99 protein-coding genes and 2 tRNA genes (2 of these 101 running past the window's edge) are annotated in these 113,668 nt (G+C 71.7%); 45 read left to right on the top strand and 56 right to left on the bottom strand.

The annotated features are described in order from the left end of the window. From AB0C26_RS08595 to AB0C26_RS08630, 8 genes are all read right to left on the bottom strand, one after another. On the bottom strand, window positions 1–279 hold the 5' portion of the coding sequence (locus AB0C26_RS08595) for a hypothetical protein (protein ID WP_360246558.1). The gene continues 27 nt to the left of window position 1, outside the view; only the first 279 of its 306 coding nucleotides appear in the window; it begins with the start codon at window positions 277–279; its stop codon lies beyond the left edge, outside the window. Between the two features lie 41 nt (window positions 280–320). Beyond that, window positions 321–1,793 carry an FAD-dependent monooxygenase gene (locus AB0C26_RS08600; protein ID WP_360243844.1) on the bottom strand — a complete coding sequence of 491 codons (1,473 nt, stop codon included), beginning with the start codon at window positions 1,791–1,793 and terminating at the stop codon, window positions 321–323. A gap of 12 nt (window positions 1,794–1,805) precedes the next feature. After that, the gene (locus AB0C26_RS08605) at window positions 1,806–3,152 is read right to left on the bottom strand and encodes a dipeptidase (RefSeq protein WP_360246490.1); all 1,347 of its coding nucleotides are present in this window, start codon (window positions 3,150–3,152) and stop codon (window positions 1,806–1,808) included. Window positions 3,153–3,174: 22 nt separating this feature from the next. Beyond that, complete coding sequence (locus tag AB0C26_RS08610) at window positions 3,175–4,230, bottom strand: M48 family metallopeptidase (protein WP_360243847.1); 1,056 nt, start codon at window positions 4,228–4,230, stop codon at window positions 3,175–3,177. 71 nt (window positions 4,231–4,301) lie between these two features. After that, window positions 4,302–5,831, bottom strand: a complete 1,530-nt coding sequence (locus AB0C26_RS08615) for a cobyric acid synthase (RefSeq protein WP_360243850.1) — start codon at window positions 5,829–5,831, stop codon at window positions 4,302–4,304. Then, the gene (locus AB0C26_RS08620; RefSeq protein ID WP_360243853.1) at window positions 5,828–6,781 is read right to left on the bottom strand and encodes a cobalamin biosynthesis protein; all 954 of its coding nucleotides are present in this window, start codon (window positions 6,779–6,781) and stop codon (window positions 5,828–5,830) included. Before AB0C26_RS08620 ends, AB0C26_RS08615 begins: the two co-directional genes overlap by 4 nt. Before the next feature lie 163 nt (window positions 6,782–6,944). Beyond that, on the bottom strand, window positions 6,945–7,454 hold the full coding sequence (locus tag AB0C26_RS08625) for a hypothetical protein (RefSeq protein WP_360243856.1): 510 nt from the start codon (window positions 7,452–7,454) through the stop codon (window positions 6,945–6,947). Window positions 7,455–7,570: 116 nt separating this feature from the next. Further along, complete coding sequence (locus AB0C26_RS08630) at window positions 7,571–8,353, bottom strand: hypothetical protein (RefSeq protein WP_360243859.1); 783 nt, start codon at window positions 8,351–8,353, stop codon at window positions 7,571–7,573. On the opposite strand from AB0C26_RS08630, the gene AB0C26_RS08635 reads away from it, so the two are divergent. Next, window positions 8,352–8,855, top strand: coding sequence for a hypothetical protein (locus AB0C26_RS08635; protein WP_360243862.1), 504 nt, complete (start codon window positions 8,352–8,354; stop codon window positions 8,853–8,855). The genes AB0C26_RS08630 and AB0C26_RS08635 overlap by 2 nt on opposite strands. Window positions 8,856–9,143: 288 nt before the next feature. On the opposite strand, the gene AB0C26_RS08640 is transcribed toward AB0C26_RS08635, so the two are convergent. Then, window positions 9,144–10,037, bottom strand: coding sequence for a single-stranded DNA-binding protein (locus AB0C26_RS08640; RefSeq protein WP_360243865.1), 894 nt, complete (start codon window positions 10,035–10,037; stop codon window positions 9,144–9,146). Window positions 10,038–10,211: 174 nt separating this feature from the next. On the opposite strand from AB0C26_RS08640, the gene AB0C26_RS08645 reads away from it, so the two are divergent. From AB0C26_RS08645 to AB0C26_RS08655, 3 genes are all read left to right on the top strand, one after another. Next, window positions 10,212–11,210: an alpha/beta hydrolase gene (locus AB0C26_RS08645; protein WP_360243868.1), complete on the top strand. Its 999-nt coding sequence runs from the start codon at window positions 10,212–10,214 to the stop codon at window positions 11,208–11,210. Between the two features lie 160 nt (window positions 11,211–11,370). Then, window positions 11,371–11,446 (top strand) — tRNA-Arg (locus AB0C26_RS08650). A 102-nt stretch (window positions 11,447–11,548) separates the two neighbouring features. Further along, window positions 11,549–13,909 (top strand): tetratricopeptide repeat protein, encoded by a 2,361-nt coding sequence (locus tag AB0C26_RS08655; protein WP_360243871.1) that lies wholly within the window; start codon window positions 11,549–11,551, stop codon window positions 13,907–13,909. A gap of 35 nt (window positions 13,910–13,944) precedes the next feature. On the opposite strand, the gene AB0C26_RS08660 is transcribed toward AB0C26_RS08655, so the two are convergent. Then, the gene (locus AB0C26_RS08660; protein ID WP_360243874.1) at window positions 13,945–15,171 is read right to left on the bottom strand and encodes a carboxypeptidase regulatory-like domain-containing protein; all 1,227 of its coding nucleotides are present in this window, start codon (window positions 15,169–15,171) and stop codon (window positions 13,945–13,947) included. A 90-nt stretch (window positions 15,172–15,261) separates the two neighbouring features. After that, the gene (locus AB0C26_RS08665) at window positions 15,262–16,032 is read right to left on the bottom strand and encodes an SDR family oxidoreductase (RefSeq protein WP_360243877.1); all 771 of its coding nucleotides are present in this window, start codon (window positions 16,030–16,032) and stop codon (window positions 15,262–15,264) included. 52 nt (window positions 16,033–16,084) lie between these two features. Here AB0C26_RS08665 and AB0C26_RS08670 point away from each other — a divergent pair, with 52 nt between their 5' ends. Then, complete coding sequence (locus AB0C26_RS08670; RefSeq protein ID WP_360243880.1) at window positions 16,085–18,100, top strand: phosphocholine-specific phospholipase C; 2,016 nt, start codon at window positions 16,085–16,087, stop codon at window positions 18,098–18,100. Here the strand turns inward: AB0C26_RS08670 and ptsP are convergent. The 5 genes from ptsP to AB0C26_RS08695 all read right to left on the bottom strand — a co-directional run bounded on the left by ptsP (window position 18,097) and on the right by AB0C26_RS08695 (window position 23,965). Further along, window positions 18,097–20,505 (bottom strand): phosphoenolpyruvate--protein phosphotransferase, encoded by a 2,409-nt coding sequence (ptsP, locus tag AB0C26_RS08675; RefSeq protein WP_360243883.1) that lies wholly within the window; start codon window positions 20,503–20,505, stop codon window positions 18,097–18,099. The genes AB0C26_RS08670 and ptsP overlap by 4 nt on opposite strands. Then, window positions 20,505–21,092 (bottom strand): dihydroxyacetone kinase subunit DhaL, encoded by a 588-nt coding sequence (gene dhaL, locus AB0C26_RS08680; protein ID WP_360243886.1) that lies wholly within the window; start codon window positions 21,090–21,092, stop codon window positions 20,505–20,507. Before dhaL ends, ptsP begins: the two co-directional genes overlap by 1 nt. 5 nt (window positions 21,093–21,097) lie before the next feature. Then, complete coding sequence (gene dhaK / locus AB0C26_RS08685; RefSeq protein ID WP_360243889.1) at window positions 21,098–22,099, bottom strand: dihydroxyacetone kinase subunit DhaK; 1,002 nt, start codon at window positions 22,097–22,099, stop codon at window positions 21,098–21,100. Between the two features lie 98 nt (window positions 22,100–22,197). Beyond that, the gene (locus AB0C26_RS08690) at window positions 22,198–22,770 is read right to left on the bottom strand and encodes a DUF3455 domain-containing protein (protein WP_360243892.1); all 573 of its coding nucleotides are present in this window, start codon (window positions 22,768–22,770) and stop codon (window positions 22,198–22,200) included. A gap of 322 nt (window positions 22,771–23,092) precedes the next feature. Then, a complete protein-coding gene (locus AB0C26_RS08695; protein ID WP_360243895.1) occupies window positions 23,093–23,965 on the bottom strand; it encodes a DMT family transporter in 873 nt (290 codons plus the stop codon). Between the two features lie 121 nt (window positions 23,966–24,086). Between AB0C26_RS08695 and AB0C26_RS08700 the strand changes: the two genes are divergently transcribed. Continuing rightward, entirely contained in the window at window positions 24,087–25,001 is a 915-nt protein-coding gene (locus AB0C26_RS08700; RefSeq protein WP_360243898.1) for an aminoglycoside phosphotransferase family protein, read from the top strand. Window positions 25,002–25,164: 163 nt separating this feature from the next. Next, window positions 25,165–26,379: a phosphoglycerate dehydrogenase gene (gene serA, locus AB0C26_RS08705; RefSeq protein ID WP_360243901.1), complete on the top strand. Its 1,215-nt coding sequence runs from the start codon at window positions 25,165–25,167 to the stop codon at window positions 26,377–26,379. Between the two features lie 38 nt (window positions 26,380–26,417). On the opposite strand, the gene AB0C26_RS08710 is transcribed toward serA, so the two are convergent. Continuing rightward, on the bottom strand, window positions 26,418–27,389 hold the full coding sequence (locus AB0C26_RS08710; protein ID WP_360243904.1) for a hypothetical protein: 972 nt from the start codon (window positions 27,387–27,389) through the stop codon (window positions 26,418–26,420). Window positions 27,390–27,555: 166 nt separating this feature from the next. Here AB0C26_RS08710 and AB0C26_RS08715 point away from each other — a divergent pair, with 166 nt between their 5' ends. Further along, complete coding sequence (locus AB0C26_RS08715; protein ID WP_360243907.1) at window positions 27,556–27,762, top strand: hypothetical protein; 207 nt, start codon at window positions 27,556–27,558, stop codon at window positions 27,760–27,762. 199 nt (window positions 27,763–27,961) lie between these two features. On the opposite strand, the gene AB0C26_RS08720 is transcribed toward AB0C26_RS08715, so the two are convergent. After that, entirely contained in the window at window positions 27,962–28,618 is a 657-nt protein-coding gene (locus AB0C26_RS08720) for a response regulator transcription factor (protein WP_360243910.1), read from the bottom strand. A gap of 221 nt (window positions 28,619–28,839) precedes the next feature. On the opposite strand from AB0C26_RS08720, the gene AB0C26_RS08725 reads away from it, so the two are divergent. The 5 genes from AB0C26_RS08725 (at window position 28,840) to AB0C26_RS08745 (ending at window position 32,784) form a co-directional block, all read left to right on the top strand. Next, the gene (locus AB0C26_RS08725; protein ID WP_360243913.1) at window positions 28,840–29,310 is read left to right on the top strand and encodes a hypothetical protein; all 471 of its coding nucleotides are present in this window, start codon (window positions 28,840–28,842) and stop codon (window positions 29,308–29,310) included. Beyond that, window positions 29,307–29,906 (top strand): 50S ribosomal protein L11 methyltransferase, encoded by a 600-nt coding sequence (locus tag AB0C26_RS08730; RefSeq protein WP_360243916.1) that lies wholly within the window; start codon window positions 29,307–29,309, stop codon window positions 29,904–29,906. The genes AB0C26_RS08725 and AB0C26_RS08730 overlap by 4 nt, the downstream gene beginning before the upstream one ends. 94 nt (window positions 29,907–30,000) lie before the next feature. Then, window positions 30,001–30,474 (top strand): MarR family transcriptional regulator, encoded by a 474-nt coding sequence (locus AB0C26_RS08735; protein ID WP_360243919.1) that lies wholly within the window; start codon window positions 30,001–30,003, stop codon window positions 30,472–30,474. Next, window positions 30,471–32,360, top strand: coding sequence for an MDR family MFS transporter (locus AB0C26_RS08740; RefSeq protein ID WP_360243923.1), 1,890 nt, complete (start codon window positions 30,471–30,473; stop codon window positions 32,358–32,360). Before AB0C26_RS08735 ends, AB0C26_RS08740 begins: the two co-directional genes overlap by 4 nt. A 118-nt stretch (window positions 32,361–32,478) precedes the next feature. Then, a complete protein-coding gene (locus tag AB0C26_RS08745) occupies window positions 32,479–32,784 on the top strand; it encodes an antibiotic biosynthesis monooxygenase (protein WP_360243926.1) in 306 nt (101 codons plus the stop codon). Between the two features lie 536 nt (window positions 32,785–33,320). Here the strand turns inward: AB0C26_RS08745 and AB0C26_RS08750 are convergent. Both AB0C26_RS08750 and AB0C26_RS08755 read right to left on the bottom strand, forming a co-directional pair. Next, window positions 33,321–34,097, bottom strand: a complete 777-nt coding sequence (locus tag AB0C26_RS08750; protein ID WP_360243929.1) for a GAF and ANTAR domain-containing protein — start codon at window positions 34,095–34,097, stop codon at window positions 33,321–33,323. Window positions 34,098–34,145: 48 nt separating this feature from the next. Continuing rightward, window positions 34,146–34,352 carry a hypothetical protein gene (locus AB0C26_RS08755; protein ID WP_360243932.1) on the bottom strand — a complete coding sequence of 69 codons (207 nt, stop codon included), beginning with the start codon at window positions 34,350–34,352 and terminating at the stop codon, window positions 34,146–34,148. 288 nt (window positions 34,353–34,640) lie between these two features. On the opposite strand from AB0C26_RS08755, the gene AB0C26_RS08760 reads away from it, so the two are divergent. Then, on the top strand, window positions 34,641–34,841 hold the full coding sequence (locus tag AB0C26_RS08760; RefSeq protein WP_360243935.1) for a hypothetical protein: 201 nt from the start codon (window positions 34,641–34,643) through the stop codon (window positions 34,839–34,841). Window positions 34,842–34,859: 18 nt separating this feature from the next. Beyond that, entirely contained in the window at window positions 34,860–35,012 is a 153-nt protein-coding gene (locus tag AB0C26_RS08765; protein ID WP_360246560.1) for a hypothetical protein, read from the top strand. A 3-nt stretch (window positions 35,013–35,015) separates the two neighbouring features. On the opposite strand, the gene AB0C26_RS08770 is transcribed toward AB0C26_RS08765, so the two are convergent. Both AB0C26_RS08770 and AB0C26_RS08775 read right to left on the bottom strand, forming a co-directional pair. Further along, window positions 35,016–35,540, bottom strand: a complete 525-nt coding sequence (locus tag AB0C26_RS08770; RefSeq protein WP_360243938.1) for a DUF1360 domain-containing protein — start codon at window positions 35,538–35,540, stop codon at window positions 35,016–35,018. Between the two features lie 13 nt (window positions 35,541–35,553). Then, window positions 35,554–35,799, bottom strand: a complete 246-nt coding sequence (locus AB0C26_RS08775) for a DUF6158 family protein (protein ID WP_360243941.1) — start codon at window positions 35,797–35,799, stop codon at window positions 35,554–35,556. 90 nt (window positions 35,800–35,889) lie between these two features. On the opposite strand from AB0C26_RS08775, the gene AB0C26_RS08780 reads away from it, so the two are divergent. The 3 genes from AB0C26_RS08780 to AB0C26_RS08790 all read left to right on the top strand — a co-directional run bounded on the left by AB0C26_RS08780 (window position 35,890) and on the right by AB0C26_RS08790 (window position 37,970). Then, entirely contained in the window at window positions 35,890–36,294 is a 405-nt protein-coding gene (locus AB0C26_RS08780; RefSeq protein ID WP_360243944.1) for a hypothetical protein, read from the top strand. A gap of 19 nt (window positions 36,295–36,313) precedes the next feature. Next, window positions 36,314–36,640 (top strand): DUF3817 domain-containing protein, encoded by a 327-nt coding sequence (locus AB0C26_RS08785; protein WP_360243947.1) that lies wholly within the window; start codon window positions 36,314–36,316, stop codon window positions 36,638–36,640. 421 nt (window positions 36,641–37,061) lie between these two features. Beyond that, complete coding sequence (locus AB0C26_RS08790; RefSeq protein ID WP_360243950.1) at window positions 37,062–37,970, top strand: NlpC/P60 family protein; 909 nt, start codon at window positions 37,062–37,064, stop codon at window positions 37,968–37,970. A 77-nt stretch (window positions 37,971–38,047) separates the two neighbouring features. Here AB0C26_RS08790 and AB0C26_RS08795 read toward each other — a convergent pair whose 3' ends face one another. Beyond that, window positions 38,048–39,052, bottom strand: a complete 1,005-nt coding sequence (locus AB0C26_RS08795; RefSeq protein WP_360243953.1) for a sigma-70 family RNA polymerase sigma factor — start codon at window positions 39,050–39,052, stop codon at window positions 38,048–38,050. 548 nt (window positions 39,053–39,600) lie between these two features. Between AB0C26_RS08795 and AB0C26_RS08800 the strand changes: the two genes are divergently transcribed. Beyond that, window positions 39,601–40,275, top strand: a complete 675-nt coding sequence (locus tag AB0C26_RS08800) for an SDR family NAD(P)-dependent oxidoreductase (RefSeq protein ID WP_360243956.1) — start codon at window positions 39,601–39,603, stop codon at window positions 40,273–40,275. On the opposite strand, the gene AB0C26_RS08805 is transcribed toward AB0C26_RS08800, so the two are convergent. Beyond that, window positions 40,272–40,961, bottom strand: coding sequence for a dTMP kinase (locus AB0C26_RS08805; protein WP_360243959.1), 690 nt, complete (start codon window positions 40,959–40,961; stop codon window positions 40,272–40,274). The genes AB0C26_RS08800 and AB0C26_RS08805 overlap by 4 nt on opposite strands. 183 nt (window positions 40,962–41,144) lie before the next feature. Here AB0C26_RS08805 and AB0C26_RS08810 point away from each other — a divergent pair, with 183 nt between their 5' ends. The 7 genes from AB0C26_RS08810 to AB0C26_RS08840 all read left to right on the top strand — a co-directional run bounded on the left by AB0C26_RS08810 (window position 41,145) and on the right by AB0C26_RS08840 (window position 46,337). Next, window positions 41,145–41,720 carry a nucleotidyltransferase gene (locus AB0C26_RS08810; RefSeq protein ID WP_360243962.1) on the top strand — a complete coding sequence of 192 codons (576 nt, stop codon included), beginning with the start codon at window positions 41,145–41,147 and terminating at the stop codon, window positions 41,718–41,720. 11 nt (window positions 41,721–41,731) lie between these two features. Then, on the top strand, window positions 41,732–41,980 hold the full coding sequence (locus AB0C26_RS08815; RefSeq protein ID WP_097319761.1) for a hypothetical protein: 249 nt from the start codon (window positions 41,732–41,734) through the stop codon (window positions 41,978–41,980). Further along, on the top strand, window positions 41,977–42,723 hold the full coding sequence (locus AB0C26_RS08820; RefSeq protein WP_360243966.1) for a metallophosphoesterase: 747 nt from the start codon (window positions 41,977–41,979) through the stop codon (window positions 42,721–42,723). The genes AB0C26_RS08815 and AB0C26_RS08820 overlap by 4 nt, the downstream gene beginning before the upstream one ends. A 39-nt stretch (window positions 42,724–42,762) precedes the next feature. Beyond that, window positions 42,763–42,906, top strand: coding sequence for a GPGG-motif small membrane protein (locus tag AB0C26_RS08825; RefSeq protein WP_179855124.1), 144 nt, complete (start codon window positions 42,763–42,765; stop codon window positions 42,904–42,906). Window positions 42,907–43,082: 176 nt separating this feature from the next. Next, complete coding sequence (locus tag AB0C26_RS08830) at window positions 43,083–43,964, top strand: MHYT domain-containing protein (protein WP_360243970.1); 882 nt, start codon at window positions 43,083–43,085, stop codon at window positions 43,962–43,964. Between the two features lie 21 nt (window positions 43,965–43,985). Then, window positions 43,986–44,702 (top strand): HD domain-containing protein, encoded by a 717-nt coding sequence (locus AB0C26_RS08835; RefSeq protein WP_360243973.1) that lies wholly within the window; start codon window positions 43,986–43,988, stop codon window positions 44,700–44,702. Window positions 44,703–44,711: 9 nt separating this feature from the next. Further along, entirely contained in the window at window positions 44,712–46,337 is a 1,626-nt protein-coding gene (locus tag AB0C26_RS08840; protein ID WP_360243976.1) for a glycoside hydrolase family 13 protein, read from the top strand. On the opposite strand, the gene AB0C26_RS08845 is transcribed toward AB0C26_RS08840, so the two are convergent. From AB0C26_RS08845 to xylA, 3 genes are read right to left on the bottom strand one after another with little or no spacing between them, the layout of a single operon-like run. Next, the gene (locus AB0C26_RS08845; protein ID WP_360243979.1) at window positions 46,245–47,711 is read right to left on the bottom strand and encodes an MFS transporter; all 1,467 of its coding nucleotides are present in this window, start codon (window positions 47,709–47,711) and stop codon (window positions 46,245–46,247) included. The two genes, AB0C26_RS08840 and AB0C26_RS08845, sit on opposite strands and share 93 nt — an antisense overlap. Before the next feature lie 9 nt (window positions 47,712–47,720). Beyond that, on the bottom strand, window positions 47,721–49,121 hold the full coding sequence (gene xylB, locus AB0C26_RS08850) for a xylulokinase (RefSeq protein ID WP_360243982.1): 1,401 nt from the start codon (window positions 49,119–49,121) through the stop codon (window positions 47,721–47,723). Window positions 49,122–49,134: 13 nt separating this feature from the next. Beyond that, entirely contained in the window at window positions 49,135–50,322 is a 1,188-nt protein-coding gene (xylA, locus tag AB0C26_RS08855; RefSeq protein ID WP_360243985.1) for a xylose isomerase, read from the bottom strand. Between the two features lie 74 nt (window positions 50,323–50,396). Here xylA and AB0C26_RS08860 point away from each other — a divergent pair, with 74 nt between their 5' ends. Continuing rightward, window positions 50,397–51,509: an ROK family protein gene (locus tag AB0C26_RS08860; RefSeq protein ID WP_360243988.1), complete on the top strand. Its 1,113-nt coding sequence runs from the start codon at window positions 50,397–50,399 to the stop codon at window positions 51,507–51,509. Here the strand turns inward: AB0C26_RS08860 and AB0C26_RS08865 are convergent. Then, a complete protein-coding gene (locus tag AB0C26_RS08865; protein ID WP_360243991.1) occupies window positions 51,497–51,979 on the bottom strand; it encodes a MarR family transcriptional regulator in 483 nt (160 codons plus the stop codon). The two genes, AB0C26_RS08860 and AB0C26_RS08865, sit on opposite strands and share 13 nt — an antisense overlap. 50 nt (window positions 51,980–52,029) lie before the next feature. Between AB0C26_RS08865 and AB0C26_RS08870 the strand changes: the two genes are divergently transcribed. Beyond that, entirely contained in the window at window positions 52,030–53,163 is a 1,134-nt protein-coding gene (locus AB0C26_RS08870; protein WP_360243994.1) for a PP2C family protein-serine/threonine phosphatase, read from the top strand. Window positions 53,164–53,182: 19 nt separating this feature from the next. Here AB0C26_RS08870 and AB0C26_RS08875 read toward each other — a convergent pair whose 3' ends face one another. The 4 genes from AB0C26_RS08875 to AB0C26_RS08890 all read right to left on the bottom strand — a co-directional run bounded on the left by AB0C26_RS08875 (window position 53,183) and on the right by AB0C26_RS08890 (window position 57,614). Then, on the bottom strand, window positions 53,183–54,898 hold the full coding sequence (locus tag AB0C26_RS08875; RefSeq protein ID WP_360243997.1) for a substrate-binding domain-containing protein: 1,716 nt from the start codon (window positions 54,896–54,898) through the stop codon (window positions 53,183–53,185). A gap of 210 nt (window positions 54,899–55,108) precedes the next feature. Continuing rightward, window positions 55,109–56,158, bottom strand: coding sequence for a lactonase family protein (locus AB0C26_RS08880; protein ID WP_360244000.1), 1,050 nt, complete (start codon window positions 56,156–56,158; stop codon window positions 55,109–55,111). Then, window positions 56,148–56,765 (bottom strand): hypothetical protein, encoded by a 618-nt coding sequence (locus AB0C26_RS08885; RefSeq protein ID WP_360244003.1) that lies wholly within the window; start codon window positions 56,763–56,765, stop codon window positions 56,148–56,150. Before AB0C26_RS08885 ends, AB0C26_RS08880 begins: the two co-directional genes overlap by 11 nt. 84 nt (window positions 56,766–56,849) lie before the next feature. Beyond that, window positions 56,850–57,614, bottom strand: a complete 765-nt coding sequence (locus tag AB0C26_RS08890; protein WP_360244006.1) for a hypothetical protein — start codon at window positions 57,612–57,614, stop codon at window positions 56,850–56,852. Window positions 57,615–57,781: 167 nt separating this feature from the next. Here AB0C26_RS08890 and AB0C26_RS08895 point away from each other — a divergent pair, with 167 nt between their 5' ends. Beyond that, a complete protein-coding gene (locus AB0C26_RS08895; RefSeq protein ID WP_360244009.1) occupies window positions 57,782–59,542 on the top strand; it encodes a BTAD domain-containing putative transcriptional regulator in 1,761 nt (586 codons plus the stop codon). Here the strand turns inward: AB0C26_RS08895 and AB0C26_RS08900 are convergent. Genes AB0C26_RS08900 through AB0C26_RS08915 form a run of 4 tightly spaced genes read right to left on the bottom strand, consistent with a single transcriptional unit; the run spans window position 59,539 to window position 64,235 of the window. Beyond that, window positions 59,539–60,135: an ATP/GTP-binding protein gene (locus AB0C26_RS08900; protein ID WP_360244012.1), complete on the bottom strand. Its 597-nt coding sequence runs from the start codon at window positions 60,133–60,135 to the stop codon at window positions 59,539–59,541. The two genes, AB0C26_RS08895 and AB0C26_RS08900, sit on opposite strands and share 4 nt — an antisense overlap. Continuing rightward, window positions 60,116–60,505, bottom strand: a complete 390-nt coding sequence (locus tag AB0C26_RS08905; RefSeq protein WP_360244015.1) for a DUF742 domain-containing protein — start codon at window positions 60,503–60,505, stop codon at window positions 60,116–60,118. Before AB0C26_RS08905 ends, AB0C26_RS08900 begins: the two co-directional genes overlap by 20 nt. Continuing rightward, a complete protein-coding gene (locus AB0C26_RS08910) occupies window positions 60,495–60,917 on the bottom strand; it encodes a roadblock/LC7 domain-containing protein (protein WP_360244018.1) in 423 nt (140 codons plus the stop codon). Before AB0C26_RS08910 ends, AB0C26_RS08905 begins: the two co-directional genes overlap by 11 nt. Continuing rightward, window positions 60,918–64,235, bottom strand: a complete 3,318-nt coding sequence (locus tag AB0C26_RS08915; protein ID WP_360244021.1) for a nitrate- and nitrite sensing domain-containing protein — start codon at window positions 64,233–64,235, stop codon at window positions 60,918–60,920. Between the two features lie 224 nt (window positions 64,236–64,459). On the opposite strand from AB0C26_RS08915, the gene AB0C26_RS08920 reads away from it, so the two are divergent. The 3 genes from AB0C26_RS08920 to AB0C26_RS08930 are packed head-to-tail and all read left to right on the top strand — an operon-like array spanning window position 64,460 to window position 66,941. After that, on the top strand, window positions 64,460–65,095 hold the full coding sequence (locus tag AB0C26_RS08920; protein WP_360244024.1) for a hypothetical protein: 636 nt from the start codon (window positions 64,460–64,462) through the stop codon (window positions 65,093–65,095). 11 nt (window positions 65,096–65,106) lie between these two features. Next, window positions 65,107–65,823 carry a hypothetical protein gene (locus AB0C26_RS08925; RefSeq protein WP_360244027.1) on the top strand — a complete coding sequence of 239 codons (717 nt, stop codon included), beginning with the start codon at window positions 65,107–65,109 and terminating at the stop codon, window positions 65,821–65,823. Between the two features lie 44 nt (window positions 65,824–65,867). Further along, window positions 65,868–66,941: a WYL domain-containing protein gene (locus AB0C26_RS08930; RefSeq protein ID WP_360244030.1), complete on the top strand. Its 1,074-nt coding sequence runs from the start codon at window positions 65,868–65,870 to the stop codon at window positions 66,939–66,941. Between the two features lie 245 nt (window positions 66,942–67,186). Here the strand turns inward: AB0C26_RS08930 and AB0C26_RS08935 are convergent, their stop codons facing one another. Continuing rightward, window positions 67,187–67,774 carry a hypothetical protein gene (locus AB0C26_RS08935; protein WP_360244033.1) on the bottom strand — a complete coding sequence of 196 codons (588 nt, stop codon included), beginning with the start codon at window positions 67,772–67,774 and terminating at the stop codon, window positions 67,187–67,189. 234 nt (window positions 67,775–68,008) lie between these two features. Next, complete coding sequence (locus AB0C26_RS08940) at window positions 68,009–70,483, bottom strand: hypothetical protein (RefSeq protein ID WP_360244036.1); 2,475 nt, start codon at window positions 70,481–70,483, stop codon at window positions 68,009–68,011. 142 nt (window positions 70,484–70,625) lie between these two features. On the opposite strand from AB0C26_RS08940, the gene AB0C26_RS08945 reads away from it, so the two are divergent. Next, entirely contained in the window at window positions 70,626–71,828 is a 1,203-nt protein-coding gene (locus tag AB0C26_RS08945; RefSeq protein ID WP_360244039.1) for a cytochrome P450, read from the top strand. Here the strand turns inward: AB0C26_RS08945 and AB0C26_RS08950 are convergent. After that, window positions 71,825–73,294 carry a family 20 glycosylhydrolase gene (locus AB0C26_RS08950; protein ID WP_360244042.1) on the bottom strand — a complete coding sequence of 490 codons (1,470 nt, stop codon included), beginning with the start codon at window positions 73,292–73,294 and terminating at the stop codon, window positions 71,825–71,827. The genes AB0C26_RS08945 and AB0C26_RS08950 overlap by 4 nt on opposite strands. Window positions 73,295–73,319: 25 nt before the next feature. Here AB0C26_RS08950 and AB0C26_RS08955 point away from each other — a divergent pair, with 25 nt between their 5' ends. Next, window positions 73,320–73,853 carry a GNAT family N-acetyltransferase gene (locus AB0C26_RS08955; protein ID WP_360244045.1) on the top strand — a complete coding sequence of 178 codons (534 nt, stop codon included), beginning with the start codon at window positions 73,320–73,322 and terminating at the stop codon, window positions 73,851–73,853. Here AB0C26_RS08955 and AB0C26_RS08960 read toward each other — a convergent pair whose 3' ends face one another. Together AB0C26_RS08960 and AB0C26_RS08965 are read right to left on the bottom strand one after the other, a co-directional pair. Further along, window positions 73,854–74,609 (bottom strand): SGNH/GDSL hydrolase family protein, encoded by a 756-nt coding sequence (locus AB0C26_RS08960; RefSeq protein WP_360244048.1) that lies wholly within the window; start codon window positions 74,607–74,609, stop codon window positions 73,854–73,856. It lies immediately after the preceding gene. Between the two features lie 27 nt (window positions 74,610–74,636). Next, entirely contained in the window at window positions 74,637–75,464 is an 828-nt protein-coding gene (locus AB0C26_RS08965) for an LLM class flavin-dependent oxidoreductase (protein WP_360244051.1), read from the bottom strand. A gap of 105 nt (window positions 75,465–75,569) precedes the next feature. On the opposite strand from AB0C26_RS08965, the gene AB0C26_RS08970 reads away from it, so the two are divergent. Then, window positions 75,570–76,088, top strand: a complete 519-nt coding sequence (locus AB0C26_RS08970; protein WP_360246492.1) for an RNA polymerase sigma factor — start codon at window positions 75,570–75,572, stop codon at window positions 76,086–76,088. Further along, entirely contained in the window at window positions 76,085–77,068 is a 984-nt protein-coding gene (locus AB0C26_RS08975) for a hypothetical protein (RefSeq protein WP_360244054.1), read from the top strand. The genes AB0C26_RS08970 and AB0C26_RS08975 overlap by 4 nt, the downstream gene beginning before the upstream one ends. A 67-nt stretch (window positions 77,069–77,135) precedes the next feature. On the opposite strand, the gene AB0C26_RS08980 is transcribed toward AB0C26_RS08975, so the two are convergent. Further along, window positions 77,136–78,122 (bottom strand): YafY family protein, encoded by a 987-nt coding sequence (locus AB0C26_RS08980; protein ID WP_360244057.1) that lies wholly within the window; start codon window positions 78,120–78,122, stop codon window positions 77,136–77,138. A 69-nt stretch (window positions 78,123–78,191) separates the two neighbouring features. Here AB0C26_RS08980 and AB0C26_RS08985 point away from each other — a divergent pair, with 69 nt between their 5' ends. From AB0C26_RS08985 to AB0C26_RS09000, 4 genes are all read left to right on the top strand, one after another. Continuing rightward, the gene (locus tag AB0C26_RS08985; protein WP_360244060.1) at window positions 78,192–78,662 is read left to right on the top strand and encodes an ATP-binding cassette domain-containing protein; all 471 of its coding nucleotides are present in this window, start codon (window positions 78,192–78,194) and stop codon (window positions 78,660–78,662) included. After that, window positions 78,641–78,787, top strand: coding sequence for a hypothetical protein (locus AB0C26_RS08990; RefSeq protein WP_360244063.1), 147 nt, complete (start codon window positions 78,641–78,643; stop codon window positions 78,785–78,787). The genes AB0C26_RS08985 and AB0C26_RS08990 overlap by 22 nt, the downstream gene beginning before the upstream one ends. 77 nt (window positions 78,788–78,864) lie before the next feature. Further along, window positions 78,865–79,953, top strand: a complete 1,089-nt coding sequence (locus tag AB0C26_RS08995; protein ID WP_360244066.1) for a magnesium and cobalt transport protein CorA — start codon at window positions 78,865–78,867, stop codon at window positions 79,951–79,953. 120 nt (window positions 79,954–80,073) lie between these two features. After that, the gene (locus tag AB0C26_RS09000; RefSeq protein ID WP_360244069.1) at window positions 80,074–82,668 is read left to right on the top strand and encodes a lipopolysaccharide biosynthesis protein; all 2,595 of its coding nucleotides are present in this window, start codon (window positions 80,074–80,076) and stop codon (window positions 82,666–82,668) included. Window positions 82,669–82,846: 178 nt separating this feature from the next. Here the strand turns inward: AB0C26_RS09000 and AB0C26_RS09005 are convergent, their stop codons facing one another. Next, window positions 82,847–83,755 (bottom strand): hypothetical protein, encoded by a 909-nt coding sequence (locus tag AB0C26_RS09005; RefSeq protein ID WP_360244072.1) that lies wholly within the window; start codon window positions 83,753–83,755, stop codon window positions 82,847–82,849. A 1,329-nt stretch (window positions 83,756–85,084) separates the two neighbouring features. On the opposite strand from AB0C26_RS09005, the gene AB0C26_RS09010 reads away from it, so the two are divergent. The 3 genes from AB0C26_RS09010 to AB0C26_RS09020 all read left to right on the top strand — a co-directional run bounded on the left by AB0C26_RS09010 (window position 85,085) and on the right by AB0C26_RS09020 (window position 88,255). Further along, window positions 85,085–87,361, top strand: a complete 2,277-nt coding sequence (locus AB0C26_RS09010; RefSeq protein WP_360244075.1) for a DUF2750 domain-containing protein — start codon at window positions 85,085–85,087, stop codon at window positions 87,359–87,361. 79 nt (window positions 87,362–87,440) lie between these two features. Beyond that, the gene (locus tag AB0C26_RS09015) at window positions 87,441–87,878 is read left to right on the top strand and encodes a response regulator (RefSeq protein WP_360244078.1); all 438 of its coding nucleotides are present in this window, start codon (window positions 87,441–87,443) and stop codon (window positions 87,876–87,878) included. A 29-nt stretch (window positions 87,879–87,907) separates the two neighbouring features. Further along, complete coding sequence (locus AB0C26_RS09020) at window positions 87,908–88,255, top strand: PRC-barrel domain-containing protein (protein WP_360244081.1); 348 nt, start codon at window positions 87,908–87,910, stop codon at window positions 88,253–88,255. On the opposite strand, the gene AB0C26_RS09025 is transcribed toward AB0C26_RS09020, so the two are convergent. The 5 genes from AB0C26_RS09025 to AB0C26_RS09045 form a co-directional block, all read right to left on the bottom strand. Next, on the bottom strand, window positions 88,239–89,240 hold the full coding sequence (locus AB0C26_RS09025; protein ID WP_360244084.1) for a ketoacyl-ACP synthase III: 1,002 nt from the start codon (window positions 89,238–89,240) through the stop codon (window positions 88,239–88,241). The genes AB0C26_RS09020 and AB0C26_RS09025 overlap by 17 nt on opposite strands. 323 nt (window positions 89,241–89,563) lie before the next feature. Further along, window positions 89,564–90,430, bottom strand: a complete 867-nt coding sequence (locus tag AB0C26_RS09030) for an MHYT domain-containing protein (RefSeq protein WP_360244087.1) — start codon at window positions 90,428–90,430, stop codon at window positions 89,564–89,566. Window positions 90,431–90,622: 192 nt separating this feature from the next. Next, window positions 90,623–91,030: a hypothetical protein gene (locus AB0C26_RS09035; protein ID WP_360244090.1), complete on the bottom strand. Its 408-nt coding sequence runs from the start codon at window positions 91,028–91,030 to the stop codon at window positions 90,623–90,625. Window positions 91,031–91,111: 81 nt separating this feature from the next. Then, entirely contained in the window at window positions 91,112–92,350 is a 1,239-nt protein-coding gene (locus AB0C26_RS09040) for an Ig-like domain-containing protein (protein ID WP_360244093.1), read from the bottom strand. Between the two features lie 108 nt (window positions 92,351–92,458). After that, entirely contained in the window at window positions 92,459–93,697 is a 1,239-nt protein-coding gene (locus AB0C26_RS09045; RefSeq protein WP_360244096.1) for an Ig-like domain-containing protein, read from the bottom strand. A gap of 145 nt (window positions 93,698–93,842) precedes the next feature. Between AB0C26_RS09045 and AB0C26_RS09050 the strand changes: the two genes are divergently transcribed. Then, window positions 93,843–93,918, top strand: a tRNA-Lys gene (locus AB0C26_RS09050). Between the two features lie 373 nt (window positions 93,919–94,291). Here the strand turns inward: AB0C26_RS09050 and AB0C26_RS09055 are convergent. Together AB0C26_RS09055 and AB0C26_RS09060 are read right to left on the bottom strand one after the other, a co-directional pair. Further along, the gene (locus AB0C26_RS09055; protein WP_360244099.1) at window positions 94,292–99,928 is read right to left on the bottom strand and encodes an amino acid adenylation domain-containing protein; all 5,637 of its coding nucleotides are present in this window, start codon (window positions 99,926–99,928) and stop codon (window positions 94,292–94,294) included. 121 nt (window positions 99,929–100,049) lie between these two features. After that, complete coding sequence (locus tag AB0C26_RS09060; RefSeq protein ID WP_360244102.1) at window positions 100,050–101,000, bottom strand: helix-turn-helix domain-containing protein; 951 nt, start codon at window positions 100,998–101,000, stop codon at window positions 100,050–100,052. Window positions 101,001–101,058: 58 nt separating this feature from the next. On the opposite strand from AB0C26_RS09060, the gene AB0C26_RS09065 reads away from it, so the two are divergent. Beyond that, window positions 101,059–102,246 (top strand): MFS transporter, encoded by a 1,188-nt coding sequence (locus tag AB0C26_RS09065; protein ID WP_360244105.1) that lies wholly within the window; start codon window positions 101,059–101,061, stop codon window positions 102,244–102,246. Here AB0C26_RS09065 and AB0C26_RS09070 read toward each other — a convergent pair. The 6 genes in view from AB0C26_RS09070 to AB0C26_RS09095 are tightly spaced (at most 35 nt apart) and all read right to left on the bottom strand, a layout consistent with a single transcriptional unit that may run on beyond the window. Beyond that, a complete protein-coding gene (locus AB0C26_RS09070; protein WP_360244108.1) occupies window positions 102,179–103,504 on the bottom strand; it encodes an ATP-grasp domain-containing protein in 1,326 nt (441 codons plus the stop codon). The genes AB0C26_RS09065 and AB0C26_RS09070 overlap by 68 nt on opposite strands. Beyond that, entirely contained in the window at window positions 103,504–107,829 is a 4,326-nt protein-coding gene (locus AB0C26_RS09075) for an amino acid adenylation domain-containing protein (protein WP_360244111.1), read from the bottom strand. The genes AB0C26_RS09070 and AB0C26_RS09075 overlap by 1 nt, the downstream gene beginning before the upstream one ends. Before the next feature lie 19 nt (window positions 107,830–107,848). Further along, on the bottom strand, window positions 107,849–109,612 hold the full coding sequence (locus AB0C26_RS09080) for a non-ribosomal peptide synthetase (RefSeq protein ID WP_360244114.1): 1,764 nt from the start codon (window positions 109,610–109,612) through the stop codon (window positions 107,849–107,851). A gap of 26 nt (window positions 109,613–109,638) precedes the next feature. Next, window positions 109,639–110,835: an MFS transporter gene (locus AB0C26_RS09085; RefSeq protein WP_360244117.1), complete on the bottom strand. Its 1,197-nt coding sequence runs from the start codon at window positions 110,833–110,835 to the stop codon at window positions 109,639–109,641. After that, complete coding sequence (locus AB0C26_RS09090) at window positions 110,832–113,231, bottom strand: amino acid adenylation domain-containing protein (RefSeq protein ID WP_360244120.1); 2,400 nt, start codon at window positions 113,229–113,231, stop codon at window positions 110,832–110,834. The genes AB0C26_RS09085 and AB0C26_RS09090 overlap by 4 nt, the downstream gene beginning before the upstream one ends. Before the next feature lie 35 nt (window positions 113,232–113,266). Then, window positions 113,267–113,668: the 3' portion of a hypothetical protein gene (locus AB0C26_RS09095; protein ID WP_360244123.1), read on the bottom strand. The gene runs 210 nt beyond the window's last position; 402 of the gene's 612 nt are visible here — the last part of the coding sequence; its start codon lies off the right edge, out of view — the gene reads right to left on this strand; its stop codon occupies window positions 113,267–113,269.

The raw sequence follows: 113,668 nt of genomic DNA on the forward strand, positions 1-113,668 counted from the left end.
GAAGCCGCGGGCGCGGACCTGGTCGGCGACGCGGGTCACCTGGGCGTCGAGGGCGACCAGGGTGGCCGACAGGGCGTCCAGGTGGTCGGTGAGGGCGGAGTCGTCCCAGTCGGCGACGTCGACCGAGCTCATCGCGCTGACCGCGGCGCGGAGGCGGGCGATGGACTCGAGTCGCTCGCGGGAGCGGAGCCGGTCGATGGCGTGGCGCGGCCCGACCGGCAAGGACCGCACCACGGGGGCCGTCAAGGAGGGAGCCAGTGAGGAATCGTTCGAACGCATGTTCGATATCCTAACAGGACGCTACGCGCTTGCGCACCAGTTCACTCGTTGTGACGAAGGGCCGGAAGCAGTGGCGCGAACGTGTCGGCGGCCTCGCTCGGAGTGGCCTCGGCGGCCACGAATCCGTCGGGGCGTACCAGATAGAGCCGGCCCGGCACGAGGGCTGTCCGGGGCGCCGCCTCGAAGACGTGCACGGGCACTCCCAGGTCAGGGATGTCCGCTGCGTCGCCGTAGGCGTGGATCTGCCAGGTCAGTTCGCGCAGCACGTCGAAGTTGCCGCCCGTCCAGGGCAGCCGGCGGCCGACCACCGGGCCGCGGCGGCCGCCCGACGCCGCCTCGGCGCCGGCTGTCATCCAGTAGTGGATGCGGATCTGGGACACGTACTGGAACAGGCGCGAGCCACCCGAAGCGCGCGGGAGGACCCGTACCCCCAATGGCGCCAGCAGCCGCACCGCCAGCGCCCGCAGGGCGCGCATGACCCGGCGCTGTGACGTGACCGCCTGGAAGAGCCGGTCGGTGGTGGCCACCAGCGTTTTCGCCACCGGGCGGCGCTCGGCCTCGTAGCGGTCGAGCCAGGCGTCGCCCCGGCGGCCGTGCACCACGTCGGCCAGCTTGAAGGCCAGGTTGTGCGCGTCCTGCAGGCCCGTGTTCATGCCCTGGCCGCCGACCGGCGAGTGGACGTGGGCCGCGTCGCCGGCCAGGAAGAACGGCCCGTCGCGGAACGCCGCCGCGACCCGGTGGTGCACCTTGTACGTCGCGAACCAGCGCGCTTCGCCGTACGTCACCGCGAACCGGCGCAGGCGCGGGCGCACCTCCTCTTCGGAAAAATCGTCGCCGACCAGGCCGATGAGGCGCCAGTTCCCGTGGCCCCGCATCGGGAAGCCGATCAGGAAGTCGGCGCCGCCGGGACGCACGTTTATCGCGTTCTCCACCAGGCCACCGGCCGCTGTCGCGTCGAGGACGAAGAACCTGTGCGGGTTGGTCACGCCCTCGAACGGGATGCGGCGCGCCTTGCGTACGACCGAATTGGCCCCGTCGCAGCCCACGCAGAACCGGGCCCGGACCGTGTCGTTGCCGACCTTGGCCACCACGCCCTCGTCGGTCTGGGTCACCGCCGTCACCGGGGTCTCCCAGTGGACCCGGCCGCCGATCTTCTGGAGATTTTCGTCCAGAATCTCCTCGTTGCGGCTCTGCTCCAAGACCTCGATTGAGGGGTACGGGGTCAGGTCGCCCCCGAGCGGGCCGAGCGGAATGCGGCCGTACGCGCGGTCGCCGAACCCGGGAGCGAGCGCGTCCGCCCTTTTCGCGGCGCGCAGCACGAGGTCGCCGAGGCCGAGCTGGTCGTAGATCTCGAGACTGCGCGCCTGGACGACGAGGGCCCGCGACTCGCGGGTGGGCCCCTCCTTGCCGTCGGCGACGATCACGTCGACCCCGAGTTTGACCAGCCAGTTGGCGAGCATCAGCCCGGTCGGACCGGCGCCCGCCACCAGCACGTCACACGTCAGCTCGGCCATCGGCCGCTCCTTCTACTTCGACAAGGTGTCCGCCACGTTCTTGAGCAGCAGGGCCTCGGCCACGCAGACCCGCTCGAACTCGCCCAGGTGCAGGCTCTCGTTGGGGCCGTGCGCGCCCGCGTACGGGTCCTCGACGCCGGTGACCAGCACCGCGGCCTGCGGGAACAGCTCCTGGAAGGTGGCGATGAACGGGATCGACCCGCCCACGCCGATGTCCACCGGCGCCGTGCCGTCCCAGGCCGAGGCGAAGGCGGCGCGGGCCGCGTCGTACGCCGGGCCGGTGGCGTCGATCACGCAGGGCGAGCCGAGGCTTTCCAGGGTGACCTCGACCTGGGCGCCCCACGGCACGTGCTTCTCGAGGTGGGCCTTGACCGCCTCGTAGGCCGACTGCGGGTCGTCGCCGGGGGCCAGCCGTACGCCGATCTTGGCCTTGGCCGTGGGCTGCAGGGCGTTCGCCGCCTCGAGCGTGCGCGGCGCGTCGATGCCGAGCACGGAGATCGCCGGCTTGGTCCAGAGGCGGTCGGTGATGGTGCCCTGGCCGATCAGCTGGACGCTGTCGAGCGTGCCGGCCTCGTGGCGGAAGCGGTCCTCCGGGTAGTCGACCGGGGCGCCCTCGCGGCCGACCAGGCCGTCCACGGCCACCTCGCCGTGCTCGTCGTGCAGGCTCGTGATCAGGCGGGACAGCGTGATCAGCGCGTCCGGCACCGGGCCGCCGTACATGCCGCTGTGCACGGCGCTGCGCAGCACCTTGACCTCGGCGAACAGGTTGACCAGGCCGCGCAGCGACGTGGTCAGGGCGGGCTCGCCGATGTCCCAGTTGCCGGAGTCGGCGATCACGATGACGTCGGAGCGCAGCTCCTCGAGGTGGGCCTGGATGACCGCGTCGAGCGAATCCGACCCGTACTCCTCCTCGCCCTCGACGAACACCACGACGCCGACCGGAAGCTGGTCGCCGAAGGCGCGCAGCGCGGCCACGTGGGCCATCACGCCGGCCTTGTCGTCGGCGGCGCCGCGGCCGTAGAGGCGGCCGTCGCGCTCCTGCGGCTCGAACGGGTCGCTGGTCCACTTGTCGAGGTCGCCGACCGGCTGGACGTCGTGGTGCGCGTAGAGCAGCACGGTCGGCGCGCCGGCCGGGGCGGCCTTGCGGCCGATCACGGCGGGCTGGCCGCCGTGCCGCACGATCTGCGTGTCGAGGCCGGCGCCGCGCAGCAGCTCGGCGACGGCCTCGGCCGACCGCTCCACGTGGGAGTGGTCGAAGCCCTCGAAGGCGATGCCGGGAATGCGGATCAGCCGCTCCAGGTCGGCACGGACCCCGGGCAGCTCCCGCGCGACCGCGGCGCGCAGATCGGTTTCACTCAAACTCATGAACCGATCCTAGGACCTAGGTGTTGTCGCGGCCCCGGCGTGACGCGTCGCTGGCCCAGTTGCGGGCGCCGCGGACGGCGGAGCCGGCCAGGTCGCCGGCGCCGTCGCCGAGCTTGCGCAGCAGGCCGACCAGCGGGTCCTGGGAGTTGTTGAAAGTGTCGCGGTACGACTGGGCGGCCGCCTTGACGTCCTCGGAGACCGAGGCGTCGCCGTCGGAGTCGCGGCGCGGGTAGTCGCCGCCCAGGATCTGCGCGTACACCCCCGAGTCGACCCACTTGCGCAGTTCGGCGGCGCGCGCCACCGGCACCGGGTGGGTGCTCCACGCGGTCATGCCGATCTTGTGGACGCTGTCGCGCAGGTCGCCGCCGCTCTCGTACTCGGCGGCCTGCTCGAGGAAGGCGGCCGTGTCGATCTGGGAGAGGTCGCCGCCGCCGGCCAGTTTCATCAGCAGCCGCAGCGAGGCCGCCGGGTCCTGGCCGGCGAGCAGGCCGGCCCGGTCGGCCGACAGCTCGGCCTTGCGCCACCACTCGAACATCGCGGCGATGATCGCCCGCAGCGCGATGGCGCCCACCGGCAGCCAGCTCAGGTTGGCCGCCCATCGGGTGAGGATCATCATGATCGTCTTGTAGACGGCGTGGCCGCTGCGCACGTGGCCGATCTCGTGGCCCAGCATGGCCCGCAGCTCGTCGTCGTCGAGCCGCTCCACGGCGGCCGTGGTGATCACGATGAACGGCTTGTCGAGGCCGATCGCCGAGCCGTTGATGATCGGGTCCTGCGACACGTACAGCTCCGGCAGCTCGACCACGTCGAGGGTCTGCGCGGCCTCGGTGAAGCGCTGGTAGACCCGCGGGTACTGCCGGTGGTCGACCCGGATGGCGCCGGCCAGGAACTGCAGGCGGAAGCCGCGCTCGTTCCACATGCCGAAGAACGCCTTGACCACGTCGTCGAAGCCGCGCAGCTCGCGCAGGGCGGTCAGCGCGCCCCGGTCGGCCGGATGTTCCCAGGCCCGCGAGCTGATCCCGGTCAGCGTGACCCGCCGGCGTACCGGGCGGTTCTCCTCGTCGGTCGTCATCGATCCACACACCCCGTCCTGGGCTCCGGGCCTGAACACGCCAGGCTCAAGGTACTTCCGGAGCGCAACCTTTATCCAGGTGCGCCGGGTGGAATGAACGGAAGTCCGCCCGGCGGACCCTGCTCGACCAGCCGCCACAGGGCGTCGGTGTCCAGATGTTGTTCGACCAGATCGCCGAGGACGTCGAGCGAGCGCTCGCGCAGATCGGCGAAGCGCGTGCCCGGGGCGACCGTGAAGCCGCCGCGGCCGGCCAGGCGCGCGGCCTCGGTCAGAAAGCGCCGGCGGAACTCGTCGGACTCGAAGGCGCCGTGCCAGTGGGTGCCGAAGACGTTGCCGGCCGCGGCTCCCTCGGTGCGCTCATCGGCGTACACCAGCAAGGGTTTGACCTGGTCTTGACTCGACACGAACCCGTGGTGGATCTCGTAGCCGCTGACGGGCGCGCCGAGCCCGTGACCGTGCGACTGCGCGAGGATCTTGCGGGGGCCGAAGGTGATCTCCAAGGGCAGAAGACCGAGGCCTGGTACGCGGCCACGCCGGCTCTCGACCTCGTCGTGGATGCTCCGGGAGAGCATCTGGAAACCCCCGCAAATGCCGAGCAAAGGCTTTCCCGCGTACGCGTGAGCGAGCACCGCGTCGGCCAGACCCGTCTCGCGCAGCCAGGCGAGATCGCTGACGGTCGCCTTGGAGCCGGGCAGCACCACCAGGTCGGCGTCGGCGATCTCGGCCGGTTCGACGGTCATCCGGACGCGGACGCCCGGCTCGGCCGCCAGGGCCTCGGCGTCAGTGGCGTTGGAGACCCGGGGCAGGCGGACGACGGCGACCCGGAGCCACTCCGAGCCGTGCGGCGCGGCCGGCCGCCCGAGCACCCGCCCGTAGGCCAGCGAATCCTCCCCGTCGAGCCAGACGTCGAGGTGGAACGGCAGCACGCCCAGCACGGGCCGCCCGGTGGCCGAGGTGATCATGTCGAGCCCCGGCGCGAGAATCCCCCGGTCACCGCGGAACTTGTTGATCACGAAGCCGGCCACGAGCGCCTGATCGGCCGGGTCGAGCAGCGCGACCGTGCCGAACAGGGCGGCGAAGACCCCGCCCCGATCGATGTCACCCACCACGATCGCGGGCAGACCGGCCCGCCGGGCCAGGCCCATGTTGACGAAGTCGCCGTCCCGCAGATTGATCTCGGACGGGCTGCCGGCACCCTCGCAGATCACGGCGTCGTACTCGGCGCGCAGCTCGGCCAGCGCGGCGTGCGCGACCTCGGCCAGCCGCGGCTTCAAGGCCCGGTAGTTGCCGGCGGTGACCGTGTCGATCGCCTCGCCGAGCAGGACGACCTGACTCGAGACGTCGCTGCCGGGCTTGAGCAGGACGGGGTTGAAGCGCAGGTCGGGCTCGACGCCGGCGGCGGCGGCCTGCATGGCCTGGGCCCGGCCGATCTCGCCGCCGCGGCCGTCCGGGCCCACGACGACGACCGAGTTGTTCGACATGTTCTGCGCCTTGAACGGGGCGACCTTGACCCCGCGCCGGTGCAGCCAGCGGCAGATGCCGGCGGTGAGGATGCTCTTGCCGGCGTCCGAGGTGGTGCCGGCGACCAGCAGGCCGCTCAACGCCGGCTCCGCAGCCGGGCCGCGCCGGCCGCGATGACGGCCGCGCCGAATCCCACCAGACCGGACACCCGGGCGGCCCGCCGCAGGTGCACGGCCTTCGGCTTCGGGCCGTCACCGAGGAAAGGCCTGGTCTCGCTACGGCCGAAATAGACGTTACGGCCACCGAGCCGCACGCCGAGGGCGCCGGCCATGGCGGACTCGCACTGGCCGGCGTTGGGCGAGGGGTGATCGTCGCGATCGCGGCGCCAGACCCGGAGGGTCTCGCGGGGAGAACCACCGGCGATGGGCGCGGAGGCGATCGTGAGCAGGCCGGTCAGGCGGGACGGGACCAGGTTGAGGGCGTCGTCGAGCCGGGCCGACGGGGTGCCGAAGCGGGCGTACCGGTCGGAGCGGTGCCCGACCATGGCGTCGAGGGTGTTGGCGGCCCGGTAGGCGAGCAGGCCGGGAAGGCCGAGGACGCCACCCCAGAAGAGTGGGGCGACGACGGCGTCGGACGTGTTCTCGGCGACGGACTCGACGGTGGCGCGGGCCAGCTCGGGCGCGTCGAGCCGGGACGGATCGCGGCCGCAGAGATGGCTGAGCCGCCCCCGGGCGGCGTCGAGGTCGTCGCGCTCCAGGTGCCTGGCCATGATCCGCGACTCCCGCCGCAGAGTGCGGCCGCCGAGCACGGTCCAGGTGGCGGCGGCCACAAGCGCGGCCCGGGCGACCGGCAGGCGGCGGGTCGCCACGGCGGCGGCCAGGCCGGCCGCGGCGGGCACCCCGACGGCGACCGCGGTGAAGGCGGCCCCGGACAGGCGGTTCGGTGCGTAGAGACGGCGTTCCAGGGCTCCGGCCGCCGTGCCGAAGCCGGCCACCGGGTGGAAACGGCGCGGATCCCCGAGGGCCGCGTCGAGCAGGTAGCCCGCGATCAGCCCGGCGGCGTCCGCCGTGCCGGGTCCCAGCCTCGCCATCCCTGTCCTCCTGTGTTCTCCAGAGCAGGGCAACGTTAGCCGGACCCGGGCACGCCTCGCGCCCAGGTCGCGGGCTTTGTCAGGCCTGGGCTGTTCTCGGGCTTTGGTCAGGCCTGGGCTGTTCTCGGGCTTTGGTCAGGCCTGGGCTGTTCTCGGGCTTTGGTCAGGCCTGAGCTGGGCTGGGTGCGGCCTGGCTCACGCCGGTGCCGGGCGTGGACTGGCTCAGGTCGCAGACCCAGACGACGATCTGGTCGTCGACGACGACCGGGCCGTCCGGGAACGGCACCGGCTCCAACTGGCCCCAGGCGATCGCGCCCGGCGCGCGGTCCTCCAGGAACTCGACGACGATGGCCTGCAGGTCACCGGTCGTCCGGTAGGTCTTGAACGGCAACTGGTCGTGTCCGCAGGAGCGTGTCGAGCAGCGCAGCTGCCCCGCCTGGAGGTCGTGCCAGACGTAGAACGTCGCCGGCCCGTGATGCCGCTGGGCCGCGACCTGGTCGCGCAGCAGCTCGGCGGTCTCCTCGAAAGCGGACACCACCTCGTCCGCCGTCATGCTTATGCGTTCGTGCATCGGTGCGCCGAACCAGCTGGTGTTGGCAGTCTCGGCGTCCTGGTCGTGCGGCGCGAGCACCAACGTCTCGCCCGCTATCGCGCGGATCTCCTTCAACAGCACGGCCCCAGTCTGCCGGTCCCGGGCACGCCAGGACCAACCGGGCAGGTCGGCCGGGCGGCCCCTTAACGCGGCACGATCGGCCCACCCCTTTCGGGGGTGGCCCTGTCCGTACGGCCCTACTTCAAGGTGGAGCCACTGGTCGACGGCGTGCCCCGGCCCAGGTAGAAGACCCCGGGCAGGCCCGCGGTCTCGAAACCCGCGCTCGGATTCCGGGCCAACGTGGAGCGGCGAATCTTCAACGTGCCACTACGGTCGTTGCTGACGAAAAAGATGGCGCCACCACCCTCCCGGGCTTTGTTGTCCTTGACGATCGTGCCGTCCAGGCTGAGCGTGAAGTCGTTGCCGTCCACATAGATCGCTCCCCCGCTGCCCCCGCCGGGCGTGCCGCCGCGGGCCGGGTTGGCCCCGCGCCCGACGGCCGAGTTGCCGCTGAACACGCTGTTGAGCACCGTCCAGGAAACCTGGATGCTGCTCAGGGCGGCCCCGTTGGAGCACCTCCCGCCGGTGAAGGTGCTGTTCACGACGTACACCGGCCGGTCCCCGCTCTGATCGAGCGCGCGAATGGCCGCCCCGCCCAGGTCGGGCCCGGTGCCGTCACAGCGGTTCCCGGTGAAGCGCGAACTGACCACCTTGAGGCGCCCGCCGCGCGCGAAGATCGCGCCGCCGCCGCCACCCTCGACGGTCTCACCGGTGCTGTTGCCCTCGGCGAAGACGAGGTTCTGCACGGTCAGCCGCGGCGTCTCCTGGTCGTTGCAGTGTGAGGTCGTCCAGGTCAGCTCCTCGTCGCAGGTGTTCATGTAGAGGATCCGGCGCCGGCCGGCGCCGCTCAGCGTGACCCGCCCGCCCCCGTCGAGCACCACGGTGGAGCTGGTGTTGTGCACCTTGGCGGTGGCCGTCATGGTGATGGTGACGGGATCGGGCCCACAGTCGAACGTGATGACGCCGCCCCGCGCGACCGCCTTGACGACGGCCGCCGAGGTGCAACTGGCCGGCGTGCCATCCCCGATCGTGCGGTCCGGCTTGCTGGTGTCAACCGCCCGCGCCTCGGCCGGCACACTCGCCCCGCCGGACGAATTGCCCGGTTTGGGCAGGCTCTTAGCCACCTTCCGCGTTGCCGAGGCGGACGGCTTCACCGCAGGCGCCGACGTGGCAGCGCCGGATGCGGCGGGGGCCGCCGCCGAAGCCGCCCCCGGCACCGCCGAGGCTCCGCCCGGCGTTCCCGAGGCGCCCGAAGCGCCCGAAGCGCCCGATGAACCCGATGAACCCGATGCAGCCGAGATCGGAGCGGGGTCGGCTGCCGCGGTCTTGTCCGCGTGGTCGCCACAACCGCTCAGCATCGCCGCACCGGTCAGGGCCGCCGTGAGAATCGCCAGTCGCCGCTTGAGCACCGGCCGACTGTAGATGTGCCCGCCCCGCTGAACCACCCCCTCTCCGGTGCCAGGTGCAGCGGCCGCCATGAATGCCGACCCGGACTCCGCGGGTGCGACCGCAGTGAGCGCCGACCGGCGGACGCCAGCGCCATCGGCCCGACCAGCGGCGGGCCCGGCCAGCGACGAACCCGGCCAGCGACGAACCCGGCCGGCGACGAACCCGGCCGGCGACGAACCCGGCCGGCGACGAACCCGGCCGGCGACGAGCCCGGCCGGCGACGAGCCCGGCCGGCGACGCTGCCGGCCGGGCTGTCGATGGTCAGGCCGCGATGGGCTCTCGTTTCGAGGAGGAGCGGCGGCTTCGGCGGGTGGGGGTGGTGGGCTGCGCCGCTGTGAGCCGTTCGACCTCGAGGGTGAAGTCGTCGCCGGTCGGGGAGGGCTCCTCCGGTTCCGGCTCCTCGTCCGGCGCGCCGTCCGAAACCGCGGCCACCGGCGAAAGCTCCGCCGGCGAAAGCTCCGCCGGCGAAAGCTCCGCCGGCGAAGGGTCAGCCGTCGAAGGGTCGATCGACGCAGGGGTGGCCGGCGAAGGGTCGGCCGGCGCCGAATCCGCCGGCGCCGGATCCGACAGCGTGGGCTCGCCCGCGACCACGGACAGGCGTTGCGCGACCGGGGAGAGTTCGGCCGGGAGCTCGGGGAACGACGGGGGTTCGGCGAAGGTGGGAATGCCGCCGGGCGGGATGCCCTCGCCGTAGCCGATCGGGGTCTCCTGGGCCGTCAGGGCGATCGACGGCTCGCCGGCCACCAGCATGTCGGCCTCGGCGTCCTCGATCGCGGCGTTGCCGGGGAGCGACTTCTGGCGGAAGAAGCGGCCGCGGCCCCGGGCCAGGTCGTGGCCGATCGAGTAGGCCTCCATCTCGTACGAGACGCGGGTGTTGCCCTGGTCGTCCTTCCAGTCGCGGGTGTAAAGGCGGCCGTACACGATGACGGGGTCGCCGACGGTGATCGACGAGGCGACGCCCTCGGCCAGGCGGCGCCACGCCGACACGCGGATGCGCAGGCTGTTGCCGTCGACCCAGGTGTTGCTCTCGCGGTCGAAGCGGCGGGCGTTCGAGGCGATCCGGAAGTTGGCGACCAGGCTGCCGCTGGCGGTGACGCGGCGCCATTCCGGGGCGACGAGAACATTGCCCACGACGACGAGGTGGGTGTCGAACACGATGTGACCTCCTGTGTGTGAACTTGACCGCGGCAGTCTGGCCGTCACGGCGTACCGGAAGGGGATCTTGACTGTGGGTCTGTGGATGACGAAGCGGTCTGTGGAAGACCGGCGGGTGACGAAGGCGATCTGATATGACGGGCGGCCGGCGGTACCGGTCGGTAGCCTGGGCCCGTGGAGACCGACGTTCTTGGACCGCCCTATGAGCGGCACACGATCGACCTGGGTTCGGACGACGAGGGCGCGGTCATCGCCACGCTGGTGCGGCGGCGGGCGGAAAAGCCGCGGAAACGCGCCGTTCTGTACGTGCACGGATTCGTCGACTATTTCTTCCAGACGCATCTCGCCGATTTCTTCGTCGAGCAGGGCTGGGATTTCTACGCGCTCGACCTGCGCAAGTACGGCCGGAGCCTGCTCCCCCACCAGACGCCGAACTTCGCGCGCAGCCTCACCGATTACTACCCGGAGCTGGATGAGGCCGCCCGCATCATCCGCGAGGACGACGGGCACGATCAGCTGCTGGTCGCCGGCCATTCCACCGGCGGGCTCATCACGTCGTTGTGGTCGCATTCGCGGCAGGGCCGCGGCATCGTCGACGGCCTCTTCCTGAACAGCCCGTTCTTCGACTTCAACGTGCCCTGGCTGGTGAAACGGCCCATCATGGCGGCCGCGATCGGCGTTTCCCGGCGCGCGCCGTACCGGAAGATCCCGATGGCCAATCTGGGCCTGTACGGGCAGAGCCTGCACACCGACCATCGTGGCGAATGGACATACGACCTGGCGTGGAAACCGGTGCTGGGATTCCCGGTCACCACGGGCTGGCTCGAAGCCATTCGCCGCGGTCAAAGGCGTCTACGGTCCGGCCTTTCCATCGACGCGCCCATCATGGTGGCCTGCTCGACGCGCTCCTTCCGCGGCCGCGCCTGGCACGACGACCTGCGGACGACGGATTCGGTGCTCGATGTCGACCACATCGTCCGCTGGGCTCCGCGTTTGGGCCCGCGCGTGTCGATCGCCCGTTTCGACGGCGGCATGCACGACCTGACCCTTTCCGGCAAACAGGTACGGGTCGACGTCTTCCGCGAACTGGGCCGCTGGGTCGACGCGTACCTCCCGCCGGTCGGCACCCCCGAGATCGAGGTCCCCCCGGCCCCGGAAGACGCGAACAGGTGAAATGACCGCGTCGAGTGTCTTTTGAGGACGCGAACCCGCGGCGCGAGCGGGCCGGAACGGGTGGACCGAGTGGGCTCTCGGGCATGGACGTTCCGGTCGGTTTTGACGGGACGCCTGGTTACCCCCGGGTCGCGGTCGGCAAGATAGGCTGTTGGCCCACGCGCTCGTAGCTCAGCGGATAGAGCAATGGACTTCTAATCCATCGGTCGCAGGTTCGAATCCTGCCGGGCGCGCCAAACCCACCGTGAGCTGGGGGGTCAGACGTGCCCTTCGCGGGGGAGCCGCCTCCTGAGCCCGCCGTGGGCGATGGGCTCGATGAGCTTGCCGGGCGGCTTCGTGTGCTCAAGAGGTGGGCCGGGGAGCCCTCCTTCGAGGCGATCACCGAGCGGGTCGGTGGCCAGGCCCGCCGGTCGACGGTGGTGGACTGTTTCCGGGCCGGGCGGCGGCGGGTCGACAACGACCTCGTACTGGCGATCGTGCGTGCTCTCTGCCCGGACGAGGACTATGTCGCCCGGTGGCGGCGGGCTCTTCGGGCCGCCGGCGGGGAGGCTGAGGCGGCGGCCCGGGTCAGCGTTCAGGATCGGCTGCCGCCCGATCTGGCCGAGTTCACCGGGCGGGCGGCCGAGCTCGAACTGATCCAGCGGGCCGGGCCGGGCCATCTGGCGATCAAGGGGATGGCCGGGGTCGGTAAGACGCAGCTGGCCGTGCGGGCGGCTCATCTCATGCGGGAGCGCTTTCAGCGGGTTCTCTTCGTCAACCTGCGCGGGTTCCATCCCGATCCGGGGCAGCCGCCGGCCGATCCGGCCGCCGTTCTGGGTGCCCTTCTGCGGCTGCTCGGGGTGCCCGGGCGGCAGATCCCGCACGCCGTCGCGGCGCGGACGGCCGCGTTGCGGGAACGAATGACCGACTCCCTTCTTCTGCTCGACAACGCGGGCGACATCGAGCAGGTGCGGCCGCTGCTGACCGACGCGCCGGGATGTCTGACGCTGGTCACGAGCCGGCACAGCCTGGCCGGGCTCGACACTCTGGTGGTGGACGTGTTCGGCGCCGACGAGGCCGCGGCTTTCCTGACCCGCGGCCGGCGGGCGGCCGAGCCCGGGGCCGCGGCCCGGATCGCTCGCCACTGCGGCTATCTGCCGTTGGCGCTGGGGCTGGTCGCCGCGCACATCCGGGCCACGCCGGGCTGGTCGCTGACCGATCACGCGGACCGGCTGGACGAGCGCCGCCAGTTGGAGGGCGGCGTCGAGCTGGCCCTGGACCTCTCCTACCGCGACCTGCCGGCCGCGCAGCGGCGTCTGCTGCGGCTGGCCGCTCTGCATCCGGGTGAGGACCTCGACGCGTACGCCGTGGCCGCGCTTGCCGGCGACGAGCCGCGGCGGGTGGAGCGCCGGCTCGACGGCCTCTGCGACGACCACCTGCTGTCGCGGGCGGCGCCCGGCCGGTACACGTTCCACGACCTGGTGCGTGCCTTCGCCGCCGACAAGGCGCGGGACGAGGACAGCCCCCGGGAACGCCGGGCCGCGCTGACGAGGCTGTTCGACTACTACCTGGCCGCTACGACCGAGGCGATGGACGTGTTGCACCCGGTCGAGGCCCACCGGCGTCCGCGCATCGCCACCAGCGGCATCCTCACCGCGAAGCCGGCCGACGCCGGTGCGGCCCGGCATTGGCTGGACACCGAGCGGGCCACCCTGGTCGCGGTGGTCGCGCACATGGCCGCCGACGGCTGGCCGGGGCACGCCACCGGACTCGCCCGCATCCTGTTCCGCTATCTCAACGGCGGCCACAACCACGACGCCGTCACCGTGCACAGCCTGGCCCACACGGCCGCCGAGCGGGTCGGCGACCTGGCCGGGCAGGGGCACGCGCTGACCGATCTCGGTACCGCGCTGTGGCGGCTCGGTCAGGGCGGCCCGGCCGCGGACAGCCATCGGCGGGCGGTGGAGCTCTTCCGGCGTACGGGCGACCCGGTCGGCCAGGCCCGCGCGCTGCTGAACCTGGGCGTCGTCATGACGCAGCTGGGCCGCTACCGGGAGGCGGCCGACCACTTCGGGCGGGCGCTGGTCCTCTATCGACAGTCGGGTGACCCGCTCGGTGAGGGCCGCGCCCTGGCCCGGGTCGGCTACATCGAGCAGACGCTGGGCCACCACGAGGAGGCGGCCGAGCACTTCGCGCGGGCGCTGGCGCTCTGCCGGGCCAACGGCGACCGGATGGGCGAGGGCAGTTCCCTGATCAGCCTGGGCGAGGCCGAGACGGAACTCGGCCGCCACGAGCCGGCCGGCGAGCATCTTTTCGAGGCCCTGGCGCTGTTTCAAAAGGAATTGGGCGACCGTACGGGCGAGGCCAGCGCCCTGTACGCCCTCGGCATGCTGGACACGAGGCGCGGTGACCCCCGGGCGGCCGATCATCACCGTCAGGCGCTGAGCATCTTCCGCGAGACCGGTTACCGCGACGGCGAGGCGGCCGCGCTCAACGGGCTGGGCGAGGCGGTGACCGACCCGGCCGAGGCGCGCACCCTGCACACCGAGGCACGCGTCATCGCCGAGGAGATCGGCGCCCGCGAGCTGCTGGCCCGTGCTCACGCCGGCCTCGGCCGCGCCCACCGGCTTCTCGGCGACATCGGGGAGGCGGTTCGGAACGAGGAGCGGGCCGCCGCCCTTTACGACGAGCTCAGAACGCCCGGGGCAGACTCACCGTGACGATCAGCCCGCCGTCCGGACCCTCCTTCGCCGGGCTAAGCGACCAGGCTGCGGCGCTCGTCGACCTCCTGCGGGGTCAGCGTGCCGGCCGGATCGTTCCAGTCGACGAGGGTGATGTCGCGGGGCTCGGCGTGGTGTTCGCGCACGCCGATCGTCACGATCTCGGGCTCGTGATGGGCGGCCGTGACGACCAGGTGGTGCAGGCCGGGGCGGACGCTCGCCGCCTCGTACGCACCGGTCTCGTTCGTGATGGTCCGGACCAGTTCACGGCCGGCGTCGTCGAGGGTGAGCACGGTGGCGCCGGCCACCGGGACGCCGGCCGTGGTCCGGACGGTGCCGTGAAGCCGGGTGGAGAACCGCGGAACGCTGGGCGCGATCCGCTTCGGCGGCCGGGCGGCCCAGGCCAGCAGCGCGGCGGCGGCGACCACCCAGGCGGCGAGGATGGTCAGCGGCCGGGCCAGGCCGTGGTTGCCGAAGTAGGCGCTGGAGCGGGCGATCTCGATGAACTGGCCGAACGGCAGCACGTCGTGCAGCCACCGGAGCCACGTCGGCAGCATGTCGGCGTTGACGGTGCCGCCGGCGGTGGGCAGCCCCAGCAGCAGGACGAATGTCATCGCGACCGGCATCGTGAACTGCTTGACGAACCGCGGTAGCGCCGTGGTGATCCATCCGATCGCCTGGGTGAGCAGGAAGCCGTACACCAGAAGCCACCAGTCGGCCGGGATGACATCGCGCCATGTCGCCACGGCGAAGGTGAAGACGCTGGCGAAGGCGCCGGTGGCCGCGATCGTGACGATCTTCCGGCGCATCGGCCACATCCCGAACTGCAACATCATGAACGAGGTGATCATGCCGACCAGCAGGAGCGGCAGCCCGTAGAAGAACAGCCCGACGCCGGTGACGTCCCCGCTGGAGGCGGCCACCACGTCGACAGTGTGCGCCGGGTGCAGCACCTTCGTCAGGAAGTCGGCCCGGGTGCTGCTGCCGGCGGTGGAGACGTAGAGCGTCCCGCTGCCCGAGTCGTACACCCCGGCCAGCTCGTCGGTTTTGACTCCCCCGATGTCACTGACCGGCCGCACATCGACGCCGGCCGGCACGGCGGGCGCCGTTCCGATGACCCCGAGATGCACCGCGGTGGGCGCCGGATGCCCGATCCCGATCACGTAGATCGACGACATGACCGCCGCGAAGAAGAAAGGAAACCAGAGAAGGGAGAGCACTCGTCCCCAGGTGGGCTGGGGAGCACCGGCGTGGGCGTTCATGGCGACCTCCGTATTAATGACCATGCGGTTAGTAACGTAGCTCGTACTGACCACGCGGACAGTAGATCTGCGTCACAGGCCCGGTGCCCGTCAGAAGAGGGTGTAGCCGCCGTCGATGACCAGGACGGCGCCGGTGATGAAGGAAGCCGCCGGAGAGCAGAGGAAGACGACGCTGGGGGCTATCTCGTCCGGGGTCGCGTAGCGCTGCTGTGGGGTGTCCTCGATCCACATTCGCTGGAACTCGGGGCGGTCGACCGGGGCCATCTCCGTCTTCACGTAGCCGGGGGCCACCGCGTTGACGCGAATGCCGTGCGGGGCCCACTCGGCGGCCAAGGACTTCGTCAACTGGTGGACCGCCGCCTTCGACGCGTTGTACGGGGCCTGCATCTGGGGGCGGTTGACGATCAGGCCGGAGATGGATCCGATGTTGACGATCGCGCCGCCCGTGTCGCGCATGTGGCGGCCGGCGGCCAGACTCACCCGCCAGACGGCGCGCACGTTCAAGTCGAAGACCTGCTGCCACTCGGCGTCGGGGGCGTCCCAGGCCGGGTTGTGGAAGCAGACGCCGGCGTTGTTGACGACTATGTCGAGGCCGTTCAGGGCGGTGGCCGCCTCGTCGACCGCGCGGTCAGCGTCGTCGTCGACGGTCAGGTCGGCGGTGATGGCGTACGACTCAATGCCCGAAGCCGCCAGACGCCGCACCGCGCTGTCGTTGGCCGAGGCGTCGCGGCCGGCGAACGCCACGGCGGCGCCGCACGCGGCCAGGGCCTCGGTGAACGCGTAACCCAGGCCCCGGTTACCCCCGGTGATCAGGGCTTTTCTGCCTTCCAGGGAGAAGGCGGACAGACCGGCGGCACTCACTGATCGACTCCCGTATATGAGCTGGTCAACTTCGGAAGCTAACTTGCCGCGCATGGCCAATGTGGATCGGCGCACTTTCTTGCAGATGCTGGGCATTCCCGCGGTCGCCTCGGCGATGCCGTCCGGGCTGGAGAAGGCCCTCGCCATCCCGGCGAACACGCGCACCGGGACCATCCAGGACGTCGAGCACGTCATCTTCCTTATGCAGGAGAACCGGTCGTTCGACCACTACTTCGGCGCCATGCGGGGCGTACGGGGATTCGCCGATCCGCATCCCGTCCGGCAGGCCGGCGGCAAGTCGGTGTGGCATCAGCGCCACGGTGACGGCGAACTGCTGCCGTTCCGGCCCGAGGTGCCGGACGTGGGCGCCATGTTCCTGCCCGACCCGCCGCACGGCTGGAACGACACGCACGCGGCCTGGAACGGCGGGCGGCACGACCGGTTCGTGCCGAACAAGGGCGTCCAGACCATGACCCACCACGTACGGGCCGACCTGCCGTACCACTACGCGCTCGCGGACGCGTTCACGATCTGCGACAACTACTTCTGCTCGCTGCTCGGCTCGACCGACCCCAACCGCTACCACATGTGGACCGGATGGGTCGGCAACGACGGAAAGGGCGGCGGGCCGGTCGTCGACAACGCCGAGGCCGGGTACGACTGGTCCACCTATCCGGAGCGGCTGGAACGCGCCGGAGTGTCGTGGAAGATCTACCAGGACGTCGGCACCGGACTGACCGCCGCCGGGTCGTGGGGCTGGACGAACGACCCGTTCATCGGCAACTACGGCGACAACTCGCTGCTCTACTTCCACCAGTACCAGAACGCCGCGCCGGGCAGCCCGCTCGCCGCCAAGGCGAAGACCGGCACCGAGGTCACCCAGCTCGGCCGGGACCCGGAGCAACTGCTCACCGATTTCCGGGCCGACGTCGAGAACGGCCGGCTGCCCAAGGTGAGCTGGATCGTCGCTCCCGAGGCCTACACCGAGCACCCGAACTGGGGCCCGCACTACGGCGAGTGGTACGTCTCCCGGGTCATCGACATCCTGGCCGACAACCCGCACGTGTGGAGCAAGATGGCGCTGATCGTCACGTACGACGAGGAGGGCGGCTTCTTCGACCACCTGGTCCCGCCGACGCCGGGCGAGTCGACGGTGCCGACCACCAACGAGATCTTCCCGGGCAGCGCCGGCCACCCGGCCGGCCCGTACGGCCTCGGAATCCGCGTCCCGACGATCGTGGTGTCGCCGTGGACCCGCGGCGGCTGGGTCAACTCGCAGGTGTTCGACCACACCTCGCTGATCCGGTTCCTGGAGAAGCGGTTCGGCCTCGTCGAAACGAACATCACCCCGTGGCGGCGGGCCGTGGCCGGCGACCTGACCAGCGCCTTCGACTTCAAGAACCCGAACCGGGGGCGCCCCGATCTGCCCGGCACCACCGACTTCAAGCCGGCCGAGCTGACCCGCCGCCCGAACGAGGTGCCGGTGCCGCCGGCCGACCCGGAGCTGCCCGGGCAGGAACGCGGGGTCCGCCCGGCCCGCGCGCTCCCCTACCGGCTGCACGTGGACGGGACGGCCGGCCCGGACGGCTTCACGATCGAGTTCCGCAACACCGGGCACGCGACAGTGGTCTTCCACGTCCACTCGGCCGATCCGGCGGTGGCGCCACGCACGTACACGGTCGAGCCCGGCAAGCGGCTGACCGGCGCCTGGACGGGAACGCCGGACCTGGAGGTGCGCGGCCCGAACGGCTTCTTCCGCCACTTCCAGGGCACGACCGCCGTCGAGGTGCACGCCGCCGGCGACGACCGCCGGCAGACGATCACGCTGGAGATCCGCAATCACGGTTCCGGGCGCGCCGAGGTGACCGTCACCGATCGCTACACCCACAAGACGGAACGGTTCGCCGTACGGGCCGGAGCGAGCCGTACGTACCAGCGGGCGGCCGGCCGCACGCGCGGCTGGTACGACCTGACCGTGACCGGCGCCGGCTTCGAACGCCGCTACGCGGGCCACCTGGAGAACGGCGAGGAGAGCATCAGCGACCCGGCGATGGGTGGCCTGGTCTAGATCGCCCGTACGGTCTGCTTGACGAGGGGGACGAGGGCGGGCGCCACGCTCAGCTGGCGCACGCCGGCGGCGAGCAGGCGGGGCACGGCCCGCTCGTCGGCGGCCAGCTCCCCGCAGACAGCGACCGGGACGCGGTCGGCGGCGGCCCGGCACAACTCGTCGACGAGCCGGGCCACGGCCGGGTCGAGGCCGGCCGACAGGGACATGAGGGCGGCGTTGCCGCGCTCGGCGGCCAGCGTGTACTGCGTCAGGTCGTTGGTGCCGACGCTGAAGAACTCGGCGTACGGGGTGAACTCGGCGGCCCGCAGCGCGGCCGCCGGCACCTCGACCATCATGCCCACGCGCAGGCCGGCCGGGCGGCCCGAGCCGGTGCGGGCGACGGCCTCGTCGAGCATGACGCGGGCCCGGCGCAGCTCGTCCACGGTGGTGACCATCGGGAACATGACGCTGACCGGGGCCTCCCGCGCGACGCGGGCGATCGCCAGAAGCTGCTCGGCGAAGACCCGCGGATGCGCCAGGGAGAGACGGAGACCGCGTACACCCAGGAAGGGGTTGGCCTCGGCCGGCGCCGGCAGGTAGGGCAGGGGCTTGTCGCTGCCGGCGTCGAGCGTGCGCAGGGTGACGCGGCGGCCGCCGAAGGCCTCGGCGATCGCGCGATAGACGGCGACCTGTTCGTCCACATCGGGCGCGCCGGCCCGGTCGAGGAACACGAATTCGGTGCGGACCAGGCCGGCCAGATCGGCGCCGTTCGCGGCGGCCACACGAGCGTCCTCGACGGAACCGATGTTGGCCCCGACGGCGATCTCCACGCCGGCGCTCGTCACGGCCGGCTCGAAGGCGAGGGAGCGGGCGGCTTCACGCACGGTCGCCTGCTGGGAGGCCGCGGCGCGGAAGGTGGCGAGGTCAGTGCCGGAAGGCCCGACGACAAAGGTGCCGGAACCGCCGTCGAGCGCGATGAGGGTGCCGTCCGGAACGTCCAGAACTTGAGGGCCGGCGCCGACAACGGCGGGAATGCCACGGGTACGGGTGAGGATCGCGGCATGCGAGGTGGGACTGCCGGCGGCCAGCAGAACGCCGGCGGTGCGGGCGGGGTCGAGCGCGGCGGCCTGGGCGGGAGTGAGGTCGGCGGCGAGGAGAACGCCGTCGGCGGTGGTGGTCGCGGCCGGGGCGCCGAGGAGCAGGCGCAGGACCTGATCGCCGACGGCGCGCACATCGGCGGCGCGGGCCCGCAGGTAGGGGTCGGTGAGAGCGTCGAACTGGGCGGCGACGGAGGACACGGCTCGATGCCAGGACTGGGGTGCGGGGGCGCCCTGCTCGATCCGGGTGCGGGCTTCGGGCAGGAGGTCGTCGAGCAGGAGGAGATGGGCGTCGAAGATGGGGTCGGGGATGCTGGTGATCTCGCGGCGGGCGGCGTCCAGGGCTTGCTCGAGGCGGCGCAGCTCGGGCTCCGCACCGAGCGAGGGCAGGTCGGGCAGATCGAGCGGCGCGGCACGCAGGTGTGCCGCCGGGCCGATGGCCACACCCGGAGAGGCCGGCCCGGCTTGGTGGCGCGCGCCGTCCGCCCGCAGGTCAGCCCCCGCCCTCCCTTGGGGGCCCCCGCCTGCCTCATTCTCCCCCAGCGACCCACGATCGCGCGGCTCCCCTGTGGACGACCGCTGTTCTGTGGAAAACCCCGAGCCGTCACCGCCCGGCTCGATAAGCTCGCCCGAACCGGCCACCGCCACGATCCGGTCGACCGCCTCCTGCGCCTGGGGGCCCGACGCCCGTACCTCCAACTCGTGCCCCTGAAGCACCCCCAAGGTGGCCACCTTCGACAGGCTCGACGCGGATACCCACCCCGATTCCGTCGTCGCGTTGCGCAGCTCGACCCGCGCGTCGAAGGACCGCGCCTCGGTCACCACCCGGGCCGCCGGTCGCGCGTGCAACCCGTGCGGGTCGGTCACTTCGACGGTGGCGGACGGGCCTTCCCTCGTACCACCAATAATTTGATCTTCAGACGGGACGCCCAAGTGGGACTCTTTGCCGGCCAGGCCAGCTGCCGCCTCGGCGGCCACCTCGTCGCGGCTCGCGCCGGACGCGGCCGCCACCGCCGCCGCCACCAAGCCCTCGACGAGCGGCCCCGGGCACAGCACGACCCGCTCCCGTACCTCGTCGTCGAGCAGCTCCAGCGCCGTCTCGGCCGACAGCACCGCGCTGCCCAGGTCCATCAGGACGACGACGCCGTCGCCGGTGTCGGCCGCGATCAGCGCTTCCATGATCGCGGCCGCGTCCGTTCCGTAGGTGTCCTCGTCGAGTCCGGCCGCGATCTCGAGGGTCAGCGGCCGCCCCCTCGTCATCTCGGTCGCGAGGGCGACCGCGGCCCGGGCCAGGGGGCGGCTGTGGCACACCACCACCAGGCCCACCATCAGGGCTCCAGCGTCGTCGCCGCGGCCCGCACCAGGAGGGTCACCGAGGTGGCGCCGGGATCGGGATGACCGGCGCTGCGTTCCCCCAGATAGCTGGCCCGGCCCTTGCGCGCCACCATCGGAACCGTCGCGTCCCGGCCCTGCTCGGCCGCGAGCACCGCGTCGCCGAGGCTGCCGCCGGCCTCCAGCGCCTCGACCGCCGGGGTCAGCGCGTCGACCATCGTCTTGTCGCCCGGCACCGCCTTGCCCCGGGCGATCACCCCGTCCAGTCCCGCCCGCAGGACCTTGTCGAGTTCCACCGAGTCGCCGGCCGCCGCCGCCATCCGCAGGAACGCCGTGCCGTAGAGCGGCCCGCTCGCCCCGCCGACCTTGCTGATCAGGGTCATGCCGACCTTCTTGAACAGCGCCGACGGCGTCTCCGGCACCTCGGCGTCCAATGCGGACACCACCGCCGTGAGGCCCCGGTCCATGTTGACGCCGTGGTCGCCGTCGCCGATCGCCGAGTCGAGCTCGGTGAGCAGTTCCTTGTTCTGCGCGACGAGCCGCGCGAACTCGCGGATCCACGCGGTGAGCGCCGCCGTGTCCATCGGCGTCAGACCCCGCGCCGCAGCGCCGGCGTGTTGACCGGCGCGTCCCACAATCGCAGGATCTCGTCATCCGCCTTCAGCAGGGTGACCGAGCAGCCGGCCATGTCAAGGCTTGTGATGTACGGCCCCACGAGCGACCGCGCCACCGGCACACCGGCCTTGGCCAGCAGCTGCGACACCTCGTTGAACATCACGTACAGCTCGATCAGCGGCGTCGCCCCCATGCCGTTGACGAACGCGATGACGCTGTCGCCGCCGGTGTAGTCGAGGTCGGACAGGATCGGGCCGACCAGCATCTCGGCGATCTCGGCGGCCGGCGCGACCGGCACGCGGCGGCGGCCGGGCTCGCCGTGGATGCCGATGCCGACCTCCATCTGGTCCTCGGGCAGGTCGAAGGTCGGCTTGCCGGCCGCCGGCACGGTGCACGAGGTCAAAGCCAGACCCATGCTTCGGGAGTACGCGTTGACCTTGCGCGCCACCTCGGCCACCTCGGCCAGGGGCCGGCCCTCCTCGGCCGCCGCCCCGGCGATCTTCTCCAGCAGCACGGTGGCCCCGACGCCCCGGCGCCCGGCCGTGTAGAGGCTGTCCTGCACGGCCACGTCGTCGTCGACGACGACCGCGACGACCTCGGTGCCGCTGTCGGCCGCGACCATCTCGGCCGCGAGCTCGAAGTTCATGACGTCGCCGGTGTAGTTCTTCACGATGTGCAGCACGCCGGCGCCGCCGTCGACGGCCTGGGTCGCCGCCGTCATCTGGTCGGGCACCGGCGACGTGAAGATCTCGCCCGCGCAGGCGGCGTCGAGCATGCCGGACCCGACGAATCCGCCGTGCAGCGGCTCGTGCCCCGAGCCGCCGCCGGAGACCAGGCCGACCTTGCCGCGCACCGGCGCGTCACCCCGCACGATGATCCGGTTCTCGTGGTCGACGCGTAGCTCCGGATGGGCGGCGGCAATGCCGTGAAGGGCGTCGGCGATGACGTTCGAGGGGTCGTTGATGAGCTTCTTCATGGTGGCTCCTCACCGCTGAGGGAACGACCTGCCGTCCTCAAACTACGCCCGATCATCGACCGATTACGACCCGTCAAGCCGACGACCTTCACCGCCTCTCAGTTCGTCCAGAACACGTAGACCGCGCCGTACGGCACCGCCTTCTTGGTCCCGTCCACGCAGGTGCCGGCCGGCGCGGTGCCGCCCGAGGTGAGCAGCCGGTTGATGTAGGTGGCCTTGCCCAGCACACCCGACCCGGACTTCTCGGTGACCTTGAGCAGCAGCTCCGCAATCGTGCCGGCCCGCGCGCTCTCGGCTTCCTTGGCCGCCTTGACCAGCGAGCCGTCCCGCGTCGACTGCCAGCTCGGCCCGGCGAAGTGGTGCACCCGCCCGCCCGTGCCGATGAGCTGCGCCTCGGGCACGGACGCCCCCGCGAACGACCCGTTGGCGCACGTGTAGGTCTGCGTACCCGAGGCGACGACGTACGCCCCGATCGGCTTGGCCCCCTTGGGCGGCTTGATGGCCGCCGGAATCCCCGGAATCGACACGGCCCGGCCGTCGGGCGCCGTCACGGCCACCGCCGACTGCTCGGCCGCGGACGCGTTGAAGGTCACCGCGCCGACACCGGCGACCACGGCTGCCATCCCCACCCCAGCGGCAGCGCGAACCCGGGAACGCTTCGAGTTGAGCATGACTTCTCCTCGTTTGGGGGCGTGAGCGTCGCCCCTTCGCCCACAAGCACGCGTCCCGGCGGCCGATCGGATCTAGATCAACGTCAATGTCGCCCTTTTGTCCCCCGCACATGGACGAAAGGACTACGCGATCCGTCTTTCTCGGGCGATGAGTTCTCGCGCCGCCGGCGGTCCCAGGGCCGAGCGCGGACCGCGCACCCGCACGGCGAAGGAGCTCGAACGTGACCGTGAGCGCCAGTTTCTGCATGTCCCTGGACGGCAAGCTCGAGCGGGTCGAGGTGGTCGAGGGCAGGGGCGTGACCCACCTGCGATACCGGGTGCGCTACCGCTGACCGCCCGGCTGGGACAGTTCGCCGGACGGCGTGGCGGACGGCTGTGCGGCCGGGGGTGCGGCCGTACGGCGGGCCAGCCCGATGACGCCGGCGGTCATGACCAGGGCGGCCGCGGCGACCACGACGACGCCGACCGTGCCGGAGCGGAAGGCCTCGTCGAAGACGACGACGCCGGCGATGGCGGCGACGATGGGGTTGGAGACGCTGACCGTGGCCAACGGCGCGGCCAAGCCGGCGCCCCGGTAGGAGAACTGGCCCAGCAGGTATCCACAGATGGCGAAGAGCACGACCATGGCCAGGACGAAGGTGGAGACCGAGCGGAGGCCACCGTCGGTGACGGCGCCGATCACGGCTTTGGAGAGCACCGACGAGATGCCGAAGGCGGTGCCGGCGGCCGCGGCCAGCAGGACGCCGCGCATGCGAGGGCCGCAGCGCCAGGCCAGCAGGGTGAGCACGCCGACGGCGCCGACGGTGATCAGGGAGAGCTCGCGGCCCTCGGCCGTGGTGAGCAGGGCCGGGCGGCCGGACTCGACCGACAGCGACATGATCACGGCCAGGCCGGCCACCGTGAGCATGGCGTCGGCCCAGGCGGCGGCGCTGATCCGCACGCCGTAGCGGAGGCGAGCGATGGGGAGCGCGAACAGCAGAGTGAGCGTGCCCAGGGCCTGTACGACCGCGACCGTGCCGAAGTCGAGGGCGACCACGTGCAGGCCGACGCCGCCGGCGGTCAGCAGCAGCGCGGCGGCCCAGCGGGAGAGGCCGCGCTGGCCGTGCTCGGCCAGGCGCTCCTGCGCCACCGCCGCCGCGGCATAGCTGGCGGCGGACAGCACCGACAGCACGACCGCCCACCCCAGCGAAGCCACCCTTCGAGTCTGCCAGAACTTCGCGCCCACAAGTCCGGCAAAGAGCGCGGAAACGGGCGGTGACCCCAGTCCGGCCAAAATGGGGTCGCCCCCTCGGAAGGCGAACTGCCACGATCGGCTCATGGTGTCTGCGTCGGGGAAAAGGATCACGTGGCTCGAGCTGCCGGAGACCGTACGAACGCGGATCGAGCGCATCATCGGTGGCGGCCCGGTGGTCACGGCCGTGTCCCAGCCCGGCGGCTTCTCGCCGGGCAGCGCCGACCGGGTGGTCACCGAGTCGGGGCGGCGGGCCTTCGTCAAGGCCGTCACCCCGGCCGTCAACGCCCGCTCGGCCGAACTGGCGCGCGACGAGATGCGCATCACAGCGATGCTGCCGGAGCGGGTGCCCGCACCCCGGCTGATCGACGGTTTCGACGACGGTGACTGGGTGGTCCTGGTGCTCGAGGACGTGGCGGGCACCCACCCCCGTACACCCTGGGTCGCAAGCGAGATCGACGCCGCCGTGACGGCCCTCGCCGAGCTGGACCAGGCGCTCACGCCGGCGCCCGCGGGTCTGAAGAACGCCGGTGACCTGTTCGCCGAGGACTTCGCGGGATGGGACCGGGTGGCCGCCGACCCGCCGGCCGGCCTCGACCCCTGGGAGAGCGACCACCTGCCCGAGCTGCGGGCCGCCGCCGAGCGGACCGTGGCCCGGCTGCGGACCGGGGACACGGTCGCGCACTGCGACATCCGGGCCGACAACATGATCGTCCGCCCGGACGGCCGGGTGATCATCGTGGACTGGCCGTGGGCGGCGGTCGCCCCGCGGTGGTGGAACCGCGTCGACCTCGCGGCGAACGTCTGGGTGCACGGCGGCGATCCCGAACGGGTGATCGAAGGTATCGACCGGCGGATCGTGACCGACGCGTTCGCCGCGCTCGCGGGCATGTTCCGCGACGTCTGCCGGCAGCCTCCGCCGCCGGGCATACCGACCGTACGGGCCTTCCAGCGGTGGCAGGCCGACGAGCTCCAGCGCTGGTTGAAGGCCGAGATGTGAACTGAAGAAAGGTCACCTCCGTACCCGTGCCCGCGACGCGGAACCACCAGATGGGAGGTCGAGCACACCCGCCCGGGCGGGTCACCAGAGGGCTATAGGCTGGGAAGTCGGGCTTCGGCGTGGCGGCCCGGACGGCCCACACTTCCTCACGGAACGGAACACGATGATCGACGAGGCCAAGGTGCGAGTCCTACTACTGGAGAGCATCCATCCCGACGCGGTGACCCGGCTCGAGTCCGAGGGATACGCCGTCGAGTCCGTCCGTAACGCCCTCGACGAGTCCGAGCTGATCGAGCGCATCCGCGGGGTGCACCTGCTGGGCATCCGGTCCAAGACCAAGGTCAGCGCCAAGGCGCTCGAGGCCGCGGACAAGCTCGTCGCGATCGGCGCCTTCTGCATCGGCACCGACCAGATCGACCTGACCGCCGCCTCCGCCGGTGGCGTCGCGGTCTTCAACGCGCCGTTCTCCAACACGCGCTCGGTGGTCGAGCTGGCCATCGCCGAGATCATCGCGATGACGCGGCGGCTCACCGAGAAGAACGCGCTCATGCACCAGGGCGTCTGGGACAAGTCGGCCGACGGCGCCCACGAGATCCGCGGCCGCCGCCTCGGCATCGTCGGCTACGGCAACATCGGCACCCAGCTCTCCGTGCTGGCGGAAAACCTCGGCATGCACGTGTCGTTCTACGACACCGCCGACAAGCTGGCGCTGAGCAACGCGCACCGCTGCGCCTCGATCGAGGAGCTGCTGGAGACCAGCGACATCGTCACCATCCACGTCGACGGCCGCCCCGGCAACGCCGGCTTCTTCGGCGCCGAGCAGTTCAAGCGGATGCGCGAGGGCGCCCTGTTCCTGAACCTCTCGCGCGGCATCGTGGTCGACCACGTCGCCCTGCGCGAGGCCCTGGAAAGCGGCCACCTGGCCGGCGCCGCGGTCGACGTCTTCCCGACCGAGCCCAAGGGCCGGGGCGACGAGTTCGTCTCCGAGCTGCGCGGCCTGCCCAACGTCATCCTCACCCCGCACATCGGCGGGTCGACCGAGGAGGCGCAGTCCGACATCGGCGCTTTCGTGGCCAACAAGCTGGCCACCTTCGTCGAGGAGGGCAACACGACGCTCAGCGTGAACCTCCCCGGCGTCGCCCTGCCCGAGCAGGCCGGGCAGAGCCGCATCGGTCACGTGCACGTCAACACCCCGGGCGTGCTGGCCCAGGTCAACAGCATCCTGGCCGAGCACAAGGTGAACGTCGAGGGCCAGCTGCTGAGCACCCGCGGCGAGTACGGCTACCTGATCACCGACATCAGCGGTGACTTCAGCGACGAGGTGCTCGACCGGCTGCGGGCCATGGAGCAGACGGTCCGCCTGCGCGTTCTCTCCTGACCGCCGGGCCGGCCTTTTCCGAAAGGCCGGCCCGTCCCTCAGGCGTTGGCCACGGTCAGCGTCGTGATCGGGGCGCCCGCGCCCACGTCGTAGCGGTTCGGCACCGCCCAGTCCTTCGGGGTGAGCGTGGAGCCGGCGGCGACGTCCTTCAGGGTCCGCGTCCCGGCCACGACGGTCTGCGCCCCGCCGCCGACCTTGACCCGTACCGGGCTGTCGGCCGGCGACTTCAGCGCCAGCTTCTCCACCGCACCATTGATCTTGATCGGTACCGTGCCGGACGGCCGCGACAGCGTGAGCTGGGCCGAACGCATCCCACCGACCATCTCGAGGCCGCTGATCTGGCCGCCGCTGAGGTTGATGACCTGCTCCTCGGCGTAGCCGGAGAAGCGCAACTGCCAGTTGACCTTCGCGGCCAACACCACGTCGACCTCGCCGCCGGTGCCGTCGCCGTCGCGGGTCACCTGGAGCTTCACGTCGTCGTCGCGCACGATCGGGCTGGGCAGGATGCCGGCGTCCTCCGGGGTGGAGATGCGGTAAAGGTCGTCGCCGAGCTCACCGATGGACAGGGTGACCTTGTTGGTGGCGGCGAGCAATTCAAAGCTTGCTTTCGTACGGTTGTCGAGCGGCGCGGTGGCGGTGCGTTTACCGTTCTCGCCGGCGCCGAGCTGGAGCACGCTGTCGAGGTCGTCGTCGGAGCCGGTGAAGTAGACGACGCCGACGATGCTGCCGGCGACCAGCACGATCAGGCTCATCACGAGGATGCCGACCGTGACGCCCCGGGGCTGACGAGGCGCGGCGGCCGGCGGCGTGGGACGCGGCGCGCCGGTGGGCTGGGGCCGTACGGCCGGGCGCTCCCCGATCTCGGTGAGGCCGGCACCCCGGAAGCCCGCATTCGGGAACAGCGCCGGTCTTTCACCAGTGTCCGAAATGCCCAGTCGTCGCTCGGCCGTGTCCCCCATCCGGCGGATGGGAAGCTCCACCGCGATCGGAGCCGGCTCGGCACTGCTCATCGGAGCGGATTCTGGACGGCTCATCGAAGCCGGCTCGGCCCGGCTGACCGGGGCCGGCTCGAAACGGCTGACCGGGGCCGCCTCAGGACGGCCTATGGAAGCCGCCTCGGGACGGCCTATGGAAGCCGCCTCAGGACGGCCTATGGAAGCCGCCTCAGGACGGCCTATGGAAGCCGCCTCGGGACGGCCGGTCGGGGCCGGTGAGGTCGGCGAGGCCGGATGCCGTACCGGTGAGATCGGGCCGTCGGTGAAACCGAACGACGCGCGGCTCGGCGCCTCCTCGGCCGGGCCGGACGGCGGCTCCCCGGCCTGCATGCTGCCGTTGAACCACGACGGCTCCTCGGCCTCCGGCCGCGCCGGTGGCCGCCGATAGATGGTGTCTCGACTCCCCAGCCCGGGCGCCGACGGCTCGGCCACCGCCACATCGGACGGTGCCCCGCCAGCCGCTGCTCGGTCAGCTGCTGCTCGGTCCACGCGAATCCTTCCCCTGACGCCGCCATGAACAGCGGCACCCCGCAACAGGTACGGATTTCGCGTCTTCCCGGATGAGTACCGGCGATAACTACTTAGCGTTACGGTCGGCCGGGGCGGACCAGGCCCCGCCGGGTGGCGATCGCGACCGCCTCGAGCTGGCTGTGCGCGCCGAGTTTGGCCAGCACCGCCTTCACGTAGCCCCGGCACGTGTGCAGGCTGATGCCGAGCCGCCGGGCGATGGCCCGCGCGTCGAGGCCGGCCGCCATGAGCTGGAGTACCTCGTCCTCACGCGCCGTGAGGCCGCCGCCGCGGGGGCCGACGACCGGGCTGGTGCTGCGCAGCAGCCGGGCCAGGATGTCGGTGGAGACGGTCATGCCGCCGCCGTGCGCCGTCCGCAGCGCGTTCAGCACGTCGCCGAGAGCGCCGTTCTTGGACAGGAAGCCGGCCGCGCCGGCCGCCGTGGCCCGGCCGACCAGAGCCTGCTCCTCGGAGGCAGTGAGGATCACCACACGGGTGTCCGGCTGGCGCACGCGAAGCAGTTCCGCGATGGCAATACCGTCCGCATCGGACAAATCGGGGTCGAGCAGGATCACGTTCGGCTTGAGCTCCGCCGCCAGCCGCAGCGCCTCGGCACCCGTGAGCGCGTGGCCCACGTACTGGAGGTCGGGCTGCCCGGCCAGGGCATGTCCCAGCAGCTCGGCGAACGTCTGGTGGCCGTCCACGACGAGAACGCTGATCGCATCGCCGTTAATCATGCGCCACCTTTCTCTCAACCGGACCCGTGGAAGTCTAAGGAGTACCGGCTCTCATCTTTGCCCTACCAATAGACGGCGGCGGCACCGGGCCGGATCCGTTCCACCGGTACGCCCGATGATCGGTTGAGGCCAAGCGGCCGTGATCACCAGTCTTTCGGGTGATTCGACCCCCCGCATTGGGGCTTGCCGCCCTGGCTTCCTCGCTTGCAAAGTTCCGAAACATGTTCGACATCCAGCTTTTCGGCCGCGTCGAGGTCCGAACCAGAGGGATCCTCCTGGTCGGTCCCGATTTCGGCGGAGATCGCCAGCGCCACCTGTTCGCCCTGCTCGCGTTGCGGGGTCCGCAGTCGACGGCGGAGCTGGCGGAGACGCTGGAAGAAAAGAAGAAAGACATCGAGTCGGACATGTCGGCCCTCCGGACCACGATGGAGCCGGTCGTCCGCCACCACCGTGGACGCTGGTCGCTCGACCCCGACCAGGTGCGAGTCGACGTCCACCGCTTCGACGAGCTGATCGCCGCCGCCGAGGGCCGCCCGGCCGACCGCGCGGCCAAGCCGCTGACGGCGGCCGCCTTCCTGGCCACCCGTCCCCTGCTCGAGGACGAGGACGTGCCGTGGGCGGCCGAGGCGCGCGCCGAATACCGCGCGAAGCTCGTCATGGCCAGCGCCGGGAGCAGCACAATCACTGTGTGAAGGTCGAGACCACGCTCCTGCCCGTCCCGCTGGCGCCGGAGATCCGCCTGTATCTCGCCGACCGTGGGGTCGGCCTGTTCGATCTGACCGGCGGCGAGTTCCGCAGCGACGAGCCGCCGCCGTTCTGGGCCTTCGTCTGGGCCGGCGGCCAGGCCCTGGCCCGCTACCTGCTCGACCATCCGGGCACGGTCGCCGGCCGGTCGGTGCACGATCTGGCCACCGGCAGCGGCGTCGCCGCGATCGCGGCCGCCCTGGCCGGCGCGGCCACCACCGCCGCCACCGATCTCGATCCGGCCGCCGCCGAGGCCGCCCAGCGCAACGCCGCGGCCAACGGCGTCACCCTGAGTACGCAACCCCCGGCCACCACCGACCTTCTCCTCGCCGGCGACGTCTTCTACAGCCCCGCGGTCGCCCCGGCCATGACGGCCACCCTGCGCGCCGCCCGCCGAGAAAACACCGAGGTCCTGGTTGGGGACCCCGGCCGGGGGTACTTCCCGGAACGGCTCTTCGAAAGAGTGGCCGAGTACGTCGTGCCCGTGCCGGCCGCGCTGGAGGAGACGGAGACGCTCGTCACAGGCGTCTGGCGTATGCGCTGATCGTCACCCTCGGTCGACCAAATCGAGATGCTTTCACCAACCAATCAGTTGTAGTGTGCACGCATCCAATAGACCTACCTCAGGACGGCCCGCCGTGGACGCGCTCCCGCAATTAGCCGAGGAACTTGTGCGGTTCCACCGACTCGCGACGCGGAGCAGGAGCATCCTCAGTGTCGGAGACCTCGGTGCGGAGTTCTCCGCCCTGATGCTGCTGTTCCCGCTGCGGCACCGGGGTCCGATGCGCGCCACCGACGTGGCCGAGATCAAGCAGGCCGCCCCCTCCACGATCAGCCGTCAGGTGGCGCAACTGGTGAAGGCGGGCCTCGCCCGCCGCGAGGCCGACCCGGTGGACGGCCGGGCGTCACGACTCGCCATCACCGACGCCGGGCTCGCCGCCTGCGAACAGCTCGAGCAGGCGCGCCAGGCCTGGCTCCGCGAGGCGCTCGACGGGTGGCCGGAAGACCGGATCGCCACCTTCGCCGGCCTCTTCGAACAATTCAACAGCTCGGTCGAGGCGCTCCTGCGCCACGATCCGGCCGCGACACCACCACCACGGGAGAACGCGTGAGCAACCCCACGACGAAACCATCGGCCGTGGAATTCACCCACCGGCAGATCCTCACCATCCTCGGCGGCCTGATGATGGGCATGTTCCTCGCCGCGCTGGACCAGACCATCATGGCGACGGCCACCCGTACGATCGCCGACGACCTGCACGGCTTCAACATCCAGGCCTGGGCCACCACGGCCTTCCTGATCACGTCGACGATCTCGACCCCGCTGTACGGCAAGCTCTCCGACCTGTACGGCCGTCGCCCGTTCTTCCTGTTCGCCATCGGCATCTTCGTGGTCGGCTCGTTCCTCTGCGGCCTCTCCCAGAACATGTACGAGCTGGCGGCGTTCCGCGCCATCCAGGGCATCGGCGCCGGCGGCCTCATGTCGCTGGCCCTGGCGATCATCGGCGACATCGTGCCGCCCCGCGAGCGCGCCAAGTACCAGGGTTACTTCCTGGCCGTCTTCGGCACCGCGAGCGTGCTCGGCCCGATCCTGGGCGGCTTCTTCGCGGGTGCCGACACCATCCTGTGGGTCGACGGCTGGCGCTGGGTCTTCTACCTGAACGTCCCGATCGGCATCGCGGCCATGGCCGTCGTGGCCCGGGTGCTGCACCTGCCGCACACCCGCGTCGACCACCGCATCGACTGGCCCGGCGCGGTCGCCCTGATCGTCGGCCTGGTGCCGCTGCTGACCGTGGCCGAGCAGGGCCGCGACTGGGGCTGGGACTCGGGGCGGGCGTTCGCCTGCTACATCATCGGCGCGATCGGCCTCGTCGCGTTCGTGCTCGCCGAACGGGCGTACGGGGACGAAGCTCTGCTGCCTTTGCGGCTCTTCCGTAACCGGACGATCGCCGTCGGCGCCACCTCCAGCACGATCCTCGGCATGGCCATGTTCGGCGGCCTGATGACCGTGCCGCTGTACCTGCAGATCGTGAAGGGCTCGTCGGCCACCATGGCCGGCCTGCAGATGATCCCGTTCGTCTTCGGCATCATGTCCGGCTCGATCATCTCCGGCCAGCTCATCGCCCGGACCGGCCGCTACCGCATCTTCCCGATCATCGGCAGCACGCTGATGGTGGCCTCGCTCGGCCTGTTCGCCACGATCGGCGCCGACACCCCGCTCTGGCGCACCATGCTGATCATGGTGCTGATGGGCCTCGGCCTGGGCGGCAACATGCAGCCCATGATCACGGCGGTGCAGAACGCGGTCTCGCCGCGGGAGATCGGCGTGGCGACCAGCTCGGTGACGTTCTTCCGCTCGATGGGCGGCACCCTGGGCACCGCGATCTTCTTGTCGGTCCTGTTCAACGTCCTGCCCGGCAAGATCAGCGACGCCTTCACGGCGGCCCGCGCGACGCCCGAGTTCCAGCAGGCCCTGCAGGCCAACCCGGCCCAGGCGCAGACGCTCCAGCAGGCGACCGCCGGCGGCGGCGACCTGAACGACACGTCGTTCCTGAGCAAGCTCTCGGACGTGATCGCCCACCCGTTCAAGGTCGGCTTCTCCGACGGCATCCAGATCGTCTTCCTGCTGGCCCTGGCCGTCATGGTCATCGGCCTGATCGTCGTCTTCTTCCTGCCCGAGATCCCGCTGAGCCTGCGCTCGGCCCAGCAGCAGCGGGCCGACGACATCCTGGCCGCCGAGAACAGCGACGGCGTCCCCGGCGAGGTAGGCGCGGGCCCACTGCGCGACAATCCGGCCGAGGTAGGCGCGGGCTCACTGCGCGACAAGCCGGCTGAGGGCGGCGCGGGCCTGCTGAGCGACAAACCGGGCGAGGCTGAGGCGGGCCTGCTGCGCGACAAGCCGGCCGACGCCGAGGCGGGACCGCTGAGCGACGAACCGGGCGAAGTCGAGGCGGGAACGCTGCGCGACAAGCCGGGCACGACGGAGGCAATTCGCTGACGGCGTTTCAGTGACACGGGAGGCGGGGACATTCCGCCTCCCGTTTCGCATTTCCGGCGCGTGGGCGGGCCTGTGGATAACTCGAGGGCCCGGCGAGGCGGCGCAGTAGCGTTGCGGCATGGCTGTTGTGAAGATCAACGCGATTGACGTTCCCGAGGGCGCCGGCCCCGAGCTGGAGAAGCGGTTCGCCGCCCGGCAGGGCGCCGTGGAGAACGCGCCCGGTTTCCTGTCGTTCGAGCTGCTGCGCCCGGTCGCGGGCGAGACCCGCTACTTCGTTTACACGCGCTGGGAGACCGAGGAGGACTTCCAGGCCTGGTCGGCCGGCAGCGGCCGCGCCGCCCACTCCGGCGAACGCGCCAAGCCCGTAGCCAGCGGCGCGTCCCTGCTCGAGTTCGACGTCGTCCAGCGCGTCGACAAGGCCTGACGCATCCCCCTGCCGTGCGCTCCTGAGACGTGCCGGGCGGCCGCCGTGACCAGCCGATCAGCCACGACGTGCGGGCGTGCTTCTGAGACGTGCCGGCCCGCTCTTGAGACGTTCCGGGCGCGCTTGTGAGACGTTCCGGGCGCGCTTGTGAGACGTGCCGCGCTCCCCAGGCGTGGCGGGCGCGCTCTCAAACGTGCCGGGTCCGCTTCTCAGACGTGCCGTGCTTCCCAGGCGTGGCGGGCAGGCGCGCTCTCAAACGGGCCGGGTCCGCTTCTCAGACATGCCGGCGCGCTCTTGAGATGGGCCGGGGCGCTTCTGAGACGAGCCGGCGCGCTCTTGAGATGGGCCGGGGCGCTTCTGAGACGTGCCGCGCGCACTCCCCGGGCGTGGTGGGCGCACGCGCTTCTCACGCGTGACGCGCTGCCCCTTCGGGCCTGACCGTGCCCTTCAAGCGTGGCGGGCGGACGCGCTTCTCACGCGTGAGGGGCCCCTTCGGGCCTGACGGACGTGCCCTTCAAACGGGACGGGCGTGCCTGTCAGGCGTTGCGGGCGGCGGCGGTGACGAGGCGGTCGGCTACGGCGTGGCGGTCGAGGCCGAGGCGCTGGGCGGTGTCGCGGAGGACGTCGTGGGCCTCGCGGACGCCGCAGCCGCGCTGGGCGATGATGACGCCGATGGCGTGGTCGACGGTGGCGCCGGCGCTGAGGGCGTCGCGGCGGCGTAGCTCGTCGAGCAGGACCTCGGCCTGGTTGGCCAGGGCCATGGCGGTCAGCAGGCGGTCGGGGCCGGGCGCGCCGGGCTCGTCGAAGTAGAGGCTGAGGGCGCCCACCTCGGCCCGGGGGAGGTCGAGGGGTACGGCGGCGACCGCCCGTATGCCCTCGGCGCGCGCGGCCTCGGCCAGTTCGGGCCAGCGCTGGTCGGCGGCCAGGTCCGGGACCGTGACGAGGGTGCGGGTGCGGGCGGCTTCGAGGCCGGGGCCGGTGGTGCCCTGTGCGTACTGGAGGGCGTCCACGCCCGCGCCGGCGGGGCCGTGACCGGCCTGGGAGACGGGGGCGCCCTCGCCGATCAGGGCCACCGAGCAGCGGATCGTGCCGGGCACCGCTCCCGCGGTGAACTCGGCGAGCCTGTCCAGGGCCGGCGTGAAACCCTCGGCCGAGAGCAGCCGGGCCGACAGCTCGTGCAGCAGGCCCGCCAGTTCCAGCGGGTGGGGGCCGGCCGGGGGCGGGGTCGCGGGTGTGCGGGTGCGCCCGGGCCGGGTGAGAACTCGGGCGGGTCCACGCTGCGGGGGCGAAACCCGGCGATTTGGGGCAGGCACGCGGGGCATCCTGCCATGACCATCGACGAACACGTAAGTCTTGTGCCTCTACCGGGTGGTTTCGCCGTTTTGGGCGGCCTGACCGGAGCTGCGCTGCTCCAGGAACGAGTCGGGGGCCGCGCCCGGGTTCTCCTCGCGCTCGTCCGACTCCGCGAGGATCGCTTCCGCCTGCGCCCGCGGGTCGTCGCTGCCCCCGCTCACCCGCTCCTCGGGGAGCAGATCGGCGGCGCGCTGCCCGATCCGGTCATCAGTCATGGGAGATCGAGTACCCGCGCGGACGGGGGTCGCAAACCGCCGAGGAAAAGGTTGCGCCGCCCCCGGCGGACCGGGAGCGGCGCGATGTCGGTGTGCAGGTCGCCTCGCGGCGAGTGGCTCATCACGGCTCCAGCCGAACGGTATTCCGTGAAGGCAATGGGTGAGGCCCGGGGACACTGGGCACACCGACATCTGCTCTCAACGGTCGGAACGCGGGCCTGATTCCATTAGCCCATGTGACGCCGGTCACAGAGTTTGCCCTGGGGTACGAGGGGTAGTCCTCCGGCCGTGAGCGATGAGTTTCGTGAGCTGGACACCTTCCTGGACGACGCCTTCGACGCACAGGAGCGGCTCAGCAGCGCCGACCTCCAGCGGCGGGCGATCGCGTCCGATCTGCCGGCCACCGCGATGACCCGGATCGACGCGCTTCCGGAGGGCGAGTACGCGCAGGACGAGGCCGCGGAAGCGCTCCGGGCCCTCGAAGTCTGACCAGGGAGAGGTACGGGCGTGGAGCCGATCGGCGATCCGGACGAGCAGGAAGACTTCGCGGCGGAGCACGACTCCACGGCCGTGGACGAGCAGATCACCGCGGACGAGGACGACGGCGAGACCGAGGGGCCCCGCGGGTGGTCCGGCCTCGAGCAGGACGGACCACCCTGAGGCTCAGTCCTTTTCCGCCGCGTGCTTGGCGATGTCGTACGCCATCTGCAGGAAGTCGGAGACGGCGGTGGCCGTCAAGGTGGTGGCGGCCAGCCGGGTCAGGCGCGGCGCCAGGACCAGGCCGCCGGTGAGGCCGGTGGCCACCCAGACCGCCAGGCAGAACGGGCACGTGATGAGCTCGCCGACGCCGTGCTTCAGGGAGCTGTGCTGGTCGCGTACCTCTTCGTTGAGTTCCGCCGCCCCGGCCGGCTCGCTGTAGCGGGTGAACGGGGCCCTCAGCGGGCTGGTGACCGCGTCCTTGGCGATCAGCCGGCTCAGCTTGTGGGTGGCTATGGACAGGAGGGCCACGTCGCCCAGCGAGGGGCGTTCGGGCGCCGGCTTGCCGGTGACCTTCGCGGCCGCGGCCAGGCTGGCGGCCAGGGCGGTGAAGGTTCCCATGGCGGCGAGATAGCCGGCGAGCGGGCGATGTTCGTGCGGGGCGTACGACTGGCCGACGCGCGCCAACCGGGCGCGCAGCGTCTCGGTCAAGAAATTCTCCTAGCTAGAAGTCCTGGGTGAGGCGGTCCGGGTCCACCTCGCGCCCGGGATAGCGGGCCATGTACTCGGTCTCGAGCTCGGCGGTCCGCTTGAAGTGGTTCGCCAATGCCGCGTCGGGGCCGTGCCGCAGGGTGGCGAGCCGCGTGCGATAGAGGCTGGACAGCTCGCGGAACAGGTCCTCGTCCCCCAGTCCGGCGGGGTCGATCCCGTTCTCCATGAGCGGCGCCGAGGCATCCCGGGCGTCGGTCATCGTGCACCTCCGTAGACGACGTGGCCTTGCTGTGCTCCGACGGTTGCCCATGCGGACGGGGGTCAAACCCACGCCGGTACGCTCAAGGGCATGAAGGGCCTGTGGACTCCGGCGTGGATCGCCCGCCATGTCCTGGCGCTGGTCCTGTTCCTGGGGTGCCTGGTGCTGGGCTGGTGGCAGTTCACCCGGGCGAGCGGCGGCAACGCGATCAGCTGGGGCTACACGTTCGAATGGCCGGTCTTCGCGGGTTTCGTGGTCTTTCTCTGGTGGCGCGAGGTGCAACTGGCCCGGCGCAAGCTCGACCCGGCGCGCGGTGACGAGCCCGAGCCCGAAAGGCTTCCAGGTACGGCTGTTACGGTCGGCCGGCCGGTCCGGGTGGCCGTGCGCCCCGCCGCGGACGCCGAAGATCCCGAGACGGCCGCCTACAACGACTATCTGGCCTGGCTCAAGGCCCACCCGGGGGCCCGGCCGGGCGATTACCCGGGCCCGAAGTAGAGAAGAAGGACGTGCCACTGTGCAGGGTGCCCTGACCCGCTACCGGATCATCGCCTACATCGTCGGCGTGGGGCTGCTCGCGCTCGTCGTGGTCGGCATGCCGCTGAAATACCTCGGTGACAACGACACCGTGGTCGCGATCGTCGGCCCGGCACACGGCTTCCTGTTCATGGTCTACCTTGTCCTGACCTTCGACCTGTCGCGCCGGGCCGGCTGGGGTTTCCTCCGCATGATCGGCGTGATGCTGGCCGGCACGATCCCGTTCCTGTCTTTCTGGGTCGAGCGCAAGGTCAGCAAGCAGTGGATTCCGCAGCGTGCGGCGGAGCTTGCGAATAGTCCGGCTTGAGAGGCACCATCAACACATTGTCCTCGCCGAATGACTATCCGTTATCGGGATCAATGACGCATAGCGGTCCACAGTCTTAAATCACTCTGTGACCACTTGCATTTGATGTTTCCCCCGATAAGTTAATGCGGTTGGTCCGGTCCGCAGCCACTCCCCTCGGTGGCGCCGGCCAGCGCCGCTCAATCCGTCGTGGCGACGACCCGCTCTCCCCCGAGCGCGTTTAAGACCTGCGATGGGGCCGGGGATCGCGTCTCTGGGGTGAGTCCGCGCAAGCGGTAGGGCGTTCTTCCCGCCCGACTGAGCCTCGGAAAACAGGGACAGCCAACCCGGTAGGCGGCCAAGCGGAAGAAAGGCCACTAAACCGGTGCCACACCTCCGTACGAGGCTTCGGGTGCTCGCCGTCGCGGCCATGGCAGTCGCGATGACCGGGTCTCTGGCGACAGCCGCCCACGCGGCTCCGTCCACGAGCGAGCTCACCAAGAAGATCGAGGCGGCGTCCAACCAGCTCGAGGACATCACCGAGAACTACAACAAGATGAACATCAGCCTGAAGAAGACGATCGCGGACGAGAAGAAGCTCGCGGCGTCTCTGGCTCCCGCGCAGGCGGCGCTCAAACAGGCGAGTGCGCGGGTCGGCACTCTCGCCGCGACGTCGTACATGCAGGGCCGGGTCGGGCCGATGACCGCGCTGCTGTCCGGCGAGGGACAGGACGACCTGGTCGACAAGATCAACTACCTCGACCAGATCTCCCGGGCCAACCAGCGCGACATCGACTCGTACACCGAGGCGACCCAGAACTTCAGCGCCCGCCAGGCCGCCCTCAAGGCGACCCAGGCCAAGCAGACCGCTCAGGTCAACGCTCTGGCCGCCCGCAAGGCGAGCATCCAGAAGGACGTCAAGAAGCTGTTGGCCATGCGCACCCAGGCCTACGGTCAGGCGCAGGAAGCCACCAGCAAGTACAACGGACCGGTCCCGACCATCCCGGGCTCGGCCGGCAAGGCGGTCTCCTTCGCCTACGCCCAGCTCGGCGAGGCGTACGTGTTCGGCTCCGACGGCCCCAACACCTGGGACTGCTCGGGTCTGACCTCGGGCGCGTGGGCGGCGGCCGGCAAGTCGCTGCCGCACAACACGGAGGCCCAGTGGGGCCAGGTGGCCCATATCAGCCGGTCCGAGCTCGAGGCCGGCGATCTGGTGTTCTACCGAAGTCTCGGCCACGTGGGCATCTACGTGGGCGGCAACATGATCATCCACGCGCCGCACACCGGCTCGGTGGTCAAGAAGGTCTCGATCGACATCATGTCGCCGTACGGCTACGGACGCGTCAAGTAGCGTCAGGCACGGCAAAGGCCGGTACCCCTCGCGGGTACCGGCCTTTCGTGTCTCAGGAGACGGGGGGGTGTCGTTTCTCAGGCGGCCTGAAGGCCCTCGGCCCGGGCCAGCTCACGGAGCCGGCCGAGCGCCTGGATCTCGAGCTGGCGGATGCGCTCGCGGCTGAGCGAGAAGCGCGAGGCCACCTCGGTCAGCGAGTGCTCCCGGCCGTCCTCGAGGCCGTAGCGCGCCCGCATGATGCCGGCCGAACGGTCGTCGAGGTGGTTGAGCAGACCCTCGATGCGCTGCCGCTCGAGCGCGGTGAGAACGATGTCCTCGGGCGAGGGGGCGTCGCTGTCGGCGACCAGGTCGCCGAGGTTGGTGTCGCCGTCGTCGCCGACCGGCGTGTCGAGGGACACCGTGTCCTGGGCCCAGCGGGTGAGCTCGTTGACCCGCTCGACGGTGACGCCCAGCGCCGCCGCGACCTGCTCGGGCTCGGGGTCGCCGCCCAGCTCACGAACGAGCTGACGGGTCACGTTGCGCATCCGGTTGACGTCCTCGACCAGGTGCACGGGAAGGCGCACCGTGCGCTCCTGCTGGGCGATGGCCCGGCTGATCGCCTGACGGACCCACCAGGTCGCGTACGTCGAGAACTTGTAGCCGCGCTCGTAGTCGAACTTCTCGACCGCGCGGACCAGGCCGGTGTTGCCCTCCTGGATCAGGTCGAGCATCGGCATGCCGGAGCGCACGTAGCGCCGGGCGATCGAGACGACCAGTCGCAGGTTCGCGCGGATGAACAGGTCCTTGGCCTTCTGGCCCTCGGTGACCAGCCGCTCCAGCTCCTCGCGGCTCACGCCGCGCTTGCTCTCGCCGCTGTCGAGAAGGAACTCGGCGTACAGGCCGGCCTCGATAGACTTGGAGAGCTCGACCTCACGTGCGGCGTCCAGCAGCGGTGTCCGTGAGATCTCGTGCAGGTAGACGCCAACGAGGTCGCGCTCCTCGGCAACCTGATCGGTCCTCAAGACGGTGCTCTTCTCCACGTTGCCCACGGTCCCCTCATTGCCATCACTACTAACCCCGCTACGGGCGATACCTGTGTCCATCAGTTCCTCCCCGTAACGTCCGCAGTTCGCACATTGCGGTTACTGGCATCTACACAACAAATTGCTGCCTGTACTGATTCCGGCTGGTGGGTCGAAAGTGTCACGAATGCCTGGGTGATAGCTGAGAGCCCAGTGCGTACTTGCTGAGCAGGCCCGCTCTGGCGGCATTCCCACGCGCCCTTGTTGTCGGCAGCGCTGACAGACGCTTACCCGTCGCTCGTCTCATGACACCACCGGCTCCTCATTGATCACAGCGACGGGCATCACCAATGACCTTGGGACCCTCGTCACCACCCTGTACGGCCGAGTGGCTTCCCGGGTTCAGGTGGTGGATCGTCAGGTTCGCGACGGGCTTGAAACAAAAGCAACATCGAAAAGATCCCGAGGCGTTGACCGAACGGGACCACCTGCCACAATGCGGCACACGGCGGCGCAGTTCACTCGCCCGCACGGGTGATGCACCGGCGAGTGACCCACTGTTCGACAACGGTTCGGCCCGGCCGGACCATCCGGACGCGCGGGGTGACGAAAAACACAGCGGAGGACATATGAGCGAGAGCACGGTTCTGATCACCGGCGGGGCCGGGGCGATCGGGTCGGCGGCGGTGGAGAGGTTTCTGGCCGAGGGGTGGCGGGTGGTCACGCCGGTCCGTCCGGGGTCGTCCGGACGGCTGCCGAAGGGTGCCCTGGCGGTGGAGGCCGACCTTCAGAACGAGACGGAAGTCACGGCCGCGATCGAGGTGGCTGCGGCCGAGACGGGCGCCCCACTGCGCGCGGTGATCAATCTGGCCGGCGGGTTCACGGTCGGCAAGTTGATCGCCGAGACGCCGATCGCCGGGCTGGACGCGATGCTGACGGCCAACCTGCGGCCGACGTATCTGGTCACCGCGGCCGCCCTGCCCCACCTGGTGGCGGCCGGCGGCGGCTCGGTGGTCTGCGTGGCCGCGCGGGCGGCGCTGGCGCCGTTCGCGGGCGGGTCGGGCTACGCGATCTCCAAGGCGGCCGTGATCGCCTTCGCCGACGCGGTGGCGGCCGAGTACCGGGGCCAGGGCGTGCGGGCCAACACGATCCTGCCCGTGATCGTGGACACGCCGGCCAACCGGCGGGACATGCCGGACGCGGACTACAGCAAGTGGCCGAGCACCGACGACATCGCCTCGGTGCTGCTCTTCCTGGCCTCCGACGCCTCCAAGGCGACCAGTGGGGCGAAACTGCCCGTCTAAAGAAGCTCGGCGAACTGGTAGCCGAGGACGGTGAGCATGCCGGCGAGCGCGGCCGCGCCGGCCAGGAGCAGGCCGCGGCGCCGGGCCACCGGGCGGGTGGCGAGCGCGGCGTGCAGGGCGGCCGAGACCTCGTCGGGCGTCCCGTTGGCGTCGATCACCACGAAGGAGCCGAACTCGGGCAGGGAGCGGTACGCGGCGTCGGCGGCGTTCAGGTAGGCCATCGACTCGTGGTCGTAGCCGCGGGCGTCGATCCGCCGCTGGGCCACCGCCGGGTCGACGGCCAGCAGGAACGTCACGTCGGGGCGGGGGAAGAGGCGGTAGGCGAGGCGGGCGCGGCGCTCGGCGGCCGGGTGGGCGCCCCGGGCGCGCAGGCTCGCGTACTGGCAGAAGGCGTATCTGTCCATGACCACCACGCCGCCGGTGAGCACCCGCCACAGCAGCGTGCGGAGCATGGCCAGCCAGCGCAGCACCGACTCCACGAAGAGCATCGCGCGGCGGCCGATCAGATCCTCCGCGTCGCGCTTGCCGAGCCGCACGGCGAGTTTGCCGACCCAGTGCCGGCCCCCGGCGTTGCGCCGGTAGACAGCGGGCAGGCCGGCCGCGGCCAGCTCATCGGCCAGGCGGTGGGCCTGCGTCGTCTTGCCGGAGCCGTCGATGCCGATCAGGGCGATCGTACGAAGGGTCATGCCAACCAACGGTAACCGGCAGGTGCACATCCGGTTTCCCCGCGACGGCGCTCCCGCCCGTACCAAAATGGGGGTTGCAGTGGGTTTTGCCCGAAGATCCCCGAGGTCGGCGGTTCAAACGCGGGGGCGCCCGGGTAGTCGTAATCGGCACGGGACCGCATACGCCGACAGGGGGATTACGTCATGCCGCACCAGGTGGACGAGGGCCTGGCCACCACACTGAAGAAGGTCGCCTCGACGCTCAAGGCGGCCGGCATCCCGTTCGCACTGGGCGGGAGCTTCGCGGTGTGGGCGCACGGCGGCCATTCGAGCGACCACGACGTCGACTTCCTGCTCCGCGAGCAGGACAAGGAGCAGGCGCTGGCCGAGCTGTCCAAGGCCGGTTTCCGCACCGAGCAGCCGCCGGAGGACTGGCTGGTCAAGGTGTACGACGACGAGCGGATGGTCGACCTGATCTACCGGCCGGTGGAGACGCCGGTGACCGACGAGACGCTGCGCGACACCGAGCAGATCTCGGTCGAGGCCATCTACATGCCGGTGCTCTCGGCCAGCCAGCTGATGATCCATAAGCTGCTCAGTTACAGCCAGCACTACTGCGATTTCGCCACCGGACTGCCCGTGGCCCGCTCGCTGCGCGAGCAGATCGACTGGGACCGGGTCCGCCGGGAGACGAGGAAGTCACCCTACGCCGAGGCGTTTCTGATCCTGCTGGACCGGCTGGACGTCGTCCCGCTCCCGGAAGCGCTCGCGTCCAAATGAAGGGGCCGGGTATGACGAACGACATCGATCTCGAGGCCGAGATCCAGCGGCTGCTCACCGAGCACGACCGGATCGCCGAGCAGGGCATCACGGTCCAGCGCCGGGAGCACTCGATCGTGCTGGGCGGCGAGGTGGAGAGCGCGCAGCGCCGGGACGAGATCTGCCGCCAGATCACCACCCGCTTCCCCGAGGTGGAGATCACCTGCGACATCGGCATCACCCGGGCCCAGGCGCCCAGTGAGGTGGAGGAGATTTCATGATCCGGATCGCCGCCGTGGGCGACGTCCACGTGGACAAGGACGTGGTGGGCCGGTACCGGCCCGCCCTCGAGGAACTGCCGGACCGCGCCGACGCGCTGCTCGTGGCCGGGGACCTCACTCGGCACGGCACGGTCGAGGAGGCCCGGTGCTTCGCCAAGGAGTTCGGTGGCCTGGCCGTTCCGGTCGTCGTGGTGCTCGGCAACCACGACCACCAGAGCGACCAGCAGGACCAGGTCACCGACGTGCTCCAGGAGTCCGGCATCACCGTGCTGGAGGGCACCGCGACGGTGCTGGAGATCAACGGGCACCGGCTCGGCATCGCCGGCAGCAAGGGCTTCGGCGGCGGGTTCGCCGGGGCGTGCGCCAGCAACTTCGGCGAGCGGGAGATGAAGGACTTCGTCGGCACCACCGAGCGGTACGCGGCCGCGCTGCGCGAGGCCCTGCACTCGGTCGAGGCGGACGCGCTGGTGGCGCTGACCCACTACGCGCCGGTACCCGAGACGCTGGTCGGCGAGCCGCTGGAGATCTACGCCTTCCTCGGCTGCTATCAGCTCGGCCAGGCGATCGACTCGGCGCCGACGGCCCTCGCCCTGCACGGGCACGCACACCACGGATCGGAGCGCGGCCGTACGCCGGGAGGGGTGCCCGTACGCAACGTCGCGCACCCGGTGATCAAGCAGGCGTACAACGTGTATCAGCTGCTCAGCGGCGAGATCGAATCGTCACTTACGACCGTCGGATAAACACGTTTCCGAAATCGGGCACTCGGGTATCCCAGGTGCATGGACGTACTCCTTTGGATCCTCGCAGTCATTCTGGTGGTCGCCGGCATCCTGGCCCTGTTCCGGCGTCAGCTCCTCTGGGGAATCGTGCTGATCATCGTGGGCCTGCTGGTCGGCCCCGGCGGCGTCAGCATCTTCACCTGATCCCCCGCTCCCACAAACTAAGTCCCCCGGCAAACCACAGAGCCGGGGCCACCTGAACGGGTGGCCCCGGCTCCTCTCGTAGGGGTGCCGCACTCGCCGTGCGATGGCCTTCTCCCGATTCCTGACTGAATCACTCGCGGAAATCTTTCGATCTTTTCTCGCGAGGTGGCTCTGTCGTGGCCGAGGTACATCACTTCACGTACGGCGTCTTCAATCCGCTCGCCGCCTACCTGCTGGCCTTCCTGGGCTCGTTCTTCGGTCTGCTGGGCACGGCGCGGGCGCGGGACGCCCGTACCCGCGGCCGGCGTAACCGGTGGCTGGTCATCTCCGCGTTCGCGATCGGCGGGGGCGCCATCTGGCTCATGCACTTCGCCGCCATGCTCGGCTTCGAGGTGCCGGACAGCCCGGTGCGCTTCGACATCCCGATGACCGTGCTGAGCCTGGTCTTCGCGGTCGCCGCGGTCGGCACCGGCCTGCTGATCGTCGGGCACGGCCGGCGCAGCCTGCCCAAGATCATCGCGGCCGGCGTGCTCACCGGCGGCGGCGTGCTGGCCATGCACTACACCGGCATGTACGGCATGCACGTGGCCGGCGAGATGCGCTACAACCTGGCCCTGGTCGTCGCGTCGGCGATCATCGCGGTGGTCGCGTCGACGGTGGCGCTGTGGTTCGCCGTCTCCGTCCGCGGCTGGGCGACGATCTGCGGCGCCGCGGCCATCATGGGCGTGGCGGTCTGCGGCATGCACTACACGGGCATGGCCGCGATGTCGGTGCACCTGGACCCGCTCGGCACGGCCCCGGTCGACGGCTTCCGGCCGCTCACCATGATCGTGCCGATCACGCTGATCACCGCCGCCACCATCGTCGGGGTCGCCCTCAGCGCGCTCCAGGCGATGACCGAGGAGGAGTTCACCGACGGCGCCGGTACGCCACGACGGGGTGTGCACGCCGAGAACGCCGGCGTCCCGTGGTCGCTCAAGCAGGCCACGATCGCCGCGCCGACCGTGCGGCGGCCCTCGCCGCGCCCGGTTCCCGTGCGGACCACCACCAACGGCTGACGTGTCCGGTACGTTCTCGGCATGGCGCCACGGATGTTGCTGTCGATGCCGCTGCACGCGATCACCGAGGTGTATGGCGAAGCCGGCCTCCGCGAGCGGTTGCTGCTCGAACTGGAGTCGTTCCCGGCCGGTGAGCGGGAGCGCCTGGGCGAGGCGCTCGAGCTGGCCGCGAAACTGCACGCCGACGACCGGCGGGTGCGCGAGCCGTACCTGAACCACCTGCTCCGGGTCGCCATCCGGATCATCAAGTACTACGGGGTCCGGGACGTGGACGTGCTGACCGCGGCCCTGCTGCACGACGCCGTCGAGGACCACCCGGCCGAGCTGGCCGGGCGGTCGAGCGGCACCCATCAGGAGCTGACCGACGCGGCGATCGCCGAACTGGCCCGCCGCTTCGGTCCCCGCACGGCCGAGTTGGTCCGCTCGGTCACCAACCCGGAGTACGACCGCGACCGGGACCGCCACGAGCAGTACCGGCAGCACGTGGCGGACAGCCTGGAACGCGACCCGTGGGCCCGGGTGATCAAGGTCTCGGACTTCACCGACAACGGGGTGGGCGTGGTCCACACGACGCCGGAGAAGGCGTTCAAGGCGGCCGTGAAGTACCGCCCGCTCGTGCCCAAGCTCCGCGAACTGGTCGGCCGCCCGGACACCCCGCTGTCGATAGCGGCCAAGGACCACATCCTGGACCAGCTCGACCTGGCCGAGGAGCGTTTCGCCGCCATCCTCGACGATTAGCCTGGGCATATGCCCCGCACTGAACACTGGTGGCGCGACGCCGTCATCTACCAGGTCTATCCCCGCTCGTTCGCCGACAGCGACGGCGACGGGATGGGCGACCTGCCCGGCATCACCGGGCGCCTGCCCTATCTGCGAGACCTCGGCATCGACGCCGTGTGGCTCTCCCCGTTCTACCCGTCCCCGCAGTACGACGCCGGCTACGACGTGGCCGACTACCGTGGGGTCGATCCCCGCTTCGGCGACCTCGGCGACGCCGACAAACTGATCGCCGAGGCACACCACCTGGGGCTCAAGCTCATCGTCGACCTGGTGCCCAACCACACCTCCAGCGAGCACGAGTGGTTCCGCGCGGCGGTGGCGGCGCCGAAGGGCAGCCCGGAGCGGGCGCGCTACATCTTCCGCGACGGCAAGGGACCGGACGGCTCGGAACCGCCGAACTCGTGGCAGAGCGTCTTCGGCGGCCCGGCCTGGGAGCGGCTGCCGGACGGTCAGTGGTACCTGCACCTGTTCGACGTCACCCAGCCCGACCTCAACTGGGACAACCCCGAGGTCCGGTCCGAGTTCGTGGACATCCTGCGGTTCTGGCTCGACCGGGGCGTGGACGGCTTCCGGGTCGACGTCGCGCACGGCCTGATCAAGGACAGAGACCTGACCGACTGGACGTCGACGAGCCAGATCCTGGGCGGTCTCGAGCCGGCCGGCCCGCCGCCGCCGATGTGGGACCAGGAGGGCGTGCACGCGATCTACCAGCAGTGGCGTTCCGTCCTGGACGAATATCCGGGCGGGCGCATCCTGGTCGCCGAGGCGTGGGTGCAGCCGGCGTCCCGGCTGGCCCGCTACGTGCGGCCCGACGAGATGCACCAGGCCTTCAACTTCCCGTACCTGGACGCGCCGTGGACCCCGGTGCGGCTGGCCGAGATCATCGACGAGTCGCTGGCGGCCAACGACGAGGTCGGCGCGACCACCACGTGGGTGCTGTCCAACCACGATGTGGTGCGGCACGCGACCCGGCTCGGCTACCCGGTCGGGCAGGCGCGGATGCACGGCATCGGCGCCGAGGACCCGCAGCCGGACACCGCGCTCGGCCTGCGCCGGGCCCGGGCGGCCACGCTGCTGATGCTCGGGCTGCCCGGCTCGGCCTACCTCTACCAGGGCGAGGAGCTGGGGCTGCCGGAGCACACGACGATGCCGGACGAGTTCCGGGAGGACCCGGCGTGGGAGCGCTCGGGGCACACCGAGCGGGGCCGGGACGGCTGCCGGGTGCCGTTGCCGTGGGAGGCGGACGCTCCGTCGTACGGCTTCGGGCCATCGGACAAGAGCTGGCTGCCGCAGCCGGCCGTCTGGGCCGAGTACGCCGCCGACCGTCAGCAGGGGGTTCCGGGTTCGACATGGGAGCTCTACCGGAACGCGCTGGCCGTCCGGCGCGAGCGCGGCCTGGGCGCCGGCACCTTCACCTGGTCGCGCAAATCGGACGAACTACTGGAATTTCGCAATAATTCTGCGTTGATTTTGACCAACTTTGGAGCGGACGCCGCTGAGCTACCGGCCGGGGCCACCGTCCTGCTGAGCAGCGAGCCCCTCGACGACGACGGGCGCGTCCCCACCGACGTCACCGTCTGGGCGGTGCTCTAGCCGGGCCGCGCGGGCCAGCAGGGCGGCGTGGGTGTCGGAGATGTCCTTCGCCACCGTCCTGCTGGCCAGCCAGAACATGACACCGGTGGGCACCCAGAACAGCTGGAAGGCGGCCAGCCCGACCGCGTAGTTCAGCGGCGGTGGGAACGCGCCGGCCAGCCCGCGGAAGGCCACCGCCACCATGGCGTTGCCACCGGCCCGGCCGAAGCCGTTGACCAGGTTGCCGAGGCTGTAGACGGTGCCGCGGTGCTCGGGCGGGTTCACGTCGGCGATCAGCGCGAACCAGTTCGGCGAGTTGGCCGAGGTGAGCATCAGCGCGAAGACGGCGGTGGCCAGGCAGAGGCCGACCGTGGGCGAGGTGAAGACGCTGCCCAGCACGGCGCCGACCACCGCGCCGGTGCCGGCGCCGTCCGGAACGTCGATCTCCATGGGCACGAAGAACAGCACGATGTAGAAGGGGACGGCGGCCAGGACGCCCACCGAGGCGACCAGTGCGCGGCCCCGGGGCGTACGCCGCTGAAGCCGGTCGCCGACCAGGCCGCCCACGATGGAGAGCGCGCCGCCGAGCTGGAAGAGCGTGGCGAAAGCGCTGCCGACCAGCACCGCCGTGCCGGCCGAATAGCCCTGGTCCTCGGCCCGGGACCGGAACAGGATGGGCAGCCAGACGAGCGAGCCCAGGGCGATCTGGGCCGTGCTGCCCTGCAGGATCAGCCAGATGTTGGTGCGGCGGCGCAGGATCAACGGCAGGTGGTCGTGGTGGATCCGCTCGTCGTAGTCGACACCGGCCAGCTCGGGCTGACTGTCGCCGCGGGGCACGTTGTACGTGAACAGGTAGGCGACAGTGGCGATCGTGCCGGCCACGGCGGTCACGAGGAACGGCTCGCGCCAGTCGGTGTGGCCGAGAAAGCCGCCGACCAGGGTGCCGGCGAGCGTGCCGACGCCCTGGGACAGACCCCAGAATCCCATCACGAGGCCGCGGCGGCGGGGTGAGATCAGGTCGCTGACCACGGCGAAGCTCACCGAGGCGACCGCGCCCAGGCCGAACGAGGCGACGATCTGGGCGAGCAGGAAGCTCGGATAACTGCCGGCCAGGCCGGACCAGGCGGTGCCGGCGACCCAGATCAGCGTGCCCACGATGAGCACCGGCTTGCGGTCGGTGCGGTCACCGGCGTACGCGAAACCGATCGCCGCCACCGCGCTGATCAGGAACATGATCGTGGTGGCGAGGGCGATGTGGCCCTCGCCGACCCCGAAGGCGTCCCCGATGCTGCCGTACAGCGGCGGCACCAGGCCGATGGCGACGTTGTCGAGCGAGGCGAGGACCACGAAGACCACCACGCTGTACGCGCGATGGGCGGTACCGCCTCTGCTCACCCGCAAAGGTTAGCGGGCGCGGTTGACAACCGCGTCTCGTGCGGCGGCGTACTGCTGCCGGATGAGGGGAACGGGCGTGGCCTCGTACGTCTCGGGCGCCTCGGCCGTCCACACAGGCGGCTCCTCGCCGCCGAGCGCGACCCACGCGGCCTGGCGCGCGGCGCCGTCGGCCACGTACTCGCCGGGCGGCGGAACCAGCACCGGCAGGCCGAACAGCTCGGGCGCGACGCGGCGGACCGCCTCGCTGCGCGCCCCGCCGCCGACGAGCACGATCCGGTTGGCCGTGGCGCCGTTGGCGACCAGCGCGTCGAGACCGTCGGCGAGCGCGCACAGCATGCCCTCGACGGCGGCCCGGGCCAGGTGGGCCGGGTCGGACGTCTTCAACGTCAGGCCGTGAACGGCGCCGGTGGCGTCCGGGCGGTTCGGCGTGCGCTCCCCCTCGAGGTACGGGATGAGCACGAGCCCGTCGGCACCGGCGGGTGCGCTGAGCGCGAGCCGGGACAGCTCGGCGTGGTCGACACCGAGCAGCTTGCCGGCCGCGTCGAGCACCCGGGCCGCGTTCAGCGTGACCACGATGGGCAGGAAGCGGCCGGTGGTGTCGGCGAACCCGGCCACCGTCCCGGTCGGGTCGTTGGGCGAGACCTCGGAGCTCACGAAGACCGTGCCCGAGGTCCCGATCGAGACGATCACGTCGCCGGTGCCGGCTCCGGTGCCGAGGGCGGCCGCCGCGTTGTCGCCGGCACCCGGGCCGAGCGGAGCGCCGTTGGGCAGGTGGCCCGCGATGCCGGTGGGGCCGAGCACCTCGGGCACCCTGATCCGGCGGCCGAAGCCGAGGTCGAGCAGGTCGAGCCGGTACTCGTTGGTCTTGGCCGACCAGTACAGCGTGCCGCTGGCGTCGCTGCGGTCGGTCTTGATGTCGCCGATGTTCGCCGACCCGGAGAGTTTCCAGGTCAGCCAGTCGTGCGGCAGGCACACCAGGGCCACCCGGGCCGCGTTCTCCGGCTCGTTGCGGGCCAGCCAGCGCAGCTTGGTCAGGGTGAAGCTGGCGACCGGCACGATGCCGACCGCCTCGGCCCACTTCTCGCCCCCACCCAGTTCCTGGATGAGGTCGGCGGCCGCCCCGGCGCTGCGTGTGTCGTTCCACAGCAGCGCCGGGCGGACCACCTCGCCGTTCTCGTCGAGCACCACCATGCCGTGCTGCTGGCCGGCGACCGAGGCCGCGGCCACGTCGTCCAGGCCACCGGCCTGCGCGATCGCCTCCTGGAGGGCGGCCCACCAGGCGTCCGGGTGCACCTCGGTGCCCTCCGGATGGCTGGCACGGCCCTGCCGGACCAGCTTGCCGGTCTCCGCGTCGCGGATGACCACCTTGCAGGACTGGGTGGAGCTGTCGATCCCGGCTACGAGAGTCATGTCGTCCCTTGAATCAGTTCGCGCGGAGAAGGTGGTCGATGGCCAGCTGGTGCAGCTTGACGAAACCGTAGCCCTGGGCGCCGGCTGCGTCGACGTCGTACTCCTCGAAGGCGCTCTTGTCGTTGAGCAGGTCCTGGTAGGTCTCGCCCGGGTTCAGGGTCGGGGTCTCCAGCTCGAGCACCTTGCTGGCGCGCAGCGCCTCCTGCACGGCCGGGTCGGCCCGGAACTCCTGCGCGCGCTCCTTGAGCAGCAGGTACATCCGCATGTTGGCCTTGGCCGACTCCCAGACGCCGGTGGCGTCCTCGGTCCGCGACGGCTTGTAGTCGAAGTGGCGGGGGCCGTCGTACTTGGGGCCGCCGCCGATCGGGCCGTGCTCGAGCAGGTCGACCAGGGAGAACGCGTTGAGCAGGTCGCCGTGGCCGAAGACCAGGTCCTGGTCGAACTTGACGCTGTGCTGGCCGTTCAGGTCGATGTGGAACAGCTTGCCCTGCCACAGCGCCTGGGCGATGCCCTGGGTGAAGTTGAGGTTGGACATCTGCTCGTGGCCCGTCTCCGGGTTGATGCCGAACAGCTCGGGGCGCTCCAGCTCGTACGTGAAAGCAATCGCGTGACCGAGGGTCGGCAGCAGGATGTCGCCGCGGGGCTCGTTCGGCTTGGGCTCGATGGCGAAGCGCAGGCCGTAGCCCTTGTCCTCGGAGTACTGGGCGACCAGGTTGAGGCCCTCGCGGTAGCGGTCGAGCGCGGCGTTGATGTCCTTGGCCACGTCGTACTCGGCGCCCTCGCGGCCGCCCCAGAGCACGAAGGTCTTGGCGCCCATCTCGGCCGCGAGGTCGACCTGGCGCAGCACCTTGCGCAGCGCGTAGCGCCGGACCGAGCGGTCGTTGCTGGTGAACGCGCCGTCCTTGAAGACCGGGTGGCTGAAGGTGTTGGTGGTGACCATCGGGACGATCAGGCCGGTCTCTTCGAGGGCCTTCTTGAACCCGGCGATGATGCCGTCGCGGGTCTGCGCGTCGGAGCCGAACGGCACCAGGTCGTCGTCGTGGAACGTGATGCCGTACGCACCGAGCTCGGCGAGCTTGTGCACGGCCTCGACCGGGTCGAGGTGGGGACGCGTGGCCGAACCGAACGCGTCCTGGGCCTGCCACCCGACCGTCCAGAGGCCGAATGAGAACTTGTCTTCGCGTGTGGGCTGGACCGGCACGGTTACCTCCACGTAACAGCTCGGATTTGTTTAGTGGTTGAATTATTTGGCGGCCGTGTGGCATTGTCAAGGCCGTGAACGGTCGTCTGAGAAGTCCTTCCCGGGCGCCCGTCCGTCAATCGAGCGTGCGGGCCCACAATCTCGCACTGGTGTTGCAGACAGTGGTAAACAGCGCAGATCGCCCCTCCCGGGCGGGCATCGCCGGCGCCACCGGGCTCACCCGGGCCACCGTCAGCGCTCTGGTCGACGACCTGATCGCCGGCGGCCTGCTCACCGAGCACGGCCCCGCGCCCCGCAGCGGCGCCGGCCGGCCCGCCACCGCGCTCGCCCTCTCCCCCGACGGCCCGGCCGGCCTCGGCCTGGAGATCAACGTCGACTACCTGGCGGCCTGCGTGGTCGATCTCACCGGCGCGGTCCGGCACCGCTTCATGGACCGCTCGCCCACCCTGGCCGGCCTGGGCGAGCTGGCCGTGCGGGCCCGGGCCGCCGCCGCCGAGGACGGGCTGGCGCTGGCCGGGGCCGCGCTGGCCGTGCCCGGGCTGGTCGCCCCCGGCGGCCTGGTCCGGGTCGCGCCCAACCTCGGCTGGCAGGACGTCGACCCGATCGCCTTCCTGCGCGGAACGCCGGCCCTGGCCGACCTGCCCATCACCGTGGACAACGAGGCCAACCTGGCCGCCCTCGGCGAACTACGGGCCGGCGACGGCGAGCCCACCTTCCTCTACGTCTCGGGCGAGGTCGGCATCGGCGCCGGCATCGTGCTCGACGGCGACCTCTACCGCGGCGGCCGCGGCTGGAGCGGTGAGATCGGCCACGTCACCGTCTATCCGGACGGGCGGCCCTGCCGCTGCGGCGCCAACGGCTGCCTCGAGCAGTACGCGGGCGCGGCCATGGTGGCCGAGGACCCGGCGCTGGCCGCGGCCTCGCTCGGCATCGCGCTGGCGGCCGTGGTCAACCTGCTCGACCTCGACGTGATCGTGCTCGGCGGCGGGTACGCGCCGCGGTTCGGCGAGCTCAGCGCCGGCATCGAGGCGGAGCTGCGCCGGCGGGTGCTGACCGCCGACCTGGCCCCGATCACGCTGCGGCCGGCCACGCTCGGCCCCGACGCCGCTGTGCGCGGGGCGGCCGACGCGGTGATCCGCGCTGTGCAGGACGACCCGGCGACGTGGCTCGCGCTTCAGGCGGTCTGAGCGGGAGCGGACTCCTCGCCGCTCTCCACCGACACGGCGGCGAACTCGGTGAGCCCGCGCAGCAGGGCGGCCCGGCCGGCCGGCGACATCTTCTCGAGCACCGTGGTCAGCGACTGGCGGCGGATGCGCCGTAGCTCGGCCAGCAGCGCCCGCGAGGCCGCCGTCAGATAGAGCGCGATCTCACGCCGGTCGGCGTGGCCCGGCACCCGCTCGACCAGGCCCGAGGCGACCAGGCGGTCGCAGAGCCGGCTGGCCGACGACAACAACATGGACAACTCGGCCGCGAGACCGCCGAGGTTGAGGCCCTCGGCCCGCTCGACGGCCAGCAGCGCGCTCAGCTGCACCGAGGACACGCGTGGGGTGGCCTGCTCACGGGCCACGTCCCAGGCGAGCAGCAGGGCTTGCGCCGCGTCGTCGATCGCCGCGGCGTACATCGGGTCCGGCCCGTCCGGCCCCTGGTGAACGGCCATGGTGCAGCAGAGACTACCGGTACTGGCCGATCTGTTCGAGGAGTGCGCCATTGATCAACAGGCTACAAGCGGTCCGCCGGGCCCTGGCCGGGGCCGACGCCGACGCCGTTCCCGAGCGGCTGGCCGCCGCTCTGGCGAGCGCCTACGACCTGCGTGACACCGAGCTTTACCTGGTCGATTACCGGCTCGCGGCCCTGTTGCCGCTGCTCGGCGGCGAACCCATGACCCATCCCGGCGACCCGGCGTGGCGCAGCTTCGACCACCAGTCCGAGGTGGTCGAGGACGGCGCCGTCCACCTACCCGTGACCGCCCGCGGCGAACGGATCGGGGTGCTGCGGGCCACACCGGTCCCCGAGGACCCGGATCTGCGGGGCGAGCTGGCCGAGATCGCGACGCTCGTGGCGCACGAGCTGCAGTCCGCGGCCGCCGGCACCGATCGATACCGGACGGCGGCCCGCACCAAGCGGCTCACCCTGGCCGCCGAGATGCAGTGGGAGCTGCTGCCGGGGCGCAGCCGGGTCCGGCCCTCGTTCAGCCTGGCCGGGCAACTCGAGCCGTCGTACGCCGTACGCGGCGACAGCTTCGACTGGGCCGAGCACGACGGCCGGCTCTACCTGAGCGTCCTGAACGGGATGGGCGACGGCGTGCAGGCGGCCCTGCTCACCGCGCTCGCGACGTACTCGCTGCGCAACGCCCGGCGGGCCGGTATCGGGCTGGCCGACCAGGCCGCGCTGGCCGATCAGGCCATCTACGCCCTGCACCGGGGCGCCCAGTACGCGGCGGCGCTGATGCTGCGGATCGATCTGGCCACCGGTGAGGTGCTGGCGGTCGACGCCGGCTCGCCCCGGCTGCTGTTCCTGCGCGACGGCGTGGTGACCGAGCACAAGCTCACCGCGCAGTTCCCGCTCGGCATGTTCGAGGACACCGACTATCGGGTGCAGGAGTTCACGCTGCTCCCCGGCGACCGGCTGATGATCGTCAGCGACGGCGTCTTCGAGGCGGTGACCGCGACGGGGCGGTACGGGGAGGCGGCGCTGGCCCGTTTCGTCCGGCACACCGGAGCTCTGGCCCCGTTGCAGGCCGTCCGGTCACTGCTGGGTGATCTGCGGACCTATCTGGGTGACGCGGACCTCGAGGACGACGCGGTCGCCGTGTGTCTCGACTGGCCGGGGCCGCTCTCCTGAGAGAGCGGCCCCGGTCTGGTCAGCTGTTCGCGCCGGTACGGCGGCCGATCGCCTCGGCGAAGATCGACGCCATCCGCGCCGGGTCCTTCGCGATGAAGACGCCGCCGGCCGGGGTGACCTTGACGATCTCCTGGAGGACCGGCTCGTCGATACCGTCGCCGATACCGATGATCACCAGGCGGACCGGCGCCTTCGGATCGTTCAGCCTCTTCAGCTCGGCCAGGAGCTTCTCCTTCTTGATGCCGTCGGGGTTCTCCTCCTTGCCGTCCGTGAAGAGGATGACCGAGTTGACCTTGCCGGGCTCGTACGTCTTCTTGACCTCGCTGTAGGCGGCCAGAATCGTGTCGTAGAGGCCGGTGTCGCCGCCCTTCTTCGGGACGATCTGCGGGATCGCGCCGGCGATCTCCGTGCGGGACGAGGCCAGCGGCTTGATCGACTGGACCTGCCGCCAGGGCTTCTTGCCGTTCATCTCGGTGGAGAACAGCCACACACCGACGGCCCACTTGTCGTCGAACATGCTCAGACCGGCCGCGGCGGCCTTCTGGGTCACCAGCGCCCGCGACTGGTTGCCCGCCGAGGGAACCGGGTCGTCCATCGAGCCGGAGACGTCGAAGACCGCGAGCACCCGGCCCGGCTGTGTGATCGCGTTCCAGCTGCCGAGCACCTGGGACAGCGTGCTGGCGTCGAGACCGGCGGCGGCACGGCCGCCGCCGCTGTCGTCGCCACCACCGGCCGCGGGCTTGGTGACCGCCGGCGAGGCGTCGGGAGCGCCGAGCGGACGGGCGAAGCCGGCGCCGTACGAGCCGTCGGGGGCCCGCAGGCCGGCCGTGGCCAGCGCGTTCTTGAAGGACGCGCTGGACAGCTGGGCCCGCAGGCCCTCGGCCGCCTTGGTCTTCTGGAGGTCGACCTCGGGCATCACCGCGTACGGGTAGTCGAGCGGCAGCGGGCTCGGGTTGAGGTAGAGCGCGACCAGCGGAACGGCCGGCCTCTCGGCGTTGTACGCGACCACGTCCTCCTCGGACAGCGGCGCGGCGCCGAGGCTCGACGCGATGTCGGTCGGGTCGGCCGAGCGCGGGAACTTCTGCAGCAGGTCGTCGCGCAGGGCCGAGGCGCTGTTGGCCAGGCCCTTGATCGCCGAGACCTTCGTCGACTGGGCCTTCTCACCCGAGCCGGCCGCCTGGCCGAGCGCGAGCAGGCCGGCCAGTCCGGCGGCGTCCAGCGACGGGTTGACGATGCCGGTGTTGAGGCTGGTGCTGGTCAGCATCTGGTTGAGCAGGGTGCTCCAGGACAGCTCCCGGTCCGGCCAGCCGATCTTTTCGGCGACCGGTTTCGGCATGGCGACCACGACAGGGCTCTGCGCGATCGGTTTCTGGTCGGTGGGTGCGAAGCCCTGGGCCTCGGCCTTGAGCCGCAGCAACCAGGTCGACGAGTCGGGGATCCAGACGTCGGGGACCTTCACCGACTCGGGCGCCGTGCCGAGCCCGGTCAGCTGGACCTTGTGCTCGCCGGCGACCGCGGCGGCCATGGTCGACGAATTCGCATTGACCACGCTGACTGCGACACAGGTGCCGTCGACATTTGCGCCGTCCTGCACCCACCGCTGCGCGGCTTGATCAACTGCGGGCTGGATCTCATTGGCGGCGGCGACGGTCAACCGGATCGAACCGGTGCACCCCTTGTCGGAAAGCTGCTGGTAGCCGAGGTACGACCCGGCCAAGACGACGACTATCGCCATCGCGGCTCCGACGACGCCAGCTCCTCTTGCATTGAAGTTTCTACGATGGCGGCCTGACACGCGCTCGATTGTGCGCATCACCGAAGGCGAATGCCATATACGTTCGGGCGAAAGTTACTCGGATTGAGATTGTTGGCATCCTGAGCAACCGAACGTGATGACCTCGTCTCGATCAGCCACCATCGCTGACCGTTTTCTTCCGGTTAACCTCTATGCCTCTTTTGTCGCGGTTGTCCAGCGCAACAGGGCCGTGGGGCTGGCGACCGCCGTCGGCTCGCCCTGCTGGACGGGCACCCCGGTTTCCGCGTCGATCCGAAACGTGGTGACGCTCTGTGATCGTTGATTGGTTACGTAGAGGTGATGACCGAGAAGGATCATGTGGCGCGGCCAGTCGCCGCCGGCCGGCGTCTCGGCCACCAGGGTCGCGTCGTCGCCGTCCCAGGCGAAGGTCGCGATCGTGTTCGCCCCCCGGTTGGCCACGTAGACGAAGCGGCCGTCGGCCCGCACGATGATCTCCGAGGGGAAGTTGTCACCGTCGGCGGTGGTGGTCGGCGCCTCGCCGGCCAGCTCGAGCGTGCCGTCCACGGCCGGGCGCCACCAGCTCAGCGTGCCGGAGAGCTCGCCCACCAGCATCAGCGCCCCGTCCGGCGACCAGCGCAGGTGGCGCGGGCCGGTGCCCGGTTTCGCGGCCACGGCCGGCGGCAGCATCGTCAGCCGGCCCGCGACCGGGTCCAGCCGGGTGCGCCACACCCGGTCCGAGCCCAGGTCGGCCACGAGCACGTCGTCGCGCACCGGGACGACCATGTGGGCGTGCGGGCCGGCCTGGCGGTCGGCCACCGGGCCGCTGCCGGACAGGCCGAGCAGATCCGACCGCTCGCCGGGGGCGCCCTCGGCGTCGAGCGGGTGCACGGCCACCGAGCCGCTCGCGTAGTTGGCGACCAGCAGGAACCGGCCGTCCGGGGTGACCGCCAGGTGGGCCGGGTCGCCGCCACCGGTCGGCTGCACCGACAGCGGGTCCAGCCGGCCGTCCGGCGCGACGGTGAACGCGCTGACGCTGCCGTCCGGGTCGAGCTCGTTCACCGCGTACAGGATCGGGCGGCTCGGGTGCTGGGCCAGGAAGGACGGGGACGGCGTCCGCGCCGCCGTGCCCAGGTGGGTCAGCACGCCGGTGGCCGGATCGCGGCGCAGCAGAGCGATGCCCTCGCCGTCGCCACCCTTGTCGCCCGTGTAGCCCCCGACGAAGATCAGCTCATCGCTCATGACCTGATCCCACCACAAGTTCGCGGGCCGCTCGACGGCAGCCTGTTTCGAGGGCCAGATCGGTTCTCGACTCGAGGACGTCGACCGGCTCCGGGCGGCGCGCCGTGCCGGCGTTACGGATCACCCGGGTGACCGTTCCGGCGCATCCGGGATAGCGGTCGGACAGGCCCAGGCCGTCGACGAGCCGGGAGAGCGGCACCGCCACGCCGGTCTCGGCGGTACCCATGGCCACCAGCAGGATCTCGGCGTGCGCGCCGCCCACCTCGGCCAGGTCGGCGGTCACGCTCGGCGGTTCGGAGGCGATTGCGGAGTACGGGAACGAGGCGAGCCGGCCGTCGGAACGCCACAGCTGGAGCCGGCGGACACGCGGGCTCGCGTGCAGGCGCCAGCGGACCGGGCCGTCGCGGCCCTCGAGGAACAAAGGCCAGCGACTGCAGTGGTACGCCTCGACGGCGGCCGCCCATTCGGCGGCCACGCCCCACTCGGCCAGGCAACGGACGTGGCACGGGCCGACCAGCACTCCAGCCCCCGCGCCGGCCATCCAGGGCAGCAGGGTCCAGTCGTGGCCGGTCAGGCCGAGCACCAGACGGCCGCAGAGTTCGCACATGCCGGCTTCCGGTTTCTTTCATGGACCGGAGCGGCCGCGCGAACCCCCGTTGATTCGCGCGACCGCCCCGGCGATCGTGGTGTGTCAGCTGTTGATCAGGTCGTACACGGCCTCGGTGGGCTTGGCCGTCTCGGTCGGCGCCTTCGGTGTGGTCGTGCGGCCGTACCCGGCGTACGTCACCCGGTAATTGACCGCTTTTGCCTTTCCCGCCGCCGGAACCTTGACGAGAAGGGTGCTCAGGTGGCCGTCGGGGCCGACGACAGCCTCGAACGGCACCGCCTTGGCCTTCGCACCGAGCGCGGTCAGGGTGGCGTCCTCGACGATCTCGGCCTCGGTCGAGGCGGTCAGATCGGTGGTGCCGGCATAGTGGTCGGGGCTGGTCACCCGGACGTCCTCGGACGACCTGATGATCAGGTCGGCGTAGCCGGGGTCGACCTCGTCGTCGTACGAGATCGGCACGTCGTCCGGGTTCTTGACCTTCTTGGGGTCGATCGGCATCCACTTGCGCGGCAGCGCCGGGAAACCCTCGGCGCCGGTGAGCGAGAGACGCATCCAGCTCCGGTCGTCGATCAGCAGACCCGACATCGACAGCGTGACGCCGTCCTCGGAATGCGTGATCTTGAACTGGGTGGTCTTGTTCGGGGCGTCGAGAACGCCCGAGATCGGCTGGACGGCGCCCTTGACGTCGAACGCGTAGGCCGGGGCCTTCTCGTCCGGGACGGTCTTGAGAAGGGTCTCGCGAGGCGACTCGGCGAGTACGCGGGCGGGCTCGTCGTCGAGAAGGCCGCACCCGGAGACGGTCAGGGCGAGGGCAGCGGCGAGGCCGAGGGTGAGCTTGTAGGTCTTCATCAGTCGTGTTCTTTCCGGTCGGCTCGGGTTGCTTGCCAGAAGCCTGCGGGAGCGTGCTGCCGTCGCTCTGCGGTTATGCTGCTGCCCGCTGCCGTTCCACTGCCGCAAGACGTTCGCGCAGCTCACACGGGGGAGGTGCCGCGCTGCGATTCGAGATCCTGGGCGAGGTGCGCGCGCTGCGCGAGGGCGAGCCGGTCGATCTGGGCCCGGCGAAACAGCGCGCCGTGCTCGCCGTCCTGCTCCTGCACGCCGGCCGGCCGGTGCCCACCCACCAGATCGTCGACGCGGTGTGGGGCGACGACCCGCCGGAGAACGGCGCCAACGTGGTGCAGAAGTACGTGGCCGGGCTGCGCCGCGTCCTCGACCCGTCCCGCGCCCCGCGCACGCCGGGCGAGTTGCTGGCCCTGACCGGCAGCGGCTACGTCCTGCAGATCGCCGGCCATTCGTTGGACGCCGACGAGTTCCTGGCCGCCCTGGCCGCGTCCGCCGCCTCCTCCTCTCCTTCACCTTCCTCCCCCACTGCGGTGTTGCGGGCGGCGCTGGGGTTGTGGCGGGGCGAGGCGCTGGCCGGGCTGAGCGGGGCGGTGTTCGAGGCGGCCCGGGTGCGGCTCACCGACGCCAAGGCGACGGCGTGGGAGAGATGGGCCGAGCTGTCGCAGGACCGGGACCCGGCGCTGATTCCGGAGCTGACCCGGTTGATCGGGGAGTTCCCGCTGCGCGAGGGGCTGCGGGCGCAGTTGATGATCGCGCTCTACCGGAGCGGGCGGCAGGCCGAGGCGCTGGCGACGTTCCGCGAGGCCCGGAGTTATCTGCTGGACGAGTTCGGCATCGAGCCGGGGGAACTGCTCCAGGAGACTCACCGGCGGATTCTGCGCGGGGAGCCTTTGGCGCCTCGCTCGGCGGGCGGGACCGCTTCTACGCCTGACGCCTCCTCACCGCTGGAGCCGCCCGCCGGCGGCTCGGCCGCGCCCTCGCCTCTCGGGCCGCCCTCGGCCGCCCCTGTTCAGTCCGGCGCCGTTCCGCCCACCGTTGCCCCGCCGGGCACCGTTCCGCCCACTGCCGCTCCACCCGGCACCGTTCCACCCACTGCCGCTCCACCCGGCACCGTTCCGGCCACGGCCGCTCCACTCGACGCGGCTCAACCCGGGGGCATGCCGCATCCCAGCGCTCCGCATGGGGCTGTTCCGCCTGGTGTCGCTCCCTGGGTGGCCGCCTCACCCCGGGCGGCGGGGCAGCCGGGGCGGGGCGTGGGCGGGGTGCCGGACGACCGGGTTCCGGAGGGCGCGCAGGGCTTCTCCCCGGGGGTGTTTCCGGGTGGGGCGGGGACGGGACCGCCGATTCCCTACCTTGAAGTGGTTTTCGCGGCGGGGGTTCCGCTGGTGACGTTGTCGCTGGGGGCGTGGATCTACTTCGTGGTGGCGGCGCTGCGGCACCACAACCGGCGGCTGCTCATTCCGGCCGCCGTGTACTTCCTCGCGGTGCTGGTGGCGGTGATCGCCATGGGAGTCGATCCCACGCCGATCGAGGAGCCGGAGAGCCTGGCCGAGAACATCGGCATCCTGACGTTCCTGATCACGATCTTCGCGTCGTCGGTGCACGGGGCGGTGATCGCGGCCCACTCGGCGACGCGGACGCGGGAGTGGTTCCTGCGCGAGCAGTTCCGGCTGTTCGCGGCGCTCGACCCGGGGCGGGCCCGGCACGCCGGTGTGGGGCGGCCCGGAGTCTCCCGCCCCTACGACGACGGCGGCCTCATCGACATCAACCACGTGTCGGTGGACGACCTCGTACGACATGCCGAGCTCCCGCCGCCCGTGGCCGCGAGCATCGTCGCCGGCCGGCCGTTCCGCCGGCCCGACGAGCTCGTGCAGCGGCGGTTGCTCACCGCCAAGGCGTACCAGAAGCTCGAACCGCGCCTGATCGCCCTTTAGCGCGAGGCCGAGGTCAGCTGGCGGCGGGCCACGTACTCGACCAGTTCGATCAGGACGTTGCGGGCGGCCTGCGGCTCCCGGGCGTCGAAGAGCACGACCGGGACGTCGCCGTCGAGGTCCAGGGCGCGGGCCACGGCGTCGGCGCCGAAACGCTGCTCCGACTCGAAGCAGTTGACGGCCACCACGAACGGGGTGCCGCGCTGCTCGAAGTAGTCGATCGACGGGAAGCAGTCGGCCAGCCGGCGGGTGTCGGCCAGGACCACCGCGCCCAGCGCACCCTGGGAGAGCTCGTCCCAGAGGAACCAGAAGCGGTCCTGGCCGGGCGTGCCGAACAGGTAGAGCTGGAGGTCGTCGGTGATCGTGATGCGGCCGAAGTCCATGGTGACCGTGGTCGTGGTCTTGGCCTCGACGCCGTCGACGCTGTCGGCGCCGTCGACGCCGGTCAGGACCTCCTCGGTCTGCAACGGGCGGATCTCGCTGACCGAGCCGACCATTGTGGTCTTGCCGGCGCCGAAACCGCCGGCGATCAGGATCTTGAGCGCGACCGGGATGCGGCCTTCGCGGCCGTCGCCGTTAGAGCGCACGGAGTCCATTGACAACCGCCTTGAGTACGTCGACGTCGTGCGGCTGGGAGGCCGCCGGGGGTTCGTACAGCGAGATGAGACCCGCTGAGCGTAGATCACCGAGCAGGACCCGGACCACGCCGATCGAGAGGTCCAGGCCGGCGGCGAGCTCGACAATGGAGATCGGCTCCCAGGCCGCGGCGATGATCGCGTGATGCTCCGGCTGCAAGGACACCCCGCCGCCGGGGTGGCCGCCGGTGGTCGCGACGACGAAGGCGACGAGATCGAGCTCGCCGCCCTCGGGCACCACACGGCCCTGAGTCATCGCGTACGGGCGTACGACGGGCCCGGCGTCGTTGTCGAGCCAGTCGTGCGCCACGCGGTTGAAATCAGCCGGCATCGGACGGTGCCACCGCCGAGCGCTCGGGCGCGCTCATGTTCTGGCCGACCCGGGTCACGAGCATGGCCATCTCGTAGGCGATCAGGCCGAGGTCGGCCTCGCTGGAGGCGAGCACGGCCAGGCAGGCGCCGTGGCCCGCGGCGGTGACGAACAGGAAGGCCGATTCCATCTCGACCACCGTCTGCCGCACGGCACCGGCCTGGAAGTGGCGGCTCGCGCCCTTGGCCAGGCTCTGGAAGCCGGCCGCCATCGCCGACAGGTGCTCGGCGTCCTCGCGGCGCAGACCGGCCGAGGCCCCCATCAACAGGCCGTCGGCGGAAAGCACGACCGCCTGCTGCGCCGTCGGCACCCGCTCGACCAGATCGTCGAGGAGCCAGGTGAGGTTCGCGCTCTGGTTCGTCGTCTGTGTCACTTATGCGTCCTTTTCCGGCTGTGTCACGTCGTTGCTTCCGGGATCGGCCGCGTCCTCTCCGCCCCCGGCCTTCTGTTCGCGGGCGATCGCCGCGTTCACGATCGCCGGGAAACTGACGGTAGCCGCATCCGCAAAGGATCCACCGTTCGAGGGACGGTCCGCGCCCGTGTCGTCCGGATTAGACCGTTCTTCAGATACGGATTCCGTCGTACGGTCGGGCCTTCCGTGGCTGTTCCGCTCCGGTGAGTTACCGAGATAGCGGGAAGCGTCGATGCGTCCCCGGGTGGTCCCGGACTGCAGGGCGCTCATGATGCTGCGCACCTGCTCGGGCGAGCGCAGCGCGGCGGCGGGCTCGTCGTCCACGGGCGGCGGGGCGCCGGCCCGGCGGCGCAGCTGCGGCGCGATGCTGGCCTGGCGGACCCGCTTGGGCAGCCCGTCCTCGGTCTCCACAGTGGGCGAAATAGGCGCGGCGGCCCCCGGCGCTGAGCGGGACGGCAGCACCGGGCTGCCCTCGGACGATGTCGGCGTGGGGCGCTCGCCTGGCGTTGGGCGTTCCCCTGCCGCTGGGCGTTCCCCTGCCGTTGGGCGCTCCCCTGCCGTTGGGCGCTCCCCTGCCGCTGGGCGCTCCCCTGCCGTTGGGCGTTCCCCTGCCGTTGGGCGCTCCCCTGCCGCTGGGCGCTCCCCTGCCGCTGGGCGCTCCCGTCGCGCTGGGAGCTCCCCCGGCGCTGGGTGGGCAAAGGGCGCCGGGGGTGCCGCCGGCGATGTGGGCGCCACAAACATGGGCATCGCGGAGGTGGGCGCGGTCGACGGCACTCCCGTCGGCAAGGCGGTCGGGAAGAGCGGCGCGGCCGACGTGGGCATGACTGATGAGGTGGCGCCGGTTGCCGCGCGCGACGCGGCCCCGATCCCCGGCCCGGTCGCGGTCCCCGGCGTGGTGGCGGTTCCCGGCGTGGCGGCGGTTCCCGGCGTGGCGGTTCCTGGCGTGGTCGCGGCGCTTTGCGCGGCCCCGGCTGCCGGCCCGGTCTCCGAGGCGGCGGCTGTGGGCTGCGGGGAGGGTGTGACGGGGATCGGCGGTGCGGTGGCGTTGGCTACCGTGTCGGCGGCGTCGGTGGTGGACAGGTCGACGGGGCGGCGGACGCGTTTGCGCTGGACCAGGCCGTCCTCGCTCAAGCCCTCGACGACCGAGCTCGGTGACGGGCCGCCGGTGGTGGCCGGGGCCCGGTGCTGGCCGCCGGGCGGGGACTGCTCCCCGGGGGCCGGCGTGGCCGTGCCGTTGATGGTGACCGGGCGGCCGGGGACGGTGAGCTGGCGCAGTTCCTCGGTGCCCTGCCACTGGAGTTCGGCCAGCGAGTGCCGCGACGGGTCGTCGGTGCCGGAGCCGACCAGCGGACGGTCCTTGGCCGCGGTGGGCAGCGCGGCCAGCCCGGCGCCGGGCGCCACCAGGTCGCCCGGCACCAGGACGATCGCTGTCACGCCGGCGTACGCGGACGGGCGCAGGGACACCCGGATGCCGTGCCGGTGGGCGAGCTGGGCGACCACGAACAGGCCCAGGCGGGCGCTGTCGGCCGGATCGAAGTCGGGCGGCTCGGCCAGGCGGCGGTTCGCCTCGTCGATCGCCTCCGGGGTCATGCCGAGACCCCGGTCCTCGATCTCCACGGCGTACCCGTTGGGAAGAACTTGACCCGAGACCTGGACCCTCGTGTGCGGAGGCGAGAAGGAGGCCGCGTTCTCCAGCAGCTCGGCCAGCAGGTGGATCACGTCGCCGACCGCGCGGCCGAGCACCGAGGACGACTCCACCGAGCGGATGTCGACCCGCTTGTAGTCCTCGACCTCGCTGATCGCGCCGCGGATCACGTCGATCACCGGCACCGGGTTGCGCCAGCCGCGGCCGGGCGCGGCGCCGGCCAGGATGACCAGGTCCTCGGCGTGGCGCCGCATGCGGGTGGCCAGGTGGTCGACCCGGTACAGGTCCTCCAGCTCCTGCGGCTCGGTCTCGCGCCGCTCCATGCGGTCGAGCAGGGCGAGCTGGCGGTGCAGCAGCGTCTGGCTGCGCCGCGCGATGTTGAGGAACACCTCGTTGAGGCCGCGGCGGACGCTCGCCTCCTCCACGGCCGACTGCACGGCCGTACGCTGAACCTCGTTGAAGGCCTGCCCGAGCTGGCCGATCTCGTCGTGGCCGTACGCCAGCGGGGGCGTCTCGACGTCCACATCGACCTCTTCGCCGCGTTGCAGGCGGCGGACCACCGTGGGCAACCGCTCGGTCGCCATCTCGCGGGCCTCGCCGTGCAGGCGGCGCAGCCGGCCGACGATCGAGCGGCCGACCCGCACCGACAGGTAGACCGAGCAGGCCAGCGCGGCCAGGCCCAGGATGGCGGCCAGACCGAGCCGGACCAGGATGTTCTCGGCCAGCGGGCGGGCCCGCTCGGTCAGCGAGTCGGTGGCCGCCGCCTCGAAATCGCGCAGCTCGCGGGCGGCCGCCACGTACGTCGGCCGGAACTCACCGCTGCTCACCGGGGAGACGACGCCGTCGCGGCTCTGCTGGACCAGGGCGGTGAGCAGGGCGTCGAGGCGGCCGAAGGTGTCGCCGCCATTCATTCGGTTGTACGCGGCGCGGTCGCCGGCCGCCATGTCCTCGACGCCACGGCCGAGCAGGAAACGGGCGGTGCCGACGTCCTGGATGAGCTGGCCGCGCGTCTCGGGGTCGAACATCCCGCGCGCGGTGGCCCCGCCGACCAGGGCGTCGACCCGGCTCAGATACTCCTGGCCCTGGCCGACGGTGGTGAGCGCGCGCAGCTCACGGTCGATGCGCTCGTCGTCGAAGGTGGCGGTGGCGGCGAAGGTCTGGAAGCCGGAGGCGATGACGTTGTTGTAGAAGTTCTGCCCGCCGATCGGGTCCATCTCGCGGCGGTTGATGTGGTCGCGGTTGCCGGCCAGGCTGTCGAGCTGGGTGAAGAACTGGTCGACGCGGGTGCGCAGCGCGTCGCTGGCGGCGTCGCGCGCCCGCTCGCTGCCGGCCTGGCGGCGGAAGTCGGCGATCGCCTTGTCGGTGGCGGCCCGCTGCTCGGTGAGGGTCGCCGGGATCGGGCCCTTCGCCGAGAGGTATTCGACGGTGAAGAGCCGCTCGCGCTGCAGGTGGCCGACGAGCTCGATGCCCGGGTTGCCGATCGTGTCGAGGACCGTGCGGGCCGCGAGCAGGTTGAACGCCGGGCCGGCGGTGAGCGCGGTCGCGAACAGCCACAACACCAGCAGGGCGGTCAGCGGCACGGCGGCCAACGCGATGATCTTCGAACGGATCGACCAGTAGCGGGTGGTTCTCATCAGGGCTCCGCCCGAGGGGTTCGGCGACGGCGTACGCCCTCGGCAGAATACGTAACTCTTTCTCGGGGAGCCACCTCCACGGCGTACGGAAATGTTGGCCTTAGGTCGTGTTTGTCCAGGGGTTTCGGCGAGTCGTTGTTATGACAGCCCACCTTCATGGAGCAGATGCGATTGACGACACACCATGGGTGGGCATATCGGGGAGGACGAAGGAGGAGGCCCCGATGTCCCCCACACTCACGATCATCCTGATCGTCGTCGTCCTGGTCGTGATCGCCGCCGTCATCTACGGCGTCCAGGTCGGACGGCGCAAGAAGCTTCAAAGCACATTCGGACCCGAGTACGACCGGGTGGTGGCCGACACCGGCAGCCGCACCGAGGCCGAGAAGGAACTGCGTGAGCGCGAGAAGCGCCACGCCTCGTTCGAGCTCAAGCCGCTGTCGCCCGAGGCGCAGGCGAAATACTCGGCCGCCTGGGAAGAGGTGCAGATCCAGTTCGTGGACAACCCCTCCACGGCCGTCTCCACCGCCGACGAGCTGGTCACCCGGCTGATCGCCGAACGCGGATACCCGACCGGGCAGTACGACGAGAGGCTCGCCGACCTGTCGGTGGAGCACGCCAGCACGCTCGGGCACTACCGGGACGCCCACGAGATCAGCCAGCGCAACCGCGACGGGAAGGCCGGCACCGAGGACCTGCGCCAGGCGCTCGTGCACTACCGGGCGCTCTTCGCCGACCTGCTCGGCACGGACCCGGTTGCTGGTACTACTGAGAACAAGACGGTCCCCAATGGAGAGACCACGACGGCGCCCGCGCCCCGGGAAGCCGACGACCACCCCGCCCGCGACACCAGCCGCTAGGAGCCACGGACATGAAGTTCTTCTCGAACGAGAAAGAGAACGAGGCCGAGTACGCGCATGACGACCCGGAGCGCACGCAGCATGTGGCCTCCGAGCCGGTGACCGTGCCGCCGCAGCGGGCCGGGTCGCCGTGGAGCGACCGGCCGGGCGACGCGCCGGCCGCCACCCCGGTCGACCTCGACCGCGACGACGACCGGGCCAGCTCGTACGGCTCCGACGAGTCGGCGACCACGGAGCGGATCGACACCAACCAGGCGGCGGTCCGCGACGACGGCACCTTCGACAGCCCGACCGCGGTCGACCCGGCCACCGACAAGCCGCTGGACTCCGACCCGGCGTCGGAGGTGGACCTTCCGCTGGACTCCGACAACTCCGACAAATCCCTCAAGGACGACGGGACGTTCGAGAGCCCGACAGTGGTGGAACCGGCGCCTGTCTCCACGCCGGCCACCGCCACTACTGCCACCACTGCCACCACCACCGAACGCCTGCTTCCGGACGGCGACGCGTTCACCGAGCGCTTCCGTGACATCCAGCTGCGCTTCGTGGACGACCCCAAGGACGCCACGGCCGAGGCGTCCCGGCTGGTCGAAGAGGTGGTGGACAAGCTGACGAGCACGCTGAAGTCGCAGCGGGACGCGCTGGGCGGCAACGCCGACGACACCGAGAAGCTGCGCGTCGAGCTGCGCGGCTACCGGGAGATCCTCAACCGGCTGCTGTCCCTCTGAGCCTTACGGGGGCCGGACGGGCCCCGTAACGCTACTTTGGCGACATGCGCGCCGGCCGCCTCGTCTCCCTGCTCCTGCTGTTGCAGACGCGCGGCCGGATGACGGCACAGGACCTGGCCGACGAACTGGAGGTCTCGGTCCGCACGGTGTACCGCGACGTGGAATCACTGAGCGCGTCCGGCGTCCCGATCTACGCGGACCGCGGCCCCGCCGGCGGCTACCAGCTGCTGGACGGCTACCGCACCCGGCTGACCGGCCTGACATCGGACGAGGCGGGCACGCTGTTCCTGGCCGGAATGCCGGGCCCGGCCGCCGAGCTGGGCCTGGGCTCGGTCCTGGCCGCGGCGGAGCTGAAGCTGCGCGCATCCTTGCCGGACGAGCTGGCTGATCGAGCGGACCGGGTACGGGAACGTTTCCACCTGGACGCACCGGGCTGGTTCCGAGCCGGCGAGCCCACGCCCCACCTCTCCACGGTCGCCGACGCGGTGTGGAGCGGCCGCGTCCTGCGGATCCGCTACCGCCGCTGGAAGGCACCCCGCGAGGTGGACCGCACGCTGCATCCCTTGGGCGTGGTTTTGAAGGCGGGCCGCTGGTACCTGGTCGCCGCCTCCTCGAGCGCCGGGTTCCTGCCGCCTCCCAGTTCCTCCTCGAGCGCGACGGGGCGGACCACCGCGTACCGGGTGTCGAACATCCTCGCCGCCGAGGTGCTGGACCAGCCCGCGTCGCGGCCGAAGGGCTTCGACCTGGCGGAGTACTGGGCGGAGTGGACCGAGCGGTACGAGAGCAGCGTCTACACGGCAGTCGCGACGGTACGGATGACCGTCGAGGCTCTGAACCGGATGACTTTCGTCTTCCCGCCCGAAATGTCGCGAAGTGCACGAGCCGAGGCCGGCCCACCCGACGAGACCGGCTGGCTGATCACCCGCGTACCCATCGAGTCGATCAAGCACGGTCACATCGAACTGCTCAAATTGGGCGCCGACGCTGAGGTCCTGGACCCACCCGAACTTCGCGCCCGTTTCACCGAGACCACCCGAGGCTTGCTGGCCACCTACTTGCCCGAAGCCACTCCGCCGGCCGCAGCCGCCCTGCCGAACGAGGCTCACGAGAAGGCATAGCGCCCCGCCGCGGGACAGGCGCATTCCGCTCGCGGGACGTGGTTCCCCTATGGATGTGCGTCTCGGCCCGGTACCGCTCCCCCACCAGGCGCGATACCCCCGGCCCGGCGCGGATCAGTCGGACCGGCGCGGATCAGTCGGACCGGCGCGGATCAGTCGGACCGGCGCGGATCAGTCGGACCGGCGCGGATCACCTGACAGGGCGCGACTCACCCGGTCAAGCGCGGATCCGCTGATGGAGGTGACTATTTGGCAGGTGGGGCGGCGATTCGGCTGTCGGTTCGGTCGCCCTTGTCGGCGCCGTCCCAGCCGGTGCCGCCGCCGCTGTCGTGGTCGGCGTTCTCGGCCGGGTTGGGGGGCCACGTCGGGTCGTCGGACTCGTCGTCGGCCGGTGGGGTCGTGTCGTCGGTCGGCGGGGTGGCGGTGGGCTCGGTGCCGGTGTCGGCCGGAGTGGTTGTCGCCTCGGTCGGTGGGGGCGTGGGGGCGCTGGTGGTCGGGGTCGGCGAGGAGGTCTCGCTCGGCGTGGCGACCTTCGGCGACGGGGTCGGCGACGTGGTGGTGGCGCTCGGGGTGGGCTCGGCCGACGGCGATGTGTTCCTTGGCAGAACGTTCACCTGCGGCTCGGTGTCCACAGGGGAGTTGTCGGTGGTCGCCTCGCCGGCGCCGGTGCCGCCGACGAGCTGGTCGTTCGTCACCCGGTTCTGGTCGGTGATCACGGCGGGCGCACGCCCGGGCGAGGTCGGCATCGTGCCGAGCTGGACGCCCATCCAGAGGGCCGGACCGAGCCCGACCGCGATGATCGCTCCGAAGAGCGCCAACGGTCCCCGCTCCATGATCTGGCCTCCCCCGCCTTTGAAGGGATCGTCCGCCTAACCCCGGCCTCTCATCTACCCATTTACGAATCCGGTAAGCGAACAGCCCACGAAGGTCATTGTGACCTGAAGTGAAGGACCGATCACTCATCCGTCAGGAATGAGACGCTGCTGACCGTTACTACGCACCGCCAGGACGGAACAGTTCACTGTGGGTCATGCCGATCCCCTCAAAGGTGCGGGGCGTCACCCTCTTCAGCGAGTACGGGTGAGGAAGGACACCGCCTCGTCGAGAGCGGCCCACCCGCCGGGCAGTTCCTCCGAGTCGAGCGCCGTCCGCACGCTGAGACTTCCACCGTGCCGCAGCCCGATCTCCCACGCCCGCCGCCCGTTACGCACGACCGCCGCCGACGCGACATCGGCAAATGGCACAAATCGCATCCCCAGACCAGCCCCCGTAGCGGTAGCGGTCAACGTCGCCACAGCCCCGGGCGCTCCGGACGGGGCACCTCCGGACGCGGACGGATCGGGCGCGGACGGATCGGGCGCGGACGGATCGGGCACGGACGGATTGAAGGTTGTGGGATCGGAGGTGGTCGGCTCGGGCGGGGGCGGATCGGCTGGGGTGGGGTGAGGGTGGGTGGCCGGGGAGCCGTCGGCGAGTACGCCGTCGGAGGCCAGCTGGGTCAGGCGGCGCTTCGCTTCGGCGTGGCGGGAGCGGGGAAGGCCCGGTACGAGTAGCAGTCCGGTTTCGACGACCAGTAAGTCGGTGCGGGCGCCGTCGACCAGGACGTTCACCACTCCGCCGAGCACCGGGACTCGGGCGGCGGGGCGGGCGGGGTCGCCGGCGGCCGCGGTGAGGTCGATGTCCAGGGCGGAGAGCCACTGGCGGGCCTCGGCGACCGTGGCCGGGTTGGCGGCGAGCATGGCCGGGCCGTGCAGGTCCAGATGGGAACCGTCGGCCGCTACCAGCTCGGCCGTGCCGGTCCAGCTGTGCCGCCAGCGCGCGGCGCCGCAATGCAGCGCGGCCAGGGCCAGCAACAGGGTGATCAGCTCGGTGACCCGTCCCGCGATCTCCTCCGAGGGAAGACGCCCCGTGAACGGCGCCGCTCCTTCCGCCGGAAGGGCATCCCCCGGCTGAGGCGTGCTCTCAGAAGGGAAACCGGGCATGGCCGCGCCGAACGAGCCGGGGCCGGCAGAGGGTGCGGCGACCGAGGCGGACCCGCCCGAAGACGCGGCAAGCGCGCCGGGACCGCCAGAAGGCCCGGCAGGCGCGCCGGAGCCGGCCGAAGAAGCGGGGCCGGCGGAAGGCGCGGTGGGCGAGACAGGGCCGGCTGAGGCAGAGGTGGACGAGGTGGGTCCGGCAGAGGCAGAGGTGGACGAGGTGGGTCCGGCAGAGGCAGAGGTGGACGAGGTGGGTCCGGCAGAGGCAGAGGTGGACGAGGTGAGGGCGGCGGCGGTGGGGCTGGAGCCGGCTGTGGTGGAAGTGGCGGGGGGTGGGAAGTCGGGTGGGGTGGTGGGGGGTGGGAGTTCGCCGAGGATGGTTTCGGCGAACTTGGGCAAGTGGCCGGTGGCGGACAGGTGGAGGACGGCGTCGGCGGTGCGGATGGGGGTGCCGGCGGCGTGGGAGAGGGCTCGCAAGGAAGCGTCGGCCTCGCGTTCCATTTCGGCGGTGCGGGCGGCGCCGAAGAACTCGTCCCAGGTTACGACCGTGCGGCCGGTGGAAGGGAAGGCGACCGCCTGCAGGGCGCGGGCCAGGCCGGGCAGGTCGGGGATCAGGTCGCCGGCGGGTGGGGACTCGGGCTCGGGGCCCTCGGGGGTGATCGCGGCCAGGGCGGCCAGGCGCTCGGCGACCGGTGGATGGGCGTCCCACGGGCCGGGCTGCTCGGGGCCCCTGGCGCGGAGCACGGCCGCGTCCTCGGCGCGGGCGGCCAGCACGCGCAGGAAGCCGCCGAAGACGTCGTCGGGGACCAGGCCGGTCTGCCAGCCGGGGCTCAGGTATTCGACGTGGAACAGCTGCTGCATGCCGTCGAGCACCGGGCCGTCGCGCAGCACCGCGGCGGCCGCGCGCGGGCCGGCGAACTCGGCCGCGACCCGGTCGGCGGCCAGCTCCTGCTCGCGGGCGCGCGGGTCGTCGACCGCGCGGAACCAGCGCGCCCACAGTCGCAGCACCGGGCCGGCGGGGCTGCGGGCGGGGATCCGCGGGACGATCCGCGCCAGCGCCGTACGGCCCCGGCGGGCGAGCGGGGCGAACCGGCCGCCGAGTTTCGGTGAGCCGTGCGCCAGCTCGTGGGCGACGACGGCGCGCAGCCGGGCCTCGTCCCACGCCTGGAGCAGCGGCAGTCCGAGGTAGAGCTCGCGGCGCCCGCCGGCCAGGCCGCCGAACCGCGCGTGCTCGGCCAGGGTGGCCGTGGCCGGCGCGACCACCGTCACGCCGTCGGGCGGGGCCACGGCCGAGACGGCGGCCGCCTCGTCGAGCATCGCCCACAGGCGCGGGGCCTGGGCCCGGGTCACCGGCACCCCGGCCGGCGTGGGACGGCGCAGGCGCAGGGCCCTGATGGTGGCGTAACACAGCAGGCCGGCGGTGGCGATGGCGAGCGGCACCGCGACCTGCACGGCCACCGTGCCGGGCAGCAGATCGAGCACCACCAGCACGAGCACCAGCGCCGCGACGACCTGGAGCCACGCGGCCACCAGGAAGCCGACCAGCATGGCGGCGGACCGGCCCACCTCTCACCTCCGAGCTCGTTCGGGCTCCGATAGTAGGTCGGGGGTATGACGGAAATCCCAGACGCGGAGTCCGGCAGGAGGAAAAATAAGGAAGATTTTCGCCGGCGGTTTCGCGCCGTCACGAGAGGGGACACGGACCGCCATGGCTCTTCCCGACCAGACCCTCGCCTTCGCGGCCAAGGGGTACGCCTGGCTTCCGGATCTGCGGCGACGGTGGCACGGCCGCCCGATCGAGACGCGGGTCGGCGGGCAGCGGGCGGTGGCGATCAGCGGCCCCGACGCCGTCCGTTTCTTCTACGACGGTGATCTGGAACGGCACGACGCCCTTCCGCCCAACGTCGTCGCGACCCTGTTCGGCAAGGGCGTGCACACGCTCGACGGCGAGGCCCACCGGGCGCGCAAGGCCCTGTTCGTCGCCCTGCTCATGAACGCCGACGGCATCGAGAATCTGGCCAAGCTGACCGGCGAGGTGTTCGACGAGGCGGCCGCCCGCTGGCGCGGTTCGGGTGAGATCTCGATCTTCGATGAGTCCGCGCGGGTGCTCGCCGAGGCGGTGACGCGCTGGACGGGCGTACCGCAAGAAGAGGGTGACCGAAACGCCCTGGCCCGGGACCTGATCGCCATGGTCGACGGTTTCGCGTCGGCCGGTCCGCGCTTCGCGCGGGCCCGGTCGGCTCGGCGGCGGCAGGAGCGCCGGTTCTCTCAGATCATTGAGGCCGTACGCCGTGAGGAGCCCACCCCGGAGCCGTTGTCGGTGGTGGCGCACCATCTGGAGGACGGCTACCTGCTCGACGCGAGGACAGCGGCGGTCGAACTGATCAACATCATCCGGCCGACGACCGCGGTGGCCTGGTTCGTCGCTTTCGCCACACACGCGCTCGACCGCTGGCCGGGCACCCGCGCCCGGCTGCGCGCCGGCGACGACGACTACATAAAGGCGTTCGTGCACGAGGTACGGCGGTTCTACCCGTTCGCGCCCTTCCTCGGCGCCCGGGCCACCCGCGACCTGCGGTTCCAGCGAGCCGAGATCCCGAAAGGCGCGCTGGTCCTGCTCGACGTCTACGGACAGCACCACGATCCCCGGGTGTGGCCCGAGCCGTACGAGTTCCGGCCCGAGAGGTTCCTCGGCCGCCCGGTCGGCGAGTTCGAGTTGATCCCGCAGGGCGGCGGCGACCCGCGGACGGGCCACCGCTGCCCCGGCGAGAAGATCACGATCGCGCTGCTGGGCACCCTGGTGCAACGACTGGCCAAACTGGACTACTACCTGCCGCCGCAGAAGATGGAGATCGACCTGAGCCGCGTTCCGGCCCGCCCGGCCAGCGGGCCCCGCCTGGTGATCAACTAGACCCAGTCGATCTCGGCCGACCGGTGGAAGTTCACGCCCTGCGCCTCCCAGCGCGGGGCGAAGGCGGCCAGCCGGCGCCGCAGGGACCGCCAGTCGCGGGCGGCCCGCGGCGTCCAGCCGATCTCGGCGATCGCGGGCAGCCGCGGGAAGGCCATGAACTGCACGTCGGCCAGGCTGCGCAGGGTCTCCGACCACAGCGGCGCCTCGACGCCGAGCAGCGATTCCTCGGGCACGCCGGGCAGCCGGTCGGCCGGGTCCCAGTCGTACGAGCGCTCGACGCCGACCAGGCCGGCCCAGTCGAGGCCCAGGGGGCTCGACTCGTCGTACTTCATGTCCAGGTAGCTGCGGTCGGCCGGCGACATGATCACCTGGTGTCCGGCCGCGGCCGCGCGGGCCACGCCGTCGTCGGCCGGCTCGATCCGCCAGTACTGCGGGATCGCGGTCGGCGGCAGGTCGACGGCGGCCATCTCGTGCCAGCCGATCGCACGCTTGCCGTACTTGCCGGGCAGCGGCAGCACCCGGGACATGAAGGTGCGGTAGTCCTCGGCCGTGGTGGAGAGGGCCTCGTCGCCGCCGATGTGCAGGTACGGGCCCGGGGTGAGCTCGGCGACCGTACGGATGACGTCCTCGACGAAGGTGTAGGTGATCTCCTTGCCGATGGGCAGCGAACTGTAGCCGACCTCGGCGTCGACCCGCTGCGGGACGGGTTTGCCGTCGGCGGTCAGCTCCGGGTAGGCGACCTGGACGGCGTTGACGTGGCCGGGCAGGTCGATCTCGGGCACGATCGTGACGAACCGCGTCGCGGCGTACGCGACCAGGTCCACGTACTCCTGTGCCGTCAGGAAGCCCGGCCCGGCGCCGTCGACGCCCGTGCCCGCGCCGCCGCTGACCTCGGTCAGCAGCGGCCAACCGGCGATCTCGAGGCGCCAGCCCTGGTCGTCGGTGAGGTGCAGATGCAGGTGGTTGATCTTGAACTGCGCGATGGAGTCGATGTAGGACCGCACGTCGGCCGGGGAGTAGAAATGCCGGGCGAGGTCGAGCATCGCGCCCCGGTAGGGAAAACGCGGCTCGTCCTCGATCCGGCCACCGGGGATCTCCGCCGGCCCGGTCCCCGTCTCGGCCGGGAGCAGCTGACGGAACGTCTGAAGGCCGGCGAACAGGCCCTGCGCGGTGGGCGCCTGCAGCGTGACCCCGGCGGCGGTGATGTCGAGCCGGTAGTGCTCGGGCGATTTGCCGGCGTCCTCGTGGAGGGCGAGCCGGACGGGGGCGTCGCCGGTCACCCGGGGCACGTCGAAGCCGGTGGCCCGCCGCAGAAGGGCGGCCAGCTCGTCGGCGATGGCCGCGGCCCCGTCGCCGGCACCGACCGCGACATCCGGCGCGATCCGGAAATCGGCCGACGGATCGGGACGCACGGACACGGGTAGGGGAATGACGTCGCCGAGTTGTCTCATCATGGGAGCGCGCACGCGAGAAACTCTAAACTGTCTTTCCATGTCGATCACGACCCGTAGGGCCGAGGCCCGCGACGCCGAACTGCTGCACGACCTGGCCGACCGGACATTCAAGCTGGCCTGTCCGCCCGGCACCAAGCAGGAGGACATCGAGGCCTTCGTCGCCACCAACCTGTCGGCCGACAGCTTCCGGCGCTATCTGGCCGATCCCGATCGCATCGTCCTGCTGGTGGCGTCCGACGGCGAGCCCGTCGGCTACTCGATGCTGGTCGGCGGGCCGATCGAGAACGCCGACGTGGCCGCCGTGGTCGACGCGAAGGTCAGCATCGAGCTGTCGAAGTTCTACCTGCTCGCCGAGCGGCACGGCTCGGGCACGGCCGCCGCGCTGATGACGGCGACTCTGGCCGAGGCGGCGGCGACCGGGGCCGAGTTCTGCTGGCTGGGCGTCAACCAGCGGAACGAGCGGGCCGCGAAGTTCTACGCCAAGCACGGCTTCGACGTGATCGGCGTCAAGCGGTTCCTGGTCGGCGCCGAGTGGCACGACGACTACATCCGGCGCCGGCCGTTGCCGTGATCAGGCGGGCTGGATCTCGGTCCACTCGACGTACTTACCGGTGCGGTTGTCGCCGGACGACTGGCCGCGGAGGCGGCGGTTGATCCAGGGCAGGACGTGCTCGCGGTAGTAGCGGGCCTCGGCCAGGAGGCCGCCGCGGGCGGCCGGCCCGGGGTCGATCACATGGGCCTCGGCGGGGTGGCCGAGCGCGGCCAGGACCAGGCTGGCCACGCGGCGGTGGCCGTTGGCGTTGAGGTGCAGACGGTCGGCCGACCAGTATCCGGCGCGGCGGATCTCCTTGTCGTGGAAGACGTCGACGAAGGTGATGTCGTAGCGGTCGATGAACTTCGCGACCGCGTTCGTCAGCAGCTCGGCGCGGCGGCGCATCGTCGAACCGAACGGCAGCCGGTCGGACGGGTCGGCCCCGCTGAGCAGCACCACCCGCACGCCGGCCTCGAGGCAGCGCTGGATGGCCCGCTCGGTCATCGCGGCCAGCTGGTTCATGTCGCCGCCGGGGCGCATCATGTCGTTGCCGCCGCCGTTGAGCGACAGCAGCGTGGGCGGCGGCGACAGGGCCAGCGCGGCGTCGAGCTGCTCGGTGACGATCGGCCCGAGCAGCCGCCCGCGGATGGCGAAGTTCGCGTACTGCACCGGCTTGCCCTCGCTCGCGGCCAGCCCGGAGGCGACCAGGTCGGCCCAGCCGCGCTCGGATCCATCCGGCAGCCCGTCACCGAGCCCCTCGGTGAAACTGTCACCGATCGCCACGTACCGCGTCACGCCGAGCCTCCCTTGATCACCCCGACGCTAGCCCACCAGAGGGCGCACCTCCTCGGCGACCCAACGGACATAAGCCACCGGGTCGTCCTCGTCGAGCGGCTGGAGGATGACCTTGGTGGCGCCGGCGGCCGCGAACGACTGCACGCCCTCGGCGATCTCGGCCGGGCGGCCCGAGAGACCGGCGAACGTGTGACCGTATTTCTCCCGTGCGGCGGCCAGACGGCCGGCGGAATCACCGGGCAGCGCCGGCACGAAGACGACCAGGTTTTCGGAGCCGCTCAGCTCGCGCGCCGTGGCCACGTCGGCCGGGGACGTGCCGCCCGAGAGAACGATGGCGTCGCCGACCTCGCCGGCCAGCGCGAGGGTCTTGGGGCCGGTTGCGGCCACGTACAGATCCGGGATCGCGGCCGGGGGCCAGTCGAGGCGTACGGCGTCGAGCCGGACATAGCGCCCCGAGACCGTGACCTCCTCACCGTGCAGCAGCGAGCGCAGCGCGGTCGCGTACTCCCGCAAGAGCGTGAGGGGCGACGCCGCGCGGGCACCCACCTGGCCCATCCAGTCCTGAACGCCGTGGCCGACGCCGGGCAGGACGCGGTCGCCGAACATCCGGCTCAGGGTGGCGATCTCCATCGCGGTGGCGGCGACATTGCGGAACGGGACCGGCATGATGCCGATGCCGACACGCAGCCGTTCCGTCCAGGCCAGGGCGGCGGCGGAGGCCGAGACGCCACCGCTGAGGAAGCAGTCCTCCCACAACCACAGCTCGTCCAGGCCGGCCCGGTCGGCGGCGACGGCCACCTCGCGCAGGGCCTCCGGCGGGTGTTGCGGCAGGTAGATCGCACCGAGCGTCGTCATGGAGAAGATGATGCACCGACCCACCGACATTTTCGTGAACCCGATCCCCGGCAAAGGGCATGAACTGGTGTGACCCATCTCGACGAGGCAGTCGCCGACGCCGATCTGATCGGCGCGTCGGTGCGCGAGCCGGAACGGTTCGCGCCGCTCTTCGACCGGCACGCGACGGCCGTGCACCACTACCTGGCCCGGCGGATCGGGCCACCGGCCGACGATCTGCTGGCCGAGACCTTCCTGATCGCCTTTCGGAAGCGGGCCTCGTACCAGCCGCGGCACCTCGACGTGCGGCCCTGGCTTTTCGGCATCGCGACGAACGTCCTGCACCGGCACCTACGGCAGGAGGAGAGAAGGTACCGGGCTCTGGCCCGGGCGGCCACGCACGACGCCCAGGCGCACTCGCTGGCCGACGAGGCGGCCGACCGGGTCGACGCCCAGGCGGCCCGGTCGGGCCTGGCCGCGGCCCTGGCGCGGCTCAAACCGGGTGACCGCGACGCGCTGCTGCTGCTGGCCTGGGCCGAGCTTTCGTACGCCGAGATCGCGGCCACTCTGGACATTCCCCTGGGCACGGTGCGGTCCCGGATCAACAGGGCGCGCCGGTTGACACGCGAGGTGCTGGCGAAGTGAACGACATCGAACTGCTTCGGACGTACGGGCCGGACGCGCCGCCGATCTCGCCGGCGGCCCGGACCGCGGCGCGGGCCCGGCTGCACGAGGAGATGACCCGGCCGGGCCCGAGCGGCCGGGCCCGGCGGAAGTGGCCGCTGGTGGGCGCGGCCGGGCTCGGGCTGGCCGCCGCGGCGACGGTCGTGGTCGCGGTGCTGACGGCTCCGGCCACACCGCCACCGCCCACCTCCGTGGCGGCTTCCACACCGCCGGCCACCCGCGCCGCCCCGAAGGCGATCAAGCTGGTCGCCTCGAGCGGGCCGTCGTTCCCGTGGACACTTCCCGGGCTGGGCAAGGCGAGATTCACCGCCGATCCGGGCCGGCCCGTCATCGCCGTGTATCCGGCCGACGACGGTAGCGACGTCTACGTGAGCAGCACCGAGGCCGAACCCGGTTCGATGGTCAGCGGACGCCGCGAGACCACCGTGGACGGACGACCGGCCCGGATCACGGTGATGACCGCGGGCGCGACGACAGTCTCGCTGGACTGGGAGCACAGGCCGGGACAGTGGGTCCGGATCACGGGGGTGAACCGGTACGGATCCGAGCAGGTGGTCCGCGACCTGGCCGCCCGCCTTCTCGACAAGCCGCAACCCGTCGACTTGCGGTACACCGTCGGGCTGGTGCCGGACGGCTGGCAGCTGAGCGGGTTCAAGGAGAACGGGGCGATCGTCACCTACGTCAACCCGGACGACCCGGGCCAGAGCCTGAGCGTCTCCCCGATCAAGGGCATTGAATCGGATCTCAGCGAGCAGGTCGACGGCTTCGTGAGCGCCACGACGGTGACCGTTCACGGGAACCGAGTGCCGCTCGTACGGGCGAAGGAGTTTTGGCTGGTTCAGGTTCCGCTTCCGGACGGGTCGGCGGTACGGCTCATGACCACGCTCCAGTTCACGTCCGCGCAGGTCGTGGCCGTCGCCGACTCCGTACGAAAGAAGTAAGCCGAAGTTGATATAAGGATCGCCTTATAAGCGGCCGGAAATTGTCGGTGGTCCCCGATAGCTTCCTTCACGCGGATCGGCGCCACGGGGGCGCCGATCCGTCCACACCAGAGCTTGCGATCAACACTTCGCCCGTACGGCGGAGGTGGTCGCGCAGCTCGGGAGGGGACTCGACGGTGAACGCCGCACCCAGCACTCCGAGGACCATCACCGGCCAGCCCAGGTCGTCCACGTTCATGCGCAGACGGCAGCCGGGCGAGAGCTCCTCGACGGTGCCGTAATTCCACACCGTCGAGCGGACCCGCTCGGCCGGCGCGTCGATGACGACCGACACCTCGTAGCGGGTGGGAATGGCCTTCATCTGGGACCGCAGCCACTCCGCCGGATCCCCACCCGGGATCTCGCGCGGGCGGAAACGGGCGCCGGTCATGGTGGGCGACGACAGGCGGTCGACCCGGAAGCTGCGCCAGTCCCCCCGCTCGAGATCCCACGCGATCAGGTACCAGCGGCGGCCGAGCGGCACCAGCCGGTGCGGCTCGGCGTGCCGGGGAGCCGGTTCGCCCTCGCGGGGGCTGTAGTCGAAGCGGAGGCGTTCCTCGCCTCGGCAGGCCAGCGCCAGCGTGGTGAGGACCGTCGCGTCCAGCGCCGGACCGCCGCCCAGGGGCCCGGGCGCGGTGACGGCCCGCAGCGCGTCGATGCGCCGGCGCAGCCGCGGCGGCAGGAGCTGGATCACCTTGGCCAGCGCCCGCACCGAGGTCTCCTCGAACCCGGTCACGGCTCCGGCCGCCGCCGTCCGCAAGCCGACCGCGATGGCGACGGCCTCGTCGTCGTCGAGCAGCAGCGGCGGCACGGCCGCGCCCGCCTGCAACTGGTAGCCGCCGGCCACACCCCGCGCGGCGTCGACCGGATAGCCCAGGTCGCGGAGCCGGTCGACGTCGCGGCGCAGGGTCCGGGGGCTGACCTCGAGCCGGTCCGCCAGCTCGGCGCCCGGCCAGTACCGATGCGTCTGCAGCAGCGACAGCAGCCGCAGCATTCGCCCGCTCGTGTTCGCCATGGATACAGACTGCCCCGGATTGAGGTCAGGAAGTGGCCGGAACGGCGCGGCAAGTCCACGACCCTGCGGATGCTTACCACGCTAATCCCGCCGACCGCCGGCACGGCCACGGTGGCCGGCTTCGATGTCGTCCGCCGCCAGCGCGACGTGCGGCTCCGGATCGGATATACAGGCCAGGGCAACGGCGCCGGGCACAGCCAGCGCGGGCGCGACGAGCTGATCAGCCAGGGCCGGGCGTACGGGATGACCGTGCGCGACGCCCGGCAGCGGGCGGCCGAGCTGGTCGAGTCACTGGGCCTGGCCGAGGTGACCGACCGGCGGGTCTCCACCCTCTCCGGTGGCCAGCGGCGCCGGCTCGACATCGCGTCAACTCCCCCCGGGCTGCTCTTCCTCGACGAGCCGTCGACCGGTCTCGACCCGCAGAACCGGGCCAACCTCCAGGAGCACATCCGCGCCCTGCGGGCCGAGCACGAGACGACGATCGTGCTCACCACCACTACCTCGACGAGGCCGACTCGATGGCCGAGCGGGTCATCGTGATCGACCACGGCCGGATCATCGCCGACGACGCGGCCGGCAACCCGCTCAGTTACGTGGTGCGGGGCGAGCGCTCGCTGTTCAACGGCGAGGCGACATCTGGGCGCCGAGCGTCCTCGGCGGCGTGATCGCGGCCACGGCCGTCGCCGCGATCGGCCTTGTGGTGGGCGTACGGGCCATGCGGCGCTCCGACTAAAGTCGGCTGATGTTCCGATGGCGGCGGCACGGGGGCAAACCGGTCGCGGAGATCATTCCGAGGGCCCTGGGGCGGTTGATCGAGGGGCTCCACCCCCGCCCGCACGTGCCCGAGCAGCGCCGCCGCAATCCGGACGCCGTCGTCGATTGCGCCGTCTACGCCGCCGGGGCCCGCAAACCGGGCACGGTGCACTACGGCAACGCCCGGATCCCGCGCGGCGGGTTCCTCTGGCTCGGGCTGCACGAGCCGGACCGGGCCACGATGCGGGAGGTCGCCCAGGCGTTCGGGTTGCACGAGCTGGTCGTCGAGCAGGCGGTCGACGGCGGCCACCGGCCGGGTGTCGAGGTGATCGGCGAGGTGACCCGGCTGGTGCTGCGCACCGCCCGGTACGTCGAACACGACCAGCTGACCGCGACCTCGGAGGTGGTCGACACCGGGGACATTACGCTGCTGATCGGCCCGGCCTTCGTGATCACGGTGCGCCATGGCGCGGCGGGTGCGCTCTGGGGCGTACGCAAGGAAATGGAGAAACGCCCGGCCCTGCTGCGGCATGGGCCGTGGTCGGTGGCCTACGCGATCGCCGGGCGGATGGTCGACGACTACCTTTCGGTGTCGGCCGACGTCGAACGCGACCTGGAACGGCTCGAGGAGGAGACCTTCGAGGCTCGCCGCTCGGCCGAGGTGGCGCACTTCTACCAGCTCAAGCGCGAGATGGTCGAGCTCAAGCGGGCGGTGCTGCCGCTGGCGGACCCGCTCGCGCTGATCACGCCGCCGTCCGCGTTGCAGCCCTACTTCGTCGACGTGCGGGGCCGGCTGGCCCGGGCCGTGGACCGAATCAACGGCTTCGACAACCTGATCGACTCCGTGTTGCAGGCCCGGCTGACCCAGGTGACCATGGCGCAGAACGACGACATGCGGATGATCGCGGCGTGGGCGGCCATCGCGGCCGTACCGACAGTGGGCGCCGGGATTTACGGGATGAACTTCGCGAACATGCCCGGACTGAACTCGCCGTACGGCTTCTCGGTGACCATCGCGCTCATCGTGCTGGCCTGTGGCGGTCTCTACTGGCGCTTCAAACGCGCGGGCTGGCTGTAACAGATCACCCGAAAGGGTACGCGTCTACTCCGGACAGTAAGGAAAAATCGGACCAGTCACCCCTGGTCGTCCCCACCGGCTGATCACTACCTTCGAACAGTCGTAGTGTGGGGAGGCTGTGTGACCGCGACACAGGTCATCGCGCCGCAAGGCGCGACACCGCCAAAGCCGGCCAAGCGCCGCAGTGGCGTCCTGACTGCCCTCAAGGGGCACGTCGACCTTTTCCTGAACGCCGGCTCGCTGATCGCCACCACGGCCATCACCTCGCTGCTCGGTTTCGTCTTCTGGTGGGTGGCCGCGCGCGCCGCGTCGCCCGAGGCGGTCGGCCAGGCCTCGGCCGCGGTGTCCGCGCTGACCCTGATCGGCACCATCGGCATGTTCGGCATGGGCACCATGCTCATCTCCGAGCTGTCGCAGCTGCGCGGGCCCAAATGGGAGCTGATCTCCACGTGCCTGCTGGTCGCGGGCGCCGCCGCCACGGTCGGCGGCATCGCGTACGTCGCGGTCGCGCAGCTCTGGATCCCCGGCCTCAAGGAAGCGCTCGGCGGCCAGGCCGGCACGGTGCTGCTCGTCGTCGGCATAGCCGTCAACGCGATCACCCTGGTTCTCGACGAGGCGCTGGTCGGCCTGCTCAAGGGCCCCCTGCAGCTCACGCGCAACGCCTGGTTCGCGGTGATCAAGCTGGTCCTGCTGGCCGGCCTGGCCGTCGCGCCGATCACCGTCACCGGTAACGAACTGCTGCTCACCTGGGTCGCCGGCATCGTCGCGTCCACCGCGATCCTCGGTGTGACGCTGCGCCGCCGCGGGCTGATCGACTCCCCGCGCCCGAGGCTGTCCCTGCTGAAGGGCCGCGGCCGCTCGACCTTCGACCACAACCTGCTCAACCTGGCCAGCTACCTGCCCCGCGCGGCCATGCCGCTGCTGGTCACGGCGGTGCTGTCGGCCTCGGCGAACGCGTCGTTCTACACCGCGTTCATGGTCCTGTCGATGCTGGCGATGATCCCCGGCAGCGTCGCGCTGACCCTTTTCGCCGTGGCCAGCGGCGACCGCAGGGCGCTGCGATCCAAGGTCCGCGTCGGCCTGCTCATCTGCGTCGGCGTCGGCCTGCCCGGTTCCCTGCTGGTCGTGCTCCTGGCCAATCCGATCATGTCGGTCTTCGGCGCCTCGTACGCGGACGCGGCCGGCGACGCGCTGCGGATCCTCGCCCTGACGTACATCCCCTTCGTCTTCCTGCACTTCTTCCTGGCGATCTCCCGGGTGCACAACAGGGTGCGCCGCGCCGGTGTCTTCGCGCTCTTCGCCGGCGCGGCCGAGCTGGCCGCGGCCTGGTACGGCGGCTCGCACGGCGGCCTCACCGACCTGGTCGCCTGGTTCGCCGTGGTGCTGTGGATCGAGGCCCTCTGCGTCGCCCCCGTCGTGCTCCGGACGGTCTTCGCCACCGGGCGGCGCGGCGGCGACACCGCGAACACCACGACCATGACGCTGCACGAACGTGCCTGGCTGCCGCTGGAGTACATCCGGACAATCGGCCCGGTGTACGGCGTGACCGTCGACGGCATGCGCAAGGCGCTGATCGGCCTGCACGCGGCCGACCCCAAGCACCGCGCCGTCTCCAAGCTCGACCGCATCGGCGCCCGATGGGAACACATGGACGGCGCCGAGTTCGCCCAGTTCGTGCACCGCGCGGTCCAGGACTCCGGCGACTGGTCGCTCGACATGGACGGCATGACCCGCAAACTTCAGTCCGAACCGCGCGGCGTACACCCGATCCGGATCCTCGTCGGCGCCGGCTACGTGGCCATCAAGGTCTCGCACGCGTACGGCGACGCCGGCCCGGTCAACTCCCTGGTCCACGAACTCGTCCTCGCGGCCAGCCAGGGCCGGGCGGCAGTGATCCCGCCACTCGAGCGCAACCGGATGGCGCTGCCGAAAGCCTGGTGGAAGCAGTTCGGCACCAAGCCGACCCGGTGGAAGGAGGGCATCAGCTTCGCCCGCCCGCCCGAGCCGGAAGAGACCCGGATGCGCAAGTGGCAGCCGAACCTGGCGGTCCGCACCGCCCGCTCGGCGACCGCGCTGAAAGAGATGCGCAAGTGGCGCGACGAGTACGCGCCCGGCGTCACCACGTCGGCGATCACGTTCGCGGCGTTCACGGCGGCGCTGTACAACCTGGGCCTGCAACCGGACACGAGCGGCGCCACGTTCCTGGCCGACGGCCGGCGCTACCTGGACAAAGACGTCCGGATCGACAGCAACTTCTGCATGGGGCCCTACCTGTCACCGCCCGACATGATGGACCCGCTGTCGGTGCACACCACGATCAAGCACGAGCTGGCCACGGGCCGCATCCTGACGATGATGATGCTGCGCGAAGGCAAGATCGCGCTGGACGGCGCGCCCGGCATGCCCGACCCGTACCCGGCGGAACTGCCGATCCCGCCGAGGCCGCGGCTGACCTTCAGCAACCAGGGCCGCCACGACCTGCTCGGCGACCTGCCGTGGTCGGTCGGCCCCGAATGGCGGGTCAACCTGAGCGTGCCGACGCTGAACAGCCCCGAGGGCGTCACGCTGACGACAAGCGAGATGAACGGCGTGCTCCACCTGGAGGCGACGTTCCACGCTTCGACGTTCGACCCGAACCTGATCTCCCGCGCGCTGGAGCTGGTCATCACCGACCCGGCGGGTCAGATCATGTCGGTACGCCGGGTGGAGGCCTAGAAAAAGCGGCGCCCGGCCGGTCAGGGAGATCCGGTCGGGCGCTTCTATGTTCGGCTTGCGCCGTATTGGGTGGGCGTTCGGTCGGGCGCTTCTATGTTCCGGCGCGTTGCGGTGCGCGCCGCTATCTTTCGGGCGCGCTCCCGGCTCTGGCGGGCCGGGAGCGCGGATCACTTCCGGTTCAGCGGTCGCGGTGCCAGGGGCCGCGGGTGCCCTGCGTCCCGCCGGTGGCGGTGGGAGTGGCGCTCGCCGTCGCGGTGGCGGTGGGGGTCGCCGTGGCCGTCGCGGTGGCCGTTGCGGTCGCCGTCGCCGTCGCCGTCGGGCTGGCGGTCACCGTCGGGCTGGCGGTGGGGGTTGCGCTCGGGCGGCTCGGGCGGCCGTTGTTGTCTCCCGGGCGACCGTGGTTGTCACCAGGGCGGCCGTTGTTGTCTCCCGGACGACCGTTGTTGTCTCCCGGACGGCCGTTGTTGTTGCCCGGCCAGCCGCCGTCGTGGTCGCCGGGGCGGCCGTTGTTGTCACCAGGGCGACCGTTGTTGTCTCCCGGACGACCGTTGTTGTCTCCCGGACGGCCGTTGTTGTCTCCCGGACGGCCGTTGTTGTTGCCCGGCCAGCCGCCGTTGTGGTCGCCGGGGCGGCCCGGGCGGTCGTTGCGCAGCACGGGCAGGATCAGCGTGAACGTACGGACCTGGGTCCGGGCACGCCGGCCGCAGTCGTCGTACGAGATGACGGTCCGCAGGCGGGCGATACCGGCCCGGTCGAAGTCCGGGTTGACGTCGAACTCGACGTAGTCCGAACGACCCGGCCGCAGGCTGTCGCCGCGCGAGAACGTGGCGTACCGGCTCCGCCCCGGGTAGTCCACGTCGACGTCGCGGGCACTGACCCGGACCTCGGCGTCACAGATCCGCCGGTCGGTCCGCCAGTAGACCTTGACCTCGGTGTCGGTGTCAGCCCGAACCGCCCGCAGCCAAGTGGTGACCGGCTGCGGCCCCCGCTCGGCGGCGACCGCGGGCGCCGCCACCGTCACCGTGGCCACGCTGACAGCCGCACCGGCCATAGCGACGAGCGCTCCGATGCGCCGACTGTTGTTCATTACATCCTCCAGTGACTGATGAGTTCCGGCCCACGTACAACCGACAAACCGGACACTATTGCCCTCACCGGAGTCCGCGCCGCGTTTAGCCCGCGTTTCGGTACAAATTCCTCTTTCTTGTACAAAATGTTTAGTCAAGATCAGCCGAAAAGACGATCTCCCACCGCCCCCGTCACGCGAATTCAATATGGCCATATAGCAATAGAAAACCCCTCTTCAGCAGCACGTTTGCATTCTTTGCCGGTCACCGAGCCAGCGGCCACCCAACCCCTGACCGACCAGACCTCATGATCAGCACCCAGCGGCGGGGTCGGCGCGTCTCCGAAGACGCCGCCCGTCATCGGGCGTCGCGTCCGCAACCGCCGCCAGACGCCCGGTGACCTCGGCGTCGCGTCCGCAACCGCCGCCAAACGCCGGGCGACCTAGGCGTCGCGTCCGCAACCGCCGCCAAACGCCGGGCGACCTAGGCGTCGCGTCCGCAACCGCCGCCAAACGCCGGGCGACCTGGGCGTCGCGTCTGCAACCGCCGCCAAACGCCGGGCGACCTGGGCGTCGCGTCCGCAACCGCCGCCAAACGCCGGGTGGCCTCGGGGACAGTCAGGGGCGGCAGGCCCGCGAACCCCGCGCGTGGCGGCGCGACCGCGCGGCAGGCCAATGTGCCGCGCCGGGCAGCCCGCAGCCCTACGCGGCGCGACCGCAAGACAGATCGAGGCAGCGCGCCCACCACCCAGAGCCGACGCATGGCGACCGTGACACGGTTCGAGGCGGCGAGCCCGCCACTAGCCGCCGAACGCGGTGTAACCGCAAGCCTGGCCGAGGCGGTGCGCCCTTAAGGCAGGCCGAGGCGGCGCGCCCTGAAGACGATCAGAAGCAGCGCGACCGTAAGACGGTCGGGAGCGGCACGTCCGTGACCATCCGAAGCGGCACGACCGTAACAGTGCCGAGCGGCACGACCGTGACAGTACTGAGCGGCGCGACTGTGACCGTTCGAAGCGGCGCGACCGTGACCGTTCGAAGCGGCGCGACCGTGACCGTGCGGAGCGGCGCGACCGTGACCGTGCGGAGCGGCGCGACCGTGCCGGTCCGGGGCGGTGAAACCGCAAGAGGGTCCGAAGCGGCGCGACCATGACCGTCCTTAGGGGCGTGAACCTAAGACGCCGCGCGAGGTGATGCGGACGCGGGACAGTCTGGGCGACGCCGGAGGTGGCGGCGTTGCTTGACGGGGCGATGTGAGGTTGGGCGGTAAGAGTGGCCAGCGGGACACCCGTTAAATCCCCCTAAGGTCTAAATAGTGGGTCGAACCCTCTCGAAAGTGCCCGATGCGACACGATGGAGGCGTACACGAAGGAGGGAGAGCCACCGATGTCGCTCAGCGGAGCCCACCGGGCGGCGTTTCGTCGGGAGGCGGCTCGGGAGGGCCGCGTCTTCTCGATCCGGGACGCCGAAGGGTTACCCGCGCCGGCGGGAGCCGACGGGAGGCGAACGGTTCCCTTCTGGTCGAAGTCGACGCGGGCCAGCCGCGTGGTGGGTCAGGTGCCGGCCTACCAGGGCTTCGAGGTGGTGTCGGTCGAGGTCGAGGAGTGGCTGTCCGGCTGGCTCGACCGCATGGAACGCGACGGCATGCTGGTCGGCGTGAACTGGGCGGGCGCCCGCGCCACCGGCTTCGACGTGTCCCCGGCCCAGGTCCGGCAGTGGTTCGCGGAGGAACCGGAGGAGCCGGGCCCACCAACGACGCCGGCCGCCATCGAACCTCGTGCGCTGAAGGCTTCCGTACCGCCGAAAGCTGATGCGAAGAGGTCAGCCGGCCCGGCCAAGGCATCGCCCTCGAGGGCAGAAGCAGCAGCATCCCCCGCATCCAGCATTACCGAACCGCCAGCACTGCCGGCGCCCAGCGCTACCGAACCGCCAGCGCAACCAGCGTCCGACAAGGTCGAACTCGCAGCGTCGCCTATGCCCGACGCTGGCGAAACGCCAGCCCCACCCACGTCCGGCGCCACCGAACCGCCAGCCGCACCCACATCCGGCGCCACCGAACCGCCAGCGCTACCAGCGTCTGGCGCCATCGAACCGCCAGCGCCAACAACGTCCAGGACCGCCGAGAAGTCGAAGCCACCGATGGCTGGGACTTCCAAGAGGCCGCCGGCGGCGGAAGGTGGCGGCAAGAAGCTGACAACACCGCCGTCGGTGGACGCCTCGAAGAGCGCGACGTCTTCGGGAAGCGATCCGAAAAAGACCGCGTTGCCGGCGCCAAGCGAATCCGCCAAGGCGCGTACGTCATCGATGAATGGCCCCAAGAAGGCGGCGAAACCTCTGGCGAACGACTCGCGGTCATCGGCGAGTGGGCCCAAGAAGACGGCGCCGACGGCGGACTCGCCGAACAGGGTGAGGCCGTCCAGGAGGAGTTCCAAAGCTGAGACGTCGCCGGAGAAGGGCGGCCTGGCTCCAGGAGCGGAGGCGACACCAACGGCCGAGGAAACGCCGGCCATGGAAACGAAGCCAACCGCCGGACCAAAGCCGGCGCCCGCAACGACGCCGGCCGCCGAAGCGAAACCGACCGCCGAGGTTAGGCCGGCCGCTGAGGTCAAGCCGGCCGCTGAGGTTAAGCCGGCCGCTGACATTAAGCCGGCCGTGGGAGCGAAGCCGGCCGTGGGAGCGAAGCCGGCCGCCGAGGCGCAGCCGGAGGCCGAATCGACGCCGCTCGTGGGAGTGAAGCCAACAAATGGAGCGGTGCCGAGGGCTGGGGCGACGGGGCATGAAGATGCGGCGCCGGCGGGGGCTGGGATCGGGCCTGGTGAAGACGTGCCGGTTGGGGCTACGCCGGCGGCCGACAGCGACATTGTCGGAGAGGATGGCGCTGAGACGCCAGGGAACAAAGCGTCTGCCGGTGGGCGGGCGGCTCGGGTTGCTGAGGGCGGGGAGGCTGTGACGGCTGGCAACAGCACCGCGACGGCCACGGCCGAGACGCCAGTAGCGACCAGCGGCACAGTTACGCCGGGGGCCGCGGACGGTGAAGCGACGACCGCACGCGGTGAGGCGCCAGGCGTGACCGCCGGAAGGGCGAGTGCCGCGGCGGGGAAGCGTCGTTCCTCGCGGCGGACTGTGGTGGAGACGGGTGGCACTCCTGCGGCGGACGTAGAAGGCAGCGTGGGGTTCGGATCCGATGTCGGTCCTGACGAAGGCGGGGCCTCGGACCGGGTGGCGCCGGCCGTCGCGGCGAAGGTCAAGACTGGAACGCAGGTGGCGGCCGAGAAGCTTGAGGCGGGTGCCCACGCGGCCAAAGTGAAAGTCGAAGCCGGCGCCCAAGTGGCGGCCGAGAAGCTTGAGGCCGGTGCCCACACGGCCAAGGTGAAAGTCGAAGCCGGCGCCCACGCGGCCGCAGAGAAGGTGGGGGCTGGGGCGCAGGCGGCCAAGCAAAAGGTCGAGGCTGGAGCGCACGCGGCGGCGGAGAAGGTTGAGGCGAAGGCGCAGGCGGCTGCGGCGGTGGTGAAAGCCACGGCGCGGGCGGCCGCGGCCAAAGTGAAAACGGCCGCTGGTGGGGAAGAGCGAGCGGATGCCGGCGATGAGAGGAGCAGGGCGGGAGAGGGGGCCGTGAAGGGAACTGAGTGAGTAGGATTTCAGTCGCCCGGCGGTAGTTGGACGGGGCGGGTACCCCTATGCTTGCGGAACGGCAAACAAAGGGGCTTCCGTGCGCAGTCTGCAGATCCTCGTCGTGGACGACGATGATGCCGACGCTCTCATGATTTCTGAGGCGTTGGAGACGGCGGATACCAGCGCGTCCGTCGACCGGGTGGCCGATGGACGGGAAGCGCTCGACTATCTGCGCCGGCAAAGTCCATACGAGCAAGCGCAGCGGCCCGATCTGATTCTTCTCGATTTGAACATGCCGCGGATGGACGGGCGGGAGACGCTCGCGGCCATCAAGAGCGATGATGTGCTCAAGGCGATTCCGGTCGTGATTCTGACCACCTCGGGGGCCGCGCCCGACATCGTGGCCAGCTATCAGCATCGGGCCAACGCGTACGTCACCAAGCCGTTCGGTCTCGATGACTTCGAGAGCACCGTGCAGCTGATCAACCGGTTCTACCGTGAGGTGGCCAGCCTGCCGCCGGCCGCCCAGGCTTAACGGCTCGCGCCCCCGGGTATCGGGGGCTCATGACCGAAAACCAAGCACCCGAGGATCTCGGTGCGCCCGTCGCCTATCTCGTGCTCAAGGACGGCACGGCCGTCTACGACCGGTCGGGTACGAAGGCCGGCACCGTCGAGCATGTGCTCGCCGACGAGCAGCAGGACCTCTTTCACGGGCTGGTCATCGACACCGGCCACGGGCACCGGTTCGCGCCGGCGGCGCAGGTCGACGGGCTCTTCGAGCACGGCGTGATCATCGCGGTGCCGGCCGCCGAGCTGCCCGAGCCGAGCGAGGACCCGTCCGCGGCGGTGGCCGACGAAGGGCTGCGCAGCACGCTCAAGCGGGCCTGGGAGTGGCTCATCCAGCCGAAGTAGGCGCCTTCCAGCGCAGCAGGCAGGCGCCGACCGACATGCCGCCGCCGAAGCCGGCCATCAGGACGACGTCGCCGTCCTTCAGGGCGCCCTTGCGGGCCGCGTCGTCGAGCGTCACCGGCACCGAGGCGCTGCCCACGTTGCCGTAGCGGTCCAGCGTCAGGTGGGTGGTGGCCGAGGTCAGGCCGGTCGCCTCGACGAGTTCGGCCAGCATGACGCCGTTCGCCTGGTGCGGTACGAAGTGGTCGACCTCGCTGACGTCCACGCCGGCCCGTTTGAGCAGGGCTTCGAACGCCGGCGGGACGCCGAGGCCGACGAACTCGCGCACGCCCCGGCCGTTCATCTTGAAGTAGTGGTCGCCGTTGGCCACCGTCTCGGCCGACGCGGGCAGGCGGCTGCCGCCGGCCGGCACGTGGATCAGCTCGTTCGCCTCGCCGCGCGACACCAGCTCGAGGTCGATCAGGCCGTACCCCTCGGGGACCGCTCCCATCACGGCGGCGCCGGCCCCGTCGCCGAAGAGCACGGCCGTGCGCCGGTCGCCGAAGTCGAGGATGCGCGAGTAGATGTCCGTCGCGATGACCAGCACCTTGGCGCCGGGCTGGGTGGCGATCAGGCTGTTGGCCAGGGCGACCCCGAAGACGAAGCCGGCGCACACCACGTTGATGTCGAAGCAGGCGGCCCGGTCGGCGCCGATCTTCTCCTGGACGAGCGTGGACGTCGGAGGTTGCGGAGAGTCACCGGTGGACGTGGAGACGATCAGGTAGTCGATGTCCACGGCCTCCAGTCCGGAGGCCTCCAGGGCCTTGATCGCGGCCTGCGCCGCGAGGTCGGAGGCGGCCTCGTCCGGTGCCGCGAAACGGCGTGCCTCGATCATGGTTTTGCGACTGACCCAGGCCGGGTCGGCGTCCGGCACCCGTCGTACCAGGTCGTCGTTGGTGACCACCTCGACCGGCAGATACGAGCCGGTCCCCAGGATGCCTACGCCCATGTCGCCCTACCTTCGAGTCGCCGTCGAGGAAAGAGGCTAACCGCGTTCGGTTGTAACAAAGGGCCAAGATCGACAAGCGGGGTTCCCGGTACGGCCGGTCACCCGGCCGACGGCGGGAAAGCGTGGCGCCGATGAGCCCGTACCGTAGCGTCAATCATTACTCTGCGTGATGCGAATCGCCCAGGAAGGCCTGACCCTCGCAGACGAAGGCGATCGGCGTGCGTAACTGCGACGGAACGGCAAGTAGTTGCCGGGAGACAAAGGGCACAGAAAAAGCCGGCGCGAGGGCGCCGGCTTCTCTGAAAGGGCAGCTGAGAAACGGGTCAGCGGGACGAGCGGTCCCGGTACGTCCAGGCGCCCGAGCTCAGGCCACCGGCCCGCTCCAGGCTGCTCGGCTGCTGTGGCACACGGGCGGCGGCCTCCTCGCGGCGCTGGGCCAGGTAGGCGGCGGCCGCCTTGTCCTCCTCGGTGGGCGCCGACATGAGCGCGTAGGCCAGGCCGATGATGCCGAACACCACGGCCAGGCCGATCGGCACCAGCATGCCGCCGGCGGTCGCGCCGGGCAGGTTACCGGCGGACGGCTGCGTCTCGACCGACATCGCGAGCATGCCGGTGAAGTGCATGCCGTTGACCGCGATGCCCATGACGAGCGCGGCGGCGAAGATGACGAGCGGGCGGCGGACCGTGACCGCCAGGAACAGCGCCACCGCGGCGGCCACGACCGCGATGCCGATCGACAGGCCGACGTACGTCATGCCGTACGAGACGTCGCCGTTGAGGTTCATCGCGGCCATGCCGGTGTAGTGCATCGCGGCCACGCCGAGACCGGCGATGACGCCACCCGCGATGATCCGGAAGTTCTGGGCGCCCTTGCCGAGCGCGGCGATCGCGAGGCCGGCACCAACCGCGACGACCGCGATGATGGCGCTGGCGGCGGTGAGGCCGACGTCGTAGCGGATCGGGGTGCCGCTGACGCTGAACCCCATCATCGCGACGAAGTGCATGCTCCAGATCGCCGTGCCGCCCAGCGACAGCGAGGCGAGCACCAGCCACCAGGCGCGCTCACCGCGCGCGGTTGCCGAACGTAGCCGGACAGCGCATGTGAGACCCAGCATCGAGCCCAGCACCGACAGGACGTAACTGACCGTCGGGGTGATCCACCCGTGGTCGAAATGATGGATCTGCGCCATCGCGGTTCCCTTCTGAGTACCCCGCTCCGGGAGAGCATCATGCACGCCTCCCGGTGATCGCGAAACCCGAGAGCGTCACCTTCTCGCTACACATGGCGAAACAGCCGGAAGGCACTGTCCGAACGTCTGATTCCGCAGCTCAGAGCCGGGTTCTTTGTCCGCTTTTACGATCATCGATGGCACTCTGGGTGGTCATCCGACCGCCTGGAGCCCACTATCCGCACATACCTGCGACATGTCGGCGGCGGCCGCGCTGACCGCGGCGACCGCGTCGGGCTCACTCTCCGTGCCTTTACTCGCGCTTGCTTGGGTGTACGCCGCGGCCAGCGCCCGGGCCGCGTCAGCCACCGGGGCGTCCGCGGTCTCGCTCGCGCTGACGATGCCGGCCACGACGCCCTCCTCCATCAGGCTGGCGTCGGCCACCGCCACTGCCAGCGCGGTGCACGTCAGGCTGCCGGGCGGGTCGTCGGCGATCTCCGCGGCGGCGCTCGACTGCATGGTGGCGGCCGTCGGGACGACCGGCGCCCGCTCCTCCTCCCCCGAGCACCCGGCCGCCGTGAGCAGGGCGGTCACCACGAGGACATACGCGATTTGTCGCATTCCTCCAGGCTAGGGGTGCTTACCGGCGTACAAACGCAAAAAGGCCCGGCCGAAGACGGCCGAGCCCTTGCGACGCTGCCCTTACAGGTACGAGCCCTTCTTGTACTCTTCCCAGCTCATGTTCCAGTCGGTCCAGCCGTTGCCGTTCTTCAGCTTCTCCTCGGTGCCGGAGACCGTGATCACGTCGCCCATGAGGGTCTTGTTGAACAGCCAGGCGCCCATGGCCTCGGAGACGTTCACGCAGCCGTGCGAGACGTTGACCTTGCCCTGCTTGCCCTCGGACCACGGGGCGGCGTGGATGTACTGCCCCGACCAGGTGATGCGCTGGGCGAAGTCGATCGGCGTGCGGTAGCCCTCCTCGGGACCGAGCTCGTCCATCGTGTCGAAGACGGTGTGCTTCTTCTTCTCGATGACGACCATCGTGCCGCTCGAGGACGGGGTCTTCGGCTTGCCCAGGCTGACCGGCAGAGTCTTGATGACCTTGCCGTTCTCCTTGACGGTCATCTGCTTGGTCTTGTTCGACACCGTCATGACCAGCGAACGGCCGATCTTGAGGTCGACGGTCATGTCGGACTTGCCGTAGTAGCCGTTGCCCAGCGGGACGCCGGCCAGCGCCACCTTGTAGAAGACCTTGGAGTTGGCCTTCCAGTAGACCTTCGGCCGGTAATGCACCTCGGTCGCGCTGGTCCAGTGCCACGTGCCCTCCTGGGCCGGGGTGGCGGTGACCGTCATGCGGCGCTCGACGTCGTCGCGGTAGCTCTCGGGGATGCTCTGGTTGAACTTGATGATCAGGGGCATGCCGACGCCGACGGTCTGGTTGTCGCCGAGGAAGCTCGTCGCGCGGATCACCTTCGAGGGCTTCGCCATGGTGGTGAAGGTGCTCGTGGTGGTGTTGGTCTTGCCCTCGGCCTCGGGGCCGGTCACCGTGACGGTGTATTTCGTGCCGTAGGTGAGCGCCTTGGCCGGAGTGAACGTCTTGGCGTCCTTGTCGAGGGTGCCCTCGACCTTTTTGCCGGCGGCGTCGGTCACACTCACCTCGGTGCTGTCGGCATCCTCGGTCGTGTACTTGATCGGGCTGATGGCGACGACGTCCTTGGCGTCGGCGGCCGGCGAGGTCACCGCGACGGTGCTCGGCTTCGGCGCCTCGGACTGCTCGGACCCACCCGCGGGCGCACCCGCGCTGCTGCCCGGCTCGGCACCCTGCCACGCCGACGACTTCTTGTCGTCACCGCCGCCGCAAGCCGCGGAGCTCAGCACCACGCTCGCGGCGATCACAGAGATCGCGGCGAGCCGCCAGCGTTTCATACCCCAGGTCTTCATGGTCCCTCTCACGGCGTCGTCATCCCCGGCGCCCAATACTGCTTTGTTTTTTCCCGGTGACCAATCCCGGAATCGTGCCGCCTCGGGATTTAGTTTTGGACATTTCGGTTATTTCAGGGCAGAGCCTTTCTTGAACTCTTCCCAGCTGACGTTCCACGGCGTCCAACCGTTGCCGTAGTCGAGCTTGTCCTCGGTGCCCTTCACGGTGACCGGGTCGCCGATCAGCGTGTTCTCGAACAGCCAGCGCGCGTTCGAGGGGGACACGTTCACGCAGCCGTGTGACACGTTGCGGCTGCCCTGGTCACCGGTCGACCACGGCGCGGAGTGAATGTACTGCCCCGACCAGGTGAGGCGCTGCGCGTACTGGATCTCCGTGCGGTAGCCGTTCACCGGCCCGAGCTCGGCCGTGGTGTCGAACACCGTCTCGGCCAGCTTGTCCATCACGACCATGGTGCCGCTCGACGACGGAGTGCTCTTCTTGCCGAGACTCACCGGCATCGTCTTCACCGTCTTGCCGTCGCGCACCACTGTCATCTTCTTGCTCGCGTTGTCGACCTTCATCTGAAAGTCGCGGCCGATCTTGGCGGTGGCGCTCCGGTCCCGGTCGCCGTACCGCCCACCGCCGGTCGGCAGCCCGCCCACGGCGACCCGGACGGCGATCGTGGTGCCGGACTTCCAGAACTCCGGACCCCGGTAGTACGCCTGCGTGCCGCTCGAGGTCCACGACCAGACACCGGGCTGGGCCGGGCTGGTGGTGACGAACAGGCGCCGCTCGACGGCGGCCCGGTCGGCCTTCTTGATGCCCGGGCTGAACTCGACGACGACAGGCATGGCCACGCCGTACGTCTTGCCGTCGAAGAGGTAGAGGCCGGTGCCGGTCTTCTTGCCCGGGGCGCCCATCGTGGTGAACGTGGTGGTGGCGGTCTTGGTCTGGCCGCCCTCCGCCGTGGCGGTGACGGTCGCCGCGTACGTCTGCTTGGTCTTGAGAGGCGCGCTCGGCACCCAGGAGGAGCCGTCGGGGCGCAGGGTGCCCTTGACGGCGGCGCCGGCCGAATCCTTCAGTGCGACGGTCGTCACCTTCGCCCCGGCGACCTTGAACCCGATCTCGGTGCTGACCGGAACGCCGGCCTTCCCGGAGGCCGGCGTCACAGCCAGGCTGATCGGCACGGTGGCCGACTCGGTGACGGGCTGCTGGGTTTCACCGCCCTTAGCCGTCGAAGAGGCGGACGGGTCGACCCAGGCGTGTGGCTTGTCGCCTTTGTCCCCATCACCACACGCCGACAACGCGAGCGGCGTGATCACTGCCGTCGCCATCAACGCCACCAGCGTGCGCCGCATGCTGACCATCCCTGAGGCCGATCTGAAGTTTGCGGGGCCATCCTGCCTCATGGATGCAAGAGATCGAGTCCTCCCCGAGGCTGAGATCTTTAGGGAGGGGGGTGGATTTCCGGGTTCGCCGGGGTGGGTGCTAATGTTTCTCCGTTGCCAACGAGCGCCGCTAGCTCAACTGGCAGAGCAGCGGACTCTTAATCCGCGGGTTGTAGGTTCAAGTCCTACGCGGCGCACCAGCAGCATCAAGGCCGCCTAGCTTCTCAGCTAGGCGGCCTTGATCTTTATGGGACGACGTCGCTTCTCCCTCGGCCGACGCTTCGCGAGCCTGGTCAACGGCGGCGAGTCATGGTGTCGCTCGGAATCGTCAGCCACTCGCAGCTGCGCAACCAGGTGCCAGGCCCGGCGTTGGAAGACGGGCCGATTGAGGTTCGCCCCGCGGCAGCACCGGAGCCAGCAAACTCGACAGCCGGTCCGTGCAGAGCTCGAATCAGAGCCGGGCGGCCGCGACCCCGCGCTCCCGGCTCGGCTTGGCCGGAAGCGTCAACATCACACCACGGTGCTCGCGTGGCACGCGGCGTTCCTTTCTCTGACGGACCAGGGCCGTCCGCGTCATTCGAGCAGGCGCTCGCACAAGTCGGCCAGGGCGGTGGCGTTGCCGGGGCCGACCATCGTCATGTGGTCGGGGCCGCTGTCGTGTACCTCGACCGGGCCGCCGGTGATGTCGCGCCAGCCCTGGATGTAGGCGTCGGCGCTGCCGTGGACCACAGCTGAGGTGCCGGCGGCGCGGCCCTCGGCGCTGAGTACCAGGTCCAGCTTTCCCTCGTAGGGGTCGGGCTGGTACGCCGCGAACGCGCCGTGCAGCAGGCCGCAGGCGGTCAGCGGCAGCCGGTCGGCCAGTTCGGCCTCCGCCGGTGGCCAGCCGGCCTCGTGGAAGAAGTCGTGGACGGCTGTTCGGCGCCACTCCTGCTCCGCGCTGTCCGGCTCGGCCTCGCTCATCAGGCCGACGAGGTCGGTGGCCCTCTGGTACAGCTCGGCCGCCTCCCGGTGACTGGCCACCGAGGCGGGGTCGCCCGGCAGGGTCGGCTCGAGCAGGATCAGCGGCGCCGTGGACTGCCCCTCGGCGCGCAGCTGACGGGCCATCTCGTAGGCGACGGCGCCGCCCAGCGACCAGCCGAGGATCGCGTACGGCCCCTCCGGCTGCACCTCGCGCAGGTGCCGGACGTAGGTCGCGGCCAGATCCTCGACCCGCTTCTGGGGATCGCCCGGCTGGTACGCGCCGGGCAGCTCGAACGCGTGCAGCCCGCGGCCCTCCGGCAGCGCCCGGCTCAACGGCACGTACCAGGCGACACTGCCGCCGCTGGGGTGGACGCAGAACAGGGGGCGCCGCCGGTCTCCCTCCCGGAGCCGGACGAGCGGGCCGTTGCGCCGCGTGTCCGTGCGGCCGGTGCGGCCGTCGGCGACGCCCGCGAGCCCGGCCACGGTCCGGTGTTCGTAGTGGTCGGCCACGTCGAGGTCGATCCCCTCGTCCCGGGCCAGGGCGGTGGCGTGCACCAGGCGCAGGGAGTCGCCGCCGAGCTGAAAGAAGTCGTCGTGCACACCGACCGCCGGGGTGCCCAGCACCCGGGCCCAGATGTCGGCCAGCACCAGCTCGGTGGGGGTGCGCGGGGCGACGTGGCGGTCGCCGGAGGCGAGCCGGGTGCCGGTGAGCCCGCGTACCGCACGCCTGTCGATCTTGCCGCTCGCGGTGGCCGGGATGCGCTCCACGCGGTGGAACGCGCCGGGGATGAGCTGGTCGGGCAGGGTCGCGGCGAGGAACGCCCGCAACGCCGAGCCGTCGACCGGCGAGCCGGCCGGAAGGTCCACGTAGGCCACCAGCCCGGCCTCGTCGGTGACCGTCACCGCGGCGGCGCGGACGGCGGGGTGCCGGCACAGGTGGGACTCGATCTCACCCGGTTCGATGCGGATGCCGCGCACCTTGAGCTGGTCGTCGAGGCGGCCGAACAGGTCGAGGGTGCCGTCCGGGCGCAGCCGCCCGCGGTCGCCGGTCCGGAAGATCACGTCGGTGGGGTCGCCGGTGAACGGGTTGACGACGAAGCGGCGCGCCTGCTCCTCCGGTGCGTTGAGATAGCCCAGGCTGCGGGCGCGAGTGCGCAGCCAGACCTCGCCGGGCTCGCCGACCGAGCACAGACGTCCGTCGCCGTCGACGACCAGGGCCTGGGCGCCGGGCAGCGGCTCGCCCACGGGGATCCGGCCGTCGCCCGCCTCCGGGTCGACGACGCCGGCGACCTTGGCCAGCGTGGTCTCGGTCGGCCCGTACAGGTTGACGATCCGCGCGGCGCCGATCCGCCGGCGCACCTCACCGGCCAGCAGGCCGCTGAGCGGTTCGCCGGCGAAGAAGACCAGGCGCAGGCTCGGCACCCGGCGGTCGGCCGTGGCGGTGGCCAGCCACGCCCGTGCCAGCGAGGGCACGGCGTGCAGGTAGGTGACGCCGGCCGAGCGCAGCCAGGCGAACAGCAGGTCGGGGTCGCGCCGTTCGGGCGGGATGCACAGCGTGGCGCCGCTGGTGACCGGCAGCAGCACGTCGCGGTAGAGCACGTCGAACGACAGCGAGGTGAGCTGGGCGCCGCGGTCGCCCGGGCCGATCCCGAACGTCTCGCGCTGCCACCGGAGGAAGTGTGCGAGGCCCTGCCGCGAGCCGATGACGGCCTTCGGGATGCCGGTGGACCCGGAGGTGAAGCTCAGGTACGCCGGTTCACCGCCGGGCTGCCCGGCCGGGCGGCGCGGGCCGCCGGGGACGGCGAGAACGGAGGCGGTGACGTCGCACCGCGAGTCGCCGGCCCGGCCGGTCCCCGAGAGCAGGAGCGCGGCGCCGGCCTGCTCGATCAGCATGGTGTTCCGGTCGGCCGGCTGGTCCGGGTCGAGCACCAGCAGCACCCGCCGCGCGCCGAGCACGGCGAGCATCCCGGCGACCAGGCCCGTGGAGGGCGGGACGCGCAGGGCCACGACGTCGCCGGGGGCGCTGAGCCGGGTGATCGCCGCCTCGATCTCCTCGACGTCGTGGGCCAGCTGCGCGTAGGTGCGGGTGCCCCGGTCGTCGGCGACCGCCGTGGCGCCGGGGTGGGCCGCGGCCATGCGGGCGAAGTCGTCGGTCACCGTCGCGTCCGGCGGGGCGGGCAGCGATCGGCGCGGGTCGGGCGTCCGCAACGCCAGCTGGGGCGCACGGAGCGAGTAGTCGCGGGCGGCTCGGCCGGGGTCGGCCACCACCTGGCCCAGCAGATACGTGAACTGGGCGGCCATCGCCTCGATCCGGGCCGGCGAGAAGACGTCGGTGCGATACACCCATTCGAAGGCGATCCGGTCGTCGTGCACGGTTGCGTACACCGTCAGCCAGAACTTGGGGTCGCTGGAGTCGACCTCGCCCTCGGCGACCCGGGCGGGACCGAGGCGCGGCGCGGCGGCGGGCGTGTTGGCGAAGTTGACCATGATGTCGGTCAGCGGGTGGCGTCCCGGCTCGCGGGCCGGGCGCAGCCGCTCGACGAGCGTCTCGAACGGCACGTCCTGGTTGTCGAGGGCGTCGGCCAGCTGCTCGGCCACGTGGGCCAGCAGATCGCGGAACGGCGCCTCGCCGCCGGCCCGTGTCCGCAGCAGCAGGGTGTTGAGGAACAGCCCGATGACGTCGTCCAGCTCCGGGCGGGACCGCCCGGCGGAGGGTACGCCGAGCAGCACGTCCCGCTGGCCGGCGAGCCGGCCGGTCAGCTCGGAGAAGGCGGCCAACAGGACGGTGAACAGGGAGACGTTCTCGGACCGGGCGAGGTCGCGCAGGCCCGCGCCGAGTTCGGGCGGAAGCGAGAACTCGTGGCGCGCGCCGCCGGGCGGGCGGCCGGATCCCCGGTCCGTCGGCAGGTCCAGCTCGGTGACACCGTCGAGCCGGGCCACTCCGGCGGCCAGCCGTTCCCGGGCCTCCGGCCCGTCGAGCCAGGCCCGCCGGCGCCGGACCTCCTCGATCAGTGTGGTGGCCGGTCCGGGGCGGTCGTCGGCGGTACCGGCCGCCAGCCGCGTGTACGCCTCGTGCAGCTCGGCCAGCAGCACATTGGTGGACCAGCCGTCGAAGACGATGTGGTGCGCGGTGACGATGAGGGTGTGCTGCTCGGGCGCCGTCCGCAGGGCCCGGGCCCGGATGAGCGGAGGGCGGGTCAGATCGAACGGCTCGGTCTCCTCCGCGAGCCATCCGCGCAGCAGCTCACGCGTCCGCTCCACCGGCTCGGCGGCGGCGTCGTGGTACCACCACGGGACCGGGACCGCGGCCACGACCTCTTGGAACGGCACCCCCTGCTTGTCACGGACGGCCGTGCGCAGTGCGCTGTGCCGCTCGACGACCCGGTCGAACGCGCGCCGCAGCAGATCCGGCTCGACCGGGCCGGTCAGCTCCCAGACCACAGTCAGCAGATAGTCGCTCGTGCCGGGCGTGAGCTTCTCGCGGACCCAGATGCTCTGCTGCAACGGCGAGAGGTCGAACCGGTCGCCGACGTCGCCGGTCGCCGGCGGGGTGGGCGAGTCACCGGCGCCGGCCTCGCCGTCGCCGAGCGAGGCCGCGATCTCGGCCACGGTTCGCGATCGGATCAGGGTCCGCAGTGGCACCGGGCGCCCGAGCACCTCACGCAGCCGGCCGGCGGCGCGGACGAGGACCAGCGAGTCGGCCCCGCGTTGCCGCAGGTCGTCTCCGGCTTCGAGGGCGGGACCGGCCGGCAGGAGGGCGGCGAAGACGGTACTGATCCTCGCTTCCAGGGTCTCCGGCGAGCGGTCGCTCGACGGGACGGCCGGGTGCGGGGCCGACGGCGCCGGCGTCTGGCGCGGCCAAGCACCGAGGGCGACGGGATAGTCGGTGATCCGGCGGTTGAATCCGTCGGCCAGCTCGTCCAGCAGTCCGGCGTACGCGTGCGCCAGGTCGCGGACGGCGGCGGGTTCGAGCAGGCCGGTGGCGTAGTCGATGTACCCGGCGCCGTTGCCGTGCTTGTCGAGCACGACGGTGAGGTCCAGGTCCCGGATGGCTCGGGCACCGAGCAGCGGGACGGTCCGGGCGTCGAGGCCGGTGAGCCGCAGCGGGCAGTCCTCTTCGGACTCCAGGCTGAAGACCGTGCGCGGCGGGTCGTGCTCCACGCCGGGCCCGGGCTCGGCGTGGGCGATGCCGTTCACGACGTTCTGCCGTACCCGGTCGAGGTGCTCGGCGAAGGTCAGCCGGTCGTCGACCTCGGCCCGCGACGGGATGACGGTGACGAACAGGCCGATCAGGCCCTCCGCGTCGACGCTGTCGCGGGTGTTCACCGGAAGGCCGGTGAGCACGTCGCTGTGCCCGGCGCAGCGGGCGGTCAGCAGCTGGAACGCGGCGAACAGCGTCGTGAACAGCGACGCCCCGTGCGCGGCGCCGAGCCGGGTCAGACGTTGGAGCACGCCGTCGGCGAGCGCGAACCGGTGCCGGCTCACGTCCGCCGCCCCCGGCGGCGCGGTGCGGCCGCCGAGCAGGTCGGCCGGGGCCGGGTCGGCGAGCTGCGACCGCCAGTAGCCGGCGTGGTCGGCCGGCCGGCGCCGCCGGTCGCCGGCCAGATCGGCGTACTGCGCGGTCAGGGTGGGCAGTCGCGGGGTGCCGCCCCGCACGATCGCGTCGTACCAGGCGCCGATCTCACGCCCCAGCAGCCCGGCCGACCACCCGTCGAAGGCGATGTGGTGCACCACCACGACGAACAGCCAGTCCTCGTCGCCGAGGCGGGTCAGCCGGGCGCGCAGCACGGGACCGTGCCGCAGGTCGAACGGTTCCTCGAGGTCACGTTCGGCGGCGGCGACCGCCCGGGACAGCGCGCCGTCCACCGGGCCGGGGCCGCTGTCGCCGGACTGCTCCCACCCGATGGTGACCTCGGGACGCACCATCTGCTGGGGCGTCTCGTCACCGTCGTACGTCGTCCGCAGGATGTCGTGCCGGCGGACGACCTCGCGCACCGCCCGCTGCAGGGCGTCGGGCCGCAGGGACCCGCGCAGCCGCCAGGCGACCGGCACGTTGTACTCCACCAGGGACGAGCCGAGCAGGTGGGCCATCCAGAGCCGTTCCTGGGCGACGGTGAGCGGGGCCGGGCGCGGCCCGGCGGATGGCGCCGGCCGGGGACGCTCGGCTCGGGCGCGGCCGTTGAGCCGCTGCGTCAGCAGGGCGTTGCGGCTCTCGGCCGCCGTCGCGTGGGACTTCAGGTCGTCGGTCATGGCTCTCTCCTCGCCGCCGCTGTCCTTCCCACGGTTCGGGAGCGCGGGCGAGCCCGTCAACGCGTACGGGCCGGTCTGGCGGCTGTCCGCCATCTGCCCGGCGGCGGGTTTGCGGGCGCGGTCAGAGGTGTCCGGCCAGCAGCGCGTCGCCCAGCGCGGTCCGGCTGTACCACACCGAGCGGCCGGACCGGGCCGCCGTGACGGCGCCCGCGGCGAGCAGGATGGACAGGTGCTCCCCCACGGTGCCCAGGCTCAGCCCGTGCAGCGCGGCGAGCTGGCTCGGCGTGCCGGGATTGTCCAGCCCGCGCAGCAGCCGCGCGCGGGTGGCGCCGATCAGCGCGTCGGCCCCGCCGCCGGCCGGGCCGTCGGGTGATCCGGCCCCGCGCGCGGGGTAGACCACGACGTACGCCTCCGGCGGCCGGATGCCGAGCCACCCGGCGCCGAGGGCGCACGGCACGAAGACCAGCTGCGCGGAGCCGACGTGCTCCTCGGCGCCCTCGTAGGCGTTCACCATGATCCGGCCGGAGCCGAGCCAGCTGACCGACGGGCCCAGCCCGGCCAGCGCCTGCGCCCAGCCGGCGGTCACCAGCAGGCCGGCCCGGTGGATGATGTCGCGTTCGAGGACCGCCCGGTGCCGCGGCCACTCCGAGGCCACGCACGCCGACCACACGTGCTCGAGGATGCGGGCGATCCGTGGGACGAGGTCGCGCGCGGCGAACGCGGCGGGCACGGCGCGGCCGAGACTCGTCGCCAGGTCGGCCCGGGCCTTCGCCGCCGGGGTGCCGGCCACCGCGGCGAGTTCGGCGGCGAACGTGGCGGGCCGGCCGAGGACCGGAGGCGTCAGGAAGTCGGGGATCCAGGAGGTCCGGGCCAGCAGGTCCAGCAGCGCGCGGCCGACCGCGTCGCGGCGTACCTCGCCGGCGGTGGCGCCGTGCCGCGCCGTCCAGGCCGTCGCGGTCGGGCCGAGCCGGCGCCCGGCCAGCAGGTTCAGCGCCGCGACGGTCTCGGCCAGCGGCGACACGGCGAAACGCGCCGTCGCCAGCGTCTGCGAGTCCACGTGCAGCGTCGTCATTCTTTCGCCTCTCGCCGAAACAATGTCGTCGCCTCACCCTAGGGCCAAGACTTCGGGCATGCAGACTTACCGGGACCTGTACGCGGTACGGCAGTTCCGTGTGGTGTTCGCGGCCAACGCCACCAACGTCGGCGGCACCACGATCCAGCAGCTGGCGCTCTCCGCACTGGTCTTCGCGGGCACGGGCTCGGCGCTGTGGGCCGCGATCGCCTACCTCGCGGGCTTCGCCCCGCAGGCGCTGGGCGCGATGACCCTGATCTCGCTGGCCGACCGCGTCCGGCCCCGGACCTTCCTGCCGCTGTGGGACTGCGTACGCGCCGGCGTGGCGCTCACGCTGGCCCTCGCCGGCCTTCCGGTGTGGACGATGCTGTGCCTGGTGATCGGCGTCGGCGTGGGCGACGCGGTGGCCGCGGCCGTACGCCAGGCCCTGCTGGTCGACATTCTCGGCGACGACCTGTACGTGCTCGGGCGCTCGGTGCTCAACATCAGCGTCGGTGGAATGCAGATTCTGGGGTACGCCGTGGGTGGCGCGCTGCTCGGCGCCCTCGGCCCGCACGTCGCGCTGCTCGGCAGCGCCATGGCCGCGCTCGTCACCGCGGGCGTCGTCGCCTTCGGCTTGGCGTCCTATCCGCCGCGCGCCACCGGGCGGGCCGTTCTCTCGGCCACCTTCGCGGTGAACCGGGTCCTGTTCACCACCCCCGCGATCCGTACGTTGTTGCTCGTCCAGTGGGTGCCCAACGGCCTCATCGTCGGGGCCGAGGCCCTGTTCGTGCCGTACGCCGGCGACCTCGCCGGCGCCCTGTTCGTCGCGGCCGCGCTGGGCATGCTCCTCGGTGACGTCATCGTCGGCCGGTGGGTATCCAGCGCCACCCGGATCCGGCTCATCCTGCCGCTTCAGGCGCTGCTGGCGTTGCCGTACCTCGTCTTCGTCCTCGAGCCGACGGTGTGGGCGGGCGCCGTCGCCGTCGGCCTGGCCTCCTTCGGCTTCGCGTCCTCGCTGGCGCTGCAGGACCTGTACGTCCGCGCGGTCCCGGCCAACCTGCGCGGGCAGGCCATGGGCCTGGTCGGCAGCGGCATGATGACGTGCCAGGCCCTGGCCGCCGCCCTGTCCGGCTGGCTGGCCGACCTGTCCCGGGCCGGCATCGCCATCGCGGTCTGCGCCACCCTGTCGTTCGCCGTCAGCCTGGCGCTGCACCCGTCCGTGCGCCGGCGTGAACCGGAGGGCCGGCCGAGTCTTCGGGCCTGAACGGGTTGAGCACCTCGTGCGCGGCGGACAGCAGGTCGCCCATCGTCTCGCCGGCCGGTGCGCCGGCCGGGCCGGTCCGCACCCGGATCAGCCCGGCGGCGTGCGCCGCGAGGCGCTCGGCCTCCGCGCTGTCACCGGCCCGGACGATCACCATCCCGCACCGGTCCTCCGACCAGTTCAGCGGCCGGATCCGCTGTCCCGGCACGGCCGTGACCTCGACCGTGACGACGCCCTCGGCGCCGAGCGCGTCCTGGACGCCGTCGACGCGCTCGACCAGGCCGGGCTCGGCGGTGAGGAACCGCACCGCCGCGGCGCCGTCGCCGGCCGGCGTCACCGGCTCGGGCCCCTCGGGCAACGCCAGCTGATAGCCGAGCGTCTCCAGGTCCGTGCCGTAGACCAGGCGCATCAGGTCGACGATGTGGTCGCCCGCGCAGCGGTTGTGCGATTCGATGGCCCGCGGGCCGTCGGCGGTGATGATGACCTCGGTGTGTGCGGTGCCCTCGACCAGGCCGATCGCGTCCAGCAGCCGTACGGTGAAGTCCGACACCGCGGTGGTGCCGGCCTCGTCCAGCCGGGCCGGTACGACATGCCCGAGTTCCACCACACCGTCGCCGACGTCCTTGCCGGTGACCGCGAGGACGGTGTGCCGGCCGGCCACGCTGATCGTCTCCACGCTCACCTCGGTGCCCTCCAGCAGCTGCTCCACCATGAAGGGCGAGGTGGCGAACCGCCGGAGCCACTCCCATGTCGCGCCGACCTGGGCGACGGACCGGACCTTGCGGACCCCGAGGCTGCCCGAGCCCATGGTCGGCTTCACCACCGCCGCGCCGTGCCGGGCGACGAAGCCGGCGAGCTGCGCCCGTGAGGTCGCCGGCGCGGCGTCGACCACGCCGAGACCGGCCGCGTTCAGCGCCGCCCGGAAGGCGAGTTTGTCGTGCAGCGTCCTGGTCGTCGTGCCACTGTTGCCGTCGAGGCCCAGCAGGGTCGTCAGATGCCCGGCGATCAGCGGGCCGGCCTCGGTCTGGCTGACGATCCGGGTGAGCGGCGTGTGCCGATGGATCGCCCGGACCAGATTCGTCACCAATGGGACGTCCTGGTAGTCGACGAGATGGGTCTGTACACAGTGCCGCGCGGCCGCCGGCTCGAACAGCGCCGGTTTCTCGATGTTGATGACGGACAGGCCGCACCCGGCGGCCTTGCGCGTGCTGGCCTCGGTGCCGCCCAGCAGGACGACATGGGGCCGGGTCGGGGTCGGCATCACGAACACCTTTCGTCGGCCGCCGGTAGGAAGCCGGCGGCGGTGAAGTGGTCCAGGTATCGCCGGAACAGCTCGGCGTCCACCGCCGGGCAGGTGATCCCGGCGGGCTCGAGGAGCGCGCGGGTGGCGGCGGCCGAGAAACGGACGCTGCCCTCCTGATCGGTGTCCTGCTCGTCGTCGGCCATCGTCGCGAGAAGGGGGAACACGGCGTTGCCGGGGCACGCCCCGATCCGTTCGGCCCACTGCCCGAAGGGCAGCTCCTCGATGCGGTGGCCGGCGCCGCGCAGCGCGCCGACCGCGGTGGGCAGCGGCACGAGGCGTTCGCCGGCGAGGTGGAAGGTGCCGCCGGCCGCGCCGGCGCTCCGGGAGAGGACGACCGTCGCCCGCGCGACGTAGTCGACCGGGACGAGGTCGAAGGCGGCCCGCAGCCGTGGCGCGGCTCCCGCCTGTGCGCAGCCCTTGAGCAGCAGCCAGAGGTAGTCGGCGGTCTGGCCGGCGCCGGTGGCGGAGTCGCCGGCGACGCGGGTGGGGCGGTACACCGACACCGGCAGACCGCGGCGCCGGGCCTCGGCGATCAGTCGCTCGGCGGCCCACTTGCTCTGCGTGTAGCCGTGGATCAGACCGTCCTGCCCGGTCAGTGGCTCGTCCTCCGCGAGCGTCCGGCCGGCCACCGCCGGACCGGAGAAGACACCCGTCGTCGAGATGTGATGGACGGGGACGGTGCGATGTGACGCCGCCAGCCGCAGCACCTCGACGGTGCCGAGCACGTTCGGGGCGCGCGACTGGCCGTACGCCTGGGCCAGGTTCACGGCGGCCCCGCAGTGGTAGACCGCGTCCACGCCGCGAGCCAGCCTCTCGTAGTCCTGATCGGACAGTCCGAGGCGGGGCAGCCCGAGATCGCCGCGGACGACCGAGACGCGTTCACCGGGCGGTTCCGCGACGCCGTAGGCGGCCAAGGCGTCACGAAGTCGGCGCGCCGCATGCGCGTCGTCGTGCCCGCGCACCAGGCAGTGCACCCGCGCCGAGGTGCTGTGCAGCAGTTCCCGCAGGAGGAAGGCGCCGACGAAGCCGGTCGCGCCGGTCAGGAGGACCGCCGCCGGATCCGGGCTGACGCTGCTGATTCGCTCCGCCGGGCGGATGTCACCGGGCAGCTCGAAATCCTCGTCGGGCACCCGGCCCCGGCCGGGCGCGGACGAGCCGCCGACGAGCGCGGCCAGCCCGGCGACCGTCGGGGCGGTGAAGACGGCGTTCATCGGCACTTCGACGCCGAACTCCTGACGCAGGGCCAGCGCCAGCCGCACCGCGCGCAGGGAGTCGCCGCCCCGGCGGAAGAAATCGTCGTCGGCGGCCATCTCAGCCACGCCGAGCACCGCGGCGACCTGCTCGGCGATCCGCCTCTCCCGCGCGGTCGCGGGCCGCCGGGACCCCGGCGACGGCGGCGGCCCGGCCTGGATGCGGGCAACGGCCCGGCGGTCCACCTTGCCGCTGGGAGTTCGGGGAAACCGCTCGAGGGCGAGGAAGAAGGAGGGCACCATGAACGCCGGCAACCGCCGGCCCAGTGCCGCTCTCAGGTCCTCGGGCGTCACCGGGCGGGTGGGCGACGGCAGATACGCGGCGATCAGGCGGGGTGCGGCCCCGGCGGCCGCCGCGGTGGCCACCACCACCGCGTCCAGCACCCCGTCGATCGCCTTGAGGGCCGACTCGACCTCGCCCAGCTCGATCCGGAATCCCCGGATCTTCACCTGGTCGTCACCGCGCCCGAGGAACTGCAGGCGCCCGTCGGCGAGCAGGCGCGCCCGGTCGCCGCTGCGGTACATCCGCCGCCGGGCGCCCCCGTCGCCGGCATCCCAGAGGTCGGGCAGGAAACGCTCGGCGGTGAGCTCGGGCCGGCCGAGGTAACCGCGCGCGGGGGCCCGGCCGCCGAGGTAGAGCTCGCCGGGCACGCCGACGGGCGCCGGTCGCAACTGGTCGTCCAGCACGTAGGCGCGGGCCCCGTCGACGGGCCGGCCGATCGACGGCTGCTCGGGCCACGTGGCGGGCGGCCCGGTGAGGCGTTCCGCGGTGACCACGTGGGTCTCCGTGGGACCGTACTGGTTCTCCAGGCTGGCGTCGCAGCACCGGGCGAAGAAGTCCTGGATCGCGTCGGTGACGAACAGCTGCTCCCCGGCGGTGACGACCTCACGGAGATCGGGAAACCGGCGTTGTTCGGCCCGCGCGTACACGGCCAGCTGCTGCAGCGCGACGAAGGGGAGGAACATCCGCTCGACCCGCTGCTCGACGAGCGTGTCGGACAGGCGCTCCGGATCGGCCCGGGCGCCCTCGTCGACCATGACGACGGTGCCGCCCGACGCCCAGGTGGAGTACAGCTCCTGGAACGCGACGTCGAAGCTCAGCGAGGCGTACTGCAGCGTGCGCGCGCCGGTGCGGCGCAGGGACCGCCGGCCCTGCCACTCGATGAGGCCCACCAGCGGGGCGTGTGGCATCGCCACCCCCTTGGGCCGCCCGGTCGAGCCGGAGGTGTACAGCACGTAGGCCAGGTCACCCGCGCGCGGCGACGGCAGTTCGGTGGCCGCCGGGCCGTCCGCGTGCGGCGGGATCCGGGGAACGCCGGCGGGCAGCGCCGCCCGCGCGGCGACGGCGGGTTCGGTGATCACCGCCGTGGCGCCGCTGTCGCGCAGCATGAACGCCACCCGCTCGGCCGGATAGGCCGGGTCGACGGGCACGCTGGCCGCCCCGGCCTTGGAGACGGCCAGCACGGCCACCGCCTGCGCGGCGGAGCGGTCGAGGCAGACGGCGATCCGGCCGCCACCGTGGCCGTCACCGGCCAGCCGCGCCGCCAGGCGTCCGGACGCCTCGTCGAGCTGGCGGTACGTCAACGTCGTACGGCCGTGCACCACGGCCGGGACGTCCGGGTCGAGCCGGGCCCGCTCGGCGACGAACTCGTGCAGCGACGACCGGGAGACCGCTGTCGTGGGCGTCTCCCACGACGAGCGGATGAAGGCCAGCTCCCGTTCGGGCAGGACGGCGAGATGTCCGACCTGGCGGTCCGGGTGGCGGACGGCGCCGGCGAGCAGCGTGAGGTAGCGCTCGGTCAGCCGGGTCGCGGTGTCGTGGTCGTACAGGTCGGTCGAGTACTCGAGCGTGCCGCGGAAGGCGCCCTGTCGCGGGACCAGGCTGAGGAAGATGTCGTACTTGGCGGTGCCGTTGTGCGGATACAGCCGCTCGGCGCCGACGCCGGGCAGGCTCAGGGGCACGGGCTCCTCGGCCTCGGCGGCGAAGACGATCTGGAACAGCGGGAACTGCGAGGGCGTACGGGGTACGCCCAGCTCCGCGACCACGCGGCTGAGGCGGACGTTCCCGTGCTCGAGGGCGTCGAGGACGACCTCCTGGGTCGCGGCGACCGCCGACGCGAACGACTCGCCGGGGTCGACGTCGCGCCGCAGGGGCATCACCTCGGCGAGGCAGGCGATCATGCCGTCGGTGCCGGGGTCGTCGCGGCGGGAGACCGGTGTGCCGAGCACGAGGTCGCGCTGGCCGCTCAACCGGTATGTCAGGGCGGTCAGCGCGGTCAGCAGGACGACGTACGGCGTCGTGTGCAGTCGGCGGGCCAGGTCACGTACCCCGGCGGTGGTCTGCTCGTCGACGGCGAAGGTGACCTCCGCGCCGCGGTGGCTCAGCGCCGACGGGCGCGGCCGGTCGCCCGGCAGCGCGGACTCCCGCGGCGCACCCCGCAGGTTGTCCCGCCAGAAGGCCAGATCGAGCTCACCCCGCAGCCGCTCCTCCCGATGCTGGAGCCGGGCCAGAGGCCCGGCCTGCCGCACGGCCGGCAACCGGCCGGGGCGGCCCTCGACCGCCGCCCGGTAAAGGTGCTCCAGCTCGTGGCCGAGAACGTTCAGGCTCTCGCCGTCCATGGCCGCGTGATGCAGAACGACCAGCAGCACCGCCTCGGTGGGCCGGTCCGCCGGCTCCGCGGCCAGCAGGTGAGCCCGCAGCAGGGGCGGGGCGGCGAGGTCGAGCGGATCCTCGAGCGCTTCCCGGAGAGCTTCGGCCAGGCGGCCGGGCCGGGCCACCCGGCGGATCAGCCGTACGGGACGGGCCGGCAGAACGGTCTGCCGGGGCGCGCCCTCGTGGAGGTCGAGCCGGCTGCGCAGCACCTCGTGGCGCCGGACGATCTCGGTCAGGGCGGCCTCCAGCGCGGCCGTGTCGATCCGGCCGGTGAGGCGGTACGCCCACGACTCCTGATAGCGGGACGGGCCGTCGCGGAACTGGTCGTTGAGCCAGATCGATTCCTGGCTGAAGGACATGGGGTGGCTGTTCGCCGGCATGACGCCTCCTGGTGTCGGATCATGACCTCGACGGGGCGTGGTCGCCGGCGAGGAGCCGCACCTGGCGCACGTAGTCGTCGAAACGCGGATGAGCGAAGATCGTCTTCATCGGGCAGGACAGGCCCGCCTCGCGGTGCAGCGCCCGCGAGATCCGGGCCGCGCGCAGGGAGTCGCCGCCCAGCGCGAAGAAATCGGAGCCGCCGTCGATGTCCGGCACGGACAGGGCTTCCCGCCACAGCCGCTGGAGCACGGCGCTCACGTCGGCGGGCCGGGCCGTCCGGTCGCCGGCGATCCGGGCCACGATCGCCGCGCGCAGGGCCGGCACGTCCGTCTTTCCGCCGGGAGTACGGGGGAAGTCGTCCAGGACCACCAGATGCTGAGGGACCATCGCCTCCGGCAGCGCCTGCCGCAGGTGGCCGAGAAGCGGCTCCTGGTCACCGATCGGCCGCGTCGCGCGCAGGCCGGCGACGAGACGGCCGTCCACCGTCATCACCCGCGCGTCGCCGACCGCGGGATGAGCGGTGAGGACGGCGGCGATCTCCCCCGGGTCGACGCGTACGCCGTTCACCTTGAGCTGGTCGTCGGAGCGCCCGAGGAAATAGATCAGCCCGTCCTCCGCCCGCGCCCGGTCGCCGGTGAGGTACCACGGACCGTCGCCCGCACCGGCGACCGGCGCCTGCCGGAAGCGTCGCGCGGGCCGGGGATCGGCGCCCCGGTAGCCGAGCATGACACCGGGACCGCCGAGGATCAGATCACCCTCGGCGCCCTCGGGTACCGGCGTGCCGTCGTCGTCGATGATCACCGCTCGCACACCGGGCAGCGGGGCGCCGATCGCAACGCGGTCGCCGCCCAGCGCGTCGGCCCGTACGTCGAAGGTCAGCGAGGTGATGGTGGCCTCGGAGACCCCGTAGGCGTTGACGAGCCGCGGGTTCTCGGCGGCGGCGCACCACTGTCGCGCGGCCGCCATCGGCAACTCCTCGCTTCCGGTCACCACCAGGCGCAGCGCCGGTGGGACGCCGCCCGCCCGGGCGAGTCCGGCCGACCAGCCGCTGAAGTAGCCGGCCGGCAGGTTGACCACGGTGATCTCCCGGTCCCGGACGATCCGGGTCAGCTCGGCGTAGCCGGCCGCGCCCAGTCCCCCGCGCAGGATCTCGACGCGGGCGCCGGCGTACAGGGTCGGCCAGATCTCCTCGGCCGCGACGTCGAACGCCGGCGAGGCGGCCTGCAGGACCCGGTCGTGCGCGGTCAGCTCGTACCGGGCGCCGACCGCGCCGGCGTGCCAGAGCAGGGCGCCCCGGCTGATCGTCGCGCCCCTCGGCACACCGGTGGTGCCGGAGGTGTAGACGACGTAGCCGGGCGACGCCGGCGGGAAGCCGGACGGTCCGGGCGCCGGATCCCCGGGGGCGTCCCGCTCCCAGGCGCCGAAGGTGATCACCTGGACGTCGAGGGAGCGGAACGCCGCCGGGTCGGGTGTGACGGCCACCCGGGCGCCCGAGTCGCGGACCATGTGGGCGAGGCGATCGGCGGGCACACCGGCCCCGGTGGCCAGGTAGGCGGCGCCGGTCAGCCAAACGCCCAGCAGCACCGCGACCGTCCGGGGGTCACTGTCGCCGTGCACGACGACGATGTCGCCGGGGCCGGCCCGCCGCGCGCGGAGATGGGACGCGACCTGCTCCGCGTACCGGACGAGCCGGCCGTACGACCACTGTTCGGGCCCGTCGCCCACCGCCGGGCGGCCGGGATGCTCCCGGGCCCGGCGCACGATCTCATCGACGACGTCCATCGTGGACTCCTTTCCGTCGGCGGTCATCAGGCCACGACCGCCGCGCTGGGCCGGGTTCGGCGGGCCCAGTCGAGGGCCGAGCCGGCGGTGGCCGACACGGCGAGGAAGAGCGTCGACAGCACGATCCATCCGGCGGCGTCGAACCGCTCGACGAGCAGCGTGACCAGCACCGGGCCCAGCACCAGATGCACGGAGCCGCCCAGGGCGAAGACGCCGCCCCAGGTGCCCTGCGCCGCGGCCGGTGCGAGATCGAACCGGAACTTCCAGCCGGCCGCCGACGCCCAGATCTCGCCGACCGACAGCAGCGCGACGGCGAGCATCAGCAGCGGAACGCCGACGGCCATCGTCGTGTCGTCGCTGAACGCTATGACCAAGCAGGCCGTGGTGCTGACGACGCCGGCCCCGATCAGCAGGCGCAGGGCGCCCCCGAAGGACTCCGCGGCCCGGCTGAGCCGCACCTGCAGGACGATCACGATGAGCGCGTTGAGACCGTACAGCCAGGCCGCCAGCGCGACCGACAGTCCCGCCTGCGAGACGAGCCACAGCGGCAGGCCGACGAAGAGGATGATGTCGCCGATGGCGAGCACGCCGTGCAGGCCGGCGAGCGCCAGGTAGGGAACGTCCCGCAGGGCGCCGCGCATCGAGAGGCCCGCCGACGGCGGTATCTCGGCGACCGGCCTCGGCAAGCCCAGGCTCAGCAGGACGGCGACGAGCTCGGCGGCCGCGCACCCGATCATCAGGGCCAGGTAGGCCGATCTCCGGTCGGCGCCGAGGAGCAGGCCGCCGAGGCCGGTGCCGGCGATGATGCCGGCGTTGAACAGACTGCGCAGGCGCGAGGAGAGCGTCACCCGGCTGCCCTCGTCGGTGAGGTCGGCCACCAGCGCCTCCCGGCAGATCCACGCGGCCTGCACGGCCATCTGCACCGCGGTGACGACGATCAGAAAGCTCCAGAAGCCCCTGATCGCGATCGCCGACAGCAGCAGAACGGCGCCCAGGGCCCCGGTGAGCACTACCGCGCGGCGAGCCTGCACGCGGTCACAGAACCGTCCGATCACGACGGACAGCGGCAGCCAGCCCAGGCCGGCCACGGTGAGGCCGATACCGACCTCGGACGCCGTCAGACCGGTGAAACGGGTGTAGTAGACGGCGCTGCCCGACGCGTACAGCCCGAAGCCGGTCGCCGCGAAGAAGTTGGCCGCCATGACCCGCCGGAGGTGGGTCATCGACGGGCCAGACGCTCGTCGACCTCGGCGTCGGACAGCGCGGCGATCTGCTCGGTCAGCAGACCCTCGACCAGTACGGCCTGATCGGCCAGCCGGGGCCGGTCGTACAGGTCGGCGATCGACACCTCGACCTCGAGCTCGGCCCGGATCCGCATGCCCACCTGCGCCACCGCCAGCGAGTGACCACCGAGCTCGAAGAAGTGGTCGTCGCCGCCCGACGGCGCCGCCGGCAGAACGCTCGCCCAGATGTCGGCGACGGCCTGCTCGGCCGCGGTGAACGCGCCGGGCGACACGGCCGGCACCGTCTCCGGCGCCGGCAGCGCCCGGCCGTCGACCTTGCCGCTGCTGGTCAGCGGCAGGTCAGGAAGCACCACGATGAGGTCGGGAACGCTGTGCCGGGACAGCCGCTCCCGCACGTGGGCACGCACCTCGTCGGGCCGTGTGTCGCCGGGTGCCGCCACGTAGCCGACCAGGACCGGCCCGGATCCGGGATGGTCGTGCACCCGGGCGGCCGCCCGGCGCACGCCGGGGAACGTGGTGAGAGCCTGCTCGACCTCGCCGAGCTCGATCCGGAACCCGCGCACCTTCACCTGGGCGTCGCGGCGGCCGAGCACCGCCAGCAGGTCGTCCGGGGTGAGCCGGGCCCGGTCGCCGGTGCGGTACATCCGGCTGCCCGGCGGGCCCCACGGGTCGGGCAGGAAGGCGGCGGCGGTCGCCGCGGGCGCGTTCAGGTAGCCGCGGGCCAGCTGCGGCCCGGCGATGAACAGCTCGCCGACGCCGCCGGGCGGCACCGGCCGCAACCGGTCGGACAGGACGTAGGTCCGTAGGCCCGGTGAGGGGCGGCCGATCGGGACCGATCGCCCGGACGACGACTCGGGCGGCCCGGCCGGGCCGAGGTCGGCATAGGTCACGGCGCAGGTCGTCTCGGTGGGGCCGTACGAGTTGAGCAGGCGGACGTGCGGGCCGGCCGAGGCCAGCCACTGCCGCAGATGGGTGGGGTTGGCCGCCTCGCCACCGATGATGACCAGGCGCAGGCAGGCGGGCACCGCGCCACCGCGCTGGGCCAGCCACGAGCAGACCAGGTGCCAGTACGCCGTGGGCAGGTCGATCACCGTGGCGCCGGCCGTCTCGACGCGGTCGAGCAGCGCCGCCGGTGTCATCACCCGCTCGTCGCGCAGCAGTAGGGCGGCGCCGGCGGCCAGGGTGGTCCACAGCTCGGACACGAAGGCGTCGAAGGTGAAGGAGGAGAACTGCTGAACCCGATCGCCGGGTTCGAGCCCGTAGTGGGCGGCGGTGACCGCGGCGTAGAACGACACCGCGGAGTGCGGCACGCCGACCGCCTTGGGACGGCCGGTGGAGCCGGACGTGTGGATCACGTAGGCGAGGTCGTCGCCGGTCAGCGCGACCCGTTCGCCCACGGCCCCGGACGGCACGGCGTCCCGGCCGGGCACGAGGGTCAGCCGGCAGCCCAGGTCGCGGACCAGTTCCTCGGTGCGCTGGGCCGGGTCGGCCGGGTCGAGCGGGACATACGCGGCGCCGGCGGCCATCACGCCGCAGAGGGCGACCACCGCGTCCGCCGTGAGCTCGCTCAGCACCCCCACCCGGTCGCCCCGGCGCACCCCGCGGTCGCGCAGGTGGGCCGCCAGCTCACCGGCCCGGCGGTTCAGCTCGGCATAGGTGATCACCCGCGCGCCGGCCACGGCCGGCGCGTCCGGCCGCCGGCCGGCCCAGTCCGCGATCAGCTCGGGCAGCGGCGCCGTGGCGAGCGCGGCCGGCGGGGCGGGAGCGGTCAGCCCGGCCATCCGCCGGGCGTCGCCGTCGGTGAGCACCGGCAGATCGTCCAGCGGCCGGCCGGGGTCGGCGGCCGTACCGGCGACGAGCACACCCAGCCGGGCGGCCAGGGCGGTGACCGTCCGGTGGTCGAACCGGGCGGCGTCGTAGTGCAGCCGGCCGTGCGCCGTTCCGTCCCCCAGCGGGCCGAAGGCGAACGTCAGCGGGGCGGCCCCGTCCGGAACCGGCTGGGCACCGACGCGCAGCACGACGTCCGGCGCCGGCCCGGCGGCGTCCGGGGCCGTGGTCGCCACCTGCCGCAGCAGCAGCGGGAAGGTCGGCGCGGCCGGGACGCGCACCGTCACGGCGTGCTCGCCCAGGCCGAGGCGGAGGTCCCGCTGGCCGGTGTGCCGGTACACCAGGGCGGCCAGGACGGTCAGCAGCGTGGCCGGCGCGTCGGCGCCGGCCGCCCGGCCCAGGCGGCACAGCGCCGAGAACGCGGCGGGCAGCACGACCTCCACGCTCGCGACGGCACCGGGCCGGCCGTCGAGGTGGTCGAACGGCAGGTCGAGCCGGTCCGGCTCGGCGCCGGTGGACGGGTGCGTCAGGTCGGGGGTGTCGAGCATGGCGGGTCTCCATTCGGGACGGGACGGTGGGAGCGTCACGGCGCCACCTCGACCAGGCCGAGCTGTACGGCCTTGGCGACCGCCTGGATCCGGTCGGTGGCGCCGATGCGCAGGTAGAGCTGCCGGAGCCGGCGCTCGACGGTGCGGACACCCTGGTGCCGGGTGCGCGCCATGCGCTGCACCGTGGCGCCCTGCGCGAGCTCCTGCAGCAGGTGCAGCAGCTCGTCGTCGAGATCGATGGCCGGCCCGGGCGCGGTCGGGCCGACGAGCTGCGACCACCAGGTCGCGGGGACGAGGGCGTGTCCGTGCCGCGCCATCCGTACGGCGAAAAGCACCTCGGCCGGCGCGGCCCGCCGGTCGACGAAGGCGCGGACGCCGTGGACGCTGGCCAGCCGGGCCCAGCCCGGGCGGTGGGCCGGCACGAGCACCACGACGGT

Origin of the sequence: Actinoplanes sp. NPDC048796, from assembly GCF_040650035.1 — a bacterium.
In the GTDB taxonomy this organism is placed as follows: domain Bacteria; phylum Actinomycetota; class Actinomycetes; order Mycobacteriales; family Micromonosporaceae; genus Actinoplanes.

Coding starts and splice junctions, on each gene's coding strand:
- AB0C26_RS08600 (WP_360243844.1), bottom strand. CDS start 1,793: ATGGCCGAGCTGACGTGTGACGTGCTGGTGGCGGGCGCCGGTCCGACC.
- AB0C26_RS08610 (WP_360243847.1), bottom strand. CDS start 4,230: ATGACGACCGACGAGGAGAACCGCCCGGTACGCCGGCGGGTCACGCTG.
- AB0C26_RS08620 (WP_360243853.1), bottom strand. CDS start 6,781: ATGGCGAGGCTGGGACCCGGCACGGCGGACGCCGCCGGGCTGATCGCG.
- AB0C26_RS08635 (WP_360243862.1), top strand. CDS start 8,352: ATGGTGATGGTGACGGGATCGGGCCCACAGTCGAACGTGATGACGCCG.
- AB0C26_RS08630 (WP_360243859.1), bottom strand. CDS start 8,353: ATGACGGCCACCGCCAAGGTGCACAACACCAGCTCCACCGTGGTGCTC.
- AB0C26_RS08660 (WP_360243874.1), bottom strand. CDS start 15,171: ATGAACGCCCACGCCGGTGCTCCCCAGCCCACCTGGGGACGAGTGCTC.
- AB0C26_RS08670 (WP_360243880.1), top strand. CDS start 16,085: ATGGCCAATGTGGATCGGCGCACTTTCTTGCAGATGCTGGGCATTCCC.
- ptsP (WP_360243883.1), bottom strand. CDS start 20,505: ATGGTGGGCCTGGTGGTGGTGTGCCACAGCCGCCCCCTGGCCCGGGCC.
- dhaL (WP_360243886.1), bottom strand. CDS start 21,092: ATGGACACGGCGGCGCTCACCGCGTGGATCCGCGAGTTCGCGCGGCTC.
- dhaK (WP_360243889.1), bottom strand. CDS start 22,099: ATGAAGAAGCTCATCAACGACCCCTCGAACGTCATCGCCGACGCCCTT.
- AB0C26_RS08690 (WP_360243892.1), bottom strand. CDS start 22,770: ATGCTCAACTCGAAGCGTTCCCGGGTTCGCGCTGCCGCTGGGGTGGGG.
- AB0C26_RS08700 (WP_360243898.1), top strand. CDS start 24,087: ATGGTGTCTGCGTCGGGGAAAAGGATCACGTGGCTCGAGCTGCCGGAG.
- serA (WP_360243901.1), top strand. CDS start 25,165: ATGATCGACGAGGCCAAGGTGCGAGTCCTACTACTGGAGAGCATCCAT.
- AB0C26_RS08710 (WP_360243904.1), bottom strand. CDS start 27,389: ATGAGCAGTGCCGAGCCGGCTCCGATCGCGGTGGAGCTTCCCATCCGC.
- AB0C26_RS08715 (WP_360243907.1), top strand. CDS start 27,556: ATGGAAGCCGCCTCGGGACGGCCGGTCGGGGCCGGTGAGGTCGGCGAG.
- AB0C26_RS08720 (WP_360243910.1), bottom strand. CDS start 28,618: ATGATTAACGGCGATGCGATCAGCGTTCTCGTCGTGGACGGCCACCAG.
- AB0C26_RS08725 (WP_360243913.1), top strand. CDS start 28,840: ATGTTCGACATCCAGCTTTTCGGCCGCGTCGAGGTCCGAACCAGAGGG.
- AB0C26_RS08745 (WP_360243926.1), top strand. CDS start 32,479: ATGGCTGTTGTGAAGATCAACGCGATTGACGTTCCCGAGGGCGCCGGC.
- AB0C26_RS08755 (WP_360243932.1), bottom strand. CDS start 34,352: ATGACTGATGACCGGATCGGGCAGCGCGCCGCCGATCTGCTCCCCGAG.
- AB0C26_RS08775 (WP_360243941.1), bottom strand. CDS start 35,799: ATGACCGACGCCCGGGATGCCTCGGCGCCGCTCATGGAGAACGGGATC.
- AB0C26_RS08780 (WP_360243944.1), top strand. CDS start 35,890: ATGAAGGGCCTGTGGACTCCGGCGTGGATCGCCCGCCATGTCCTGGCG.
- AB0C26_RS08790 (WP_360243950.1), top strand. CDS start 37,062: ATGACCGGGTCTCTGGCGACAGCCGCCCACGCGGCTCCGTCCACGAGC.
- AB0C26_RS08795 (WP_360243953.1), bottom strand. CDS start 39,052: ATGGACACAGGTATCGCCCGTAGCGGGGTTAGTAGTGATGGCAATGAG.
- AB0C26_RS08800 (WP_360243956.1), top strand. CDS start 39,601: ATGAGCGAGAGCACGGTTCTGATCACCGGCGGGGCCGGGGCGATCGGG.
- AB0C26_RS08805 (WP_360243959.1), bottom strand. CDS start 40,961: ATGACCCTTCGTACGATCGCCCTGATCGGCATCGACGGCTCCGGCAAG.
- AB0C26_RS08810 (WP_360243962.1), top strand. CDS start 41,145: ATGCCGCACCAGGTGGACGAGGGCCTGGCCACCACACTGAAGAAGGTC.
- AB0C26_RS08815 (WP_097319761.1), top strand. CDS start 41,732: ATGACGAACGACATCGATCTCGAGGCCGAGATCCAGCGGCTGCTCACC.
- AB0C26_RS08820 (WP_360243966.1), top strand. CDS start 41,977: ATGATCCGGATCGCCGCCGTGGGCGACGTCCACGTGGACAAGGACGTG.
- AB0C26_RS08825 (WP_179855124.1), top strand. CDS start 42,763: ATGGACGTACTCCTTTGGATCCTCGCAGTCATTCTGGTGGTCGCCGGC.
- AB0C26_RS08835 (WP_360243973.1), top strand. CDS start 43,986: ATGGCGCCACGGATGTTGCTGTCGATGCCGCTGCACGCGATCACCGAG.
- AB0C26_RS08840 (WP_360243976.1), top strand. CDS start 44,712: ATGCCCCGCACTGAACACTGGTGGCGCGACGCCGTCATCTACCAGGTC.
- xylB (WP_360243982.1), bottom strand. CDS start 49,121: ATGACTCTCGTAGCCGGGATCGACAGCTCCACCCAGTCCTGCAAGGTG.
- AB0C26_RS08865 (WP_360243991.1), bottom strand. CDS start 51,979: ATGGCCGTTCACCAGGGGCCGGACGGGCCGGACCCGATGTACGCCGCG.
- AB0C26_RS08875 (WP_360243997.1), bottom strand. CDS start 54,898: ATGGCGATAGTCGTCGTCTTGGCCGGGTCGTACCTCGGCTACCAGCAG.
- AB0C26_RS08880 (WP_360244000.1), bottom strand. CDS start 56,158: ATGAGCGATGAGCTGATCTTCGTCGGGGGCTACACGGGCGACAAGGGT.
- AB0C26_RS08885 (WP_360244003.1), bottom strand. CDS start 56,765: ATGTGCGAACTCTGCGGCCGTCTGGTGCTCGGCCTGACCGGCCACGAC.
- AB0C26_RS08890 (WP_360244006.1), bottom strand. CDS start 57,614: ATGAAGACCTACAAGCTCACCCTCGGCCTCGCCGCTGCCCTCGCCCTG.
- AB0C26_RS08900 (WP_360244012.1), bottom strand. CDS start 60,135: ATGGACTCCGTGCGCTCTAACGGCGACGGCCGCGAAGGCCGCATCCCG.
- AB0C26_RS08905 (WP_360244015.1), bottom strand. CDS start 60,505: ATGCCGGCTGATTTCAACCGCGTGGCGCACGACTGGCTCGACAACGAC.
- AB0C26_RS08915 (WP_360244021.1), bottom strand. CDS start 64,235: ATGAGAACCACCCGCTACTGGTCGATCCGTTCGAAGATCATCGCGTTG.
- AB0C26_RS08920 (WP_360244024.1), top strand. CDS start 64,460: ATGTCCCCCACACTCACGATCATCCTGATCGTCGTCGTCCTGGTCGTG.
- AB0C26_RS08925 (WP_360244027.1), top strand. CDS start 65,107: ATGAAGTTCTTCTCGAACGAGAAAGAGAACGAGGCCGAGTACGCGCAT.
- AB0C26_RS08930 (WP_360244030.1), top strand. CDS start 65,868: ATGCGCGCCGGCCGCCTCGTCTCCCTGCTCCTGCTGTTGCAGACGCGC.
- AB0C26_RS08935 (WP_360244033.1), bottom strand. CDS start 67,774: ATGGAGCGGGGACCGTTGGCGCTCTTCGGAGCGATCATCGCGGTCGGG.
- AB0C26_RS08945 (WP_360244039.1), top strand. CDS start 70,626: ATGGCTCTTCCCGACCAGACCCTCGCCTTCGCGGCCAAGGGGTACGCC.
- AB0C26_RS08955 (WP_360244045.1), top strand. CDS start 73,320: ATGTCGATCACGACCCGTAGGGCCGAGGCCCGCGACGCCGAACTGCTG.
- AB0C26_RS08965 (WP_360244051.1), bottom strand. CDS start 75,464: ATGACGACGCTCGGTGCGATCTACCTGCCGCAACACCCGCCGGAGGCC.
- AB0C26_RS08980 (WP_360244057.1), bottom strand. CDS start 78,122: ATGGCGAACACGAGCGGGCGAATGCTGCGGCTGCTGTCGCTGCTGCAG.
- AB0C26_RS08985 (WP_360244060.1), top strand. CDS start 78,192: ATGCTTACCACGCTAATCCCGCCGACCGCCGGCACGGCCACGGTGGCC.
- AB0C26_RS08990 (WP_360244063.1), top strand. CDS start 78,641: ATGGCCGAGCGGGTCATCGTGATCGACCACGGCCGGATCATCGCCGAC.
- AB0C26_RS08995 (WP_360244066.1), top strand. CDS start 78,865: ATGTTCCGATGGCGGCGGCACGGGGGCAAACCGGTCGCGGAGATCATT.
- AB0C26_RS09005 (WP_360244072.1), bottom strand. CDS start 83,755: ATGAACAACAGTCGGCGCATCGGAGCGCTCGTCGCTATGGCCGGTGCG.
- AB0C26_RS09010 (WP_360244075.1), top strand. CDS start 85,085: ATGGAGGCGTACACGAAGGAGGGAGAGCCACCGATGTCGCTCAGCGGA.
- AB0C26_RS09020 (WP_360244081.1), top strand. CDS start 87,908: ATGACCGAAAACCAAGCACCCGAGGATCTCGGTGCGCCCGTCGCCTAT.
- AB0C26_RS09025 (WP_360244084.1), bottom strand. CDS start 89,240: ATGGGCGTAGGCATCCTGGGGACCGGCTCGTATCTGCCGGTCGAGGTG.
- AB0C26_RS09030 (WP_360244087.1), bottom strand. CDS start 90,430: ATGGCGCAGATCCATCATTTCGACCACGGGTGGATCACCCCGACGGTC.
- AB0C26_RS09035 (WP_360244090.1), bottom strand. CDS start 91,030: ATGCGACAAATCGCGTATGTCCTCGTGGTGACCGCCCTGCTCACGGCG.
- AB0C26_RS09040 (WP_360244093.1), bottom strand. CDS start 92,350: ATGAAGACCTGGGGTATGAAACGCTGGCGGCTCGCCGCGATCTCTGTG.
- AB0C26_RS09045 (WP_360244096.1), bottom strand. CDS start 93,697: ATGGTCAGCATGCGGCGCACGCTGGTGGCGTTGATGGCGACGGCAGTG.
- AB0C26_RS09055 (WP_360244099.1), bottom strand. CDS start 99,928: ATGACCGACGACCTGAAGTCCCACGCGACGGCGGCCGAGAGCCGCAAC.
- AB0C26_RS09060 (WP_360244102.1), bottom strand. CDS start 101,000: ATGACGACGCTGCACGTGGACTCGCAGACGCTGGCGACGGCGCGTTTC.
- AB0C26_RS09065 (WP_360244105.1), top strand. CDS start 101,059: ATGCAGACTTACCGGGACCTGTACGCGGTACGGCAGTTCCGTGTGGTG.
- AB0C26_RS09070 (WP_360244108.1), bottom strand. CDS start 103,504: ATGCCGACCCCGACCCGGCCCCATGTCGTCCTGCTGGGCGGCACCGAG.
- AB0C26_RS09075 (WP_360244111.1), bottom strand. CDS start 107,829: ATGCCGGCGAACAGCCACCCCATGTCCTTCAGCCAGGAATCGATCTGG.
- AB0C26_RS09080 (WP_360244114.1), bottom strand. CDS start 109,612: ATGGACGTCGTCGATGAGATCGTGCGCCGGGCCCGGGAGCATCCCGGC.
- AB0C26_RS09085 (WP_360244117.1), bottom strand. CDS start 110,835: ATGACCCACCTCCGGCGGGTCATGGCGGCCAACTTCTTCGCGGCGACC.
- AB0C26_RS09090 (WP_360244120.1), bottom strand. CDS start 113,231: ATGCTCGACACCCCCGACCTGACGCACCCGTCCACCGGCGCCGAGCCG.